99 protein-coding genes and 2 tRNA genes (1 of these 101 running past the window's edge) are annotated in these 115343 nt (G+C 65.6%); 42 read left to right on the top strand and 59 right to left on the bottom strand.

Translation table 11 applies throughout. The features are described from left to right. The 4 genes from moaA to FPZ54_RS00480 form a co-directional block, all read left to right on the top strand. A protein-coding gene (moaA, locus tag FPZ54_RS00495; protein ID WP_145844170.1) for a GTP 3',8-cyclase MoaA crosses the window boundary here: on the top strand, window positions 1–150 show its end. 879 nt of this gene lie to the left of the window's left edge; the window shows 150 of its 1029 coding nt (coding positions 880–1029); its start codon lies beyond the left edge, outside the window; it ends in the stop codon at window positions 148–150. Continuing rightward, entirely contained in the window at window positions 147–920 is a 774-nt protein-coding gene (locus tag FPZ54_RS00490) for an NAD kinase (RefSeq protein ID WP_145844168.1), read from the top strand. Before moaA ends, FPZ54_RS00490 begins: the two co-directional genes overlap by 4 nt. A gap of 173 nt (window positions 921–1093) precedes the next feature. Beyond that, window positions 1094–1168, top strand: a tRNA-Asn gene (locus FPZ54_RS00485). Between the two features lie 221 nt (window positions 1169–1389). Next, on the top strand, window positions 1390–2754 hold the full coding sequence (locus tag FPZ54_RS00480; protein ID WP_145844166.1) for a glycoside hydrolase family 28 protein: 1365 nt from the start codon (window positions 1390–1392) through the stop codon (window positions 2752–2754). A gap of 201 nt (window positions 2755–2955) precedes the next feature. On the opposite strand, the gene uxaC is transcribed toward FPZ54_RS00480, so the two are convergent. Genes uxaC through FPZ54_RS00450 form a run of 6 tightly spaced genes read right to left on the bottom strand, consistent with a single transcriptional unit; the run spans window position 2956 to window position 8624 of the window. After that, window positions 2956–4374 (bottom strand): glucuronate isomerase, encoded by a 1419-nt coding sequence (gene uxaC, locus FPZ54_RS00475; RefSeq protein WP_145849497.1) that lies wholly within the window; start codon window positions 4372–4374, stop codon window positions 2956–2958. Between the two features lie 2 nt (window positions 4375–4376). Further along, window positions 4377–5138: an SDR family NAD(P)-dependent oxidoreductase gene (locus tag FPZ54_RS00470; RefSeq protein WP_222428333.1), complete on the bottom strand. Its 762-nt coding sequence runs from the start codon at window positions 5136–5138 to the stop codon at window positions 4377–4379. Further along, complete coding sequence (locus tag FPZ54_RS00465) at window positions 5128–6348, bottom strand: UxaA family hydrolase (RefSeq protein WP_145844165.1); 1221 nt, start codon at window positions 6346–6348, stop codon at window positions 5128–5130. Before FPZ54_RS00465 ends, FPZ54_RS00470 begins: the two co-directional genes overlap by 11 nt. Next, the gene (locus FPZ54_RS00460; RefSeq protein ID WP_145844164.1) at window positions 6341–6655 is read right to left on the bottom strand and encodes a UxaA family hydrolase; all 315 of its coding nucleotides are present in this window, start codon (window positions 6653–6655) and stop codon (window positions 6341–6343) included. Before FPZ54_RS00460 ends, FPZ54_RS00465 begins: the two co-directional genes overlap by 8 nt. Window positions 6656–6663: 8 nt before the next feature. Then, window positions 6664–7317: an RraA family protein gene (locus tag FPZ54_RS00455; protein ID WP_222428332.1), complete on the bottom strand. Its 654-nt coding sequence runs from the start codon at window positions 7315–7317 to the stop codon at window positions 6664–6666. 2 nt (window positions 7318–7319) lie between these two features. Then, on the bottom strand, window positions 7320–8624 hold the full coding sequence (locus FPZ54_RS00450) for an MFS transporter (RefSeq protein ID WP_145844161.1): 1305 nt from the start codon (window positions 8622–8624) through the stop codon (window positions 7320–7322). A 164-nt stretch (window positions 8625–8788) separates the two neighbouring features. Between FPZ54_RS00450 and FPZ54_RS00445 the strand changes: the two genes are divergently transcribed. The 3 genes from FPZ54_RS00445 to FPZ54_RS00435 all read left to right on the top strand — a co-directional run bounded on the left by FPZ54_RS00445 (window position 8789) and on the right by FPZ54_RS00435 (window position 12429). Further along, entirely contained in the window at window positions 8789–9541 is a 753-nt protein-coding gene (locus tag FPZ54_RS00445; protein ID WP_186456856.1) for a FadR/GntR family transcriptional regulator, read from the top strand. A 57-nt stretch (window positions 9542–9598) separates the two neighbouring features. Beyond that, a complete protein-coding gene (locus tag FPZ54_RS00440) occupies window positions 9599–10723 on the top strand; it encodes an enolase C-terminal domain-like protein (protein WP_145844158.1) in 1125 nt (374 codons plus the stop codon). Between the two features lie 137 nt (window positions 10724–10860). Further along, window positions 10861–12429 carry an aldehyde dehydrogenase (NADP(+)) gene (locus FPZ54_RS00435; RefSeq protein WP_145844157.1) on the top strand — a complete coding sequence of 523 codons (1569 nt, stop codon included), beginning with the start codon at window positions 10861–10863 and terminating at the stop codon, window positions 12427–12429. Here the strand turns inward: FPZ54_RS00435 and FPZ54_RS00430 are convergent. After that, window positions 12426–13433 (bottom strand): aldo/keto reductase, encoded by a 1008-nt coding sequence (locus FPZ54_RS00430; protein WP_145844155.1) that lies wholly within the window; start codon window positions 13431–13433, stop codon window positions 12426–12428. The two genes, FPZ54_RS00435 and FPZ54_RS00430, sit on opposite strands and share 4 nt — an antisense overlap. Continuing rightward, window positions 13430–15025 carry a rhamnogalacturonidase gene (locus FPZ54_RS00425; RefSeq protein WP_145844153.1) on the bottom strand — a complete coding sequence of 532 codons (1596 nt, stop codon included), beginning with the start codon at window positions 15023–15025 and terminating at the stop codon, window positions 13430–13432. Before FPZ54_RS00425 ends, FPZ54_RS00430 begins: the two co-directional genes overlap by 4 nt. A 97-nt stretch (window positions 15026–15122) precedes the next feature. On the opposite strand from FPZ54_RS00425, the gene FPZ54_RS00420 reads away from it, so the two are divergent. Then, complete coding sequence (locus FPZ54_RS00420) at window positions 15123–15851, top strand: SDR family oxidoreductase (RefSeq protein ID WP_145844151.1); 729 nt, start codon at window positions 15123–15125, stop codon at window positions 15849–15851. 149 nt (window positions 15852–16000) lie between these two features. Further along, a complete protein-coding gene (locus tag FPZ54_RS00415; protein WP_145844150.1) occupies window positions 16001–17986 on the top strand; it encodes a right-handed parallel beta-helix repeat-containing protein in 1986 nt (661 codons plus the stop codon). Window positions 17987–18109: 123 nt separating this feature from the next. Here the strand turns inward: FPZ54_RS00415 and FPZ54_RS00410 are convergent, their stop codons facing one another. From FPZ54_RS00410 to FPZ54_RS00370, 9 genes are all read right to left on the bottom strand, one after another. Then, window positions 18110–20185, bottom strand: coding sequence for a glycoside hydrolase family 2 protein (locus FPZ54_RS00410; protein WP_145844149.1), 2076 nt, complete (start codon window positions 20183–20185; stop codon window positions 18110–18112). After that, a complete protein-coding gene (locus tag FPZ54_RS00405; protein ID WP_145844148.1) occupies window positions 20182–21819 on the bottom strand; it encodes a rhamnogalacturonidase in 1638 nt (545 codons plus the stop codon). Before FPZ54_RS00405 ends, FPZ54_RS00410 begins: the two co-directional genes overlap by 4 nt. 66 nt (window positions 21820–21885) lie before the next feature. Further along, complete coding sequence (locus FPZ54_RS00400) at window positions 21886–22689, bottom strand: kinase (RefSeq protein WP_145844146.1); 804 nt, start codon at window positions 22687–22689, stop codon at window positions 21886–21888. Further along, window positions 22673–23629: a 2-hydroxyacid dehydrogenase gene (locus tag FPZ54_RS00395; protein WP_145844145.1), complete on the bottom strand. Its 957-nt coding sequence runs from the start codon at window positions 23627–23629 to the stop codon at window positions 22673–22675. Before FPZ54_RS00395 ends, FPZ54_RS00400 begins: the two co-directional genes overlap by 17 nt. Before the next feature lie 9 nt (window positions 23630–23638). After that, on the bottom strand, window positions 23639–24409 hold the full coding sequence (locus FPZ54_RS00390) for an enoyl-CoA hydratase/isomerase family protein (protein WP_145844144.1): 771 nt from the start codon (window positions 24407–24409) through the stop codon (window positions 23639–23641). Further along, on the bottom strand, window positions 24406–25518 hold the full coding sequence (locus FPZ54_RS00385; protein ID WP_145844143.1) for a type 2 periplasmic-binding domain-containing protein: 1113 nt from the start codon (window positions 25516–25518) through the stop codon (window positions 24406–24408). The genes FPZ54_RS00390 and FPZ54_RS00385 overlap by 4 nt, the downstream gene beginning before the upstream one ends. Continuing rightward, window positions 25515–26708 (bottom strand): CaiB/BaiF CoA transferase family protein, encoded by a 1194-nt coding sequence (locus FPZ54_RS00380; RefSeq protein WP_239019659.1) that lies wholly within the window; start codon window positions 26706–26708, stop codon window positions 25515–25517. The genes FPZ54_RS00385 and FPZ54_RS00380 overlap by 4 nt, the downstream gene beginning before the upstream one ends. Window positions 26709–26718: 10 nt before the next feature. Then, window positions 26719–27459 carry an SDR family NAD(P)-dependent oxidoreductase gene (locus tag FPZ54_RS00375; RefSeq protein ID WP_145844142.1) on the bottom strand — a complete coding sequence of 247 codons (741 nt, stop codon included), beginning with the start codon at window positions 27457–27459 and terminating at the stop codon, window positions 26719–26721. Then, window positions 27456–28634 (bottom strand): aldose 1-epimerase family protein, encoded by a 1179-nt coding sequence (locus FPZ54_RS00370; protein WP_145844141.1) that lies wholly within the window; start codon window positions 28632–28634, stop codon window positions 27456–27458. Before FPZ54_RS00370 ends, FPZ54_RS00375 begins: the two co-directional genes overlap by 4 nt. Before the next feature lie 90 nt (window positions 28635–28724). Between FPZ54_RS00370 and FPZ54_RS00365 the strand changes: the two genes are divergently transcribed. Continuing rightward, entirely contained in the window at window positions 28725–29081 is a 357-nt protein-coding gene (locus FPZ54_RS00365; RefSeq protein ID WP_145844140.1) for an L-rhamnose mutarotase, read from the top strand. 28 nt (window positions 29082–29109) lie between these two features. Here FPZ54_RS00365 and FPZ54_RS00360 read toward each other — a convergent pair whose 3' ends face one another. Continuing rightward, window positions 29110–29844 (bottom strand): FadR/GntR family transcriptional regulator, encoded by a 735-nt coding sequence (locus FPZ54_RS00360; RefSeq protein WP_145844139.1) that lies wholly within the window; start codon window positions 29842–29844, stop codon window positions 29110–29112. A gap of 148 nt (window positions 29845–29992) precedes the next feature. Between FPZ54_RS00360 and FPZ54_RS00355 the strand changes: the two genes are divergently transcribed. The 3 genes from FPZ54_RS00355 to FPZ54_RS00345 all read left to right on the top strand — a co-directional run bounded on the left by FPZ54_RS00355 (window position 29993) and on the right by FPZ54_RS00345 (window position 35251). Continuing rightward, window positions 29993–31144 (top strand): mandelate racemase/muconate lactonizing enzyme family protein, encoded by a 1152-nt coding sequence (locus FPZ54_RS00355; protein WP_145844138.1) that lies wholly within the window; start codon window positions 29993–29995, stop codon window positions 31142–31144. Between the two features lie 37 nt (window positions 31145–31181). Further along, window positions 31182–32441 carry an MFS transporter gene (locus tag FPZ54_RS00350; RefSeq protein ID WP_145844137.1) on the top strand — a complete coding sequence of 420 codons (1260 nt, stop codon included), beginning with the start codon at window positions 31182–31184 and terminating at the stop codon, window positions 32439–32441. Between the two features lie 89 nt (window positions 32442–32530). Next, a complete protein-coding gene (locus FPZ54_RS00345) occupies window positions 32531–35251 on the top strand; it encodes a TonB-dependent receptor (protein WP_145844136.1) in 2721 nt (906 codons plus the stop codon). A gap of 115 nt (window positions 35252–35366) precedes the next feature. Here FPZ54_RS00345 and FPZ54_RS00340 read toward each other — a convergent pair whose 3' ends face one another. The 10 genes from FPZ54_RS00340 to FPZ54_RS00295 all read right to left on the bottom strand — a co-directional run bounded on the left by FPZ54_RS00340 (window position 35367) and on the right by FPZ54_RS00295 (window position 47416). Beyond that, complete coding sequence (locus FPZ54_RS00340) at window positions 35367–38516, bottom strand: alpha-L-rhamnosidase (RefSeq protein ID WP_186456855.1); 3150 nt, start codon at window positions 38514–38516, stop codon at window positions 35367–35369. Beyond that, window positions 38479–39390 (bottom strand): amidohydrolase family protein, encoded by a 912-nt coding sequence (locus tag FPZ54_RS00335; RefSeq protein ID WP_145844133.1) that lies wholly within the window; start codon window positions 39388–39390, stop codon window positions 38479–38481. The genes FPZ54_RS00340 and FPZ54_RS00335 overlap by 38 nt, the downstream gene beginning before the upstream one ends. 1 nt (window position 39391) lies before the next feature. Further along, window positions 39392–40144 carry an SDR family NAD(P)-dependent oxidoreductase gene (locus tag FPZ54_RS00330; protein WP_145844132.1) on the bottom strand — a complete coding sequence of 251 codons (753 nt, stop codon included), beginning with the start codon at window positions 40142–40144 and terminating at the stop codon, window positions 39392–39394. After that, window positions 40141–40998 (bottom strand): fumarylacetoacetate hydrolase family protein, encoded by an 858-nt coding sequence (locus FPZ54_RS00325; RefSeq protein WP_145844131.1) that lies wholly within the window; start codon window positions 40996–40998, stop codon window positions 40141–40143. The genes FPZ54_RS00330 and FPZ54_RS00325 overlap by 4 nt, the downstream gene beginning before the upstream one ends. Window positions 40999–41021: 23 nt before the next feature. Next, on the bottom strand, window positions 41022–42230 hold the full coding sequence (gene rhmD / locus FPZ54_RS00320; protein WP_145844130.1) for an L-rhamnonate dehydratase: 1209 nt from the start codon (window positions 42228–42230) through the stop codon (window positions 41022–41024). Continuing rightward, on the bottom strand, window positions 42227–43609 hold the full coding sequence (locus tag FPZ54_RS00315; RefSeq protein WP_222428330.1) for a glycoside hydrolase family 140 protein: 1383 nt from the start codon (window positions 43607–43609) through the stop codon (window positions 42227–42229). The genes rhmD and FPZ54_RS00315 overlap by 4 nt, the downstream gene beginning before the upstream one ends. A gap of 66 nt (window positions 43610–43675) precedes the next feature. Further along, window positions 43676–44440 carry an L-rhamnose 1-dehydrogenase Lra1 gene (locus FPZ54_RS00310; RefSeq protein ID WP_145844129.1) on the bottom strand — a complete coding sequence of 255 codons (765 nt, stop codon included), beginning with the start codon at window positions 44438–44440 and terminating at the stop codon, window positions 43676–43678. Then, on the bottom strand, window positions 44437–45576 hold the full coding sequence (gene lldD / locus FPZ54_RS00305; RefSeq protein ID WP_145844128.1) for an FMN-dependent L-lactate dehydrogenase LldD: 1140 nt from the start codon (window positions 45574–45576) through the stop codon (window positions 44437–44439). Before lldD ends, FPZ54_RS00310 begins: the two co-directional genes overlap by 4 nt. A gap of 2 nt (window positions 45577–45578) precedes the next feature. Then, window positions 45579–46559, bottom strand: a complete 981-nt coding sequence (locus FPZ54_RS00300; protein ID WP_145844127.1) for a sugar phosphate isomerase/epimerase family protein — start codon at window positions 46557–46559, stop codon at window positions 45579–45581. A gap of 32 nt (window positions 46560–46591) precedes the next feature. Further along, a complete protein-coding gene (locus tag FPZ54_RS00295; RefSeq protein ID WP_145844126.1) occupies window positions 46592–47416 on the bottom strand; it encodes a DeoR/GlpR family DNA-binding transcription regulator in 825 nt (274 codons plus the stop codon). A gap of 234 nt (window positions 47417–47650) precedes the next feature. Between FPZ54_RS00295 and FPZ54_RS00290 the strand changes: the two genes are divergently transcribed. Genes FPZ54_RS00290 through FPZ54_RS00265 form a run of 6 tightly spaced genes read left to right on the top strand, consistent with a single transcriptional unit; the run spans window position 47651 to window position 54885 of the window. Beyond that, window positions 47651–48457: a transketolase gene (locus FPZ54_RS00290; protein WP_239019658.1), complete on the top strand. Its 807-nt coding sequence runs from the start codon at window positions 47651–47653 to the stop codon at window positions 48455–48457. Further along, window positions 48457–49413, top strand: coding sequence for a transketolase family protein (locus FPZ54_RS00285; protein ID WP_145844125.1), 957 nt, complete (start codon window positions 48457–48459; stop codon window positions 49411–49413). Before FPZ54_RS00290 ends, FPZ54_RS00285 begins: the two co-directional genes overlap by 1 nt. Then, window positions 49410–50891, top strand: coding sequence for an FGGY family carbohydrate kinase (locus FPZ54_RS00280; protein WP_239019657.1), 1482 nt, complete (start codon window positions 49410–49412; stop codon window positions 50889–50891). Before FPZ54_RS00285 ends, FPZ54_RS00280 begins: the two co-directional genes overlap by 4 nt. 27 nt (window positions 50892–50918) lie before the next feature. Further along, window positions 50919–52166 (top strand): MFS transporter, encoded by a 1248-nt coding sequence (locus FPZ54_RS00275; RefSeq protein ID WP_145844123.1) that lies wholly within the window; start codon window positions 50919–50921, stop codon window positions 52164–52166. Further along, on the top strand, window positions 52166–53734 hold the full coding sequence (locus tag FPZ54_RS00270) for a DUF5060 domain-containing protein (RefSeq protein WP_145844122.1): 1569 nt from the start codon (window positions 52166–52168) through the stop codon (window positions 53732–53734). The genes FPZ54_RS00275 and FPZ54_RS00270 overlap by 1 nt, the downstream gene beginning before the upstream one ends. Window positions 53735–53757: 23 nt before the next feature. Further along, entirely contained in the window at window positions 53758–54885 is a 1128-nt protein-coding gene (locus FPZ54_RS00265) for a fumarylacetoacetate hydrolase family protein (RefSeq protein WP_145844121.1), read from the top strand. Window position 54886: 1 nt separating this feature from the next. On the opposite strand, the gene FPZ54_RS00260 is transcribed toward FPZ54_RS00265, so the two are convergent. Next, window positions 54887–57403 (bottom strand): glycoside hydrolase family 9 protein, encoded by a 2517-nt coding sequence (locus tag FPZ54_RS00260; RefSeq protein ID WP_239019656.1) that lies wholly within the window; start codon window positions 57401–57403, stop codon window positions 54887–54889. A gap of 81 nt (window positions 57404–57484) precedes the next feature. Then, window positions 57485–58444, bottom strand: a complete 960-nt coding sequence (locus tag FPZ54_RS00255; protein WP_145844120.1) for an alpha/beta hydrolase — start codon at window positions 58442–58444, stop codon at window positions 57485–57487. A 167-nt stretch (window positions 58445–58611) separates the two neighbouring features. On the opposite strand from FPZ54_RS00255, the gene FPZ54_RS00250 reads away from it, so the two are divergent. Genes FPZ54_RS00250 through FPZ54_RS00245 form a run of 3 tightly spaced genes read left to right on the top strand, consistent with a single transcriptional unit; the run spans window position 58612 to window position 60774 of the window. Further along, window positions 58612–59316: an acetylxylan esterase gene (locus FPZ54_RS00250; RefSeq protein ID WP_145844119.1), complete on the top strand. Its 705-nt coding sequence runs from the start codon at window positions 58612–58614 to the stop codon at window positions 59314–59316. 23 nt (window positions 59317–59339) lie between these two features. Continuing rightward, window positions 59340–59696, top strand: a complete 357-nt coding sequence (locus tag FPZ54_RS20085) for a glycoside hydrolase family protein (protein WP_239019655.1) — start codon at window positions 59340–59342, stop codon at window positions 59694–59696. Beyond that, window positions 59647–60774, top strand: a complete 1128-nt coding sequence (locus FPZ54_RS00245; protein WP_239019654.1) for a family 43 glycosylhydrolase — start codon at window positions 59647–59649, stop codon at window positions 60772–60774. The genes FPZ54_RS20085 and FPZ54_RS00245 overlap by 50 nt, the downstream gene beginning before the upstream one ends. Window positions 60775–60819: 45 nt before the next feature. On the opposite strand, the gene xylA is transcribed toward FPZ54_RS00245, so the two are convergent. The 4 genes from xylA to FPZ54_RS00225 all read right to left on the bottom strand — a co-directional run bounded on the left by xylA (window position 60820) and on the right by FPZ54_RS00225 (window position 66938). Then, window positions 60820–62142, bottom strand: a complete 1323-nt coding sequence (gene xylA / locus FPZ54_RS00240) for a xylose isomerase (RefSeq protein ID WP_145844118.1) — start codon at window positions 62140–62142, stop codon at window positions 60820–60822. Then, window positions 62143–63594: a xylulokinase gene (gene xylB, locus FPZ54_RS00235; RefSeq protein ID WP_145844117.1), complete on the bottom strand. Its 1452-nt coding sequence runs from the start codon at window positions 63592–63594 to the stop codon at window positions 62143–62145. Next, complete coding sequence (locus tag FPZ54_RS00230) at window positions 63594–64712, bottom strand: glycoside hydrolase family 43 protein (RefSeq protein WP_145844116.1); 1119 nt, start codon at window positions 64710–64712, stop codon at window positions 63594–63596. The genes xylB and FPZ54_RS00230 overlap by 1 nt, the downstream gene beginning before the upstream one ends. Before the next feature lie 111 nt (window positions 64713–64823). Continuing rightward, window positions 64824–66938, bottom strand: coding sequence for a right-handed parallel beta-helix repeat-containing protein (locus FPZ54_RS00225; RefSeq protein WP_145844115.1), 2115 nt, complete (start codon window positions 66936–66938; stop codon window positions 64824–64826). A gap of 137 nt (window positions 66939–67075) precedes the next feature. Here FPZ54_RS00225 and FPZ54_RS00220 point away from each other — a divergent pair, with 137 nt between their 5' ends. Together FPZ54_RS00220 and FPZ54_RS00215 are read left to right on the top strand one after the other, a co-directional pair. Further along, complete coding sequence (locus FPZ54_RS00220; RefSeq protein ID WP_145849490.1) at window positions 67076–68668, top strand: alpha-N-arabinofuranosidase; 1593 nt, start codon at window positions 67076–67078, stop codon at window positions 68666–68668. A 4-nt stretch (window positions 68669–68672) separates the two neighbouring features. Continuing rightward, entirely contained in the window at window positions 68673–71006 is a 2334-nt protein-coding gene (locus FPZ54_RS00215) for a glycoside hydrolase family 95 protein (protein ID WP_239019652.1), read from the top strand. Here FPZ54_RS00215 and FPZ54_RS00210 read toward each other — a convergent pair whose 3' ends face one another. The 5 genes from FPZ54_RS00210 to FPZ54_RS00190 form a co-directional block, all read right to left on the bottom strand. Continuing rightward, window positions 71007–71801, bottom strand: a complete 795-nt coding sequence (locus tag FPZ54_RS00210) for a FadR/GntR family transcriptional regulator (protein WP_145844113.1) — start codon at window positions 71799–71801, stop codon at window positions 71007–71009. Window positions 71802–71832: 31 nt separating this feature from the next. Beyond that, window positions 71833–73779, bottom strand: a complete 1947-nt coding sequence (locus FPZ54_RS00205; protein ID WP_145844112.1) for an NPCBM/NEW2 domain-containing protein — start codon at window positions 73777–73779, stop codon at window positions 71833–71835. Next, a complete protein-coding gene (locus tag FPZ54_RS00200; protein WP_145844111.1) occupies window positions 73776–76442 on the bottom strand; it encodes a glycoside hydrolase family 3 C-terminal domain-containing protein in 2667 nt (888 codons plus the stop codon). The genes FPZ54_RS00205 and FPZ54_RS00200 overlap by 4 nt, the downstream gene beginning before the upstream one ends. A 20-nt stretch (window positions 76443–76462) precedes the next feature. Continuing rightward, entirely contained in the window at window positions 76463–78001 is a 1539-nt protein-coding gene (locus FPZ54_RS00195; protein WP_145844110.1) for a tryptophan halogenase family protein, read from the bottom strand. 65 nt (window positions 78002–78066) lie between these two features. After that, entirely contained in the window at window positions 78067–81039 is a 2973-nt protein-coding gene (locus FPZ54_RS00190) for a TonB-dependent receptor (RefSeq protein ID WP_145844109.1), read from the bottom strand. A 258-nt stretch (window positions 81040–81297) separates the two neighbouring features. Here FPZ54_RS00190 and FPZ54_RS00185 point away from each other — a divergent pair, with 258 nt between their 5' ends. Continuing rightward, window positions 81298–81978 (top strand): SapC family protein, encoded by a 681-nt coding sequence (locus FPZ54_RS00185; RefSeq protein ID WP_145844108.1) that lies wholly within the window; start codon window positions 81298–81300, stop codon window positions 81976–81978. Further along, window positions 81975–82982, top strand: a complete 1008-nt coding sequence (locus FPZ54_RS00180) for a cupin-like domain-containing protein (protein ID WP_145844106.1) — start codon at window positions 81975–81977, stop codon at window positions 82980–82982. The genes FPZ54_RS00185 and FPZ54_RS00180 overlap by 4 nt, the downstream gene beginning before the upstream one ends. A 7-nt stretch (window positions 82983–82989) precedes the next feature. Here the strand turns inward: FPZ54_RS00180 and FPZ54_RS00175 are convergent, their stop codons facing one another. The 3 genes from FPZ54_RS00175 to FPZ54_RS00165 all read right to left on the bottom strand — a co-directional run bounded on the left by FPZ54_RS00175 (window position 82990) and on the right by FPZ54_RS00165 (window position 86305). Beyond that, on the bottom strand, window positions 82990–83931 hold the full coding sequence (locus tag FPZ54_RS00175) for a Gfo/Idh/MocA family protein (RefSeq protein WP_145844105.1): 942 nt from the start codon (window positions 83929–83931) through the stop codon (window positions 82990–82992). Next, the gene (gene araD1, locus FPZ54_RS00170) at window positions 83928–84920 is read right to left on the bottom strand and encodes an AraD1 family protein (RefSeq protein WP_186456854.1); all 993 of its coding nucleotides are present in this window, start codon (window positions 84918–84920) and stop codon (window positions 83928–83930) included. Before araD1 ends, FPZ54_RS00175 begins: the two co-directional genes overlap by 4 nt. A 65-nt stretch (window positions 84921–84985) precedes the next feature. Then, on the bottom strand, window positions 84986–86305 hold the full coding sequence (locus FPZ54_RS00165) for a sugar MFS transporter (RefSeq protein ID WP_145844103.1): 1320 nt from the start codon (window positions 86303–86305) through the stop codon (window positions 84986–84988). 115 nt (window positions 86306–86420) lie between these two features. Between FPZ54_RS00165 and FPZ54_RS00160 the strand changes: the two genes are divergently transcribed. The 3 genes from FPZ54_RS00160 to FPZ54_RS00150 all read left to right on the top strand — a co-directional run bounded on the left by FPZ54_RS00160 (window position 86421) and on the right by FPZ54_RS00150 (window position 90110). Then, complete coding sequence (locus FPZ54_RS00160; protein ID WP_186456853.1) at window positions 86421–87572, top strand: aldose epimerase family protein; 1152 nt, start codon at window positions 86421–86423, stop codon at window positions 87570–87572. Beyond that, the gene (locus FPZ54_RS00155) at window positions 87569–89359 is read left to right on the top strand and encodes an IlvD/Edd family dehydratase (protein ID WP_145844101.1); all 1791 of its coding nucleotides are present in this window, start codon (window positions 87569–87571) and stop codon (window positions 89357–89359) included. The genes FPZ54_RS00160 and FPZ54_RS00155 overlap by 4 nt, the downstream gene beginning before the upstream one ends. 169 nt (window positions 89360–89528) lie before the next feature. Continuing rightward, window positions 89529–90110, top strand: a complete 582-nt coding sequence (locus FPZ54_RS00150) for a CC0125/CC1285 family lipoprotein (protein ID WP_145844100.1) — start codon at window positions 89529–89531, stop codon at window positions 90108–90110. Between the two features lie 93 nt (window positions 90111–90203). Here the strand turns inward: FPZ54_RS00150 and secA are convergent, their stop codons facing one another. From secA to folE, 5 genes are all read right to left on the bottom strand, one after another. Next, a complete protein-coding gene (secA, locus tag FPZ54_RS00145) occupies window positions 90204–92945 on the bottom strand; it encodes a preprotein translocase subunit SecA (RefSeq protein WP_145844099.1) in 2742 nt (913 codons plus the stop codon). 106 nt (window positions 92946–93051) lie between these two features. After that, entirely contained in the window at window positions 93052–93321 is a 270-nt protein-coding gene (locus tag FPZ54_RS00140; RefSeq protein WP_145844097.1) for a hypothetical protein, read from the bottom strand. A gap of 103 nt (window positions 93322–93424) precedes the next feature. Continuing rightward, the gene (locus FPZ54_RS00135) at window positions 93425–93784 is read right to left on the bottom strand and encodes a dihydroneopterin aldolase (protein ID WP_145844096.1); all 360 of its coding nucleotides are present in this window, start codon (window positions 93782–93784) and stop codon (window positions 93425–93427) included. Then, a complete protein-coding gene (locus FPZ54_RS00130) occupies window positions 93777–94526 on the bottom strand; it encodes an SDR family oxidoreductase (protein WP_145844095.1) in 750 nt (249 codons plus the stop codon). Before FPZ54_RS00130 ends, FPZ54_RS00135 begins: the two co-directional genes overlap by 8 nt. Before the next feature lie 5 nt (window positions 94527–94531). Then, on the bottom strand, window positions 94532–95116 hold the full coding sequence (gene folE / locus FPZ54_RS00125; protein WP_239019835.1) for a GTP cyclohydrolase I FolE: 585 nt from the start codon (window positions 95114–95116) through the stop codon (window positions 94532–94534). A gap of 265 nt (window positions 95117–95381) precedes the next feature. Here folE and FPZ54_RS00120 point away from each other — a divergent pair, with 265 nt between their 5' ends. From FPZ54_RS00120 to FPZ54_RS00105, 4 genes are all read left to right on the top strand, one after another. Beyond that, window positions 95382–98054, top strand: a complete 2673-nt coding sequence (locus tag FPZ54_RS00120; protein WP_145844093.1) for a TonB-dependent receptor — start codon at window positions 95382–95384, stop codon at window positions 98052–98054. Further along, window positions 97996–98394, top strand: coding sequence for a hypervirulence associated TUDOR domain-containing protein (locus tag FPZ54_RS20380; RefSeq protein ID WP_338419535.1), 399 nt, complete (start codon window positions 97996–97998; stop codon window positions 98392–98394). The genes FPZ54_RS00120 and FPZ54_RS20380 overlap by 59 nt, the downstream gene beginning before the upstream one ends. A gap of 40 nt (window positions 98395–98434) precedes the next feature. After that, window positions 98435–98704, top strand: a complete 270-nt coding sequence (locus FPZ54_RS00110; RefSeq protein ID WP_145844090.1) for an SWIB/MDM2 domain-containing protein — start codon at window positions 98435–98437, stop codon at window positions 98702–98704. A gap of 114 nt (window positions 98705–98818) precedes the next feature. Continuing rightward, window positions 98819–99841: a sensor histidine kinase gene (locus tag FPZ54_RS00105; protein WP_145844088.1), complete on the top strand. Its 1023-nt coding sequence runs from the start codon at window positions 98819–98821 to the stop codon at window positions 99839–99841. A 5-nt stretch (window positions 99842–99846) separates the two neighbouring features. On the opposite strand, the gene FPZ54_RS00100 is transcribed toward FPZ54_RS00105, so the two are convergent. After that, entirely contained in the window at window positions 99847–100446 is a 600-nt protein-coding gene (locus tag FPZ54_RS00100) for a TetR/AcrR family transcriptional regulator (RefSeq protein WP_145844086.1), read from the bottom strand. Window positions 100447–100524: 78 nt separating this feature from the next. Here FPZ54_RS00100 and FPZ54_RS00095 point away from each other — a divergent pair, with 78 nt between their 5' ends. Beyond that, window positions 100525–101439: an SDR family oxidoreductase gene (locus FPZ54_RS00095; RefSeq protein ID WP_145844085.1), complete on the top strand. Its 915-nt coding sequence runs from the start codon at window positions 100525–100527 to the stop codon at window positions 101437–101439. Window positions 101440–101463: 24 nt separating this feature from the next. Beyond that, a complete protein-coding gene (locus FPZ54_RS00090; RefSeq protein WP_145844083.1) occupies window positions 101464–101847 on the top strand; it encodes a hypothetical protein in 384 nt (127 codons plus the stop codon). A gap of 133 nt (window positions 101848–101980) precedes the next feature. Here FPZ54_RS00090 and FPZ54_RS00085 read toward each other — a convergent pair. The 5 genes from FPZ54_RS00085 to FPZ54_RS00065 form a co-directional block, all read right to left on the bottom strand. After that, a tRNA-Arg gene (locus FPZ54_RS00085) sits at window positions 101981–102057 on the bottom strand. A gap of 47 nt (window positions 102058–102104) precedes the next feature. Continuing rightward, on the bottom strand, window positions 102105–102539 hold the full coding sequence (locus tag FPZ54_RS00080) for a DUF1178 family protein (protein WP_145844081.1): 435 nt from the start codon (window positions 102537–102539) through the stop codon (window positions 102105–102107). After that, window positions 102536–103357 (bottom strand): carbon-nitrogen hydrolase family protein, encoded by an 822-nt coding sequence (locus tag FPZ54_RS00075; protein ID WP_145844080.1) that lies wholly within the window; start codon window positions 103355–103357, stop codon window positions 102536–102538. The genes FPZ54_RS00080 and FPZ54_RS00075 overlap by 4 nt, the downstream gene beginning before the upstream one ends. Further along, the gene (gene grxC / locus FPZ54_RS00070) at window positions 103354–103611 is read right to left on the bottom strand and encodes a glutaredoxin 3 (RefSeq protein WP_145844078.1); all 258 of its coding nucleotides are present in this window, start codon (window positions 103609–103611) and stop codon (window positions 103354–103356) included. The genes FPZ54_RS00075 and grxC overlap by 4 nt, the downstream gene beginning before the upstream one ends. 31 nt (window positions 103612–103642) lie before the next feature. After that, a complete protein-coding gene (locus FPZ54_RS00065; RefSeq protein WP_422396552.1) occupies window positions 103643–104407 on the bottom strand; it encodes a ComF family protein in 765 nt (254 codons plus the stop codon). A 10-nt stretch (window positions 104408–104417) separates the two neighbouring features. Between FPZ54_RS00065 and FPZ54_RS00060 the strand changes: the two genes are divergently transcribed. The 3 genes from FPZ54_RS00060 to FPZ54_RS00050 all read left to right on the top strand — a co-directional run bounded on the left by FPZ54_RS00060 (window position 104418) and on the right by FPZ54_RS00050 (window position 106719). Beyond that, window positions 104418–105266 carry a methyltransferase domain-containing protein gene (locus tag FPZ54_RS00060; protein ID WP_239019649.1) on the top strand — a complete coding sequence of 283 codons (849 nt, stop codon included), beginning with the start codon at window positions 104418–104420 and terminating at the stop codon, window positions 105264–105266. A 188-nt stretch (window positions 105267–105454) separates the two neighbouring features. Then, window positions 105455–105625 (top strand): DUF465 domain-containing protein, encoded by a 171-nt coding sequence (locus tag FPZ54_RS00055; RefSeq protein ID WP_422396551.1) that lies wholly within the window; start codon window positions 105455–105457, stop codon window positions 105623–105625. Window positions 105626–105735: 110 nt separating this feature from the next. Further along, the gene (locus FPZ54_RS00050) at window positions 105736–106719 is read left to right on the top strand and encodes a TerC family protein (RefSeq protein ID WP_145844073.1); all 984 of its coding nucleotides are present in this window, start codon (window positions 105736–105738) and stop codon (window positions 106717–106719) included. Here the strand turns inward: FPZ54_RS00050 and FPZ54_RS00045 are convergent. Next, window positions 106716–107144 carry a (deoxy)nucleoside triphosphate pyrophosphohydrolase gene (locus FPZ54_RS00045; protein ID WP_186456852.1) on the bottom strand — a complete coding sequence of 143 codons (429 nt, stop codon included), beginning with the start codon at window positions 107142–107144 and terminating at the stop codon, window positions 106716–106718. The genes FPZ54_RS00050 and FPZ54_RS00045 overlap by 4 nt on opposite strands. A 54-nt stretch (window positions 107145–107198) precedes the next feature. Between FPZ54_RS00045 and FPZ54_RS00040 the strand changes: the two genes are divergently transcribed. Next, complete coding sequence (locus FPZ54_RS00040) at window positions 107199–107381, top strand: Flp family type IVb pilin (protein ID WP_145844072.1); 183 nt, start codon at window positions 107199–107201, stop codon at window positions 107379–107381. A 129-nt stretch (window positions 107382–107510) separates the two neighbouring features. Then, window positions 107511–107678 carry a Flp family type IVb pilin gene (locus FPZ54_RS00035; RefSeq protein WP_066665303.1) on the top strand — a complete coding sequence of 56 codons (168 nt, stop codon included), beginning with the start codon at window positions 107511–107513 and terminating at the stop codon, window positions 107676–107678. Window positions 107679–107983: 305 nt separating this feature from the next. Here the strand turns inward: FPZ54_RS00035 and FPZ54_RS00030 are convergent, their stop codons facing one another. From FPZ54_RS00030 to FPZ54_RS19690, 4 genes are read right to left on the bottom strand one after another with little or no spacing between them, the layout of a single operon-like run. Next, window positions 107984–108931, bottom strand: a complete 948-nt coding sequence (locus tag FPZ54_RS00030) for an acetyl-CoA carboxylase carboxyltransferase subunit alpha (RefSeq protein WP_145844071.1) — start codon at window positions 108929–108931, stop codon at window positions 107984–107986. 9 nt (window positions 108932–108940) lie between these two features. Further along, window positions 108941–109882, bottom strand: coding sequence for a tyrosine-type recombinase/integrase (locus tag FPZ54_RS00025; protein WP_277872303.1), 942 nt, complete (start codon window positions 109880–109882; stop codon window positions 108941–108943). Beyond that, window positions 109879–111687 carry a hypothetical protein gene (locus FPZ54_RS00020; RefSeq protein ID WP_145844070.1) on the bottom strand — a complete coding sequence of 603 codons (1809 nt, stop codon included), beginning with the start codon at window positions 111685–111687 and terminating at the stop codon, window positions 109879–109881. The genes FPZ54_RS00025 and FPZ54_RS00020 overlap by 4 nt, the downstream gene beginning before the upstream one ends. After that, complete coding sequence (locus FPZ54_RS19690; RefSeq protein WP_186456851.1) at window positions 111668–111805, bottom strand: hypothetical protein; 138 nt, start codon at window positions 111803–111805, stop codon at window positions 111668–111670. Before FPZ54_RS19690 ends, FPZ54_RS00020 begins: the two co-directional genes overlap by 20 nt. An 80-nt stretch (window positions 111806–111885) precedes the next feature. Here FPZ54_RS19690 and FPZ54_RS00015 point away from each other — a divergent pair, with 80 nt between their 5' ends. Both FPZ54_RS00015 and aroB read left to right on the top strand, forming a co-directional pair. Beyond that, a complete protein-coding gene (locus FPZ54_RS00015) occupies window positions 111886–112425 on the top strand; it encodes a shikimate kinase (protein WP_145844069.1) in 540 nt (179 codons plus the stop codon). Then, on the top strand, window positions 112422–113522 hold the full coding sequence (gene aroB / locus FPZ54_RS00010) for a 3-dehydroquinate synthase (RefSeq protein WP_145844067.1): 1101 nt from the start codon (window positions 112422–112424) through the stop codon (window positions 113520–113522). Before FPZ54_RS00015 ends, aroB begins: the two co-directional genes overlap by 4 nt. A gap of 220 nt (window positions 113523–113742) precedes the next feature. Here the strand turns inward: aroB and dnaA are convergent, their stop codons facing one another. Further along, complete coding sequence (gene dnaA, locus FPZ54_RS00005) at window positions 113743–115116, bottom strand: chromosomal replication initiator protein DnaA (RefSeq protein WP_145844065.1); 1374 nt, start codon at window positions 115114–115116, stop codon at window positions 113743–113745. Window positions 115117–115343 lie beyond the last annotated feature (227 nt).

The raw sequence follows: 115343 nt of genomic DNA, 5'->3' as shown, positions 1-115343 counted from the left end.
CTGCGCGCGGCGATCCGCGACGGAGGGCTGGCGGCGGTCGATGAAGCGATCGACGCGGCGCTGGGCGCCAAGCCGGCGCGGCATGAATTCGACGTGACGCGGGGCGCCGGTCCCGCCGTTGCGCGGCATATGAGCGTGACCGGCGGATGACCGAGACGCGCCGGGCGCTGGTCGCCTCCCCCACCACGCCCGCCGAGACGGCGGCGACCGAATTGCTGGCGGGCGGCGACTGGGTGGCGGTCGAAGAAGCCGAGATGCTGGTCGCGCTGGGGGGCGACGGATTCATGCTCCAGACGCTGCACGCGATGCTGGAGCGGCGGCGGATCGTGCCGGTGTTCGGGATGAACCTGGGCACGATCGGCTTCCTGATGAACGACTGGCGACCCGAAGGGCTGGAAGAGCGACTGGCGCGGGCGCGGCCGTTCAAGGTGACGCCGCTGACGATGACCGCGACGACGATGGACGGCGAGACGCATGTCATGCCCGCGATCAACGAGGTGTCGCTGCTGCGCGAAACGCGCCAGACCGCCAAGCTGGAGGTGCGGGTCAACGACCGCGTCGTGCTGCCCGAGCTGGTGTGCGACGGGATATTGATCGCGACTCCGGCCGGGTCGACGGCGTACAACCTGTCCGCGCACGGGCCGATCCTGCCGCTGGGGTCGCAATTGCTGGCACTGACCCCGATCAGCCCGTTCCGTCCGCGCCGCTGGCGCGGCGCGATCCTGCCGGAAAAGGCACGGATCTCGCTGCGCGTGCTCGACCCCGGCAAGCGGCCGGTGAGCGCAGTGGCGGACCAGCGCGAGGTACGCGACGTGGCGCAGGTGGACGTGCAGATCGACCATCATCGCGACCTGACGCTGTTGTTCGATCCGGAACATGCGCTGGACGAGCGGATCACGATGGAACAGTTCATCGCGTGATTTTCTGATCAGCTTCGCTGAGGCGGCACCGGCCCGCTCCCCCACCCGGCCACCCATAGAATTCACTGTCGTTGGGTGGCCGGGTGGGGGAGCGGGCCGGTGCCGTGGGAAAAACGCGCTTCCCCGCTTGCAATGCAGGAAACCCCTTCGTATAGGCGCGCCCTCGCTGGTGTTCCCTGATAGCTCAGCGGTAGAGCATCCGACTGTTAATCGGACGGTCGTAGGTTCGAATCCTACTCAGGGAGCCAGCGCCTCAATCGCACAGTTCGATCGCCCGGCAGGGGGTGGGCATCCACCCCCGCCGCGCTGCTGTGTTCGAGGCATATTGCCGGGTCGGGACCGCGCCGCAGCCAGATGATGCTGGCGCCGCTTGACATCAAACCTGTCTGACAGTTTAAGTTGTATGACAAGTTGAAGCGGTGCTTCCCGCCGGGAAGCGGACCGCGCGCTCGGAACCGGAGAGGATCACATGCAAACCCGCCGCGGACTATTGCTGCGCACGCCTGCGCTCAGCCTGCTGGCCCTGCCCACCCCGGTGTTTGGACGCGACCGGGTCGTCGATATCCGCAGCCACGGCGCGATCGGCGACGGACGGACGCTGAACACCCGCGCGATCCAGACGGCGATCGATGCCTGTGCGGCCGCGGGTGGCGGAATGATCGCGGTTCCGGCGGGGGTTTTCGTTACCGGATCGATCTGGCTGAAGCCGGGGGTCGGGCTTGAGCTGCGCAAGGGGGCGGTGCTGCGGGGATCGACCGATCTCGCCGACTATCCATTGGTCATGCGCCGCTTCGTCGAGGCATTCCCCGAACCGCTGCGCCTCGGCCTGATCAACGCACGCGACAATCACGGGCTGCGTATCATCGGCCCCGGCACGATCGATGGCGCGGGGGACACTTTCTGGCGGATGTTCTTCACCGTGCCGGACGAATATGTCGAGGGGAACAAGGTCCAGTACCACTTCCCCCAGCTCTGCTCGATCGAGGATTGCGACGACGTGCTGGTCAGCGGGGTGACGTTCAAGGACCCTGCCTTCTGGAACCTGCACCTGTACCGCTGCCGCCGCTCGGTGGTCGAGGATTGCCGCTTCGTGGTGCCGCACAAAATCCGCGCGCCCAGCAGCGACGGGGTGGATCTCGACAGCTGTCAGGACATCGTCGTGCGCCGCTGCTTCTTCTCGGTCGATGACGATTGCATCGCGCTCAAGGGGACGCAGGGTCCGGGCGCCGCCGCCTATGCCGAAGCGCCGCCGGTCGAGCGCATCCACATCCATGACTGCATGTTCGAACATGGCCTGGGCTGCGTCACCTATGGCAGCAACGCGACGATCGTGCGCGACGTGCGGGTCGAACGCATCACCAATGTCGGCGATATCCCGACGATCCGCTTCAAAGTGCGCCCCGACACGCCGGGACAGGTCTATGAAAAGCTGCGGGTGAAGGGCGTTCGGCTGGCCGAAGCGCCGACTCCCTATGGCCCGCTGTGGCATAATGGCGAGGTCTTCTACGACTATGGCAAACCCAACTTCAGCGAGGGCGATCCCGCCGTCGGCCTGATCGTCAACGCCCGCCTGACCCACGGCACCCGCGTCGAGCCAAAGATGCCCGGCGCGATCATCCGCGACGTGGTGATCGAGGATGTGAAGGGCACCACGCGCCGCTTCGGCAACATATCCGGCAATCCGACGACCGCGATCTCGGACTTCCTGCTCAAGGATATCGACGTCCGCCTCACCGATTCCGGCGAGCGGCAAAAGCTGATCGCACGCGACACGAAGAATATCCGCTTCGACAATGTCCGCGTCAACGGCGCACCGGGCGAGATCGTCACGTAAATCCCCGAGCCGGGCGTTGCTCATTCCTCCCCTGAGCTTGCTCAGGGGAGGTGGCAGCGCGTAGCGCTGACGGAGGGGCCGCCGCTGCAAGCGGCGGAATTTTGCCGAGCTGTTCACGGCCGTCTGCGCGGCCGCCCCTCCACCACCGCCTGCGGCGGCGGTCCCCCTCCCCTGAGACAAGCTCAGGGGAGGAATATCCAATCACAACTTATACGCCGACCGCACCAGATTATAGGCAAGGTCGGCGGCCACCGCCTGCGCTTCGTCCATCTCGATCCGGTGCTCGGCGACCAGCCGTGCGAGGAACGAGCAATCGACGCGGCGGCTCATGTCGTGCCGCGACGGGATCGACAGGAACGCGCGGGTGTCGTCGTTGAACCCGACCGTGTTGTAGAAGCCTCCGGTCTCGGTCACCTGCTCGCGGAAGCGCCGCATCCCCTCCGGGCTGTCATGGAACCACCACGCCGGGCCGATGCGCAGCGCCGGATAATGCCCCGCCAGCGGCGCGATCTCACGCGCGTAAGTGCTTTCATCCAGCGTGAAGAGGATGATCGTCAGGTCGCGCTCATTGCCGAACGCGTTGAGCAGCGGCTTGAGCGCATGGACATATTCGGTGCGCGACGGCCAGTCGTCGCCCTTCGCCTCGCCGAACCGCGCGGCGATCAGCGGGTTCTGGCTGCGCAGCGCGCCGGGATGGATCTGCATGACGAGCCCGTCATCCATGCTCATCCGCGCCATTTCGGTCAGCATCTGCCCGCGAAAACGCTCGGCATCCTTGGCATCGGCCTGCCCGTTGGCGACGCGACCATAGAGCGCAGCCGCCTCTTCCTGCGGTAGGTTTTCGGTGTGCGCGGTCGGATGACCATGATCGGTCGAGGTGCACCCGCCATGCTCGATGAAATAGCGCCGTCGCGCGCGCAGGGCGGCGAGATAGCCGTCCCAGCTGCCGACATCTTCCCCGGTGATCCGACCCAGTTCGGGCAGGTCGCTCTTGAAGCGCGGATGCTCGGGATCGACGACATTGTCCGGCCGGAACGCGGTCAGCACCCGCCCGCTCCAGCCGCTTTCCTTGATCGCACGATGGTGGCGCAGATCGTCGAGCGGGTCCTCGGTCGTCGCGAGCACCTCGATCCCGAAGCGGTCGAACAGCGCGCGCGGGCGATAGTCATCCTGCTTCAGCTTCGCGTCGATCTGGTCGTAGATGTCGTCCGCCGTCTCGGGCGACAGCCGCTGCGGAATGCCCATGATCTCGTGCAGCGCATGGCCCAGCCACATCCAACTCGGCGTCCCGCGCAGCAGGTGAAAATGCTGAGCGAGCAGGCGCCAGATCTTGCGCGGATCGCTCTCGACCCAGCCGCCATCGATCCGCGGCACGCCCAGATTCTCCAACGGCACGCCCTGGCTATAGAGCATGCGGAAGATATAATGATCGGGCACGATGAACAGCGACGCCGGGTCCGCGAACGGATCGTTGGTCGCGAACCACGACGGATCGGTATGGCCGTGCGGGCTGACGATCGGCAGGTCGCGGACGGTGCCATAGAGCTCCCGCGCGATGGCGCGGATGCCGGGGTCCGACGGGAACAGCCTGTCTTCATGCAGTCGGTAGGGGGTCGTCATCATCAGAAACCTTGTGAAGCGCCGCCATCGACCGGCAGCAGGACGCCGGTCACGAACTTCGCGGCGGGTGAACAGAGATAGACGGCGGCAAGGCCGATATCCTCGGCCTCCCCGAACCGGCCCATCGGCGTGCGTTGCAGGATGCGGTTGGAGCGCGCGGGATCGCCGTCGAGCGCGCGGCGCAGCATCGGCGATTCGATCCAGCCGGGCGCGATCGCATTGACCCGCACCCCCTGCCCCGCGACCTCGCACGACAGCGCCCGGACCATGCCGACATAGGCTGACTTGGCCGCCGAATAGGCGATCACCCCCGGCATCCCGATCAGCGACGTCATCGACGCGGTGAAGAGGATGCTGCCATGCCCCGCCGCGATCATGCCGGGCAGCACCGCCTGGGTCAGCGCGTGCGCGGCGAGCACATGCGTGTCGAGCATGGTCGAGAAGTCCTCGACCGGCGTATCGACCGCCAGCTTCTTGAAGTTGATCCCGGCATTGTTGAGCAGGATCGACACCTTGCCGGTCTTCGCGATCACCCGCTCGACCAAAGCCGGAAGCGCGGCAAAGTCGGTGACGTCCACCGCCTCCCAATGCGCGCCCTCGCCCAGCTCCTCGGCCGCCGCGCGGACCATCTCCTCACGCCGCCCGACCAGCACGACCTGCGCGCCCGCCGCATGCAGCGCACGCGCCATGCCCAGGCCCAGCCCCGTGCCGCCGCCGGTGATCAGCGCGACTTCGCCATCGAGGCGGAACGGATCATGCGGCACTGCGACACCCCCGATCCAGCTCCGGCGTGTCCTGGTGCTTGTACATCACGAAATACTCCCTGTGCCCCAGCGCTTCGGGCTTGCTTGGCGTGCCCGATGCGACGTCGCCGACCATCGCCGCCAGCGCGTCCGCCGCCGCATCGAGCGACAACTGCCCGGCGAGCACGCGGCCCGCGTCGAAATCCATATCCTCTTCCATCCGCGCATAGGTGCGGCTGTTGCCCGTCACCTTGATCAGCGGCGCGACCGGCGATCCGATCACGCTGCCCCGCCCGGTGATGAACAGCACGATCTGGCTGCCTCCCGAAATCAGGTCCATGATCCCTTCGGTATCGTTGGGATTGGTATAGCCGAACTGCATGAAGTGCGGGTCGGGCACCGAATCCATGATCCACATCCCCGGCCAGGGCGGCGCTTCACCGACCTTGATGACGCCCTGAATCGGTCGCGATCCGCTCTTGGCGAACGCGCCCATGCTCTTTTCCTCGATCGTCGTCAGCCCGCCCGCGAAATTGCCCGGGCTGACGGAGTATTGCCGGACGTCGCGGCAATAGGCTTCGGCCTTGGCATAGGCGGCCTCCAGTTCGCCGCGCGCACGATCGTCCACCGCACGGTCGAGGATGATGTCACGCAGCCCGATCATCTCGACAATCTCTTCGGCGATCGCGGAGCCTCCGGCATCGACCACCTTGTCGAACAGCCGCCCGACCACCGGATTGCCGACCAGCCCGCTGGTCCCGTCCGACCCGCCGCATTCGGCGCCCAGCGTCAGGTCGCCAAAGCCCATCTCGACCCGCGGCGTCTCGCGCCGGATGCGATCGCGCAGCGCGCGCACGCTGTCCTTGCCGCGCGCGACCGAACTGCGCGTACCGCCGACATCCTGAATGAAAAACGCGTCGGCCGGACGTCCGCTGCGCTCCACCGCCTCGGCGATCCGCGCCGGCTGGGTATATTCGCAGCCCAGCCCGACCGACAGCACCGCGCCGACATTGGGATGGCGCGCAAGGGCAAGCACCAGCCGGATCGCATATTGATTGTCGTAACAGCCGGGGAAGCCGATGACGTGGACATCCTCCTCACCCGCCGCGATGGCATGGGCGACATGTGCAGCGCATTGCACGGTGTAGATCACCAGCACGATGTTGCGCACGCCCTTGCGCCCATCGGCCCGCTGCCAGCCGCTCCAGCGCCGCGCCATAACGTCAGTCATAGACCATGTCCCTGGCCGCGCCGGTCACGGTGTCGAACCCGCCGGAGCGCCCGTCGAAGCGGCTGGCGCAATTATGCAGATGCACCCAGTCGCCGACCCGGATTGCGCTGCTGGCGATGCCGATCGGGATGCCGAACTTCACGACTGCGGCACCCTCCGCAATGTCGGCCAGCGCGACCTTGTGCCCCAGCGCGATCGGCCCGTGCAGCGCGATGTCCGGCCCGTCGACCAGGCTCACCCGCTCCGCCGCATCTTCCAGCAGCGTCGCGACATTGTCGTCGGTATGAATGCGGAATGCGCGGCTCATCGCATGCCTCACAAGATTCCGTATTTTGCGAATGCAGCGGTGCTCGACATCCCGCCCTCGATCTCGCGGCGGACCAGCTTCTCACCGCGCGCCTTTTCCAGCGCGCGCTCGATCGCCTCGGCCTCGCAATCGCGCGGGATCACCAGCACGCCGTCCAGATCGCCAAAGACCAGATCGCCCGGCTGCACCGTCACCGGCCCCACCTCGATCGGGCAGCGATAGTCGATCACCTTGGTCCGCACGCCCGAATCCTGCGCGAACCGCCCGCGGCTGAACACCGGCCAGTCCTGTTCCAGCACCTGCGGCGTGTCGCGGTGAAAGCCGTTGATCACCGCCCCCGCCGCCCCGCGCTGCCGCGCCGTCGCAGTCAGAATCTCGCCCCAATAGGCACAGCGCATCGCCCCGCCACTCGCCAGATAGATGTCCCCCGGCTCCAGCTGGTCGAGCGCCTGCGTCAGCTTGCCGAACGGCTCGGCCTGCGGGCCATAGACGTCGATCATGACGACCGGCATCGCCCGTCCGATCAGCTTCATCGCTGTCCGCATCGGCTGGATCGGTTGCGGCAGGAACTGGTGCACCCGCCCCATGCCGTCCAGAATGTCGCCCACCACCGGCGTGTACAGCTCGGTTCGGAACAGGTCGAAGATCGTCTTGTCGTCCATTGTCATGCCACCGTCGAAGTCCTGGCTGCGGGCTTCCGGACGATCAGCGCCATCACCAGCACCGCCAGCGGGTAGGCAATCGCCGCCCCGATGAAGAGCAGGGTGTAGTTGCCGCCCGTCGCGTCGAGGATGCGGCCCACCGCCATCGCCACGAACATGCCGACGATTCCGGCCGCGAAACCGCCCATGCCGATCACCGAGCTAACCCCGCGCGAGGGAACCGTATCCGATGCCAGCGTATAGAGATTGGCCGACATGCCCTGATGCCCCGCAGCTGCCAGCGCGATCATCAGCACCGCGGGCCACAAGTCCGAAACCCCGGCGATAAACGCGACCGGCAGCGGGCACAGCGCCATCAGGAACATCGTCAGCAACCGCGCCGGTACGGGCGACAAGCCCCCACCTATCATCCGCGACGAGATCCAGCCGCCCGCAATGCTGCCGACATCGGCGACCAGATAGATCACGACCAGCGGCGCGATCGCCCCCATCATGTCGATCCCGAACCGGTCATGCAGGAACCCCGGCACCCAGTTGAGGTAGAACCACCACACGGGGCTGGTCATCAACATGCCGACGACATAGGCCCAGGTGCCCCGGTAGCGCAGCAGCGACAGCCATGGGACATGCGGCTGTGGCGCGGGATCCTCCCCCGCCTTGATATATGCCAGCTCTTCGGCGGAGAGGCGGCTTTGCCGTTCAGGCTGGTCGTAAAAGCGCCACCAGAGCAGCAGCCAGATGATGCCGAGGCTGCCCGCGATGAGGAAGGCCGCGCGCCAGCCAAAGGCGGCAACCAGAAACGGCAGCGAGATCGGGGTCACGATCGCGCCGATATTGCTGCCTGCGTTGAAGATGCCGGTCGCGAAGGCGCGCTCCTGCGGCGGAAACCATTCGCGCACCGCCTTGATCGAGGCCGGGAAATTTCCGCCTTCGGTGATGCCCAGCACCCCGCGCGCGATCTTGAACCCCAACACGGTCGACATGAAGCCGTGCGCCGCCGCGGCGAGGCTCCATCCGAACACCGCCAGCGACAGACCTTTGCGCACGCCGATCCGGTCGATCAAGCGCCCGCCAAGCAGATAGCCAAAGGCGTACATCAACGAGAAGGCGGCGACGATGTCGCCGTAATCGGTCTCGCTCCAGCCCAGCTCCGCATCCAGCGTCGGCTTGAGCAGCCCGAATATCTGACGGTCGATGTAGCAAATGGTGGTCGAGGCGAAGAGCAGCGCGCAGATCACCCAGCGATATCGCCCGACTGGTTTTACCGCGCGGTAATCGGCGCCGGCGGCGCGGGTGTCCGTCGTCATGATCTTGGCATCCCTTCCATGCTGCTTGCAGCCCGGAGCCGTCTGAGCATTCCTAAACCTGTCATACAGGTTTGATTGATTTGCTGCGATATGACAAGCTGCTTTTTGCTGTAAAGTGCGGATCGCGGCGAAACGGTGCGCGAACCGCAAGCTGGGAGGATCGATTGCAAGCGGCGAATGAAGACGAGGTCGCCCCCTCGAAACCCAGCAGACTGGTCGAACAGGTCATCGCCTATCTTCGCGATCATGTGGCGAGCGAGCAGTTGCGCCCCGGCGCCCGGCTGCCCAGCGAAACGACGATCAGCGAGACGCTGGGCGTCAGTCGGCCGGTGGTGCGAGAGGCGATGCGGACGCTGGCAGCGACTGGCCTCGTCGAGATGGCGGTGGGCAAGCGCGCGACGATCGTGCCGGTCGATGGCACGATGATGTCGCGCGTCATCAGCAATGCGGTGCTGATCGGCCAGGCGAACGAACGCGATATATTGGAGCTGCGTCGCGGGGTGGAGATCGCAATGGTGGTTCTTGCAGCGCAGCATCGCAGCGCGGAACAGGCGGCGGAACTCGAATCGATCGTCGTCGATATGGCGAGGCATATCGACGATGCCGAACGCTATCTCGCGCTCGACCTCAGGCTGCACGTGACGCTGGCGGAGGCGACCGGCAACCCCCTCTATTCGCTGCTGATCGACGCGCTGCGCCAGTTGATCCTTGTCGCGATGAGCACCGGACGCGAGCGTTGGTCGGAGATCCGGGGCCTGGACCGGGTCCAGGAGCTGCACGAGCAGATCGTTCGGGCGGTCGTCGCTGGCGATCCCGCTGCCGCGGCGGCGGCAATGGCGCAGCATTTCGACGACGCGCTGACGGTGATCCTCGCCCCGCTCGCCGCGAAATCGGAAGCGACGTCGGGACCGCATTGAACGCCGCGCTATTTTCCGCCACATACCTGTCAGACAAGTTTGGGGGCGAAAGCGCATATGCGTATCGAGAAGTTTGAGACCTGGATCTGCAACCGGCCCAAGGGGCTGTTCGACGAGGATCGCGAGGGCGCGGCGCCGATGCCGTGGAGCTATGGCGTCGGGCGCATCGAAACGTCCGATGGGGTCGAGGGCATCGCGACCTTCTGGGCCGCGCGCTCCGGCGCAGTTACCGACGCCTATCTCACCGATGTGATCGCGCCGGTCATTCTGGGCCGCAGCATCCATGACCGCGAGGCGATCTGGCACGATTTCTGGAATATCGACCGGCACGGCGCCTTCTTCCCGGTCTTCCTCCCTGGCCCGATCGACGTGGCCTTGTGGGATGCCGCCGCGCGCACTGCCGGTCTGCCGCTGCACAAATATCTCGGCAGCTACCGCACCAGCCTGCCCGTCTATGCCAGCAGCCTGTGGTTGCCCGGCGTCGAGGATTATGTGCGCGAGGCGCTGGCGTACAAGGAACGCGGGTTCAAGGCATATAAGGTCCACCCCTGCGGTCCGAGCAGCGTCGACATGGAAATCCATGCCGCGGTGCGCGAGGCGGTCGGTCCCGACATGATCCTGATGACCGATCCGGTATCCGAATATACGCTGCATGAGGCGATCAAGGTCGCCCGCCATCTCGAACAGCTCGACTATTACTGGTTCGAGGAGCCGTTCCGCGATTACGAGCTCGACAAATATGCCAAACTCGCCGCCGCAGTGGACATCCCGATCGTCGGCACCGAGACGACGCGCGGCGGGCCATGGGGCGTGGCACAGGCGATCAAGGCCGACGCGGTCGACATGGTGCGCGCCGACGTCTCGTGGAAGGGCGGCATCACCGGCACGCTCAAGGTCTGCCACCTCGCCGAAGCGCATGGCATGAACTGCGAATTGCACACCACGACGATGGGGCCGATGGACATTGCCAATGTTCACGTCGCCTGTGCCGTGCGCAACTCGGAATATTTCGAGCTGTTCGTCCCGGAGGACACGTTCCAGATCCCGATGAAGCAGAGCCTGCGCGAGTTCATGGACGCGGATGGCCGCATCCACGTTCCCGAGGGTCCCGGACTGGGGATCGACATCGACTGGGACCTTGTCGACGCCAATTGCGTTTCCAAGCGGACATTCAAGGCGTGACCCTCCATTCTTTATCATAATACGTCATACATTTCTTGACGCAAGGGTGGCCACGACTAGACGGCGGGTATCGTTGGGATGCGCTACGCGCCGCCCGGCCCGGAACCGACAGGACACCGCAGGACAGGAGGATATCCATGCTGACCGGAGAGCTATTCATCGCGGGGGATCGCCGCGGATCGGCCACCCGTTTCCACGCACATGACCCGGCGCTGGGCGAGCGCATCGACGCACCCGGATTTGCCGAGGCCAGCGCGCAGGATGTTGCCGATGCCTGTGCGGCGGCGGACGCAGCTTCGCGCCCCTATGCCGCGCTCCCGCTCGATCGGCGCGCGGCGTTTCTGGAGGCGATCGCCGATGCGATCGAGGCGCTGGGCGATGCGCTGATCGATCGGGCCTGCCGTGAAACCGGCCTGCCCGCCGCCCGTATCACCGGCGAGCGCGGCCGTACCGCGAACCAGCTGCGGCTGTTCGCGCGCGAGGTGCGCGACGGCCAGTGGCAGAAGCTGCGCATCGACCATGCCGATCCCAGCCGCACGCCGCCGCGGCCCGACCTGCGACTGCGGATGATCCCGCTGGGGCCGGTCGCGGTGTTCGGCGCGTCCAATTTCCCGCTCGCCTTTTCGACCGCAGGCGGCGACACCGCATCGGCGCTGGCGGCGGGCTGCCCGGTGGTCGTAAAAGGCCATCGCGCGCATCCCGGCACGTCGGAACTGATCGCTGGCGCGATTACCCGCGCGGCGGAGGCGACGGGAATGCCGAAGGGCGTGTTCAGCCTGGTCAATGGCGCGCGCTCGACCGGCGAGGCGCTGGTCGCCGATCCCCGCATCCAGGCGGTGGGCTTTACCGGATCGCGCGGCGGGGGTGAGGCGCTGATGCGGATCGCCGCCGCTCGCCCGCGCCCGATCCCCGTCTATGCCGAAATGTCGGCGATCAACCCGGTGATCCTGATGCCGCACGCGCTCGCCGCGCGGGGCTCGGCGCTGGCGGAAGGGTTCGTCGCCAGCCTGTCAATGGGCGCGGGGCAGTTCTGCACCAATCCCGGCCTGGTGCTCGGGATCGACGGCCCGGACCTCGACGCATTCGTCGCGCGCGCAAGCGATGTTCTGGCCGCACAAGCGCCGCAAGTCATGCTGACCGACGGAATCTGTGCTGCCTATAGCGAGGGCAAGGCGAAGCTGTCCGCCAGCGCCCATGTGACACCGATCGCGCAGGGGATCGCGGCGGAAACGCCCTGTCAGGGCTGCGCCGCGCTGTTCAGCATAGCGGGCAAGGACTTGCTGGCCGACCCCGTCCACCTGCACGAGATGTTCGGCGCCGCATCGATCGTCGTGCGTTGCGCCGATCTGGCCGAACTCACCGGAATCCTCGCCGCACTGGAAGGTCAGTTGACTGCCACGCTCCACATCGACGCGGGCGACCATGACGCCGCACGCGAGCTGATGCCGGTACTGGAGCGACTGGCGGGCCGTATCCTCGCCAATGGCTGGCCAACCGGGGTCGAGGTGACCCATGCGATGGTCCATGGCGGCCCCTATCCCGCGACCTCCGACCCGCGCAGCACGTCCGTCGGTACGCTGGCAATCGACCGTTTCCTGCGCCCCGTGAGCTATCAGGATATCCCCGCCGACCTGCTCCCGGCATCGCTGCGCGAGGACGGGCAGGCCGGCACGCTGGCCCGGATCGACGGGGCCTGGAGAGTTTAAACGGGAACGGGTGCGTCGGGGCGGATCAGCCCCGCCGCCCGCAAATCTGCCCAGCATTGCGCGGGGATCGGGTGGTGGATGAGTCCGAGGGCGGCGTCCACCTGCCCGACAGATCCCATACCCGGCACGACCGAGGCCACCTGCGGATGCGCCAGCGGGAATTGCAGCGCCGCGGCTGGCAGCGGTACGCCATGTGCCGCGCAGATCGTCTCGATCCGGCCGACGCGGTCGATGATCGCGGCTGGGGCCGGTTCGTAGTTGAAATTGGGGATGGTGCCGGTCCGCACGCCCTTGGCGAGGATGCCCGAATTATATGGCCCGGCGATCACCAGCTGCACTCCGCGTTCCGCGCAGAGCGGCAGCAGGTGGTCCAGCGGGTCCTGCTCGAGCAACGTGTAGCGCCCGGCAAGCATCAGCAGGTCGATATCGCCGGCGCCCAGCATCTCGACGCACACAGCGGCCTCGTTGACCCCCAGGCCGATGGCGGACACCGCGCCCGAATCGCGCAACTCGCGCATCGCACGATAGCCGCCCTCGACAAATTCGGCGAAGCGGCGCGGGTGATCGGCGCCATGGGCGAAGCTGCCGATGTCGTGCGCGTAAAGGATGTCGATGCGGTCGCGGCGCAGCCGCTTCAGGCTGGACTCATGGCTACGCATCACTGCGTCATAGCTGTAATCGAACACGCTCTCATAAGGTTCGGGCGTGACGAACCCCTGACGGATCGCCGACAAATCGGCCTCGGGACGCGGATCGAGCCGTCGCCCGACCTTGGTCGAGACAATGGCGGCACCGTCCGGGTCCAATTCGGTCAGCGCGGCGCCCAGCCGTTTTTCGCTGAGGCCAAAGCCATAATGTGGGGCGGTGTCGAAATAGCGGATGCCCGCCTCCCAAGCCCGGCGCACCACCGCCTGCGCCTGATCCGCCGGAATCGCGCGATAGAGGTTGCCGATCGACGCCGCGCCGAATGCCAGCGGGCCGAGATCGCCGAGCGGCGCGCTCATGCCAGCACCTGTACGTCGCCCAGCACGATCCCGGTGCTCGCCTGCGCCGAGACCGCTTCGCCGCGCGGCTTGCTCGACGAGAGCCCGTCGACCTGCGCGCCCTGCACGTTGCGCAGCGCGATCGTGGGCCGCGCATCCGGCACGTCGGTCGTGAACCGGCACTCGCGCACGCTCAGGCGTTTCGCGTGACGCGCCCAGAGGCCATGCGCGGGGAGTGTCTTGAGATAGCTGACCTCAAGGCTGGTCTCGCGGCGATATTCGGGATCGCGCGCGGCGTCCGCAGCGGTGCCGCCACCCGCCGACTGCACGTCGATCCCGGTAAAACTCACATCCTCGACCGGTCCGTCGGCAAAGCCCTCCACCCCGCAGGGATAGCGGGGATCGACGCCCGATGCCTGGACATCCTCGAACCGCACGCGGCGGATCGTGCCGACCGGTGTTCCCTTCGGCGCCCGCATCCGCGCACCGTGATGGACGAACAGCGGGTGGTTGACCGGATCGCGCAGCACGATGCCCGATATCGACACGTCCTCCATCGTTCCGCCATCGACGATACCGATCAGGATGCCGCGGGTATTGGTGCAGAGACAGTCGGCGATGCGGACATTGCGGAACCCGCCATTGGTCTCGGTCCCCATCTTGATCCGCCCCAGCACGCCGATCCTGTCCGGCGCGGGATAATCGGACGGGCGATAGCTGCCGTCGAGCAGCGATCCCATCAGATAGCCACTGGTCTTGCACCCCTGGATCAAGATGTCCTCGCACATCACCTTGCGGCCCAGCGCATAGCTGCTCTTGAGCACGATCGCATCGTCCTTGGGCGCGTTGACCGTGCAGTTGACGACGCGCACGTCGCGACAGCAATCGATATCGATCCCGTCGCGATCGGTGTCGATCACGATCCCGTCCAGCGCCATGTTGGTGCAGCCATGCGCAATGATGCCGAAATGCCCGGCCTGAAGGATCGTGAAATCCTGAAGCCGCACGTTGCGGCAATTCATCAGGCCGATCGTCTTGTTCGCCCGACCGACCTGCGCCGCCTCGTTCGGATCGCGCAGCATGAACTCCTTCGGACTGATGCCCAGCGCCCTGGCCGATTGCCAGCTATCGCGCTGCCACCAGCGATCCCCGGGCCCTTCGCGATCAAGGCCCAGCCCGTGCAGCATCCCCGGCCCAACCACGCCGATGTTCGATGCGCCATCGGCATAGATCAGGCTGTTATGGACATGGGTGATCCCGAAATCCTGAAACTGCTGCTCCAGATAATTTTCGGGCGCATCATAGTGGCGCCCGTGAATGTCGGGATCGGCAGCCTCGATCACCGCGCCAGCCGATAGCCCAAGCGTGACATTGTCGAGCAGGCGGATCGAAAAGCTGAGATAGCGGCCCGGCGGAACCAGCACGACACCCCCGCCCTGCTTCGCTGCGGCCTGTACCGCACGGTTGATCGCGGGGCTGTCGATCGTCCGCCCGTCGCCGCGCGCGCCGTGGTCGCGGATATTCTCCACGCCATGCCCGGTCAACGCCGACTGGGCCAGCGCGGGGCTGCCCAGCAAGAGGATGAGGAGCCCGATGGTCGAACGGCGATCCATGGAAAAGTCGGCGCTTGCGTGTCGATCAAACATAATTCATCATATGTTTGATCGCGGCATCTGTCCATGCCGCTTGTCCCGATTAGGAGAAAGTTTGATGGGCCGTCTGGAAGGCAAGGTCGCGCTGGTCACCGCTGCGGGCCAGGGGATCGGCCGGGCCACTGCGCAAGCCTTTGTCCGCGAGGGCGCACGCGTCATCGCCACCGATGTCCGCGCCGAAGCGCTGGAGGGACTCGACGGCGCCGAAACGCGCGTGCTCGACGTCACCGATGCCGCCGCGGTCAAGGCGATCGCCGCCGCCTATCCCGAACTCAACGTCCTCTATAACTGCGCGGGCGTCGTCCACGCCGGCACCATCCTCGACTGTGACGAGGATCAATGGGACTTCGCCTATGCGCTCAACGTCACCGCGCAATATCGCATGATCCGCGCAGTGCTGCCCGGCATGATCGCGGGTGGCGGCGGATCGATCATCAACATGTCGTCGATCTGCTCCAGCATCAAGGCGGTGCCCAACCGCTTCGCCTATGGCGCGACCAAGGCGGCGGTGATCGGCCTCACCAAATCGGTCGCGATCGACTATGTCACCAAGGGCATCCGCTGCAACGCGATCTGCCCCGGCACGGTGGAGACGCCCTCGCTGATCCAACGGCTGCACGACACTGGCGATTTCGAAAAAGCCTATGCCGAATTCACCGCGCGTCAGGCGATGGGTCGGTTCGGGCGGGTCGATGAACTCGCCGCGCTCGCCGTCTATCTGGCATCGGACGAAAGCGCCTTCACCACCGGCACGACCAGCGTCATCGATGGCGGCTGGGTAAACTAGCCGATGATGACGGCACCGGCCCGCTCCCCCACCCGGCCACCCATAGAATACACTGTCGTTGGGTGGCCGGGTGGGGGAGCGGGCCGGTGCCGCCACTGTTTCAGCTCTGCTGAAACAACCCTAAAAGAACACTCCAGGAGAGGTTTCCCATGATCGCACGCTCGCTGACCCTCGCCGTCGCGCTGCTGTCCGCCTCGACCGCGATGGCGCAGGTCACCGTCCACGTCGCGCCAACCGGCGACGATCGCGCGCCGGGGACTCAGGACCGCCCGGTCCGCACGCTCGAACGCGCCCAGACGCTCGTCCGCGCCAGCAATGCGCGGCACGACGTCACCGTGCTGCTCGCCGACGGCACCTATCGCCTCACTGCGCCGCTGGTCTTCCGCCGCGCCGATGGCGGGTTGAACGGCAAGCGCGTGGAATGGCGCGCCGCCGATGGCGCAAAGCCAATCATCTCCTCGGGCATCGAAGTCACCGGCTTCACATCCTATGACGCCGACCGCCGCATCTATGTCGCCGCGACGCCAAAGGGGCTGGATACGCGCCAGATCTGGGTCAACGGCACTGTCGCCGAACGCCCATGGATCGAACTCAAATCCTCCGACGTGAAATTCGGCCCGACCGGTTTTGAGATCACCAACCCCAAATATGACTATATCGCCAGGCTCGCCCGGCCCGACCGGCTGGAGCTGGAGGCGACCGGCTTCTTCACCGACCGCTATTCCCCGGTTAAGTCCATCGACGGCATGCGCGTCACCATGCACCAGCCCGCCTGGGACAATAACACATGGGGCTATGACACGATCAGCAAGCCGATCTTCCCCGATGATTCGCGCCTGTTCCTGGTCAACGCGCTCGAATTCATCGGCAAGACCAACGACTGGCACGCGCGCTATCACCAATGGGTGATCGAGCCGGAAGCCGGGAAACTGTATCTGCGGACCGGGATCGACGAGGATATCAAGGACCTCAAGGTCGTCGTCCCCACGCTCGAGACGCTGGTCTCGATCAGTGGCACGCCCGAAGCGCCGATCGAGCGGATCAGCTTTCGGGGCATCACCTTCGCGCACAGCTCATGGCTCGGCCCGTCGCAGCCGACCGGCTATGCCAACCAGCAGAGCGGCGCGTTCCTAAAGGACGTCTCTCCCATCCGCCCCAAGGACGCGTGGGAGAAATGTGGCTGGGGCTGTGTCGAGTTCGAATCGATGCGTCTCAAATGGCACCAGATGCCCGCCGCGGTTCAGGTCTCCGCCGCACGCGACGTCGTGTTTGAAGGCAATCACTTCAACCAGCTCGGCCAGATCGCACTCGGCATCGGCAACGAACCGACCGCGCATCTGACCGGCGTCGGCCTCGCCACCAGCGGCATCCGCGTCTCGCGCAACCGATTCTCGGTGCTGGCGGGCGGCGCGATCATGGCGGGCGGCGTGCGCACCGACGCGCATCACCCGTCCAACCCGAACCTGATCAACCGCGACCTCGTCATCGCCGACAACACGCTCGTCACGGTCAGCCAGGATTACAAGGACAACGCCGCGATCCTGACCACGTACATCGACGGCGCACAGATCCTGCACAACGACATCAGCGACGCGCCCTATGACGCGATCGCGACCGGCTGGGGCTGGGGCTATAACGATGCCGGCGGCAATCCCAATTATGAGGAAAATGCCAAGGGCTATGTCCACAACCCCAAATTCACCACCCCCACCACGCTGCGCAACACACTGGTCGAGGGCAACCGCATCCATGGCGTGAAGCTATGGTATGAGGATGGCGGCGCGATCTACAATCTCTCGGCGAACCCGGATTCCATCATCCGTCGCAACCATATCTTCGACATTTCAAACCGGATCGGCATCTATCTGGACGAGGGCAGCAAGCACTTCACCGTGACCGAGAATGTCGTCGAGACCGGTGGCAAGTGGCTGAACATCAACACCGCCGGGAAGATGTACCGCCGCAAGATCTCCACCGACAACCGCGCGGTCGGCAACTGGCACAATTCGATGAGCACCGGAGGGCGCTGGCTGCCCGAGATCGGCAATGACCCGGGGGGGAACTTCCTGGTCCCCGACCGTAACTGGCCGACCGAGGCGCGCAAGGTGATCGAGGCGGCCGGCCCGCGCGACTGACCCCATAGTGGCTACGTCGAACGCCGTCCTCGCCCAGTGCGAGGGCGGCGTTCCTGTGTGCGCCATGCACAAGAAGACCCGCCGACGGTGAGGCCGTTGGCGGGTCAGAGGGGAGAGAGAGGGTCAGGGTCGCGTAGCGTAGCGCCAGGTCACGTGATCGGTGAGCAGCGTGCCCTCCGGCGTCCGCGCCCGCGCTTCGACGCGGTTCTCGCCCTTGGTCAGCTCGATCGTCCACTTGGCCATGCGATCCTCGACCGGCACCGTCTTCCACGCCCCGCCATTCAGGCGCAGCTCGATGCTGGGCAGGTTGGAGAAGGCCATCACCTTCACTTGGCTCGTCCGCTTGTCGGTATCACGGCGGCTGGTGATGTGGAGCATCGGCTTTTCGGCCCAATTGGCCTGATACCAGTAATAGGCGTCCTTCTTCGTCTGCCGGTCCTCGGTCACCAGCCCCTTGTCGTTGATCGCGGGGCGGTCACCCTCGTTGCGCTTGAACGACGGGAAATCGATGCCCAGCCAGATGAAGGTCGACCACAGGAACGGCCGCTTCTTCATCTCCAGCCAATGCTTGATGTGGAAATCGGTCTGATATTGTTCGGGGTGCCAGTATCCGTTCGATTCCGGCCGCGTCACCACCGGATCTTCCTGATGCAGGATCGACGCGCCCGCACCATATTCGCTGACCCCGATCGGACGGGTCGGCATCTTGGCATGGAGCTCATCGGCCCAGGGGCCGATGTCCTCCGACTTGGTCCAGTACCAGCCGAAATAGCGATTGTACGACACGGTATCGCTGTGCAGCGCGATCGGGTCGTTGTCGTCCAGACAGCAATGCGCATAGGTCGTTGGACGCAACGGATCGAGCGTCTTGGCCGTCGTGTTGAGGTCCGCCAGAATCCGGTTGGACGCCGCATCCGATACGCGGATTTCGTTGCCGATCCCCCAGAGCGCGACCGACGGGTTGTTGTAGGTCTGCGCGATCAGTTCGCGCATCTGCTGCACAAGATTGGTGCGGAACGCATCCGACTGATCATGATCGTCGATCAGCGGCACCTCTGTCAGCAACAGGATGCCCAGCTCGTCCGCCCGGTCATAAACCCGCTGCGGATGCTGCATATGCGCCAGGCGAATGCCGGTCACGCCCATCTCGTCGAAGATCTGCAAATCCTCGTCGATCTCCGCCTGCGTCACGATTGGCCCACGCCCGTACCGCGTCGGCATCTGCAAATTGACGCCATAGAGCGGGTAGCGCTTGCCGTTGAGCAGGAACGTCCCGTCGGGCTTGACCGCGACGGTGCGGATGCCGAGCGGCGCGGTCTGGCTGTCGATCGCCTTGCCACCCGCGACGACCTCGCTGGTCACGCGATAGAGATAGGGCGATTTGCGCCCTTCCCACAGCTTGGGCGACCTGAGCGTGAAGCGCTGGTCCGCTGTCCCCCGCGCGCCCGGAGCCAGCGTCAACGGACTGCGCTGCGTCGCGACCACCTTGCCCTGCGCATCGGCGATCCGCGTGACGATCTGAAAGGTCGCGGGCGCCGCGCGGTCGTTGACCACCGCTGCGGTCAGTCCAACCGTCGCGCTCCCCTTCCCCAGCGCCTCGGTCCGCACCTTGATGCCGGGGCCGGCATGGTCGAGCCGGTCGAAATGCAGCTCGGGCGTCGCGATCAGCTTCACCTCACGATAGAGGCCGCCAAAGATGTTGAAGTCGCCGTTCAGCGGCGAAATCTGGGGGTTCTTCGCATTGTCGACCCGCACCGCGAGCAGGTTCTCGCCTGCCTTCAGCTTGCCGGTTACGTCGAACCGGAACGCGGCATAGCCGCCTTCATGGCTCCCCACCTTCTCGCCGTTCAGCCACACATCGGCCGTCAGCGTCGCGCCGCCGAAATGCAGCAGATAGCGGGTCGCCGCGCGCGGCTTGTGGTCGATCTTCAGCCGGTACCAGGCGGGGCCGCGATAATAGACGCCCTCGGGCTCGCCGCGCGCCTTGGCGCCGCCGATCCCCGAATCCTCGGCGTTATAGGTGTGCGGCACCGCGACCCGCGACCAGCCGGCGTCGTCAAAGCCCGGGCGCTCGGCGCCGGCGACGTCCCGCTTGACGAAGCGCCAGCCTTCGCTGAGCGGCAATGCCTCCTGGGCACTCGCGACCGGCGCAGCAGCCAGCGCCAGGCCCAACAGACCGCGTCGAATAAAGGTGATCATGCGCCTGTCTCCCTGGCGAAGCTGGTAACCGATCCGACCGCGATGTTCCGGCTCGCCGCGTCGGCACGGATCGCCGCGTCGCGCGGTTTCGGGGCGGTCAACCCGCCGATCACGGCGCCGTTGACATTCTCCAGCGCGATGGTCGGGCGCGCATCCGGCGCGCTCACGTCGAAACTGGAATCGGTGATTGCGAGATTGCGGACGTGCCGGGCGTACAGCCCATGCGCGGGCAGCGTTCCCATGAAACTCGGCTCCAGGCTGGAATTGCGCCGCTCGGGCACCTGCCGCGCCGCGTCCTCGGCCGTGCCACCACCCGCCGCCTGCACATGCACGCCGCGAAAGCTCACATCCTCGATGATCCCGTCCGGAATGCCGACGACCCCGCACGGATATTCGCGCCGCGCGCCCGACACCTGGATGTCGGTGAAGCGCACCCGCCGCACCTTCGCCACCCCCGCCCCGCGCGGCGCACGGTTGCGCGCGGACAGGCGCAGGAAGATCGGGTGGTTGACCGGGTTGATCAGGTTGATGTCGCGAAACGTCACATCCTCCAGCACCCCGCCATCGATCGCACCCAGCTGAAGCCCGCGCGTATTCTCGCAGATACAGTCGGCGATCAGGACGTTGCGGAACCCGGCGATCGAATCGGTGCCGAGCTTGATCCGTCCGAGCACGCCGACCTTGTCGGGCGCGAGATAGGGCGAAGGTTGGTAGGTGCCGTCGAGCAGGGTGCCGAGCAGATAGCCGCTGGTCTTGCACCCGATGACCTGCACGTCCTCGCAGAAGCGCGCCTCCTGCAATCCGTAGCTGCTTTTGAGAACGATCGCGTCGTCCTTTGGCGCGTTGACAACGCAATTGGTGACGCGAACGTCGCGACAGCAGTCGATATCGATGCCGTCGCGATCGGTATCGACCGTAATCCCGTCGATCCGCACATTGGTGCACCCCATCGAATAACAGGCGAAATGCCCGCCCTGCAGGATCGAGAAATCCTTGAGCAGCACGTTGCGACAGCGGATCAGCCCGATCGCCTTGTTGCCGCGCCCCTCATATTTCATCTCCTCGGGGTTCGCCCGCCGCGCCGCATCGGCGCTCAGCCCACGCTCCTTGGGCGACTTCCAGCCCGGCACGCCGTGCCAGCCCTGCGGCGGTCCGGCGCGATCCAGGCCCAGACCGTGGATCAATCCCTGGCCAATGATCGCGATGTCGCTGACCCCGTCGCCATAGATCAGGCTGTTGTGGAAATGGGCGAGGCCATAGTCGACGAACTGCTCCTCCCACACGCCCTCTGGCAGGTCGTATTGCCCCTTGTGCGTGTCGGGATTGGCAGCCTCGATCACCGATCCCGGCATCAGCACGATGGTGATGTGGCTGCGCAGCCGGATCGAGAAGCACAGATAGCGCCCCGGCGGAACGACGATCGTGCCCCCGCCCTGCGCGCTGGCGGCATCGATCGCACGCTTGAAGGCGACCGAATCGATCGCCTTGCCGTCGCCCTTGGCACCATAGTCGCGGATATTATGGAAGCCGGTCAGAGTGCCCGTCGCACGAACCGGCACGCTCGCCGCTGCCATCGCCGCGCCAATTCCGGTCATCGCCGCCCGCCGTCCGATTTCGGCCCGGGTGCCAAGCATATGCCTCTCCTGTCTATTCGCCTTGTTGTATGATGAATGATGATACAGAACAGCGCAACCTGTAAGTCAGGTTATAATGGCTCGCTGTGCATCGAGGCGAAGCGTCAGGTCTGCTCGCGCGGGCATCTCGGTCAGGATCGACCGGGTGATCCGCTCATAATGCTCGACGAACCGGTCGAGCGCCGCGTCATCCATCGTTTCCGCCGGATCGCGACCCTCACGCCGCAACCGGGCGCGCAACGCCGCTTCCTGCTCGCCACGCCACCGCCGCACGACGGAGAAATCGGGTGCGGCCAGCAGGACCAGACGGTCGATCCGGTCGAACAGCGCCCGGTAGGGTCCGGCCAGCGCCGCATTGACGGCGCGGCGCCAGATACCGTCCGGGTCTTCATCCTGTTCGAGCCGATTGACCGGATCGGCCAGCGCGACATCGGCTTGGGGCCGCGCGCCGACGCACCAGCCTTCGAAGATCAGCAGGTCCAGCGCGTCCACGGCTTCCCAGGCTTCACGAGGCAATGGCGCGTCGGACGCCTTGTCGAAGCGCGGGAGCTGCACCGGCGTTCCCGCCCTGACCGCATCGAGGATAGCGCATCCCGACGCGGCGTCATGGGTCAGCGGCACGCCCCGCGTCGCAAACAGGGGATGAACGTCACGCGCCAATTCGGCCCGGGCTGCACGGCCGAGATAGAGATCGTCGAGCGAGAGCGTCGCCGCCCGAATACCGGCGGCCGCAAAGCGCGAGACAAGCGCATCGGCCAGCGTCGACTTGCCGCTGCCCTGCGCACCGCAGATGCCGAGCACCAGCGGCCCGCGCGCGGCATCCAGCCAGCGCTCGGTCGCGTTACCGACCGGATCAAGCGACGCGATCAAGCAGCGGCTCCCCGGCGAAGAAGCGGTCGAGATTGTCCGCGACCTTCATCCCCATCGCCTCGCGCGTTTCCAGCGTGGCCGACCCGAGATGCGGCAGGAGCACGGCGTTGGGCCGATCGACCAGCGCCGGATGCACGCGCGGCTCATCGGCGTAGACGTCAAGGCCTGCAGCCGCGATCGTAGCATTGGACAGCGACGCCGCCAGCGCCGCCTCGTCGACCAGCGTGCCGCGTCCGGTATTCACCAGTACCGCGCCCGGCTTCATCGCGGCCAGCGCGTCCGCATCGATCATATGGTGCGTCGCCGCGCCACCCGGCGCGTGGAGCGAGACGATATCGGCAGCACGCAGCAGGCCATCGAGCGTCGGATGATAGGCGCAGTCCGGTACATCGTCCGCCTGGCTGCGACTGTGAACCGCCACGTCCATTCCAAAGGCGCGGGCGCGCACGGCGACCGCCCTTGCGATCCGGCCATAGCCGACCAGTCCCAATATCTTGCCGCGCAACGACTGGCCCAGAAGATGCGTGGGCCGCCAGCCGGTCCATTCGCCCGCGCGCAGTTCGCGCTCGCCCTCCCCTGCCCGACGGGTGGCCATCAGGATGAGCGTCATGGCGATATCGGCGGTCGCGTCGGTCAGGACATCGGGCGTGTTGCTGACCGCGATGCCGGCCGCGCGCGCGGCATCGAGGTCGATATGCTCGAAGCCTGCGCCGTAATTGCCGATGATGCGCGCCCTGCGCCCGACGGTCAGGAGGATGTCGCGCGTGATCCTGTCTGTCACGGTTGGGCACAGCGCGTCATGCTCACGCATCGCCCGGGCCAGCGCCGCGGCATCCATCGGCACGTCGCGTTCGTTGCGGGTCACTTCATAGCGTGCGGCGAGCCGCGCCTCGACCGCTTCGGGCCAGCGACGGGTGAGCAAAATCCGGGGCTTTGTCATCCCTTCACTCTAACGCCGCCGGAACACAGGCGCGCGCTTTTCCGCAAAAGCCGCACGCCCCTCCTGTGCGTCCTCGGTCGCGAAGCAGATCGCCTGGAGGTCACGCTCATATTCGATCGCCTTCTCCCACGACATGGTGTGCGCGGCGCGCAAATTGAGCTTGGCGGTTTCCGCCGCGATCGGCGCGCGGGAGGCGATCGTCGCCGCGATTTCCTGCGCGCGGGGCAGCAGCGCGTCGGGCGAAAGGACTTCACTGACCAGTCCCCAGTCGAGCGCCTTCTGCGCATCGAACATGTCGCCGGTCAGCAGCATCATCGCCGCGTTGGACGTGCCCATCGCATAGGTCAGCCCTGCCGCCATCCCGCCGCCGCCGATCCAGCCCAGCTTGATCTCCGGCGCGGCAAAGCGCGCATTGCTGCTGGCGATGCGGATATCGGCGGCCATCGCGGTCTCCAGCCCGCCGCCGAGCGCATAGCCGTTGACTGCCGCAACCACCGGCTTGCGGCAGGCGCGCAGCGCATCGCAATAATCGTCGCGATTGCGGAAGTCCCAAGGGGTCGCATAGGTGTCGAGCGTGGTGATGTCGGAGCCTGCCGAGAACGCCTTCTCCCCCGCCCCCGTGATGACGACGCAGCGCACCGCATCGCTCGCATTGCACTCGGCCACCGCATCGATCAGCGCTGCCGCCATCTCCGGCGTCAGCGCATTCAGCTTGGCCGGTCGGTTGAGCGTGATGGTGGCGACGTGATCGCTCATATCGAACAACAGGTCTTGGGTCATGTCTCGGCTCCTGCCGGATGATGATTGCGATAGAGGGTTTCGAGATCGTCCAGCACCGGATCGGCAGCCGCACCCTCAAGCAATGCCGCACGCAACCGCGCCGACGCGTGGGTCTGGAACGCGATCGCCCCGTCATGGCGGGGGCGCAGCAACGCCTGCTCGACGCTCGCCAGCGTCGCCCCAAAGAAATTGCCGGTAGCCGCATTCACCGCCGCATCCTGCCAAGCCGCGCGCAGGGCCGGTTGACCGTCATGCTGCGGGATAAAGCCCCGCTGCACCTGCTGTGACATCAGCCAGCGCAGATGATCGAGGAGCGCTGGAGTCACTTCACACCGCTTCGACACGCCGATCCCGGTTCCGCCCAGCGTCGATCCGATGCGGCCATCCGGCCCGCACGGCGCATCGGCGAAACCAACGCCCAGCGTCGCGTAGTTCACATAGCCATAGATGAGCGGGCACAGGTCGATCCCATCGCCGCGCTCGATCGCGCCAAGCATCGCGATCGGGTTCAGCGCCTGCGCGTTCACGGTCGCATCCCCGGTCAGGGCCAGCATCAACGCATAGCCCTCACGCGCCACCGCGCGGTCGATGAACGCCTCGCCCGATCGCTCCGCACCGAGCGCGCCGCACACCGACTGGAGGCTGAGAATGGCATGGGGCCCGGCGAGGGAGAGCGCAACTGCGTGCTGTGCAGCAAATGCGGGCAGTTCATCCCACGCCACCGGGGGCGACTCCACCGTCGCCCGGCGATAGGCCGTCACCTGCGTCGCAGCATCGAGCGGCAGCGCCCAATGCTGCCCGGCATAACGATAGCTCGCCAGCGATGGTCCCGCGACCGCCGCTTGCCAGCCGGCAATCTCCTCCGCGCCAAACAGTGATTCGACCGGCACCAGACAGTCCGCGGCCACCGCTTCGCCGACATGGGGGTGATCGAGCACGACCAGATCGTAGCGCGCGCACAGGTCCGCGATCGGATGCGACTCAAACCCTTCGAGCGGGTGCTTATCCCAGTGCAGCGACAACCCGGACGCCTGCGCCGCCGCTGCCGCCAGCGCATTGCAGCCGCGCGGATGATCCCAGGTCAGGCCACGATAGACGGGAGCGTTCATGCGTGCTGCTTGACCACACCCGCCGCGATCAACGCGTCGATCCGCGCTGCATCGACGCCCGCCTCGCGCAACACCTCGCGGCTATGCTCGCCGACCAGCGGGGCGCCGCGCTCAATTTTCGACGGCGTCTTCGAAAAGCGGATCGGAAAGCCCGGAACCTTCACCCGGCCTTCGGTACGATGGTCATATTCGACGAAGGTGCCGTTATGCGCGATCTGTGGATCGGCGACGAGATCGGCATAGCCATAGACCGGCCCGGCCCAGATATCGCGCTCCCGCATCGCCGCCAGCCAGTCTGCGCTGGTCCGCGAGGGCAGATGGCCCTTGATCCGCGCGAAGATCGCGTCGCGCATCGTCCAGCCGTCGCGCCCGTCGTCGAGTTCGGCAAAGAACGGATCGTCGAACAGTTCGGCGAGCTTGGCATAGGGTGCCATCGCCAGCGTGATGTAACCGTCGGCGGTCGCGAAAACGCCATAGGGCGCGCGGATATAGCTGTGCGCGTGCGGCTCGGCCGATCGCGTCTGCGGCTTGTTGCCGACGGTGAATACCGACAATTCCTGCATCTGGATCGTCGTGATCGCGTCGAGCATGTTGACCTGCACCAGCTGCCCCTCGCCCGTCCGCTCGCGGTGGAACAGCGCGGCCAGCGCGCCCTCGAACGCCGAATAGGCGGTGATCGCATCGACCAGATACTGGCCGGCGGCCGACGGCGGGGCACCTTCGACGCCAGCGGACAGCATCGCGCCCGACATCCCCTGCAGCAGCAGGTCCTGCCCCGGGAAGAAACGATATGGTCCGTCCTCGCCATAGCCGGACATCGACACATAGATCAGGCGCGGGTTGATCGCCGACAGGGTCGCGTAATCGACGCCCAGCCGCTCGGCGACGCCCGGGCGGTAATTCTGTAGGAAGACGTCGGCGTCCTTGACCATCTCCAGCAGCAGCGCCTTGCCCTCCGGCGACTTGAGGTCGATCGCCAGGCTGCGCTTGTTGCGGTTGAGCGACAGGAAGGACACGCACACTTCGTTGCCGGTCGCGCCGCCCGCCGGGGCATGGCGCTGCCACTCGCCGGTCACCGGCTCGACCTTGATCACGTCAGCGCCCATGTCGCCCATGCGCTGCGCGGCAAAGGGACCGGCCATCGCGATCGAACAGTCGAGCACGCGAATGCCGCTCAGGATATTCTGCACGTCTTGTCCTTCAGTTCATGGTCCAGCCGCCATTGACGTGCAGCGTCTGGCCGGTGACGAAACCGGACTCGTCGCTCGCGAAAAAGGCGATGGCGTTGGCGATGTCATGCGCGGTGCCGCGCCGCTTGATCGACTGGGCATCGAGCACCATGCGATTATAGCCTTCGGGATCCGGGTGGATTTTCTCGGCATCGGTCGGAAAGGCGCCCGGCGCGATCGCGTTGACGGTGACGCCGTCGGGTCCGAACTCGCGCGCCCAGGCCCGGGTCAGCCCGATCAACGCCATTTTCGACGCGACATAGGGGGACAGATTCGCCCAACCGCCCGAAACGGTAATGCTCGACACGTTGATGATCCGGCCAAAGCGACGGGCGCGCATTCCCGGCAGCGCCGCCTGCACCGCGACGATCCCGGCATCGACATTGACCCGCTGGACCGCCTGATGGTCTTCGACCGAATAATTCTCGAACGGCTTTGACGGATAGATCGCAGCGTTGTTGATGACGATATCGAACCCGCCGGTCTCCCCGGCCAACCGGTCGAGCGTCGCGCGAAACCCGGCAAGATCGGAAAGGTCGGCGGTCGATACGATCAGGTCGCCCTTCCCCGCCGCCGCGTCCTGCAACGCCGCGACCTTGGTCAGGTCGTTGTCGACCGCAACCACCCGCGCCCCGCGCTCCAGCAGCAGCAGCGTCGTTTCAAGGCCCAGTCCGCCAGCCGCGCCGGTATAGAGGACGACGCGGCCCTTCACTTCGCACCCGCGATTTTCGGGTAGTTGCCCGATGGCGCAGGATATTCGTCGTCGGGCTGGCTTGCGACTCCCTCGATCCGACTCACCGCATCGGCCACGGCACCCGCGTCCGGCAAAATCCGGAACACGCTGTCGTAACGGCGCTCGTCTCCATGCTCGAGCCAGATCAGCTCGCCGCGATCGCGCGCGAACGCCTTGCCCAGGACATGGTTGGTGGACGGTTCGATCCCCACCGCATAATGACCGGCGTGAAAGTTCTGCCACTCGAACATCGCCGGGAACTGATCCTTGCGGGTCTCGACCTCGAAGCCAAAGCCGATCGCTTCGTTCACCACCGCGACGCTGACCTTCCCGTCCGAGTCCGGCGCCATGTCATGCTGCCAAACCTGTTCGTGGAAATTGACGATCGGTGCGGGAAAGGTGCGATAGCCCGTATTCTGGTCGCGATAGCTGTCGGTATGGGCGGCCCAGATCACATCGCGGATCGGCGCGACATAGCGCGACCCCTCCGCCACGACCGGATGGCTGACGTTGATATGGTAGCAATACATGTGCGGCGTGCGATAGAAGCCGTGATTGACCACCCGGTCGATCAGCCGGATTTCGTCGCCGCCGACATCCGCCTCGATCCGACGAATCAGATGGAGGTCCTCGCCAAACACCGTCGATTGCTGGACGACACCCTCGGCCCACAGCACGCAGTCGTCGCCGTTCCAGCTCTCGCCATAGCCGGTCAGCCGCGCGGGAATCGTCCCGATGCGCCCGTGCAGCGAAGACGAGACCTTTTCCCGCGGACCATAGAAATAATGCCCAGCCGGATCGTCGTGCATGAACAAAGTGTGGTCGAGACCGCAGGTGATCAGCAGGCCGGACATCGACCGAAACCAGCCAAGCCCGCCCTCGCCTTCATACTCATGCAGCCCGGCGTTGCGGAATCCGGAGGGCGAGTGCCAGCCGATGGCCCGGCCATTATGCTCGCAATCGGCAATATCCATCGCGCGATCGACCAGCACGGTGAAGCGCAGGCCTGATCCGGTACGAAATTCCAGGCAGCGGACGCCGCGCTCGACTCCGTCGCCCAGCGTCGACAGACGCACGCCGGCGAACTGGGAGAGCGATCCGGATCGCGCCGAAAGCTCGCGCCGCGACATGCGTTCGCCATATAGCTGGGGCACCCATCCGCTCCATCATCATGTTGTACGACGTATGATGTTTAGGGTAGTATGCGCCTTCGCGTCAATCGACGCTGAACGGAGTTTTTTCCAATGCCGCTTGTCCGTCGCTGTTTCGCCGTCGATCTGCACGACGATCCCGAACGCATCGCCGCCTATCGCAAATGGCACGAACCGGGCGGCCCGCCCGTGGCGGTGAACGAAGCGATCCGGGCGGACGGGGTGACGGTGCTGGAGATTTGGCTGACGGGCGACCGGATGTTCATGCTGATGGAGCAGGACACCGACATTGCCCCGGATCCGGCGACCAAGCGCGCGCGCGACGCCGCGAACCCCGATGTCGCCGCCTGGGACGAACTGATGGCCGGATACCAGAAATCCCTGCCCTTTGCGCCCGGCCAGACCTGGGTCGAAATGGAACGTATCTATTCGCTCGGCGAACAGCCCTGAGGCGGCTCCGGCGGCGCTGAAGCCACCTTCATGGTCGCGGATGCGCGCGGCGCTTTTCCCACGATCCGGCGATATGCTCGCGCATTGCACGCGCCGCGCCGTCGGGATCGCCTGCGGCGATGGCCTCATACACCTTGCGATGCGCATCCTGAGTCGCGCGGACATGGGCGACGCTCAGCTTGCCCGAATAGCCGTGGGTGCGCAGCGCTTCGGACTGGATTCCATCGATGATCGCCTTGCTAAGCCGGTCGCCCGACATGCGCATGATGATATCGTGGAACTTCAGATCCTCATGCACATAGGCCGAGGGCATCGGCACCAGTTCTTCCAGCTTCTCGATCTGGGCGGTCAGTTCGGTCAGCGATTCGGGGGTGGCATTCGACGCTGCCTTCGCCGCCATCGCCGATTCGAGCAGCGCACGCACCTCCGACAGATTATCGAGATAGCGCAGGCCATCCTCACCCTGGAACAGGGCGGACAGAATCATCGGATCGAGCATGTTCCACGCCCGGCTGTCCCGCACGATGGTGCCACGCCCTTGCTGCGACAGCACCAGCCCCTTTTCCGTCAGCGCTGTCGTCGCTTCGCGCACCACCGTCCGGCTCACATCATACATGTCGCACAGCATGTTTTCCGGCGGCAGCGCGGTGCCGATGGGGTAGGTCCCCATCACGATCGCATTGACCAGATCTTCGACAACGGCGGTCGACAGCCGCGGACGGCGGCGAACGCGCTGCGGCGCGACGGGCGGCACTGTATTCATTCGTCCTTCTCGCTCACCCACTCATTCTTGTCCAATCGATGGAACTGCAACCACCATAGCGTCAAGGGCTTGCAGATTTTTAAAGATAATACATACTATGTTTAAATGTCGGGCGCAGAAGCACCCGGTCAGGGGATGCCAATCGCATATGAAAATCACCGGATACCGCAGCCTGACGACCGCACATGACTGGGGCCGCCCCGTCGGCGACGTCAATGGCGTCGTCAGAACGGGCGTCACCGAAGTCCCGATCCTGCTGATCGAAACCGATGGCGGTCTGACCGGGATCGGACTGGGCCAGCATAGCGACATCGCGCGCGTCTTTCCCGCCGTGGAGGGGCAGGATCCCCGCGCTGTGACAGCGCTGTATGATTCGATGCTGGCGCATGTGTTCAAGAGCGGCCATGCGGGCGCCACCTATGGCGCGATCGCAGCCGTCGACATGGCGTTGTGGGACCTCAAGGCCAAGATGGCGGACGAGCCGCTGTGGCGCACGCTGGGCGCGCTCGACCGGTTCGTGCCGGGCTATGCCTCCGGCCTCTGCTACGGGCTGGGTGATTCGGAATTCGCCGCGCATTACCGAAGCTGGGCCGATCGCGGCTTTTCCTCCGCCAAGATCAAGGGCGGCAAGGATCTCGACCGCGACATCGCACGCCTGCTGGCGGCGCGCGACATCCTCTCCGTCAACAGCGCCCGCCCGGCAATGATGCTGGACGTGAACGAGGCGTGGAACGTCAAACAGGCGGTGCGCCACCTTGCCGAGATCGAGCGGCAGATCGACCTGACCTGGATCGAGGAGCCGGTACGCCGGTGGGACGCGGCGGGCCATGCGGCGATCACCCGCGCGTGCCGGGCGGCGGTGGCGACAGGCGAGAATCTGACCGGGCTGGACCAGTTCGCGCCCCTGTTCGATGCGGGCGCGGTCGATGTGGTTCAGGCGGGCAGCGTCTGGGGGATCACCCATTTCATGCGCGTCGCCATCGCGGCGCATTCCCGGAATTTGCCAGTGTCGCCGGTCGGCTATGACGCGAATCCGATCGCCCATGCGGCAGCCGCCCTGCCCAACATGATCGGCATCGAGGTCCAGGACCTCAACTGGCCAATCGGCCTGTCCGTCGATCAGCAGATCGACGATGGCGGCATCCGACTGGGCGATTCGCCGGGGCTGGGGATCGCCGTGGACGAAGCGCGGATCGCCAATGGCGGCGGAGCAGGCTGGAACAGCGAAGGCGGCCCGCACCGGCGGCCCCGCCAGGCGGGCTTGCGACTGGTGCCGGAACGCCCCTTCGCTGCGGAATGACGACAACCAACCTGCGCAACCAGAAGCAGCGGAGAGAATGATGGCCACCGGGGCAGCGACGCATTCCTATGTACTCGGCCCGCAACGGGCGAAGCTGCAACTGTCGCTGATGGTCAATTTCTTCCTGTTGATGGCGCTCTACAGCGGCGTGCTGGGGGTATTGTTGCCCAACCAGATCGCCGAGCTGGATGAAGGGTCAAAGGCGAACAACCTTGCCCTGCTGTTCGCGATCACCTCGGTTTTCTCAACCCTGACCACGCCGATCGCTGGCGCACTGTCTGATCGCACGCGCAGCCGCTGGGGCCGCCGCTCCCCCTGGATCGCGATCGCATCGCTGATCGGATCGGCGGCGCTGTTCGGCGTGTCCTGGATGACGAGTTTCTGGTCGCTGATGGTGCTGTGGGTGATGGCCACCGTCGCCTATAATTCGATGCAGCCCGCGATGACGACGTTGATCGCCGACCGGTTCGCACCGGAAACGCGCGGCGGGGTTTCGGGCGTCGTCGGTGCCGGCATGACCGCCGGACTGACCGCAGGGACGGTTGTGGCCGGTTATCTCGCCGGGGAGCGCGTACTCGCCTATGGCCTGTTCGCCGGGGCCATCGCCGCATCATGCCTGGCGTTCGTCGCGATCAACCGTGAACCGCCGAGCGATGCGATGCCGCGCCGACCGATGCGATGGGGGGAGTTTCTGAAGGGCTTCTGGATTTCTCCCCGCGAGCATCCGGATTTCGCATGGGCGTTCGCCAGCCGCTTCTTTATCTATATGGGCTATCAGGCGGTCGCCGCCTATCTGCTCTACATCCTTCGCGATTATATCGGCCTGGGCAACGCGGACTCAAATATCGCCATCGCGAACATGGCGATCGTCACGCTGATCTTCCTCGTCATCTCCTCGCTCGGATCGGGCTGGCTGTCGGATCGCTATCAGCGCCGCAAACCCTTTGTGATTCTCGGCAGCCTTATCATGGGCTGCGCAATGGTCGCGCCGCTGGCGGTTCCGACGATGCAGGGAATGTGGGCCTATGCCGCGATCATCGGGGTCGGATACGGCATGTTCATGTCGATCGACATGGCGCTGATGACACAGGTGCTGCCCAAAAGCGCGTTAGGCGACGAGGGCAAGGATCTGGGCATCCTGACCACTGCGGTGAACATCCCCCAGATCATCAGCCCGGTGATGGCGGCGATCCTGCTCAACGCATTCGGCAACGATTATCGCGCGATCTTCTGGGCGGCGGTGCTGTTCGTATTCGGGTCCGCGCTCTGCGTTTTTCCGATCAAGTCGGTGCGCTGACTTCACTTTCATAATACGTATGATGATCATTTGACATATGCCTTTCGCTGCGGCATTGGATGGTCAAAGAAAACGTCAGGAGGGGAATGATGACTAATCGCATCACCAATATTCGTCGGGTCTTGCTGCTGTCTGCCGCCGGGGGCGTCGTTGCGCTCGCCCAGCCCGCCTTCGCGCAGGACGCAGAAGCTCCTCCCGCCGAGGACGAGATCGTCGTCACCGGTATCCGCGCCGCCGAGCGCGCCGCCATCGATATCAAGCGCAACGCCGTCGGCGTCGTCGACTCGATCGTGGCCGAGGATCTGGGCAAGTTGCCCGACCAGAATGTCGCCGAGTCGCTGCAACGTATCACCGGCGTCACGATCGAGCGCAACCGCGGCGAAGGCCGTTACGTCACCGTTCGCGGCTTTGGTCCCAAATTCAATGCGGTCACCGTCAACGGCCGCACGCTGGCAACCGACAATAACGGCCGCGAATTCTCGTTCGACGTGATCCCGTCCGAAGTCATCTCCGGCGCGGACGTGTACAAATCGCCCCAGGCGAACATCAACGGCGCGTCGATCGGCGCGACCATCGATGTCCGCACGCTCCGCCCGCTCGACCAGAAGGAAGGCTTCAAGGTCGCGGCCGCCGCAACCGGCATGTGGTCGGAAAATGCCGATAGCTGGAATCCGGAATTCTCCGGCGTCGCCAGCTGGAAGAACCAGTCTGGCACGTTCGGGATCGCCTTGTCGGGCGTCTATTCCGAACAGGAGAACCGGATCGACGAGTTCACCATCGGCGCGGGCCATGTCCGCCGGTCGAGCACCGATTCCTACTATAATGCAGGGGGCGTTCCCGGCGCGCGCATCGGACCGAATGTTGCGCCCTTCACCGGCGTCTCGATGCCGTCGAACCTGTCGCCCTTCTTTTTCGAGCGGGACCTGACTCGCTGGGCGGTCAACGGCTCGGTCCAGATGCGGCCCAGCGACACGCTCACCGTCACGATCGACACGCTCTATTCGAAGGCGCGATTCATCGAACAGCAGACCGGTCTCGCCTACGACTTTTCCGGCGGAACGCTGGTCGAGCAGGTCGTCGAAAATGGCGAGGCGGTGTATCAGCGGTACGAGGGCGGCTTTGTCGACCAGATCATCCAGTATGACGACCGCAACGTCACGACCGACCAGTTCGGCATCAACATCGACTGGCAGCCGACCGACGATCTGCGCGTTCGGCTGGACGGATCGCTCTCCGACGCGCGCCGCCGCGGCAAGGAGAACAACCTGTTCACCACCATCCGCCGCAAGAATATCGACCATTGGTTCGACCGTCGCAGCGGCAGCCCGATCTACGACTATGGCTTTACCAGCCCCAACTACGCCAATGCCGCCACCAACCCGCAGGGGATCACCGCGCATTATTACATCTGGGGCGGCGGTTCGAACATCGACGACGAGATCGAGGAATATAAGGCGGATATCGACTGGAACCCGAATGGCGGCGCGCTGACCTTCTATGCCGGCATGTTCAAGCAGAGCCGGATCAAGACGATCACCGCGGACGAGATGCCGTTCGGCCAGCAATGCGCCTATTGCGGCTCCGACCGCGTCCTGCCCCAGTCACTCTTCTCGCCCACCAACCGCAATTTCTTCGGCGGCAATGGCGGCGGCGACATCCTGCGCGACTGGGTGATCTATGACCCGCGCGCGCTGGTTCTTCAGGTCGATCAGTTCGCGTCTGCGGACGGCATCACCTTCGAACCTGCCGTGCCCTCCCCGACCGGTTCGTCCGAAGTCAACGAAAAGGTGTGGGGCGGCTATCTGATGGCCGAGCTGAAGACCGACCTCGGCTCGATGCCCCTCGCGGTCAATATCGGCCTGCGTTACGAGGATACCGACTATACCTCTTCAGGGGCATCGCGGACCGTCATCAGCGCCCAGCCAAACGGGCAGGGCCAGAACATCATCGTCGTCTCGCCGGTCGTCCCGGTCAGCTTCCGCGGGAAATATCGCGACTGGCTGCCCTCGATCAACGCGCGCCTCAACGTTACCGACGACCTGTTGCTGCGCTTTGCCGCGTCGAAGGTGATGACGCGCCCGACCTTGTCGGACCTGTCGCCGCGCCAGACGATCCAGACCAACCCGGGCAATGAGACGATCCGTCGCGGCAACCCCGATCTCCAGCCGTTCCGGGCAAAGCAGGTCGAAGTGGGTGCGGAGTGGTATTTCGCCCCCGGCTCGCTGCTGTCGGCGGCGGCGTTCTACAAGGACATCGAATCCTTCGTGACGCTGACCACCACCCCTCAGCTGGTCGATCAGGTGACGTTCCAGGTCACCGTCCCCGACAATGGCGAGGGCGCGACCGTAAAGGGCTTCGAGATCGGCTATCGCCAGTCGTTCGAGAACTGGCTGCCCGGCGCGCTGGGCGGGTTCGGCATCCAGGCAAGCTACAACTATACCGACTCGAATGCGGAATATCGCAACGCTGTTGCCAATGTCAGCTTCGGCCTCGAAGGACTGTCGAAGAACTCGTACAGCATCGTCGGCTTCTACGAGAAATACGGGATCACGGCGCGCGCCGCCTATACCTATCGCGACAATTTCCTTCAGGTCGCGTCGGGGCGCAATGGCGAACCGGAATATTTCGACTCCTATGGCCAGCTGGACGTCAGCCTGTCCTATGACATCAGCCGCAATTTCACGGTGTTCGCCGATGCGATCAACCTGAACAATGCAAAGGAGTTCATCTATTCGGTGACCGAAGATCGCACCAAGGAATATCGCATGACCGGTCGCCGCGTTTCGGCGGGTGTCCGCGTTCGCTTCTGACGCCCTCCTCCTCGGAAGCGTCTGCCTGCCCCGGTACGGTTCGCCGCACCGGGGCATTGTTTTGCGTTTGCTTGAGTGAGCGTGCAGATTGCAGGGGGCAGCCTGGCGCGGCTTGTTATCGTTCGAAGCGATAGTCGCCGGATGACACAGCAAAGCGGGTCGTCTGCCCGTCGATCCGCAGATCGCTGACGGAGGGATGCTCCGCTAGGGGGACGCCCCCGTGATGCCAGTCGCCCACCGGAAGCTCTACATCAGCGATAGCGTTGGACGGGACCGTCAAGTCGAGCCGGGTCAGCCCCCGCGTATCGCCAGCGATCGCGGTTGCGATGGTACCGACGATCGACTCATAGCGTGTCTCGACCCGACCGATCTGCGGGAACCACAGCGGGCGCACGGCGATCCGACGGAAACCTGGAGCCGCCGGAGCGACCCCGCCCAGCCGTCGATAGAAAAAGCCCACTACCGCGCCGAACGCATAATGGTTGTAGCTGTTCATCGACAGGTCGCCGGTATCGCCGTTCCAGCGCTCCCACACCGTGGTCCCGCCCTGTCGCGGCATATAGCCCCAGCTGGGATACTCGGTCTGAAGCAGCAGGCCCGCAACTTCCTCCATCAGCCCGGCATCGGCCAGCACGTCGAGCAGATAGGGGGTGCCGAGAAAGCCGGTCGACAGCTTCATGCCGCGCGCCCGGATATCGGCGGCGAGCACCGCGGCGGCTCTGCCGCGCAGACGCGATGGCACCAGATCGAAGGCGAGCGACAGAATTTGGCTGGTCTGGCTCCCATTGCCACAAACCCCGTCCCGGCCGACGAACGCATCTGCGTAGGCGGCACCGATCGCCGCGCGGAGGCAGCGATAGCGTTCGGCCTCCGCCGTACGTCCGGTGGCCGCCGCCATCTGCGCCATCAAATCCGCGCACCACGCCCAATAGGCGGTCGCGCACAGGATGCGCGGGGTGGTCTCGTCATCCGGCTTGATCGCATCCACCGACAGCCAGTCGCCCAGATCGAGCCCGCGATCGTTGCGCCAGAGATGATCGGGGTTGGATCGCGCGACGAACGCCATCCAGGCCTCCATCGCCTCCCAATTTTCGTCGATCACGGCGGTGTCCCCATAGCGCTGCCACAGCTGCCAGGGCAGGATGATCCCCGCCTCGCTCCATCCCGCCGTCACCACGTCAGGATAGGACAGCGGCTGCGGCACGACGATCGGATAGGCACCATCGTCGCGCTGCGCCGCGCGCGCCTCCCGCAGGAAGCGGCGGATGAACGGATCGACGTCCATGTTGAAGGCCGCGGCGTCGAGGAAGACCTGAATGTCCCCCATCCACCCCATGCGCTCGTCACGCTGCGGGCAATCGGTCGGCACGCTGAAGAAGTTGCTGCGCTGGCTCCAGTACGCATTGTTCCAGATCGCTTGCAGCAACGGCGCATCGGGGAAGGCCATCGAACCGGTTTCGCCACAATCGCTATGCACGACGATGCCTTCGACATCGTCCGCCGTCGGCACGCCGGGATAGCCGGTCACCTCGACATAGCGAAAGCCGTGATAGGTGAAATGCGGCTCGAATGTCTCAACCGATCCGGTCCCCGCCAGCGTGAACCGATCAGTCGCGCGCGCCAGCCGCAGATTGGCTAGGTCCACGGTCCCGTCCGGGTTCAGCAGTTCGGCAAATTTGGCGGTGATCGTGGTCCCGGCAGGGCCGGTGGCGCGGATGCGCACCCAGCCGGAAAAATTCTGTCCGAAATCGAATATATACCGGCCCGGCAGCGGCTCGCTGATCGCCACCGCGCGACGCATGCCGGTGCGGCGCAGCGGCGGCGATGTCTGCGCGATCAGCGCGCAATTCGGAGCCTGCCCGACCCGCGCCTGGGCCCAATGGCGGTCGTCGAAACCGGGCGCGTCCCAACCGGGTTGGTTCAGCCGCGCGTCGAACGTCTCGCCATCATAGATTTCGGACGTCAGCACTGGCGACGGGGCGATCCGCCAGCCCGACCCCGTCGTCACCCAGTCGCGCGTCCCGTCGGCATAGTCGATCCGCAGCATCGCCCGGAACCGCCGCGGCGCGGGGCCAAAGCCATAGCGCTCGATCCGCCAGCCAAAGGGTGACGCATACCAGCCATCGCCGACCAGCGCCCCGAGCACGTTCGCACCGCGCACGATCCGGTCGGTAACGTCATAGGTCTGATACAGAACATGGCTCCTGGCCACGCTCATCTCGGGCGCGAGAATCGCGTCGGACACCTTCTCGCCGTTGAGGTGCGCGTCATACGCTCCCAGCGCCGTTGCATAGAGCCGCGCGGCGGCGACCGGCCGGTCCACTTCGAACGGCTTGCGCAACAGCATCGCCGGCTCGGGCGGACGCGGATCGCCCCGCGCCCAGCTCGTGCTCGGCACCACCGCGCTCCATTCCCCGGCATCGAACGCCGGATCGGTCCAGTCCGCCGGCGGATCGGGCATCACCCGGAACGCGCTGCCAACGATCCGCTCGATCCGGCCATCGGCGCGGTGCAGCCGGATCAGCGCGGCAAAGGCGCCGCCATCGACCGGAAAAAACCCTTGCGTATCCGCCTCAACCAGCGCGCAGATTCGGTTGCGGCCAGGCCGAACCTCACCTTCATACCGGCCGAGCGTCCCCCAGAAGGGGAGGTAGGTGTCCCAGTCGAAATGCCAGGCGAGCGGCGATTTGGCACCATTAACCCACACGCCGCGTAGATGATCTTTGCCCGCGATCAGTATGTCCGCCGCGACCAGATCATCCGGTGCGTCGAAATCGAGCCGAAAGCCATGCGGTCGCGCGTCGAGCGAGGTTTCACCCCACACCCAGTTTACGCCAGCGGCACGGTCGGCGGCGGCGAGCGCGTCCTCCGCCTCGATCCAGTCGCCGCGCCAGTCGTCGGGCGACATCGGCCCGCCTTCGAACCAGGCCGGGTCCGACTGCGCCGACCCCGCTTCGCCGGTGATCTCGACCATCCACCAGATCCGCTGCATCGCGCCGAGCGGCGGACCGCCATAGGCGATGTCGAAGCTCGCGCCGCCGCTGACGATCCCGCTGTCCCAGACCAGCTCTCCGGCTTCGAGCGCTGCCGCACTCGCCGCCGCACGGATGCGATAGCTGTGCTGCGCCCGTGCGCCCTCGATCCGCCACGACAGGCGCGGGTGCCGGACCTGTGTCCCCAACAGGTCAGTCGTATATTCCGCGCGCAGATCGACGATGCGCATCGGATCAGAGGTCGATGCCGAGGCGGTAGATGCGGTTCGCATTGCCCCCGAACAACGCGACCCGCTCGTCCGCGCTGAAGTCGGCGGTGATCGCGTCATAGGCGTCGAAATGCTTGTCGAAGCTGCCGAACAATTTGTCCGTCGGGAAATTGCTGGCGAACATCGCGCGGTTGCTCCCGAACAGCGCGATCGTTTCCAGCACATAGGGCCGTGCCTGATCCGCGTCCCACGGTCGCCAGGTAAAGCCCATGCCGGAAATCTTGACCGCGACGTTGGGCAATGCTGCGAGCGCCGCCATCCCACGCCGCCACACGCCCCACCCGTCCGCATCGCCGGGCAGCGCCATGCCGGTGTGATTCAGAATCACCTGCGTATCGGGATGTTTCGCGATCAGCGCGGCAAGATGCGCGAACTGGCCCGGATAGGCCTGAAGGTCGAAGCTCAGGCCGAACTTCTTCAGCAGGCCAAAGCCCCGCATCCACGCGCTGGTCGTGGTGACATCGGCGGGCGAATAGCTGCGCGCCGGGTCGGGATGCCAGTTGACGATGTGGCGGATGCCCCTGACATTTTTATGGGTGACATGCGCGGCCAGCAGCGTCTCGACCTCCGGGTCATCCAGCGCCGCAAATGCAACGATTCCATTCGGCATCCCTCGCGCGTCGGCTTGTCCCTGAAGCCATTGCGTTTCCCGGAGAGCGTCACCCGGATGCGCCCCCGCGTCGATATGGACGATCCCGCGCACGTCCCATTTGCGGGCATCGGCGAGATAGGCGTCGAGCGGATAGTCCACCGCGATCGGCTCGACGCTGCCATTGGGATTGTCGCTGTCGAACGGCCCGGTCAGCCATGGATAGCGAATATGCTGCAGGTCCCACAGATGCACGTGCGGATCGACCAGAGGCGGACGCACGGCCATGTCAGAATGTCGTCCGTCCGCCCGAGGTGTCGAAGGTCGATGCGGTGGTGAAGCTGCATTCCTCGCTCGCCATGAAGCAGATCATCGCCGCGCTCTCATCGACCTCGCCCAACCGCCCCATCGGGATCTTGGAGCGCATATAGTCAACCTGGCTCGGAGGCAGCTGGGCAAGGATCGGACTCTCGAATGTCGCGGGGGTGATCGCATTGGCGATGACGCCCTTCCCCGCCAGTTCCTTGCCCAGTGACTTGGTGAAGCCGATCACCGCCGCCTTTGATGCGGAATAGGCGCTGGCATTGGGATTGCCTTCCTTGCCCGCGACCGACGCGACATTGACGATCCGGCCATAGCCCTGTGCCAGCATCAGCGGCACGATCGCGCGGTTGCAATAGAACAGGCCGTGGACGTTGATCTCGAACACGCGCAGCCAGCTGTCGACCGGAAAGTCCTGCACCGGGACCGTCGCGCCGGTGATGCCCGCCGAACAGACCAACACGTCCACCTTGCCGCCCAATGCAGCGGCGCTGGCCGTTACCGCCGCTTCGACCGCCGCCAAATCCGACACATCGAGCGCCTGAACGTCGCTCGCGCCGATTGCATCCTTCGCTGCGCCCAGCGCGTCCGCATTCAGATCCCACAGCGCAACCCGGCCGCCCTCGGCAACGATGCGGGCCGCAACCGCCCTGCCCAGCCCCGACGCGCCGCCGGTGACGATCGCACTGCGTCCGGTATAGCGCCCAGCGAATAGGCTCACTTGGCCGGCGTCCATGCGACGAAGTCCTGACGCTGCTCGCCCAGCTTTTCGATGCCCAGTTCGACCACGTCTCCAGCCTTCAAATACCAGGGCTCCGGCTTCTGCCCCAGGCCGACACCCGGCGGCGTGCCGGTGGTGATGACATCACCCGGCAGCAGCGTCATGATCTGCGACAGGTAGGACACGATCTGCTTCACGTCGAAGATCATCGTCTTCGTAGCGCCGTCCTGAACCTTCTTGCCGTTGACCGACAGCCACATGCCAAGGTTCTGGACATCGCCGACCTCGTCCTTGGTCACCAGCCAGGGGCCGACCGGGCCGAAGGTGGGGAACCCCTTGCCCTTGTCCCAGGTCATGCCGCGCTCGGTCTGCCAGTGGCGTTCCGACACGTCGTTGACGACGCAATAGCCAGCGACATGGTCAAGCGCGTCGGCCTCCGCGACATTGTTCGCGGCGGTTCCGATCACTATTCCAAGTTCGACTTCCCAGTCGGTTTTCTTGCTGTCCTTGGGAATCGTGACCGGATCGTTCGGCCCCTGAATGCAGCTCACCCATTTGTTGAACACCACCGGCTCCTCGGGGATCGGCAGGTTCGATTCATGCGCGTGATCGACATAGTTGAGGCCGATCGCAACGAACTGGCGCGTGCCGCCGACACAGGGGCCATAACGCACCTCGCCCTCGACCAGCGGAAGGCTCGCAGGGTCGATCGCGGCAAGCCGGGCCAGCCCTTCCGCGCCGATCGCATCGCCACCGATATCGGCAACATGCGCCGAGAGGTCACGGATGCGGCCGTCTGCGTCGATCAGGCCGGGCTTCTCGGCGCCGGGGGCGCCATAGCGACAGAGCTTCATGGGTCTTCCTTCAGTCTTGAATATCAGTCGTTCGGATAGGGGCGGTGCAGCGCGATCTCGCGGTTGAGCTCGACCCCGAAACCGGGCTTGTCGAGCTCGCTCGCGCGGATCCTGCCATTCACGGGGACCGGTTCGCCCAACAGCTGCGGGGCGAACATCGGCACCACTTCGGTCGGGCCGGGATGCATCATCAGGAACTCGGCGAATGGCGAGTTGTGGCGGGTGATGACGAAGTGATAGCTATAAACCGACGACCCGTGCGGCACCATCATTACGCCGCGGCTGTCGGCATAATTGGCGATCTTGATGAGTTCGGTGACCCCGCCGCACCAGCCCACATCGGGCTGGATAATGTCGCAGCAGTCCATGTCCATCAACATACGGAACCCCCAGCGGGTCGCCTCATGCTCGCCGGTCGTCACGAGCAGCCCCCTGGGCGCGTTCTTCTTGAGCGCGGCATAGCCCCAATAATCGTCGGGGCTCAGCGCCTCCTCGATCCACTTCAGCCCGCATTCGTCCCATGCGCGCTGCGCCAGCCGCGTGGCATAGTCTAGATCGAGGCTCATCCAGCAATCGAGCATCAGCCAGAAATCGTCGCCGCATTTGCTGCGCATATCGGAGAGATTCTCGATGTTCTTCTCCAGCCCCTCCAACCCTTCGGCGGGGCCATGATGCAGCGGCAGCTTGCCGCCGATGAACCCCATTTCTTTGGCCAGATCGGGCCGCGCACCGGTGGCATAGAATTGCAGCTCGTCACGCACCGCGCCGCCCAGCATGTGATAGACCGGCTCGCCGCGCAGCTTGCCGAGCAGATCCCAGATCGCGAGATCGACGCCCGAAATGGCGTTCACCACCAGACCCTTGCGCCCATAATATTGGGTCGAGAAATACATCTGGTCCCAGATCTTCTCATAGTCCGCCGGACTGCGACCGATCAGGAAGCGGCTAAGATGCTTTTCGACGATGAATGCCGCCGGCTCGCCGCCAGTCGTCACGGCAAAGCCGACAGTGCCGTCCTCGGCCTCCAGTTCCACGACCAACGTGCCCAGCACATTGATGCCAAAGCTCTGCCGCGACTGGCGATATTCTGGGTAGCGTGCCATCGGCGTCGCGATGTGATCGTCGATCCAGTGGCCCGCGCCCTGATCGTGATAATCCGCCCCGCCGCCACGCACCGTAAAGGCGCGGACATACCTGATCCTGGACAGGCCGGTGAAGCTGGCAGTGGTCATTTCGCAATTCCGTCGAGAACGAGAACCCAGTCATTGCCCGGCTTACTGTCGCCCGGTGGGTCGAAGCGGCGCTCGCCGCGATTTGCGAAGGTGCCGGCGGGCGTGGTGCTGCCGTCGCGCGGGGAAAACCAGCTGGCTTTGACCGTTCGCCCCGCGATGGCGCCGAGCCGCATCGTGAACGGCGCGCCGGTATAACTATAGGCAAAGGCGTAATTGGGGCCGCGGCTCGCGGCGACGCGGTCATAACGCACGCCATTGTCGACGATCATCGCCTGATCCGGCACCCGCGTCAGCATCGGACGGGACTCGATCAGCGCGCGCAGATGGCGCATCTGGAGCGCACCGGGGGCGACCAGTGCCTGTTCCCAATGCAGGTTCGGTTCGAAATTCGCGTCCTTCGACCCTGCGGCGTAGAACTGCATGACGTGGTTCTCACCATAAGTGTGGCCGAACGCGCCGGCCATCACCGCCCACCAGCCATAACGCCGCGCATCGCTCGCGCCCCAGCGCGGCTGATTCTGCTCGTGCAGGCCGTGGGGGATATTCTCGTAGCTCGGCTCGCCATCGATCGTCGGCTTGGGCGGCGTCCGCGCCAGGTCCTGTTCGACATAGCGCCAGCTATCCTCGCCGATCGCGTTCGGCCCCTCCTGACGATAGGCGCGGTGGCCCGACTGGAACATGTTGAAGTCGAGCCACGGTGCCTGATGCCATTGCCAGGATGATGCGGTGCGCCCGATGGGGTGGAACGTCATCAACTGGCGGGGCGCGATGCCCTTGATCGTCGTGCCAAGCGCGTCCCACACCGCGCTATTCTGTTCCGACCGCGTGTCGCCGCCGTTCAGCCAGATGATGTTCGACCGCTTGCCATAGCGCTCGGCAAGAAAGCGGCCATAGGTCGGCGCGTTGGCGGCGGTCAGCTGCTTCTGCATTGCCAGATCGCCCCAGGCGGGGACCAGCGCCAGATACATGCCATGCGCCGCCGCGCGATCGGCGACCCAGTCGAGATGGTCCCAATAATCATATTCACCGGGTTTGGCAGGGTCCGCGCCCGGTGTCGTGTGCGGGCGCCCCGGATTTCCATCGACCAGTGCCGGGGCACCCGCGCGGCTGGTCATCTTCGCCGTGTGCAGGACCATGACCTGCACCACGTTGAAGCCCTGCGCGCGTCGCGCCGCCAAATAGCGTTCGGTCTCGTCGCGATCGAGGCGGCTGAGCAGCAGCCAGGCGGTATCGCCGAGCCAGAAGAACGGACGATCGCCCGCAACCAGATAGCGGTGGTTATCGGATACACGCAGCGGCGACAGTTCGCCCTGCGCCCCGACCGGCAATGCCATGAGCAGCGCGAAAGTCAGGATCAAGCTGCGCACTATGCCGGTCATCCCACTCCACCTTTCGCACCGGCTCTATCGGCTGCGCCCCCTTCAGGTCAACATACATATTATGAATTACTGGAGGTTCACGAACGCTCCGCCGTCGACGAGCAACGCCGCGCCCGTCACATATTGCGCCATGTCGGAGGCGAGGAAGACGATCGGTCCGGCCAGATCGTCAGCCTCGCCCAACCGCCCGAGCGGAATGCGCGCGGTCACGCGGTCGCGCTTGTCTTGATCGGCGAGATCGTCCCTGTTGATCTCGGTCAGGATGGTACCGGGCAGCACCGAATTGCAGCGGATGCCGTGCTTGCCGAGCGCGATCGCCGCGGACTGCATCAGCGAGTGCACCCCGGCCTTGGTCGGGGTGTAGTGCGTCTGATACTCGCCGCCGACCAGCGCCGAGATGGATGAGACCGCGACGATCGCCCCGCCCTCGCCCTGCTTCACCATCTGGTTCGCCGCCGCCTGCACCATGTAATAAGCGCCGTGCAGATTGACGCGGAAGGTGCGGTCCACAGTCTCGACCGGCATGTCGAGAAAGGCATGGAACGGGCAGATGCCGGCATTCGACACCATCACGTCCACCCGCCCGAACGCCGCGACTGCCTTGTCCACAAAATCGCCCGCCGTGGCCGGATCGGCGACATCGCCCTTCATCGCCAGTGCGCGCTGGCCCAGCGCCTCGATCTCCGCGACGCAGGACGCCGCCTTGTCGTCGCTCGACGCATAGTTGATGGCGACATCCGCCCCGTGTCGCGCCGCACCGATCGCCGCCGCGCGGCCGATCCCGGTCGACCCGCCGGTAATCAGTACGACCTTTCCCTCAAGCAGTTTCACCGAATGTCCTCCGCCAGAATGGATCGGTCGATCGCGTCGATCCGGTTGACCCCGGTCAGCGTCATCGCGACCGTCATTTCCTTCGCGATCAGCTCCAGCAGCTTGGCGACCCCCGCCTCTCCCTGCGCCGCCAGCGCATAGACCCAGGCGCGGCCCAGCAGCACGCCGCGCGCACCCAGCGCCAGCATCCGCACCACATCGAGCCCGCTGCGCACCCCGCCATCGGCGAGCACGGTCAGCCGGTCCCCCACTGCCGCCGCAATTGCCGGCAGCGCGCGCGCGCTCGACAACACGCCATCAAGCTGACGTCCGCCATGATTCGACACGACGATCCCGTCCGCGCCGATCGCTGCCGCCTCACGCGCGTCATCGGGGTCGAGAATCCCCTTGATGATCAGCGGCCCGTCCCAAACCTCCCGGATCCAGTCGAGATCCTTCCACTGGATCGACGGATCGAAATTGCGCCCCAGCCAGCCCATATAGTCGTTGAGCCCGCTGTCCTTGCCCAGCACGGGAAGCAGATTGCCCAGCATATGCGGCCGCCCTCGCAGACCCACGTCCCAAGACCAGCGCGGCCGCCCAATCGCCTGGAGCACCCGACGCAGCGGCGCATGGGGGCCGGACATGCCGGCATGGGCGTCGCGATACCGCGATCCCGGCACCGGCATATCGACGGTGAACACCAAGGCCCGCGCCCCCGCATCCTTCGCCCGCGCGATCAGATCGCGCATGAACGCGCGGTCGCGGATGACATAGAGCTGGAACCAGAACGGGTCGGCGACCCGCGCCACCTCCTCGATCGAACAGATCGACACCGTGGACAGGCAGGTCGGGATGCCCGCCGCCGCCGCCGCGCGCGCCGCCTGCACCTCGCCCCGTCGGGCATACATGCCGCTGATCCCGACGGGTCCCAGCGCAACCGGCAGCGCGATCTCCCGCCCGAACAATGTCGTCTTCAGGTCGATGCTGGCAACGTCCTTCAACACCCGCTGGCGCAGCGCCACCCCTGCCAGATCGCTGACGTTGCGGCGCAGCGTCTTCTCCGCATTCGCCCCGCCATCGGCATAGTCGAACAGGAAGCGCGGCACGCGCCGCCGTGCCGCCTCGCGGAAATCATTGGCGGAGGAGATGATCATCGTCAGTAGCTCGTGAACAGCGCCTGGCGCGCCAGGTTGAGCGCGGTCACCGCGTCCTGCCGGTCCTGCGCCGCCTGCATCGCCTCGAAATCCAGCGTGTCGAGCGCGCGCTCGACCGCCTTGAGGAACCCGATCGCCGAATTGGCCGCCGCGACGCTATCCTCGCGGAACGGGAACTGATCCAGCTGCCACACGCCCTCCCACTGGTTCTTGCGCAACGTGTAGAAGAATTCGAACAGCTCGATCGGGTGGACCGATCCGGCGATCAGGTCATCGTCCCAGCTGCGCAGATTGTCGTTCACGTCCATGCCGAACAACCGGCCATGGTCGATCGCAAGCTGCGCCGCATCCGCCGGGCTTTCGCCGCCATAGAGCGAGTGGCCGAAGTCGAGCAGGATGCCGACATTGGGCACGCCCATCTTCTCGATGCCGAGCAAGGTGCGCGCGACGCTGTCATAGCTCATGTGCACGCGCGGCTCGCGCGGCTTGTATTCGATCACGAAGTTGAGGTCGGGGTTCTGGCCGGCCAGCTCCGCCACGCCATCGATACTCATCTGCCACAATTTGCGGTGGTCGACCTGAAAGGGATAGTCCCAGCCATCCTGCCCCGGCCACAGCTTCACATAGTTCGCGCCGAAGCGCCGCACGACGTTCGCGGCGTCGTTGCACATTTCGTTGGCAAGGCGGCGGACGCCCGGATCGGGGTTGGTAAAGGCACCCTTGGCGAATTTCTGCGTGTAGATTTCCGGCGTGATGCCGATGACCGAGAGATTGTTGCGCTTCAGCGCCGCCTCGACCGCATCGAGCGACAGGTCGGGGTCGGCAAAGGGATAGTTGATGTCGACCACCGACAGGTCATCGACCTGCCCCGCAAGATCGATCATGTCGATCAGGGTACGCGGCGGGCCATAGCCGTCGGTCGCATAGCGATCGACATAGGTCGCGAAATGCCAGATTCCGGCGCCATATTTCTGCTTTCCCACGATGCTCGATCCTCAGTCTGCTGGAAGGGGTTTCAGGCGATCCTCACCTGGACGCCCGCGCGTTCGATCGCGGCGCGATCCGCCGCGCTGATGCCCGCGTCGGTAATCATGATGTCGACCAGGTCGATGTCGCCCAGCGCCGTGAAGGAGCGCTGGCCGATCTTGCTCGAATCGGCGACCAGCACGACGCGCTCCGCCGCCTCGATCATCGCACGCTTCACTGGAATGTCGGACAAGGCAGGATAGGTCAGCCCCGCGCGCAGATCGACCGCCGCGGTGGCGAGGAACAATGTCTGCGCGAACAGGCCACGGAAATAGTCGGCCGACCGTTCGCCTGAGAGCGACAGCGTCGGCGCCTTGAAATGCCCACCGGACATATGGACGTCGAAGCCGGGTTCCGCGCCGAGCATCAGCGCGATGTTGAGCGCATTGGTGATGACGGTCATGTCGCGGCGACCGAGCAATTGTGCGGCAACTTCGGTGGTGGTCGATCCGGAGTCGAGGATGATCGTCTCGCCATCGCCCACCAGTTCGGCCGCCAAGCGCCCGATCGCGCGCTTGGCGTCCATATTGTCGACATGCTGGAGCGCCATCGCGCGCACCTGTTGCGTCACCGATTTCAGGAAGGCACCGCCGTGCCTGCGCGTGACATAGCCCTCCGACTCGAGCTTTTCGAGGTCCTGGCGAACGGTGACCTCCGACACGTCGAACGCCTCGGCGAGGACGCGGACACGGGCGCTTCCCTCCTCCTGCAGCCAGGCGAGGATGCCCGCACGCCGCGCCTCCCCCAGCGCCCGGGCGCGCGAACCGCCGCCGGTCGTCGGGGGTGCCGAACCTGCCGGACTCGTCTTCGCCATTATCTCTCCGCCATACCGCCCGGGCCCTTCGGACACGCGCATATCTATTTTGGATTTTCGATAACTGTCAACTCGAGCATCAAAGATGGCATAATCGAAACTTATCGAAAGCAATATGCTTGTCACCGGGTCCAAACCGGCGTATTTGCCGCGCCGGAGAGGTAATACATGTCATCAATTCGTCCGTCCATGCCCCCGCGCAACGGCGTTTCGATTCAAGCGCGTGCACGGCACGTGCGCGAACGCGCAAACTGGATGCGGCGGCGCCTGTTGCAAATGATCGTCGATGCAGGTCAGGGGCATCCGGGTGGCGACCTGTCCGCGACGGACATCATTGCCGCGCTGTATTTCGATTCGCTTCGGATCGATCCCTCGGCCCCGAACGCGCCCGACCGCGATCGCTTCGTGATGTCGAAGGGGCATTGTACCGGCGCACTCTACTCCGCGCTGGCCGGAGCGGGCTTTTTCCCTGAGGCCGAACTCGACACCTATCTCAAGCCCCAGTCGCGCCTGAACGGTCATCCCAACCGCGTCTATCTGCCTGGCGTGGAGACCAATACCGGGCCGTTAGGACATGGATTGCCGGTCGCGGTCGGAATCGCCGTGGCGGGTCAGATAGATGCGGCGGATTACCATGTCTTCGCACTGACCGGCGACGGTGAGCTTCAGGAAGGGAGCATGTGGGAGGCGGCGATGTTCGCCGGTCATCGCGGCCTTGGCAACCTCACCGTCATCGTTGATCGCAACCGTCTGCAACAGGGCGCGCAGACCGAGGAGACCAACGGGCTGGAGCCGCTTGCCGACAAGTGGCGTGCCTTTGGCTGGGACGTGGTGGGGATCGATGGTCACGATCACGCCGCGATCCTTTGTGCTCTGGATGACACGCGCGCGCCCCGCAGCCGACCGCGCGTCATCATCGCGGACACGCACAAGGGCCAGGGGGTCAGCTTCATGCGCGATCAGGCCGGCTGGCATCATGGCGTCCCCAATGCCGAGCAATTCGCCCAGGCGATCGGCGAACTCGAAGCGGAGATGCAGTAATGGGAGCGCCAGCCCCTTCAATCGACCTGTTCGACTGCCGCGACGCCTATGTACGCGCGGTCGAGGAACTGGCGGCGCAGGACGACCGCATCGTCGCGGTGGTCAATGACTCGGTCGGCTCGTCCAAGCTGGGCAAGTTCCGCGACCGCTTCCCCGAACGGCTCATCAATGTCGGCATCGCCGAACAGAATATGGTCGGCGTCGGCGCGGGGCTGGCCAATGGCGGCAAGATCCCGTTCGTCAGTGGCGCATCGTGCTTCCTCACCGCCCGCGCGATGGAACAGATAAAGGCGGACTGCGCCTACAGCCAGCAGAATGTGAAGCTGTGCGGGATATCCTCCGGCGTCGCCTATGGCGAGTTGGGGGCGACGCATCACAGTATCGAGGACGTGGCATGGCTGCGCGCGGTCGATAAGCTGACGGTGATCGTTCCTGCCGACCCCTGGCAAACCGCCGAAGCGATCAGGGCGTCGGCGGCGCATGACGGCCCGGTCTATATCCGTATCAGCCGGATGCCAGTACCCGAACTCACCCGCACCGATCCCGTCTTCGCGATCGGCAGGGGCGAGGTGCTGCGCGACGGCGACGACATCGCGATCATCGCCAATGGCACGCTGGTGCACCGCGCGCTCGCCGCCGCCGAACAATTGGCAGCCGAGGGCGTCGCAGCGCGCGTAATCAACATGGCGACCGTCTCGCCGCTCGACACTGAGCTCGTCGCCCAAGCGGCTGCGACCGGGGCGATCGTCACCGCAGAAGAGGGGCTCCGCCAGGGCGGGCTTGGCGGCGCCATCGCCGAATTCTGCGCAGAGCATCAACCGGTGCCGATGCGCCGGATCGGCTTTCCGGGATTCATGCCGACCGGATCCGCATCCTGGCTAATGGAGCATTTCGGGCTCACCGCGACCGGAATCGCGGATGCGGCGCGTGAGCTGATCGCGGCCCGGGGCGGATGATGTCCAGACCCGTCATCCTTGCCATCGATCAGGGAACGACCAATACCAAGGCGCTGCTCGTCGCGGCGGACGGATCGGTCCTGCAATCGCGATCGCGAGCGATGCGGGTCCATTATCCGCAACCCGGCTGGGCCGAGCAATCGGCATCGGATATCTGGGAAGCGGTCGCTGCGCTGATCGCCGAACTCGTCGCCGCGGCGCCCGGCATCCCGATTGCCGGACTCGCGATTTCGAACCAGCGCGAAACCATCGTGCTTTGGGACGCGCGTACCGGCCGTCCGCTCGCTCCGGCGGCGATCTGGCAATGTGGACGGTCCGCCTCGCGTTGCGCCGCATTGCGCACGGCGGGACTGGAGCACGAGATCGTCGCACGCAGCGGGCTGAGCATCGACCCGCTCTTTCCAGCGGCAAAGATCGCGCTGCTGCTCGACGCCGTTCCCGGCGCACGCGAGCGCGCCGCGCGGGGCGAAATCCGCTGCGGCACGATCGACAGCTGGCTGCTGTGGAACCTGACCGGCGGCGGGGTCCATGCGACTGACCACAGTAATGCGTCGCGGACGCAGCTGTTCAATCTCGACACGCTCGACTGGGATGCCGAACTGGCGCGCATCTTCGACGTGCCGATGGCGATTCTGCCTAAGATTGTGCCGTCGGACGGCACATTCGGCACCATTGCGCCCGATGTCACCGCGCTGCCCGGCGGCGTTCCGGTCCAGGCGCTGCTGGGCGACAGCCATGCCGCACTCTATGCGCACGGCATTTCCGAGCCCGGCCGGGTCAAGGCGACGATCGGCACCGGCAGCTCGCTGATGGCCGCGACGCCCGGACGGGTGCGGTCTTCGCGCGGTCTGTCGAGCACCATCGCCTGGAGCCGCCGCGACGGGAGTGTCCAGCACGCGCTGGAAGGCAACATCTCCGTATCGGGCCACGCCGTTGCCTTCGCCACCAGCCTGCTCGGCCTTGCCGACGGAGCGGCGCTTACTGCGCTGGCGCAGCAGGTCCCGGACAGCGGCGGGGTCACCTTCATTCCCGCGCTGGCAGGCCTGGGCGCACCGCATTGGCAAGCCGGCGCGCGGGGCACGATCAGCGGGATGACGCTGGCGACGCGACCAGCGCATGTCGCCCGCGCGACGATCGAGGCGGTCGCATTGCAGATCGGCGACGTGCTCGATGCGATCGCCGCCGACCTGGATCATTCGATTGCCGCGCTGTCGATCGATGGCGGTGCGGCGCGCAACGATCTCCTCGCCCAGATGCTGGCCGATCTTACAGGTCGGACGATTCTGAGGCCGACGATCGCAGAGGCGAGCGCGATGGGCGTCGCGATGCTCGCCGCCGCCGCATCCGGAATAGAGATGCGCGCAGGCGATCCGGTCGCGACCCGGTTCGACCCGGCAATGCCGACGCATGATCGTAACCGGATCAAACGAAACTGGCGTCACGCCGTCGCAGGCGCGATCGCCCAGGCAACGGGCTGACACGGGCCGGGTTGAGCAGGAGGGGATATGACGCAGATCGCCAGCGAGCGGGAGGATTGGAAGAACACAATCCTCGCCGGACTTGCGAACTATATCGATGCGGGGTCGATCGTCGCAGGCGCCGCAGCGCTGGCGCTATGGGTCGAGGCGTACAGCCTCAGCAACGACCTGGTCGGCCTGATCGGCGCGTTCGGGCCGAACGCCATCGCGGCAGGCATCGGCGCGCTGATCGGGGGGCGGCTGTGCGACCTGTTCGGGCGCAAGAAGATCTACCAATATGACATGCTGTTCTACGCCTTCGGCATGTTGTGGCTGGTGTTCGCGGTCAACATCTGGATGATCGTGATCGGCTTCTTCCTCGTCGGCCTGGCGGTTGGCGCGGACATCCCCGCCTCCTGGTCGCTGATCGCGGAGATGGCTCCGGACAAGAAGCGCGGCAAGCATAGCGGTGTCGCACAGGTGCTCTGGTATCTGGGGCCGGTGGTGGTGCTACTGTTATTCCTGCTGCTCGAACCGCTCGGGATGCTGGGGGCGCGCATCGTCTTTGCGCATCTCGCCCTCCTCGCGCTCGCGCTCACCTTTCTGCGATCGCGGATGCGTGAGTCCCGGCGCTGGGAGGAGGCGCAAGCGAGCGAACTCAGCGCCAAACGCGGTCGATGGCAGGACCTGTTCACCCGCGAACATATCGGGTCGATGGCTTTCCTCGCCGGAATGTATCTCTTCTGGAATCTCTGGGCCGGAACCAACGGCTTCTTCTTCCCCTATATCCTGCGCACCGTTGGCAATCAGAGTCAGGCGATGTCGGTAGCGATCCAGGCGCTGAGCTTCCTGATCGGCATGGCATCGATCTATTTCGTCTTCATGCGCTATGCCGACCGGGTGAACCAGCGGCTGCTGTTTGCGCTGTCGGCGATCATCCAGGTCGTGGGCATGTCGCTGCTCGCGATCTTTCCGCTCACGCTCGAGGTCGCGCTGCTCCACGTCTTCCTGATGGCGTTCGGTCAGGGGTTCGGCGCGCAATGCTTCTTCCAGCTATGGAGCTCGGAAATGTTCCCGACCCTGTTGCGCAGCACCGCACAGGGGGTGATGTTCGCCGTGGTGCGGATCGTGCTGGGTCTGTTCAGCTTCTTCGTGCCGTTCCTCACCGCGACAGGATTCACCACGCTTGCCTGGATTCTCGTCGGTTTCCTCGCGGTCAGCGGCATCATCGGATTCGTCTGGGCACCGCGGAACGAGGGCAAGTCGCTGGAGCAGCTCGAAGCCGAGCGCGCCTGATGCGCGTGTCGCGCCGCACGATGATGGGGAGCGGCCTCGCCGCTGCGGCGACCCCCGCCGTCGCCCGAACGCGCGCGCCCGCGATTGAGCGCTGGGGCATCCACGAACTGACCTTGGATGGACCATCGGACGGCAACCCCTTTGACGATGTCGAAATCGCGGCAACGTTCCGGCACGACGGCCGGTCGATCCGCGTCCCCGGCTTCTACGACGGCGACGGCATCTATCGCATCCGGTTCAGCCCGCCGGAGACCGGGCCATGGGACTGGACGACCGAGAGCAACATCGCCCCGCTGAACGGCAAGGTGGGCAGATTCGACTGCATCGCTCCATCGCCCGGCAATCACAGCCCGGTTCGGGTCTCGCCGGACGGCTTTCACTTCGTTCATGCCGACGGCACGCCATTCCGGCAGATCGGCACCACCTGCTACAGCTGGGCGCTCCAGTCCGACGCCAAATGCGCCCAGACGCTGGAAACGCTGCGCTCGGCTCCGTTCAACAAGCTGCGGATGCTGGTCTTCCCCAATGTCCCGTCGGTCGCGACCAATCCCTTCGTCCGCACCGGGACCGGTTCGCGCGATTGGGACCCGACTCGCTTCGACCCAGCCTATTTCCGCCGCTACGAGGACCGCATTCTCCGCCTCCGCCAACTCGGCATCCAGGCTGATGTCATCCTGTTCCACCCCTATGACGAGGCGCGCGGCTATAGCGACATGCGGCGCACCGATGACGAGCGCTATGTCCGCTACGTCGCCGCCCGCTGGGGCGCCTATCGCAATCTGTGGTGGTCGATGGCGAACGAATGGGATCTGGTGAAATCGAAGAGCGTCGACGATTGGGACCATCTGTTTCGGGTGCTGGTCGCCGCCGATCCGCATGACCGGTTGCGCTCGATCCACCAGATTCGCCGCTATTACGACCATCGCAAGCCATGGATCACGCACGCCAGCGTCCAGAACGGCCCAGCCGTCATGGACGACATCCGCGCCGCGCAGCACCGCGAATTCGCGCTCAAACCGGTGGTGTTCGACGAAGTGGTCTATGAAGGCGATTCCGACCAGCGCTGGGCCAATCTGACCGGGCAACAGATGGTCGAGCGCTTCTGGTGGGGGCTGATGGGTGGCACCTATGTCGGCCATAGCGAAACCTTCGCGCCGGACCGCAACCCCGATTTCAGCTGGCTGGGCCAGGGCGGCACGTTGCGGGGTACGAGTCCCCCTCGCCTCGCCTTCCTGCGCAAGATCATGGAGGAGGGGCCGGTCCCCGGCATCGACCCGATCGAACATTGGTGGGACTATCATATCGGCGGCCAGCCGCACGAATATTACCTGAAATATTTCGGATCGGCGCAGCCTAAGTCGTGGCGGGTGACCCTGCCCGGGCGCGACAAGGACCCCAAACACAGCTTCCGAGCCGACATCATCGACACCTGGAATATGACGGTGACCCCAGTTCCGGGCGTGTTCACCATGCAGCAACGCAACCAATATGACGTCCACGACCCCGCCCGGCCCGAAATCGCACTGCCGGGGAAGCCGTGGATCGCCCTCCGCTTCATCAAAGTCTGACCGTATTCCGACAGGAGCAGCTTGTGCCGACCGCTTTTGACCTCTCCGCTCTGCCAACCGACCATGAGAGCGCGACCCTGGCGGGCCGCGTGCAGCTGGCCGAAGGGCCGGTACCGGTGCTGCTGCGCGGCGGCCGTGTCATCGACGTGTCGGCATCCGCAGCGACCAGCGCCGACCTGTTTGACCTGCCCGAGCCGGGGCGGGCCGACGGCAGGGATCTCTGCGCCGTCACCGAGCTGACCGTAGGCGGAGGGGCGTTCGGGCTGCTATCGCCGATCGACCTGCAATGCGTGAAGGCGTGTGGCGTGACGTTCGCAATCTCCGCCATCGAGCGGGTGATCGAGGAGCGCGCGCGTGGCGACGCGGGCAAGGCGGCGGCGATCCGCAGCGAGCTGGAGCAGCGGATCGGCAGCGGTATCCGCACCGTCGTTCCCGGCAGCGAAGAGGCGGCACGGCTCAAGGAAGCACTGATCGACGCAGGCATGTGGTCGCAATATCTGGAAGTCGCAATCGGACCCGATGCGGAGGTGTTCACGAAAGCGCCGGTGCTCTCGACGCTCGGCTGGGGCACGGACATCGGCGTGCGATCGGACTCGACCTGGAACAATCCCGAGCCCGAAGTGGTGATTATCGTCAATGCAGCAGGCACGGTCGTCGGCGCAACGCTCGGCAATGACGTCAATCTGCGCGATTTCGAGGGGCGCAGCGCGCTGTTGCTCGGCAAGGCCAAGGACAATAATGCGTCCTGCGCCATCGGGCCGTTCGTGCGTCTGTTCGATGCGCGCTTCTCCATCGACGATGTGCGCGATGCCGAGCTGGATCTGACGATCGATGGACCGGAAGGCTATCGGCTCGAAGGGCATAGTTCGATGAACCAGATCAGCCGCGACCCGCTCGACCTGGTCGCCCAGACGCTCAGCGAGCATCAATATCCCGACGGCTTCGCGCTGTTCCTGGGCACGCTTTTCGCACCGGTGCAGGACCGGGACGAGGCCGGGCGCGGCTTTACCCATAAGGTCGGCGACACGGTCCGCATCCATTCGTGCCGGCTTGGCACACTGACCAACCGGGTCACCACGTCGCGCGATGCGGCGCCCTGGACCTTCGGCATTCGCGCCCTGTACCGCGACCTGGCCGCGCGGAGCGGCTGAGCTAGCGGGCCGCGCGCTCCAGCTGTCGCGCGGCGTGCGCGAGCGCGATGTACATCGCGCCTTCCGGCACGACATATTCATTCTGGCCCCAGAAGAACGGCCAGTCGTCGCGGCTTTCGGGATAGTCGGGCTTCAGCACCAATATCCCGGGCACCACCCCGCCGGGGATGAAGGAGAAATCGGCGCGGTTGCTGCCATAGGCAACCTCTTTCGACACTGCGCCGACACCCGAAACCAGCGACCGGTCCGAAGCCGGGTGGTGGCCGTGGAGAAAATCGAGCGCGCGCATCACCGGACCGGCATCGACGATCTCCGGAAAGGCGCGGTGGAGGGCGTAGCCGGTGAGGCCGAAGCCGAGGACCGCGCCGCTGCCCGCCCAGCTGCCCTCGGTGATCGGCACGCCGAACGGGTTCGCCTTGCGCATCGCGTCAGCCTGCACCGTCCAGTCGCGCGCGGCCGCTTCCAGCATCGCGCGATAGGCGGACGGCATGTGCGGCAGGGCCTTCACCATGGTTTGCGCGGTAAAGCCGAACCGCTTCAGCATCGCCGGGGCCAGCGCCTCGACCCGCGCGGCATAGCGGCGGTCTCCGGTGGCGAGGAGCAGTTCGACTGCGGCGCCGAATTCCTCGACATCGAGCGGGCCGCCGGTGGTGTTGCCGTGGCGGAAGGTTGCGGGTGGGCGGGCCTGTTCCAACTCCCAGATGCGTTGCGCGCGATTGAGGCACCGCCGCGCGAACGCATCGTCCCGCCCGCGCCATGCCCGCGACGCCGCCGCGAGCGCGGCTGCCGAGCCATAGTCGAGCGCGGTGGCGCGGCTGGTAAAGGCCCAGCGGTCGTCCGGCGTCCCGCTGCGCCCGCCCCTGCTGTCATAGGCGCGCTCATAGGGTTTGAGACTGGGATCGTAGATCAGCCCGTCAGTCTTGCTCGCGGCATCGCCGAGATGGGTATATTGGCCGACATCCGGCTCGACGATGCCGTGGATGGCGTGGCCCACCGCATCATATTGCGCGAGCAGCTGCAGGCTGCCGTGGCGGATCTGTTGCAAGATATCGGGCGTGCCGTCGGGGACGTGCAGATCGACCTTGCGCGCGTCCCAATCGACCGCGACGGTATCGCGATCGATCGCGAACAGTTCCCACGCATCGACCAGCTGGCGGATGACCTGATATTGGGTCTGGGTGCGGATGTCGAAGTCGCCCGCGTCGAGCCAGCCGCCGACCGCAAGGCCGGGGATATGCTCGCCCGGCTTGAACTTCGTGTCAGTTGTAGGCCCCTGGCGATACAGATCGATATGCTCATGGTTGAGCGGCGCCTGTCGCGCGTCGTCGCGGTGCGAATCGCCGTGCCAGACGCGATAGGCCTCGTTCACCGCGACATGGTCCATCGCGACGGGCAGATAGACGTCGTTGGTCTGATGCCAGGCTCTGTCGAACAGTCCCGAGGCGATCGGGAAGGGCGCGGTGCGCGTGCCGCCATAGTCGAGCAGATAGGTGCCGGGGGTCTTCACGCCGCTGAAATCGACCTGAAGATAGCGATAGCGCAGATAGCGGCCCCATTCACGCGCCGCAGGAAGTTGCACCGGCACGAGCTTGCCCGATGCCTCGACGCGCAACAGGCTGGGTCGAAGCTGCCTTTTGTCGTCCCGGTCGAGTTCGATCGTGGCGATCTTGCGCGCGCCGGGCAGATAACCGAGCTGCGAATGGGCGATCACAGGGGGTCGCAGCCAGCCCGGCACGCTCTTCGCATCGAGCGTCCATTCGATCACCTTGCCGCTGCGGCCGCCGGGGATCAGCTGGCGCACGACGTACCAGCCATTGTCAGCCTGGTTGCGCCCGTCGAAGAGCGACAGGTTTCCCTCCCCCGCCGTGATGGTGACGTGCCGCGCCGGGTCTTCGGGCGAGAAGACCAGCTGGCGTCCGGTGGCGAAGGGCAGCGGCTCGGCGCCCGGCCCGTCGCTGCGGCCCGATGCGGGGTTGCGCTCCGCCGTCAGCTGCATCGCATCGGCGGGATGGCGCGGGAATAGCGCAGGACGGCCATCGGCGAGATAGGAGCGATGCCAATAGGCCGCGGGGACGAATTCGAGGTTCAGGCCCGCCTTTCCAACCATGTCGTCGGGGAGCGGCCGGTCGAGCCAGACAGACAGCGCGATCGATCCTCCGCGCCGCTCGGCGCGCACCGTATAGGTGAAGCCGGGATAGCGCATCGCCGCCTCGATCACGCCAGCCGCCTTGTCGACGCGGCGGCTGACGAATTGCCCCGCCGGGTCCCATTGGCCGGGGGTGGCGGCGAGCCGGACATCGCCATTGGTTGCGGTGCGGATGCCCTGATGGATCAGCTCGACGCCGCTGATCTTGGCGTCGGCGAACAGACCTTCATTGACGTTGGAGAAGATCAGCCAGTTGACCCCGGGGGCCTCAAAATAATCGGCGCGGTCGAGCCGCAACGGGGCTTCCTGCGCGCTAGCGGGCACGACAGCCGCACCGATCAGGGCAGCCAGCAGCATATGGCGGCGCGACATTCGGCCTCTCCTCCTTATTTTTGGTAGCGCTACCATATCAGCGCGCGGAGCGGACGCAATGCCCCCGCCCCGCGCCGTCGTTCAGCTTGCGCGCTTCATATAGCCGTGCATGGTGAGCCAGTTGGCAAAGGCGTCGAACCAGCCGGTGCTGGTCGTCTCCTTGGGATACATGCCGAAGCCATGGCCGCCCTGTTCGTAGAGATGGAATTCCACCGGGCGCTGCGCCGCCTTCCAGCTTTCGATCAGGCCAAAGCCGCTACTGGCGAAGAACGGATCGTCGGCCGCCAGCGCCACGAACAGTGGCGGCGCGTCGGCGGGAACCTTGATCGACGCGATCGGGCCATAGACATTGCCGATAAAGGCGGGCTTGGCATCCTGACCAGCCAGCGCGGTGGCCATGGTGAGCATGGCGCCGGCCGAAAAGCCGACCATGCCGACGCGGTCAGGGTCGATGCGCCATTCGCTTGCCCGGCGGCGGATCAGCGCGAAGGCGGCGCGCGAATCGGCGATCTGGGGCGCGAGTGCGGCCATCGCGGCGTCGGGATCCGGGCGCGGCGGACGCGCGGCGGTGCCGGAGAACATTTCCCGCATCGATTTCTCGAAGCCCGCCATGTCGGCTGGCGTCTGGTTCAGCCGATATTTGAGAACGAACGCCGCAACGCCGCGCGCGGCGAGCGCGCGTGCGACATCCCAGCCTTCATTCTCCATCGACAGCGTCCGGAAGCCCCCACCGGGTGCCACGACGACGGCGGCACCGGTCGCCTTTGCCGGATCGGGCAGGAACGGGGTGAGCGTGGCGACGGTTACGTTGCGGGCGAACCGGCTGCCATATTGGCTGTGCCAGGATTCGTTCGCTTTCGCGCCGGGAAGCGGGCCGGTGTCCAGGGTGATCGCATCGGGCTGCGCCGGAATCGCAATCGGGGTCATCCGATCGTCCTGCGCCAGTGCCGTCCCCGCCGGGGCGAGCGCGAGCGCAGCCGACACTGCCCCCCACCGCCCGATCTCACGCACACCGCGCCTGAACCAGTTGCCCTCAGCCATTGCCACTCTCCCTTTTATTTGTCGGTCAATTAAGCCGACTTGCAATGATTTTGACAAGGTAATTCTGATAGAAGTATCTTCATTTTGTAGGACAAGTTGACGGTCACGACGCGCTGGGTCAGATTTTGCCAGGACGCCACCCCCATGGGGCTGACAAGGGAGGATGTATGAAGCGGACAACGCGAAACCTTGCGCGGGCGGGGCTGTGCGCCGCAGCGATCCTCGGACTGACCCGGCCCGCCATGGCGCAACAAAGCCCTCGGGTGCCTCCGCTTGCCGCGTTCTTCCAGCCCGCTTCCGCCACCCCGACCACCCCGGATGAGGAGGGGTTCATCCGCCGCTGGCTGTTGCTGGAACCGATCGCCAAACCCAACCCCACCAACACCGTCTTCACCGGCAACTATGTGCGCGCGGCGCTCAATCCCGGCACGTTTCCCGGCCGGTTCGGCACCGTTCCGCGTGACGGCCAGACGGTCGAGGCGGGCGGGACGCTGCGCTGGCACGCGCTCGAGTCCAAATTGTGGGACGTCAAGCTGTTCAACTTCGCCCAGTCGCTGGGCAAGCCCAAATATGGCGTCGTCTTCTGGGCGGTGACCGTCATCGACAGCCCGCGCGAGATGCGCAATGTGCGGATGGCGGTCGGGTCCAATTCGGCATCGATCTGGTGGTTGAACGGTGCGGAGACCGCGACCCTGTTCGACGACCGGCGGATGGTGATGGACGATGTCCTGTCGGATCGGGTGACTCTGAAGAAAGGCCGCAACGTCATTTACGGCGCGGTCATCAACGGGCCGGGGCTCAGCGACTTCTGTCTGCGCTTCCTCGACGAACGCGGCCAGCCGATCCGCGATCTTGCGATCGATGTGAAATGATGTCCCGAACCGGAGTTCCGATCATGCGCACGTCCTGCATCGCGCTCGGCCTGAGCCTCGCCATCGCCTCCCCCGCCACCGCGCAGCTGGCCGGGGAGGTGTTCATCCACGACCCCTCCACCATCGTCGAATCCGATGGCAAATGGTACACGTTCGGCACGCGCGGCGGCGGGCTGATGTCGGAGGATGGCTGGACCTGGGCGGGCGGCCCGGTGCGCCCTGGCGGGGGTGTCGCCCCCGACGTCATCAAGATCGGCGATCGCTATTATGTCGCATGGGCGGTCGGCGGCGGCGGCATGTCCGGCGGGGCACAAGAGCGACGTCAAGATCATGTGGACCAAGTCGCTCGACCCCAAATCGCCGGATTTCGAATATCATGAAATCGGGACGGTGGCGTCGAGCGACGGGATCGAGAATCACGACGCGATCGACCCCGCCTTTCTCTATCACGACGGACGGTTGTGGCTGAGCTATGGCACCTATTTCGGGTCGATCCGGATGATCGAGCTCGATCCCGCAACGGGCCTGCGCGTCGCGGGCAACCAGCCGGTCGAGATCGCCATCGACATGGAAGCCACCGCACTGATGTATCGCGACGGCTGGTATTATCTGCTCGGGACGCACGGCACCTGCTGCGACGGGCCCAACTCGACCTACAATATCCGCGTCGGCCGGTCGCGCAGCCCGCTCGGCCCCTATGTCGACAATATGGGGATTCCCCTACTCAGGGGCGGCGGGAAGCTGGTGGTCAGCGCACGCGGGCGGATGATCGGCGCGGGGCATTTCGGCCTGATCGACCTGGGCGGGGGAATCGAGAAATTCTCGCTGCATTACGAGGCGGACATGGACCGCAGCGGGCGCAGCGTGCTGGCGATCGAGCCCTTGCTGTGGCGCGACGGCTGGCCGGTCGCGGGGAGCAATGTCCGCCCCGGCACCTATGAGATCAAGTCCGAACGCAGCGGCAATGCCTTGCAGCTCAAGGTCGATTTCGTGCGCATCCCGTTCGACGCGCGGCGGGCATGGATGGCCAAACCGGGCGATCCAGTGTCGCCTATCGCTGACCAGACGCTGGCCGATGTGCAGGCGGGCTGGCCCAAGGACGCGGTGCGGGTCGACCTGTCGGCTTACATGGTCCGGCCCAACCAGCATTGGACGATCACGTCCGTGCCGGAGGCGGGCGGTTGGTTCGGCGCACCATTCTACAAGATCACCATCGCCGGCACCGAGCGCGCACTGGCCGCGACGGACGCGAACGAGGTCGAGGCCGTGCCGGCCTTCACCGGCGCCGACGCGCAATTGTGGCGGATCGACCAGCTGACCGACGGCAGCTATCGTATCACGCCCAAGCGTGGCGCCAAGGCCGATATGGCGCTGATGGCGATCGGCACCAGCACGCCGACGCTCGCCCGGTTCGATCCGCGCAGCGATGCGGGGCGCTGGCGGTTCATGCAGCCTTGAAGGCCGCAGCGGCTGCGATCCGGTGGACCGCAGCCGCGCTTATCGTCACACGAAGCGGTTGATGAGGTTTTCCAGCCGCTCCTGCTTGCCCGAGCGATGCCTGGGCGACAGGTTGGCGCTGACGGCGTGGTCCGCGATGTCGGACAGGCTGGTGCCGTCGCGATGGATCATCTGGCCCAGTTCGCCGTCCCAGCCGGCATAACGCTCCGTCTTGAACGCATCGATGCGGCCGTCCTGAATGATCCGCTCGGCATTGAGCAGCGCCGCCGCGACGACGTCGACGCCGCCGATATGGCCGTGGAGCAGATCGTCGGCATCGACCGACTGGCGGCGCACCTTGGCGTCGAAGTTGAAGCCGCCGGTGGTGAAGCCGCCCGCGCGGACGATTTCGAGCATCGCCAGCGTCGTTTCCTCGACCGAGTTCGGAAACTGGTCGGTGTCCCAGCCATTCTGGTGATCGCCGCGATTGGCGTCGATTGATCCGAAGATGCCGAAGGCGGCGGCAGTCGCGATCTCATGCTCGAAGGTATGGCCCGACAGGGTGGCGTGGTTCGCCTCAATATTGACGCAGACCTCCTTCTCGAGCCCGTAATGCTTGAGGAAGCCGTACACCGTCGCGGTGTCGAAATCGTACTGATGCTTGGTCGGCTCGTGCGGCTTGGGTTCGATCAGGATCGTGCCGGTGAAGCCGATCTTGTGCTTGTGCTCGACCACGAGGCTGAGGAACCGTCCGAAATTGTCGAGCTCGCGCTTGAGATCGGTGTTGGTCAGCGTCTCATAGCCCTCGCGACCGCCCCACAGCACATAGTTGGCGCCGCCCAGCCGCTTGGTCGCGTCGAGCGCCGAGCGGACCTGCAACGCGGCCCAGGCATAGACTTCGGGGTCGGGGCTGGTCGCCGCGCCCGCGGCATAGCGCGGGTCGGAGAAGAGGTTGGCGGTGCCCCAGAGCAGCTTGCGACCGGTCTGCCCCTGCAGCGTTTCGAGATGGTCGACCGCGGTCGCGAAGTTGCGCTGATAGGTCGCGACGTCGCTCGCCGGCTCCATCACGTCGACATCGTGGAAGCAGTAGAAGGGCAGATCGAGCTTCTGGACGAAGCCGAGCGCGGTCTCGCGCTTCTGCGCCGCCGCCTGTGTCGCGTCGGGATTTGCCTGCCAGGGCCGCTGGAAGGTGCCCGCGCCGAACACGTCGGAACCGGGCCAGCAGAAGGTGTGCCACATGCACATGGCGAAGCGGAGATACTCCTCCATCGTCTTGCCGAACACGACGCGGTTCTTGTCGTAGAAGCGGTAGGCAAGCTCGTTGTCGCTGTCCGGCCCTTCATAGGCGATGGTCGGGAACTGCGCGAAATAATCGTTGGCGGCAGGCATTTAGAGACCTTTCTTGGGCGTGATGCGGGGATAGGCTTGGCGGAACAACGCCTTGCGCGGGGCGAGGCGGTCGATGAGGTCGGGTTCGGGCTCGATGCGTTGCGACACGGGCGGCGCAGCGCAGACGCTGGCAGGATCGCCACCGTCGACCGCAAGCTGGGCGAGCCGGGCGGCTCCGAGCGCGGGTCCGACCTCGCCGCCCTTGAGATAGACGAGCGGCACTTCGAACGCGGCGGCGATGATCCGGCCCCAATAGCCCGAGCGCGCGCCGCCGCCGATGACCGACAGCTGTGAAACCTGCGTGCCTGCGTCGCGCAGCGCGTCGAGGCCGTCGGCAAGCGCGAAGGCGACGCCCTCCAGCACTGCCTGTGCCAGCCGTCCGGAATCGGTATCGTTGTCGAGGCCGAGAAATGCGCCGCGCACCTGCGCATCATTGTGCGGCGTCCGCTCGCCCGAGAGATAGGGCAGGAACAGCTCGCCGCCGGTGCCGGGGCCCGACGCCTCGGCGCGGGCGAACAGATCGGCGGCGCCCGCCGCGCCGGTCAGGCGGGCGACCCAGTCGATGCAGGAGGCGGCCGAGAGATGGACGCTCATCTGGTGCCACATGCCGGGCAGGCAGTGGCAGAAGGCATGCACGGCGCGCGCGGGATTGGGGCGGAAGTCGCCGGTAGCGACGAAGATCACGCCCGATGTGCCGAGCGAGAGCAGCGCGTCGCCATCGCGTACCACGCCGACTCCGACCGCACCTGCGGCATTGTCGCCGCCGCCCGCGACCACCGGAACCTGCGGCATTCCCCACAGCTCGGCGACTTCAGGGCGCAGCGATCCGGTGATCTCGCTGCCCTCGTACAGTTTCGGCATCGCCGCCTGCGACAGACCGGTGGCGGCGAGAATCGCGTCGCTCCAATCGCGCCGGGCGACATCCACCCAGAGCGTCCCAGCCGCATCGGACACATCCGACGCCTTGTCGCCGGTCATCCGCAGCCGGACATAGTCCTTGGGCAACAGCACGGTGCGGCCCTGCGCGAACAGCTCCGGCTCATGCTTGCGCACCCACAGCAATTTGGGCGCGGTGAAGCCCGGCATCGCGATATTGCCGGTGACCGCGCGCAGGTCGGGGACCGCAGCTTCCAGCTGCTCGCACTCAAGGTCGCTGCGACCGTCGTTCCATAGGATTGCGGGGCGCAACGGCTGGTCATCCGCGCCCAACAGCGTCGCGCCGTGCATCTGCCCGGCGATGCCGATGCCGCGGATCGAGCGGCGCACCGCCGGGTCGATCGCCTGCACCGCAGCAGTGGTCGCGAGCCACCACGCCGCAGGATCCTGCTCCGACCAGCCGGGATGCGGCCGCTGGACGGTGAGCGCGGCGGTGCCCTGCCCCGCGACGGCGCCCGTCTCGTCGAGCGCCACCGCCTTCACGCCCGACGTGCCGATATCGATCCCCAGGAACATCAGCGGAAGGGATCGATGGTGGGGATGGTGCCGTCGTCGTTGAACTTCAGCTCGGTCACCTTGACGTTGCGCAGGTGGTTTTTCCCGCTGAGCTGGGTGTCGTGGTAGAACAGCCACCATTTTCCGTTCCATTCGACGATCGAATGGTGCGACGTCCAGCCCTGCACGGGCTTCAGGATATGCCCCTTGAAGGTGAACGGGCCATAGGGGTTGTCGCCGATCGCATAGTTCACGAAGTGCGTGTCGCCGGTGGAATAGGTGTAATAGTACTTCCCGCCGCGCTTGAAGACCCATGCGGCCTCGAAAAAGCGCCGGTCATGGTCGCCGCCCAGGATCGGATTGCCCTTCTCGTCCAGGATCACCGCGTCGCGCACGGGTTCCGCGAACGTCTTCATGTCCGTGTTCATCTTGACGACCTTGCCCGAGATGGCGGGCTTGTCGTCCTGCATCAGATCGGTGTCGGAGCCGTTGGGATCATAGACCCCGTCCTTCCAGCGCTGGAGCTGCCCGCCCCAGATGCCGCCGAAATACATGTAGCTGGTACCGTCCGCGTCGGTGAAGACGGCGGGGTCCATCGAGAAGCTGCCGGGGATATAGTTGGGTTCGGGCGTGAACGGCCCCATCGGGTTCTTCGAGGTCGCGACGCCGATGCGGAACGCGCCTATGCCGTTCTTGTCCTTGGTCCTGTCGCGCGCCGGGAAATAGAGATAATAGGTGCCGTTCTTGTACGCGGCGTCGGGTGCCCACATCTGCTGCGAGGCCCAGGGCACGTCCTTTACGTCAAGCGCGACCGGGCCGACCGTCACCGGGCCGCCGATCCTGTCCATCCGCAGCACGCGATAGTCCCGCATCGCATATTGGTTGCCGAGGTCGTCATCGGCGATTCCCGCATCGATATCGTGGCTGGCATAGACATAGATCTTGCCGTCGAAGACGTGCGCGGAAGGGTCGGCGGTGAAGATTTCGGTCACCAGCGGCTGGCTGATATATTCGCGGCCGTCGGGCGCGCGGGCGACGCTCGTATTCGCTTCAGGCTCGGCCTGATTGCCCGCGGTCCCGGCATTGCAGGCGGCGAGGCAGGCGCCCAGGATGACAAGCGGAAGGGTCGGGTATCGCATCGTCTCTCTCTCCTCAGTCGCTGATTTCGATCGGCGTTGCGTCGGTGATAGCGCTAACATCTGCTTTGGCCAATATGCTTTAGGTTTAGTCAGAGTTTAGAGCGGATTTTTCTAGCGTGCGGTTCCTGAAAGCGGCCGGATCCCGCTTTCTGCGATCACCCGCTGCGCCGCGTCGGGCCAGACATCGCCCTTCACCGCGACATTGCCTTCAGCGCGATTGTTCAGATAATCGGTCCAGCTTCCCTGGATGCGCCCCGAATTATACCAGTTGCCGGTCGCCCGATTGTCGAGCGCGGTGCGGCGCGGGGCGATCGTATCCTGTGAATTGAGGTTGAGCCAGACGCCGCCGACGCGGTCGATCACATTCTCCCGCACCGTCACATAGCGCGATCCCTCGTCGAGATAGATGGCGATCCCTCCCGCTCCGGCGACGTCATAGATATAGTTGCGGGCGATCAGCGCCCCGGGATCGGCCGAGAGGTGGTAGATCGCGCCGCCATCGGGGAACCATTGCTTCACCCGGCCGACGCGATTGCCGACAATGACCGTGTCGCGCAGGATCGTCGGCGTGTCATAGACGATATTGCCGGGCTGGTCGTAATAGGACCGGTGCCGCCGATAATATTCGGCGCTGCCGCCCGGATCGTTGATCCCCCATCCCCACCCGACATCGATGCCGTCATAGGGCGTGTCGGAAATGTCGTTGTGCATGATCACGGCGCCGCTGGCATATGTGACGAGCACAGCGGCCTGTTCCTTGTAATCATGCGATACGTGCGAAATGCGGTTGTCGCGGATCAGGATGTCGCGAACCGCGAGCTCGGGGCGCGAAGGATGGTGCGCGTCACGCGAAATTCCGCCCGCCATGATCGCGCCGCCCGCAAGGTCGCGAAATTCGTTGCGGGTCACCTCGATCGCGGTCGCCGCAAGCCCGATCCCGGTGGCGTTCGCATCGGGATTGTTGCCGATGCCGAGCGCGATCTGGCCCAGTTGTCCGAAACGGTTGTCGTCGAACACAATCCGGCTTGCCGCCGCCACCTGGATCGCCGCGGGTTGCTGGCGCCAATGGTTGCGCATCCTCTCGAACGCAGGGCACCCCCAGCTGCAGTCGCGGATCGGATCGGCGGGGTAACCGGCGAGCTCTCCGGCGAGATAGGCGCCGCTCTGCTGGCTGACATAGCCTTCAGGGCCGGAGGGTTGCAGCCAGCTGGTGTGGCGGAACGAAAGCCCGCGAAATTCGAGATCGCGCACCGGAAGGTCGAGCGTTCCGCCGATCGACATCAGGTGATCGAGCCGGGGGACGATCACCTCCGCCTGTGCCATATCCTCGCCTGCGCGCGGCCGGTAGTAGAGGAGGCCCGCCGCCGGATCGGCGACCCATTGGCCAGGCTCCCGCAGGAAGGCGAGGTTGTTGACCAGGAACAACCGCGCCACTTCGGCCGAGACGGGCCGCGCGAACGTATCATAGCCCACCAGATTGTTGCGCCAGCCGGGCTGCTGCATGACGATGCGATCGCGGTCGATCCGATCGACCATCGCGTGCCGATGGGTGAACCAGCTCATCCCCTCGACCTCGATCCGCCGCTGGTCGGACAAGTCCGCAAGCGACCGCCAGGCCGGATCGACGATCGCCAGTCCCCAGGGATGGAAGGTCACTGCCGTGCGCGGAATCTCGATCCGCGCCCGTGGAGCCAGCGCGCCGTTCACGGTGAGCTGGCGCGGGTCGATCCCCGTCGGGATGCGGGCGCGCCAGATGCCGCGTGCACGATCGGCAAGTTGCCAGCCGCTGACCCGGGTGCCGCCCGAAATCACCGGATAGGCGCCCGGCGCGCCCTCCCAGCGGACGACAAAGCCATTGCGGCCGCCATCCTCGGCGGTGAAGCGCAGCGGTTTGGCGAGGCGGTAGGTTCCCGGCGCAATCCGCACGGTAACGTCGTTCGTTTCGTTCAAGCGGCGCACCAGCGCCTGGGCGCGGGTGAAGCTGGCGATCGGGCGGGCCGCCGAGCCGTCTCCTTCGTCCGATCCGTCAGGCGCGAGATGCAGGACAACCGGCACCGGCACGGGGCGGATCGGGATGACGATCGAATGGCGGGCGTCCGGGTCGCGAGTCGGCGCTGGTACTTCGGGAAGCGTGGGGCCGGACGGCAAAGATTGCGCGCTTGCGCTCGGCCCTGGCATCCAGAGCGCCAGCATCGCCAGCAACAGGATCGATCGCGCGCACCGCATCTCGGCCTCCCATGATCCCGGCGCCAGGTGTGGCGTGCGGGCTTGACGAGCGGACAATGCGCGAACTACTCCAACAAATGCAATGCCGTTTCCGCGATGCGCGGGGACAGAGCCAACAGGGAGAGATGCGGGTGATGATGTCGAGCAAGACGCGGCTGCGCGCGGATGGCCGCTGGAGCCGGATATCGCTGTTCTCCGCCCTGCTGCTGGCCACGGCACCGCTGACCGCGGCTCCGGTCCAGGCGCAGCAGGCTACCGCGAAGATCGACGCGAGTCGGCCCGGTCCGCAGGTTCATCCCGATATTTTCGGCCAGTTCATGGAGCATCTGGGCACCGGCATCTATGGCGGGGTGTGGGTCGGCGAGCGCTCGTCCATCCCCAATGACGGCGGCTATCGCCGCGACGTGCTCGACGCGCTGAAGGCGATCAAGGTGCCGATGGTGCGCTGGCCCGGCGGCTGCTTCGCCGACGAATATCACTGGCGCGACGGAATCGGTCCGCGCAACCGCCGTCCGGTCAAGATCAACACCAACTGGGGCGGGGTGAACGAGGACAACAGCTTCGGCACGCATGAATTCATGGGCTTTGCGCAGCGACTGGGCGCACGCACCTATGTTTCGGCCAATATCGGCAGCGGCACGCCCGCCGAAACCTCGCAATGGGTGGAATATCTGACCGCTCCGGCCAACACCACGGTGCTGGCGAAGGAACGCGCCGCCAATGGCCGCAAGGAGCCGTGGAAGCTCGACTATCTCGGCATCGGCAACGAACTATGGGGTTGTGGCGGCAATATGCGCGCGGAATATGCCGCCGACGTCACCAACCGCTTCATCACCTTCGCCAAGTCCGGCAACGGCAAGATGCTCAAGATCGCCAGCGGCCCCTCGGATGCCAATTACGAATGGACCGAGACGATGATGCGCATGTCGGCCAAGCATATCGACGGGCTGGCACTGCATTTCTACACCCGCCCGCGCGACGAGAAATGGGAGGATAAGGGTCCTGCGCTGGGCTTTCCCGAGCGCGAATGGGCTTCGACGCTTCAGCACACGCTGCAGATGGACGAATATATCACCAAACATTCGGCGATCATGGACAAATATGATCCCGACAAGCGCGTGATGCTCGCGGTCGACGAATGGGGCACCTGGTACGATCCCGCGCCCGGTTCCAATCCCGGCTTCCTGCAGCAGCAGAACAGCCTGCGCGACGCGATGGTCGCCGCGCTCAACATCAACATCTTCACCAAACATGCCGAGCGCGTGAAGATGGCGGCGATCGCGCAAATGGTGAACGTGCTGCAGGCGATGCTGCTCACCGACGGGCCGCGCATGGTGAAGACCCCGACCTATTGGGTGTTCGACCTCTATGTGCCGTGGCAGGGTGCGACCAGCCTGCCGGTGACGCTCGACAGCCCCTGGTATCACAAGGACGATGTCGCGATTCCCGCGATCAGCGTATCCGCCGTGCGGGACACGGCGGGCGCGGTGCATGTCGCTTTGGTCAATGCCGATCCCAACCGCGCTCTCCCGGTCAGCGTCGATCTGGGCGGAGTGCAGGCGAGCGGGGCGAGCGGTCGTATCCTGACCGCAGGGGAGATGGACGCGCATAACAGCTTCGACGCGCCCGATGTCGTCGCGCCCGCCGCGTTCGACGGGGCGAGCGTCTCGGAGGGCAAGCTCAGCGTCACGCTTCCCGCCAAGTCGGTGGTGGTTCTGAAGCTGCGATGATCCGGTGACCGGCTCGCTGGAGGTTTCGCGGCGCGCGGTTCTGGGCGGCGCGTCCGCGCTCGCCGCGTTGCCTGCTTTGGGGAGCGAGGTCCCGCGCAACGCGTCGCGGCTTTGGTATCGCCAGCCCGCCGCCGAATGGACGCAAGCGCTGCCGATCGGCAACGGGCGGATCGGCGCGATGATTTTCGGCGGCGTCGCGCGCGAGCGGCTTCAGCTCAACGAGGATAGTTTATGGACGGGCGGGCCCTATGATCCGGTGAACCCCGCCGCGCGCGCGGCATTGCCCGAGGTCCGCCGCCTGATTGCCGCAGGGCTGTATGCGGAGGCGGAGGCGCTGGCGGACAGCCGCCTGATCGGCACGCCGCGCACCCAGATGGCCTATCAGGCGCTTGGCGATCTGCTGCTCGACCTGCCCGGAGCGGCGCAGGGCGCGGTGACCGACTATCGCCGCGAGCTCGATCTCGACTCCGCCATCGCATCGGTGGAATTCACGCTCGGCGGGGTGCGCCACCGCCGCGAAGCCTTTGCCTCGGCCCCCGACGATGTGATCGCCGTCCGGCTCACCGCCGATGCGCCGTTCGACGTGTCGATCGGGCTGGGCTCGCAGCAGCCCGACGCGCGCGTGACGATCGAGGGAAGAATGCTGACCCTTAACGGACGCAACGCCGCGCGCGCCGGGGTATCGGGCGCGCTGCGCTTTGCCGCGCGGCTGCAGGTGATCGCCGAGAGCGGGACCGTGAGAAAGAACCCAGGCTCGATCCGGATCGAGCAGACGCGGGCCGTGACGCTGTTTCTCGCCATGGCGACCAGCTTCCGCCGCTTCGACGACGTGTCGGGCGACCCCGATAGCGCAACGCTTGCCGCACTCCGCCGCGCCGGCGCGCGCGGGTTCGACCGGCTTCGCGCCGATGCCGTCGACGCGCATCGGCAGCTGTTCCGCCGCGTAACGCTCGACCTTGGCACCAGCCCGGCCGCAACGCTGCCCACCGACGAACGCGTGCGCCGCAACCGTCCGGCGGAGGACCCCGCGCTCGCGGCGCTGTATTTTGATTATGGCCGCTATCTGCTCATCGCCAGCTCACGGCCGGGCACCCAGCCCGCGAACCTTCAGGGCATCTGGAACGACAGCAACGACCCGCCCTGGCAGTCCAAATATACCGTCAACATCAACACCGAAATGAACTATTGGCCCGCCGAGGTCACCGCGCTGCCCGAATGTGTCGAGCCGCTGCTGCGGATGGTGCGCGAACTGGCGATTACCGGCGAACGCACAGCGCGCGCAATGTACGGCGCGCGCGGTTGGGTGTGTCACCACAACACCGACCTGTGGCGTGCGACCGCGCCGATCGACGGCGCGCAATGGGGGATGTGGCCGACCGGCGGGGCGTGGCTGTGCACGCATCTGTGGGAGCGCTACGATTATGGCCGCGACCGCGATTTTCTCCGCGCCATCTATCCGGTGATGCGCGGCGCGGCGCTGTTCTTCCTCGACACCCTCCAGATCGATCCCGCAACCGGGGCGCTGGTGACCAGCCCATCGATCTCGCCCGAGAACCGGCATCCGATGGGCGCGGCGGTCTGTGCCGGGCCGGCAATGGACAGCCAGATATTGCGCGATCTGTTCGATCAGGTGGCACGGGCGGCGGCGATCCTGGACGTGGATGCGGAGTTTGCGGCGCAGGTGAAGGCGGCACGCGCCCGTCTGCCCAAGGATCGGATCGGCGCGCAGGGTCAGTTGCAGGAATGGCGCGCGGACTGGGACGCGCGCGCGCCCGAGCCCGATCATCGCCATGTCTCGCACCTCTATGCGCTGTTCCCGAGTGACCAGATCAACCCGGAGCGGACGCCGGAGCTTGCCGCAGCCGCGCGCCGCTCGCTCGAACTGCGCGGCGATGAATCGACCGGCTGGGCGACCGCCTGGCGCATCGCATTATGGGCGCGGCTGCGCGACGGAGACCGCGCGCACGCCATCCTGGCCTTTCTGCTTGGCCCGGGGCGCACCTATCCCAATCTGTTCGACGCGCACCCGCCCTTTCAGATCGACGGCAATTTCGGCGGGACCCGCGCCATCGCCGAGATGCTGATGCAAAGCCGGGGTGAGGACATTTCGCTGCTCCCCGCCCTCCCCTCCGCCTGGCCGGATGGATCGGTCAGCGGGCTGCGCGCGCGCGGCCAGTGTCGGGTCGATCTTCGCTGGCGCGGCGGCGCGCTCGAAGAGGTGGTGCTGACCGGGGGCAGGGACGGCACGCGCCGGATCTCTTGCGGCAAGCGGATGGTGGAGGTGATGCTGGTCGCGGGAAAGCCGGTTCGGTTGCGCGGACCATCGCTGACCGGGTGATCAGGAGGCCGCCGCCTCGCCGACCATTTCCGCGTCGTCCATGACCCCGCGTGTATCCTCCAGCGCGAGTTGCACCAGCGCGCGCATCGCTTCGGTCGCGCCCTCCACATCCCCCGCGACGATCGCGTCGAGCACGCGGGCGTGATCGGGGATGGGATCGCGCGGCAGTTCGCGCGTGCGCTGCTTGAAATGCGTGGTCCAGGCCACCGCCGCGCCGATCGACGCGCTGATGACCACCAGCGCGTCGTTGTTGGTCGCGCGCAAAAGCGCATCGTGGAAATCGCGGTCGGCGGCACGGCCCTCTGCCGTCGCCAGCGAATGGCGCCGCATCCCGTTGAGCGCATCGCGCATCCGCTTGATATCCGCCTTGCTGCGCCGCTGTGCGGCAAAGGCGGCGGCGGCGGGTTCGATCACCAGGCGCAGTTCGAACAGGCTGCGGATGAGCCGTGCGTCGGGATCGCCCGCAAAGGCCCAGGCGAGCACTTCGGGGTCGAGCAGGTTCCACCGCTCGCGCGGGAGGACGCGGGTGCCCGTCTTGGGGCGGCTCTCGACCAGACCCTTGGCGGCGAGCACCTGCATCGCCTCCCGATAGGCGCCGCGCGACACGTTGAGCGCCTCGGCTGCGGCGATCTCGCCGGACAGGATGTCGCCCGGGCCATATTCCCCGGACAGGATTGCGGTGCCGATCTTGTTGGCCACGGCCCCACGCAGGCGCCGTCCCGGGCCGCGCACCCGCGCAGCGCGCTCACCCGTTTCAACGTCCCCGGCCGGAGCGGCGGCCTCGTCCTTTTTCATCCTTCCGATCAAGGCCAAGCGCGGCGGCGAGTCAACTACCAACCACCCCGGTGTTGCCCAGATTGAACAGCCGGAACGTTAGCGCAAAAGCGCAGCATCCCCCCCAGCTTGCGGGTTGAGGCTGCACCGTCGCCTTATTCCCCTGCCCACGCGCGATCAGTTCGACGATCTTCACCCCAGCGACATTCGCCGCCAGCGGCTCGGCAGGCTGGCCGAAGCGCTTCGGAGTCGAGCGCGCAAGCAACCGCCCGTCGCCCCAGATCTCGAACATTACCGCGCCCGCATCCGGCGAACCGGTATCGTTGACGCCGACCGTCGCGGTGAACCGGCGGAAGCCGTTGTTGCGCACCTCCAGCCGCGAATTGGCGAGCACGCCGATCCCCGTATCGAAGTGCGCGCCGCCGACGCGCAGCAGCTTGCCGAAGGGCGCGCGATCCGCCTCCGCGCCGCCCCATCCGGCATATTGGACATGCTCGCCGCCCCCGCGCGTACCGATCCATGGCGTGATCGACTGGAAGATCGTCGGGTCCGCCTGCGGCTCCACCACGCCGTCGACCGCCGGATTGACCGACCCCGGCATCTCCGAAAGATAGACGCCTCCGGGCAGTCGCCGCGTGCCGGTCGCACGAAATACCAATGTCTCGCGCGGGGCCAGGCTCAGCTTGACCTCCTTGCGGAAGGCGCGGCTCTGCCCATTCCACAGGTCGCGCAGCGCAATCTCCCCATCCGGCGACAGCTTGAGATGCTCCGCCGTCAAGATCGCATCGACCGGTGCCGAGCCGCGATTGAGCAACGCCACCGCCTTGGTCCCGTCGGCGAGCGTCTTGACGAAAATCTGCACCTCGTCCGACGCATAGGCGAGCACCGCCTGATTGCCCGCCCCATCCTGATTGAGCGCGACGATTTCGGCGTTGCCGAAGATCGCGCGCAGCCCCGGGGTCAGTTTGCGCAGGTCATAGCCGATGATGAGCGGCGAGTTGAGCATCGCCCAGAGCGAGAAATGCGAGCGCGCCGCCGTCAGATCGTCGCCACCGAACTCCCCCGTGCCGACGAACAGCATATCGGCATCGTTCCACGCGCCCGGCCCCGCATAGAGCGCGCGGCTGGTGACGGTGTCGAGATTGGTCAGCATCCGCGCCCAGCTCGGCTGGATATCGTCGCTGGTGCGCGACATGTTGCCGACATCCTTGCCCCAGGCGCGGACATTCGCCGATCCCCACAGGCACAAGGAATAGACATAGGGGCCGGTCGCATGGCGCCGGATCGCCACGCCGACTTCTTCGTACAGGCCCCGCATTGCCGGGATGTTGGTGGCGCCGAGCGACTGCATGTCCACCAGGGGCGTCAGCGCGCGATACAGTCCGGATTTGACGCGCGGCGCATCCGCCGGAAGCCCGCGCACGCCGCAGCCATCGACCTTGATGAAGTCGAAATTCCATTCGGCGAAGAACAGGCGGATATCCTGATCGACATGGCCGTACAGCCCGACCTCGCGCTCGGCGCTGGTCCCTTCGGGCTGGTTCTTGAAATCGGGCGTATAGATCTGGCCACAGCTGTTGCGGCCGATATCGCTGTAGATCCCGGCCTTCAGCCCCATCGCGTGCAACCGGTCGGTCAGCGGGCGAAAGCTCGTATCCGGGCCGGTGGCGGCCGACGGAAAATGGCTGGTGCGGATGATCAGCCGCCCGTCACGCTCGCGCCGCTTCAGCCACCAGCCATCATCGATATTGACGTAGCGATAGCCGAGCTTCGCCAGGCCGGTGTCGACCAGCGCCTGGGCGGAGGCGAGCACCTTTTCCTCATCGACATCGCTGTTGAACGCGTTCCACGAATTCCACCCCATCGGCGGGACCGGCGCCTGCCCGGCAGTGTTGGCGGTCCAGCGACCGGTCGGCGCGAGCGGATCGCTTTGGGCGAGGGCGGGGCCGGACAGCGCGAGCAGCGCGGCGCCGAGCAGGGCGAAATGGCGCCGGTTCATTTGGGCAAGTCCCGCGCCTTTTCGACCGCGAAGGCAGCGGCCTCGCCCGCGACGCCGGTTCCGGGCTGACCCGATCCAACCGTCACCCGATAGCTGCCGGGTGCGACCCGACGCATCCCTTCGGGTGTGACGCTGGACAGGTCGCGTGGGGACAGGTCGAAGCGCAGCGTCCTGCTCTCGCCGGGTTTGAGCGACACGCGCTGGAACCCGCGCAGTGCGTGGCGCGGCATGTTCGGGATGTCGGGGAAGTCGAGATAGAGTTGTGCCACCTCGTCCCCTGCCCGCGCGCCGCTGTTGGTCAGGTGTGTGGTGACGGTCAGGCCATTCTGTGCACCGCCCGATGCCGGCCGCACCTCGACTGGGCCGTAGCTGAAGCTGGTGTAGCTGAGGCCATGGCCGAACGGATAGACCGGCGTCCCGGTGAAGTAGCGATAGGTGCGCCCCCGCATCGAATAGTCGCTGAAAGGCGGAAGATCGTCGACGCTGCGGTAGAAGGTCAGCGGCAGCCGCCCCGACGGGTTGGTCCGACCAGTCAGGATGTTCGCTGCGGCAGTGCCGCCGGTCTCGCCCGGATACCATGCTTCGATGATCGCGGCGGCGTGATCCTTGCCCCATTGCAGGTTGATCGGGCTGCCGTTCATCGCGACGAGGATGATCGGCTTGCCGGTCGCGCGTGCCGCTTCGAGCATTGCGATCTGGTTGCGCGGCAGGTCGAGCGAGGTCTTGTCGCCCCCCGAAAACCCCTCGATCTTGAACGATGTTTCCTCGGCTTCCATGTCGGAGGTGAGGCCAACTACCGCGACCAGCGCGTCGGCATCGGCCGCCGCACGTTTGAGATCGGCGTCGGGGGTGCGCGAGATGCGCTTCCACACCAGATCCGATCCGCCCCCCTCGATCGTGAAGGGATAGCGTTTCCCGGCGACCAGATCGAAGGTCGTGAGCGCGGGCAGATCGTTATATTTGCTCTTGCGCCGATCGGCGATCACCTTGCCGTCAAAGGTCAGCACCCCGCCCGGCCCGGTCAGCCCGACGCGATAGGTGCCGGTGTCAGGCGGGACCAGAAATCCGGTGAATACGCGACGGTGAATGTCCGATACTTTGGCAAGTTCCAGCTGACGATCGCCCACATCCGCCTCAATCCGCGACACCACCGGCTGGTCGGCATATCGGACACGCGCGAGAAAGGCGTCACGCGCGCCGGGTGCGAATTTCACAGGCACCGGCGTGGTCGGGTTATAATAGCGGACAAGAACGCCGGGCTTGCCGTCGGGCGTGCGCAGCGCCGACGTCGGCACGCGATCGCCATCGGTGACGGACTCGCCGAACGGCACCAACGTCACATTGCGCGCGCCCAGCGCCGCGCGCAGGCCATCGACCACCGAAATCGGCGGCCCGGACAGCGCCGAGGAATAATTGCCGCGCAGCACGCGGGTTGCATCGCCATGCGGGCCGATCACCGCGATCCTGGTTCCGGGCTTGAGGGGGAGCACGCCCGAGTTTTTGAGCAGGACCATCGACCGTTCGGCCGCTTGCAGCGTCAGCGCGCGGTGTGCGTCCTGGCCGATGACGCTTGTCGAGACAGCGGCCGGCGCGTTTTTGAGGCCGGGCAGGTCGCCGGTGCGGTAGCGCGCGGCGAAGAGCAGGACGAGGCTTTCGTCGATCTGCGCCTCGGTCAGCAGGCCCCGAGCGAGCGCGTCGCGATACCGATCCTCCAGCCCGGCCATGTCGGACAGGGTGTTGGTGTTGCACTCGCTATCGACGCCCGACCGGATCGCGATCGCCACTCCCGATGCGGGGTCGGGGGCGTATTTATGGTTCTCGTCAATGTCGCGCACCGCGTCGCAATCGGAGACGACATAGCCTTTAAAGCCCCAGGCTTCGCGCAGATGGTCCTTGAGCAGCAGGTCGCTGGCGCAGGCGGGCTGGCCGTCGACGCGGTTGTACGCGCACATGATCGACCCCGCCTTGGCCTCGACGATCGCGGCGCGGAAGGCGGGGAGATAGGTGTCCTCAAGGTCATAGGGCGAGGCGTAGAAATTGTCCGAATGCCGCGTCGCTTCGGGGCCGCTATGGACTGCATAATGTTTGGGCGTCGCGATGACGTGCGGGCGATCGGGGTCCGGCCCCTGCATCCCCCGGATATAGGCTTTTCCGATCTCCGCCGTGAGGAACGGGTCCTCGCCATAGGTTTCCTGCCCCCGGCCCCAGCGCGGATCGCGGAAGATGTTGATGTTGGGCGACCAGGTATCGAGTCCCGTGCCGATCCGCCCCAGCCGCCCGGTCTGGCGCGCGAGCGTGTGGAAGGCACGCACCTCGGTGCTGATCGCGCCTGCGACCTGCTGCACCAGCGGCGCGTCGAAGGTCGCGGCAAGGCCCACCGGCTCGGGGAAATTGGTCGTCGGGATCGGCCCCAGCGCGCCGTGGAGCGACTCGGTCCACCAATTATAGGCGGGGATGTTCAGGCGCGGGATCGCTGGCGCGGTGTTGAGCAGCTGTGGCAGCTTTTCCTCGACGGTCATCTTCGCGACGAGTTCGCGGGCGAGCCGGATCGCCTCATCGGTGCGTTCGTCCTGCCGTTGCGGGGTCGGCGTTCCGGCAGCGACCGGTAGCGCCATCGCTCCACCCATCGCGGCGAGCAGTATATGCCGAATTCTCAACCCCATCTGCCTCTCCCTGTCCCGGTTCAAACCGGCTGCATTCCGTGCTGGACGATCTTTTCCAGCAGATCGCGATGGCGCGGCAGCCCTTCCATCATCCGCGCGGTCTGGACGCGGTTCTCGCGCCACGCGCGGCGCGCGAGTTCGACCTCCGCATCGCCCTCGCCCGGCGGCGCGTGCGTGCGATGTCCCATGCCGTAGAGGACATATTGGTAACTTGCCGCTGGAAAGACCTCCTCGGCGCGGTCGAACTCGTCGTGCAGCCACGGCGCCTGGTATTTCCACAGTTCCATCAGGTCGCGCAGCCGGTCGGGGATCGTCTCCGCTCGGCAATTGTCGCGCCAGAAGCCGGTATCGGTCCGCTTGGTGAGCGCATAGTGCAGCTTGAGAAAATCGATGATCCGGCCCCAGCGATACTGGGTCGTCGCATTGTAGCGCCGCGCCAACACATCCATCACCGCGCGGTTGGGCGGCAGTTGCTCGGCGATCATCTTCGCCGACAGTTCGATCAGCACGATCGCCGACGCCTCCAGCGGCTCGAGAAACCCAGCGGCGAGGCCGACCGCGACCACATTGCCCTTCCAGAAGGTGTCGCGATGCCCGGCGCGGATCGGGATTTTCCGGACGCTCAGCCCGTCGGCCGCCGGACCGATATAGGCGCGCAGCTCGCGCTCCGCCTGATCGTCGCTGATATGGCTGCTCGAATAGACATGCCCGACCCCTCGCCGGGTCGGCAGGCCGATGTCCCAGACCCAGCCGGCTGACTGCGCTGTCGAGATGGTGTGGCACGCGACCGTATCGGCGGGATCGTCATAGGGAACCTGCACGGCGAGCGCCGTGTCGCAGAACAGCACATCGGCGCACGAGCGGAACGGCACGCCCATCGCCCCCTCGATCAGCAGTGCGCGAAAGCCGGTGCAGTCGATGAACAGATCGCCCTCGACCACCGGCCCCTGCGCCGTCTCCAGCGCGGCGACATCGCCATTGTCGGCCATGCGCGCCTGCGTCACATCGGCGAGCACATGGTTGACCCCCAGCGTCTCGCAGCAATGCCGCTGAAGAAACGCGGAGAATTTCCCTGCGTCGAGATGATAGGCGTAGTTCGCCAGCGCCTCATATTCCGGCGTCGCGATCGTTTTGGGCGCAAGGCCCGCATCGCATAGCTGCCCCTGCGGCGTCACCGCGTCGCAAAAGCTGCCCTCACCCTCGGCCAGCCAATGGGGGGCGAGGTTCACCCGCGCAAAGCCCTGCGGCAGCATCAACGGGTGGTAATAGCCATCGTCGGCAGCCCCCGTCGTCCAGCGATTGAAGCGCGCGCCCTGTTTGAACGCACCGTCGCACTGGCGGAAGAATTCGGTCTCCGAAACGCCGATCTTGCGGAGCGTAGTGCGCAATGTCGGCCAGGTGCCTTCGCCCACCCCGATGATCGGGACGTTGGGGGATTCGACCAATGTCACGCTGAACCCGTGGTTCCGGCGCCCCTGATGCCGCGCCGCGATGACCCCTGCGGTCAGCCATCCGGCCGTGCCGCCCCCGACGATGACGATGTTCTGAACCTGCTTCATGCGCCCCTGGATACGAAAAAAATGGACGGGGCGCGATGCGATGCGCCCCGTCCATAGGGGGATGGTCAGTAACGGAAGCGGATGCCCAGCGTGTAGCGCCGCCCGTAATCGAACACGTCCAGCAGCTGGTTGGCGAAGCGCCCATGGGTGCTCTGCTGGTTGTTGGTGATGTTCAGCGCTTCGGCGAAGACGCTGAAATTCTTGTTGAAGTCGTAGCTGGTGCTCAGATCCACCTGGAAGCTCTCGTCGACGAAGGTCGGTTCCGCACCGAACGAACCGGTATTCTGGTTCTGGCCGAACTGGAGCAGATATTCGTCGCGCCAGTTGAGCGCCGCGCGGATCTGGAACCCGTCCTTGTCGTAGAAGCCGACGAAATTCGCCGAATTGGCAAGCCCCGTCACCGCAAAGCCCGTCTGCGAGATATCCTGATCGTCATAGGGGCGATTGGTATCGACGAAGGTGGCGTTGGCCTGGAAGCCGAAGCCCGAGTCCCCGAACACATGCTGCCATGCCACCTCGACCCCGCGGACCGTCGCATCCGGCCCGTTGATCTGCTGGGTGACCGAGAAGATCGCCGGCTGACCCGTGGTCGGATCGACCACGCCGTTGATCTGCTGGGTCGTCACGCCGCCGACGATGAAGTTGGTGACGTTCTTGAGGAAGGCGTTGACCGAGAAATAGGAGTTGCGCTGATAATACCATTCGGCGGCAAGATCGAAATTGTCCGCCAGATAGGGCCGCAAATTGGGATTGCCGCCATTCGCCGTCAGCGCGCCGACCCGCTGCCCCGACCCAACGTTGAGCACCGGATTGAGCAGGTTGAGCGCAGGCCGGGTCAGTGTCCGCGACGCACTCACACGCACCAGGAAGTCCGGCGCGAGCTCCAGCCGCGCGTCGGCGCTCGGCAGGAAATAGGAATAGTCGCTGCCGCTGACGATCGGCTGGGTCGCGCCATAGGAGACGGTGAGCAGCGTCGGATCGGCGGTGCTGGTCGCGATCGAGGTCGGCAGGCGGCCCTGACCGGTCGATCGCAGATTGGTCGTCTCGTTGCGGATGCCCGCGTTGAAGTGGAACGGCATCCCGGCGATTTCGGTCTTGAAATTGACGCGCATGAACAGCGACCAGGTCCGCTCGCGCACGTTCAGCACGCTGCCCGGATCGACCGCCTCGTCGAACGTGCCGGTGAAGCCGGTGACCGACCCGTAGTTATAGCCCGGAATGACCTGAGTCTGCGGATTGCCGAGGCCGGTCAGGTAATTCTGATACGCCACCGGGCTGAACAGGAAGACGGACGGCGGCAGGCTGCCATTATAGCCCGGGATGAAGTCGGACAGGCTGATGCTGCCCTGATAGAGCGACGCGGGTAGCGGCGCGATGCCGGTGGTGCGTCCGGATGGGGCGCCGTAGCCGGCATAGGCCTGCCAGAAATTGTTGGTGAAGGTGCTCTGGTTCAGGAAGTCGAACGTGTCCTGATAGAATTGCCCGCCGAACTTGACGGTCAAATCGTCCTGTTCCCAGCTTCCGACCGCGCGGAACTGCCACAGTTCGTCGGTGTTGCGCTGAGTCTGGTTGACGGTGACGTGCGATCCGATCAGCGCCTGGTTCGCCCAGTCGGCACCGCTGCCCGCCGGGCCGAAATTGGCGATCGAGGGGAAGGCTTTGCTGCTGTCCCCGCCGACGATGAACTGAAGGTTCGTACCCAGCGCGCCGCCATAGCCGATATCGGCATTCTGGCTGCCGATATTGCCGTCGGGGTTGCGCCAGCTCTTGGCATAGGCGCCATCGACCTCGAACTTCAGATTGTCCGAGGCATCGAACTTGATGTTGAGGCCGGTCTGGTTGGTCTTGAGGATTTCGGTGTTCAGCGCCGAGGTGAAATCGGTCGGGCTGCCCGCCTGGGTGAAGTTGATGGCGGTGCCGTTTTCGTCCAGCTCGACATTGCGCAGATCGGTCTGGTTGAACCAGACGCCGAACGCATAATTCTCGGACACCACTTCCTGGCGCGAGAAATTATTGTCGAGCGTGACCATCACGCTGTCCGATGGCTGCCATTGCAGCGCGAGCCGCGCGTCGATGCGCTCGTCATTCACCCGCTGCTGCTCGGCGCCATATTGCTGCGGGAACCAGCCGGGAATGGTACGCGCGTTCGATGCCGCGACGCCGGCACCGGGAGCGGTCGGGGCGCAGGTCGCCGCGGTGCTGCCCTGAAGCTGGCACGGCGCGAAATTGCCGCCTGGCCAACCGTTCACATAGACGCGGTTGGTATCGGTGTCGCGGCGGGTGTAGATGACACTGCCCAGGATACCGAAGCTGTCGCCCCAGGTATTGCTGATGAGCAGGCCGCCGGTCGGAACAATGTCTTCGGCGCGATCCTGGATCGATCCCGATGCGGTCGCCGCGACGCGGAAGCCAGGGCGATCGAACGGCTTGGGGAAGGCGATATCGACAGTCGCGCCGATCGAGCTCGACGACAATGTGACATCAGGCGTCTTGAGCACGCTGAGTTGGCCGATGAAATCGACGCCCACGGTGCTGAAATCGATCTGGCGGCCACCGGTCGCGGTGGAGATCCGGCGCCCGTCATACAGAGTGGTGTTGAAATCGCCGCCAAAGCCGCGGACGGTGATCCCGGTCGGCTCGCCACGCGCTCCGCTGCGCTGGATCGACACACCCGGCAGGCGCTGAAGCGACGCCGCGACGTTCGAATCGGGGAATTTGCCGATATCCTCGGCAGAGATGACATCGACCACGCCCGACGACGTCCGCTTGACGTCGAGGTTGCGCTGGAGCGAGCCACGCAGCCCGGTGATGATGATCTCCTCCGCCTGGGTATCGCGGGCCTGGCCGGCGGCGGTGTCCGCGTCCTGCGCCGCGACCGGCTGGCTGGCGGCGGGCTGTTCGGCAGGATCCGCCGTCACACTCTCGCGCGCTGCCGCAGGCGCAGCCCATGCGAGCGCAAGCGCGCTCGTCGCGCAGCATAGCGACAGACTGGTACCGCTAACAAAAACTTTCAAACCTTTGGATGGTGAAACCGGCATGTCCTTCTCCCTCTCCCCGCCACCTGCTTGCGTGCAGGCTGGTCGTTGTCGTTGACGGCACCAGACCGGTAATTGGCTCCATCAAGGCGATGGACAAGCCGGAGTCGCGTCGTCAGGGTAGCGCTACCATATATCAAATCCGAACCTTGGCAAATCATTTGTCGGAGTTTCAGATTTGCGGCATTGACGTTATGAAACCGGGATGGAGCAATCGCCGCTGGGAGCACCCATCGCGATGCCGAAGGAGGGGATATCCGCATGGGAACGCTGGAACTTCTGAACCCCGTTGCCCATGCCGGGCTGAGACTGGACGTAAGCCACCGATTCAACACGCATTTCGTTCAGATCGTCGCGTCCGAGTTCATCCCGACGATGCAGGATTATCCGATCCTGTTCACCAAACACCCACAGACGGGCAGTTTTTACGCGGGGGCGCTACTGGCGCTCGAACCGGGCGAAGAGTCGATCCGGAATGACGGAGTTGAACCCTATCGCCCTGCGGACCTCATCCGGCAGGGTTTCTTTCTTGTCGACGGGCAGCTGGCGATCGATCCGGACGCACCGGTCTTCACTCCGGCGGGCACGCCCCTGTTCGACGCGAATGGCGAGCCGGGCGATGCGCTCCGCCGCGTCCAGCGCGCCACCCACATTCTTCACCACGGCCTGCCCGAAACCGACGCGATCATCGCGCGCTTTCTGGCGCTGCGCCTGATCGAGCCCATCGATATCGCGCTGAATTTCGACGACGGCTCGCGGCTGCGGCTGGATGGGCTCTATTCGATCAGCCTGGATGTGCTCCATGCGCTGTCGGACGCAGATGCGCTCGACCTGTTTCACCGGGGCGATCTTCAGCTTGCCTATGCCCAGACCGCATCGGTCCAGCATATCCGGCGCATGGCGCAGCGCCGCAACGACCGCTTGTTCGTCGCCAGCGCATGACTGACGCGGTCGCCATCGCGGGGGCGGAAGCGCTGAGCGATCCCACCGCATTTCGCGAGCGGGTGATGGGCGCCGGGAAGCCCGTGATGCTGCCGGGCGCGGCGAGCGCATGGCCCTTGCTCGCCCAGCCGGGCGCACGCGACATCATTGCGGCGCTGCGCGAGTTCGACGCCGGGCGCGAGGCCGGACTCTTTGTCGGCGCGCCAGAAACCGGGGGCCGCTATTATTACGACGCCACGCTATCGGGGTTCAATTTCGCGCAGGAATCCATGGTCTGTGGCGCGGGGCTGCAACGCATCCTCGACAGCGCCAACGCGAGCGGTGGCGAGACACTCTATATGGGATCCCTGCCCTCCGAACGCTATTTTCCGGGGGTCGAGGCGCTCACCCCCCTGCCCTTCGTGCCCGCGACGATCCGCCCGCGCTTCTGGATCGGTCATGCCTCCAGCATCGCCTGCCATTATGACATGATGGACAATGTCGCCTGCGTCGCGGCCGGGCGACGGCGCTTCACGCTCTACCCGCCCCAGGCGATCGGCGATCTCTATGTCGGCCCGGTCGATCACACCATGGCGGGCCAGCCGGTCGCACTTGCAGTCGACAGCGCCCCCGGCGATCCGCGCTTTCCCCGCTTCGAGGCCATTCGGGATCAGGCACTCGTCGCGGAACTCGGCCCGGGCGACGCGATCTACATCCCCAAATTATGGTGGCACAAGGTCGAGGCGCTCGACGACGTCAACGTCCTCGTCAATTTCTGGTGGGACGGCTTCGCGAGCGGCCCCGATCAGCCCTATGCCGCAATGCTGCTCGCGATGATCGCGATCGCCGAGCGGCCCGAGGCCGAGCGCGCGGCGTGGCGCGCCTGGTTCGATCACTATGTTTTCCGCCCCGACGGCCACCCGCTCGAGTTCCTGCCCGACGAGCGACGCGGCATTTTGGGCAAGCTGGGCGAAGGCAACTACCAGCGCATCCGCACGATGGTGATGCGAATGCTGCGCGGTTGAGCACCCGCTACCAGTCGAACGGGTCGACGATCCGGATGCGCGCCTTGAGGTGGATATCCGCGACAAGCTGCAGGGGGGTCAGATCGACCTCCGACGCGCCGTCACGCACAAGCTCCGCGAAGCGGCGGTAGAGCGCGGGATATTCGGTCGCCAGTTCGTCGTCCTGCGCCGCGGCCGTGGCGCCGTCGAACGCCAGCGTTCCGCCGCCCTCCGCCAGCGTCATTGTGCCGCGATCGGTTCGCGCGGCGATGTCCCAGCGTTGATGCCCTGTCTGAAGGAAATCGAACCGGGCGTCGATCGCGCACCCGAATTCGTCGCGGAACAGGACGTTGGCGGCGATGGCGGCGGCGCGATTGGCGGGGATCTCGATCTCCGCCGACTCGACGAACAGCGGGTGCGGGAAGATGCGCGTCGCGATCGACAGCGCGTTGATCGCCGGATCGAACACCCCGAACCCGCCAGGTTCGAAGATCCAGTCCTGCCCCGGATGCCAGTGGCGGACATCCTCGGCCCAGGTGATCGTCGCGTCGCGCAGCGTCCGCTCGGCCAGCCAGGCCCGCGCCGGTTCAACCCCGGCTGCATGGCGCGAATGCCAGCTCGCGAAGAGACTCACGCCCTGCGCCGCTGCGCGCGTTCGCAGCGCCGTCGCTTCCGCCAGCGTCGCTGCGGGGGGCTTTTCGAGGAATACATGCCACCCCCGGTCGATGGCGGAGGCCGCAAGTGCGCGGCGCACCTGGGGCGGGGTGCAGAGCGCCACTGCATCGACCACAACGTCGCTCGCGGCAAGTGCCTCGATCGAATCGAAAAAGGGTAGCGCGTCCAGCGTCCCGCCATGGCGGCTGACGGTGGCGACCAGCTCGAAGGCGGGGTCGTTCGCGATGGCCGGAAGATGCTGGTCGTGTGCGATTTTGCCCATGCCGATCAGGGCGATGCGGATCGGCGGACTCATAGCGGGGTCACGACGACCGTCTCGGCCTCCGCAATCGCCAGCGGATTGCGCAGCGGCAGCGCGAAGGGCCGCGCGTCGATCTCGAACACGTCACCCGCCTGCGTCCTGATCCCATCGGCAAAGGACAGCGTCGCAGTGCCGAAGAAGTGGACATGGACATCCCCCGGGCGCCGAAAACACGGATATTTGAAGTGATGCGCCTCCAGATTGGCGATGTGATGCGACATGTTCGCCTCTCCCGTCAGGAACGGCTTCTCCCAGATCACCGCGCCATCGCGCACGATCCGGCTTGCTCCGCGAATATCGGCGGGCGGATCGCCCAGCAGCAGTTCCGCGCCCAGCGCCGCCGGACGCAACTTGGAATGGGCGAGCCACAGATAATTGTGGCGTTCGGTCACATGGTCGCTGAACTCGTTGGCCAGCGCGATGCCCAGCCGCCGCGGCCGCCCCTCGCCATCGATCAGATAGATGCCGGCCAGCTCCGGCTCCTCGCCCCCGTCCTGCGCGAAGCCGGGCGAAACCAGCGGCGCACCGGGGGCCACCAGATGCTGGCCGTCGCCCTTGTAGAACCATTCGGGCTGCTGCCCGACAGTGCCTGCGGGCGGCTTTCCACCCTCGACCCCCTCAAGGAACATCCGCATCGAGTCGGTCGGCCGGTCGGCGCTCGCGGCAGCCTTGTGCATCGCATCGCGCCCCTCCGCCGAACCGAGATGGGTGAGGCCGGTTCCGGAAAGCGTGACCCGCGCCGGATCGGGATGGTCGATCGCAGACAATAGCCGCCCCGCCGCCAGTTCCGCATCGATATCGACCGCCTCCCCGCTCCGCCGCGCGCGCGCGGCATCGGCCAGCGACGTCCCTTCGGCAAGCGCTGCTTGCGCCAGTTCCAGGACCGAGACAGGGCCGCTCAGGAAGAGCGCGTCGGCGTCCTCAGCCAGGATGAGCCGACGCCGTCCATCGTCGGCGCGATGCTGCAACAGGCGAAGCGTCATCAAACTCTCCTCATCGGGGCGGGAACACCGCCCCTTCTTTTGTCCGAGTAACTACCGGGCATCTTCTAGCTCGCGGGCGCCTGTTCAACGGTCACGTCGGGAAGCGCATTTGTCGGTTTGGCCCCCCAGAGCGCGTAAAACAGCACATAGAGTTCGCACACTGCGGTCAGCAGGAACGACATCTGCAGTCCATAGGCGTCTGCGATCATTCCCTGAACGAATACCAGTGCGCCACCCGCGATCGCCATGATGAGCAGCCCCGAACCCTCCTCCGTCAGCGGACCCAGCCCGCGGATGGCGAGGGTGAAGATCGTCGGGAACATGATCGAATGGAACAGCCCGACCAGGATCAGCGCCCACATGGCCACCGGACCGCTCGCGAATACGGTGACCAGCATCACCAGGAAGGCGGCGATCGAAAAGGCGGCGAGGACGGTTTCCGGCCGGATCTTCTGCATCAGCGCCGCGCCGATGAACCGACCGACCATCATCCCACCCCAGAGCAGAGTGAGGTAATGCCCCGCCTGCTCGTTGGTCATGTTGCCGATATCGGGGCGGCTGACGAAATTGACGAACAGATTGCCGACGCCGATCTCGGCGATCAGGTAGATGAAGATCGCGGGCACGCCCCAGACGAGATTCCGGTGCCGCCACAGCGAATGGTTGCGCCGCTCCTCACGCGCGACCCGGCTGGTCGCCTGCCCCATCGCGGGAAGCGGGAAGCGCGCAATCACGACCGCGAGCAGGACCAATACCACCGCGACCAGGCCATAGGGCAGGATCACCGCCTGCGCGTCAGCGAGCCGTTCGGCTTCGGTCAGCACCGTGCCGTGCGCCGCCGTCCCGCCCGTCGACCGACCAAGGATCAGATAGGCGCCGAACAGCGGGGCGAGCATCGTCCCGGCCGAGTTCATCGCCTGGACGAGGTTGAGGCGCGAGGACGCGGTTTCCGGCTTCCCGACCACCGCGACATAGGGATTGGCCGCGACCTGCAGAAGGGTGATGCCGCTCGCGATCACGAACAGCATGAACAGCGTCACCCCATAGGATGGCAGGCTCGCCGCGAGCATCATGCCCGCCGATCCGACCGCCATGATCAGCAAGCCGGTGACCAGCGACTTCTGGTAGCCGATCCGCTCGATCAGCTTCGCCGAGGGAATCGAGGCGAAGAAATAGGCGATGAACCACACGCTTTCGATCAGCGTCGCCTCGAAATAGCTGAGGTCGAACACGCTGCGCAGATGCGGCAGCAAGGTGCCGTTTATGACGGTGATGAAGCCCCACATGAAGAACAGCGACGCAAGCAGCGTCAGCGCCGCCGTGTAGCTGCGTGGCGCATCGGACACGGCACCGGCGGGACCGGTGGTGGACGGGGCAGCCGGCATGTCTCTCTCCCTTTGCGCCGGTAACCACCGGGTTGCGTTGATTTCAAATGTAGGACTATATGCCGGGCAAGCATTCCGTCAATGCGGGATGACAGGGGATTTCTGGGAGAGACAAATGATGCGAACGCGCCTCTTGCTGACAGCCTGCGCGATTGCACTCGTGCCCGCTGCCGCCGCTGCGGCGACTGCGGAGCGTAGTTCGTTCGGCAAGATGCCCGACGGGACGATGGTCGAGGCGGTGACGCTGTCGGGCAAGAATGGCGTGCGCGCGCGGATCATCACTTTCGGCGCCACGCTGCAGGCGCTGGAAGCGCCGGACCGCAACGGCAAGGTCGCCGATGTGACGCTCGGCTATGACGATCTGGCAAGCTATATCGCCAAGCCCAATTATTGGGGCCAGACGATCGGGCGCTATGCCAACCGTATCGCAGGCGGCAAGTTCACGCTCGACGGCAAGACCTATCAGCTGGCGCAGAACGACAAGGCCAATTCGCTGCATGGCGGACCGGGCGGGTTCGACAAGGCGGTGTGGCGCATTACCGAGGTCAAGGACGGTCCCGTCGCCAGCGTCACGATGAAGCTGACCAGCCCCGACGGCGATCAGGGCTATCCCGGCAAGCTCGACGTTACCGTCACCTATACGCTCGACGATTCAGGCGCACTCGGCATCGATTTCCACGCCACCAGCGACCGCCCGACGATCGTCAACCTGACCAATCACGCGCTGTTCGACATGGCGGGCGAAGGATCGCCCTATGGCGCGCTGGGTCAACGCCTCACCATCCCCGCCAGCCGCTATCTGCCGGTCGATGACGCGCTGATCCCCACCGGTGAACGGCGCTCGGTCGAGGGGACCGTGTTCGATTTCCGGCGCGGACGCACGCTGCATGACGGGCTGCGCGACGGCACCGATCCCCAGATCGTGATCGGCCGCGGCTGGGACCATAACTGGATCCTCGACAAGGGCGCCACGGCCGAGCCGCAACTGGCGGCGCGGTTGGAGGACCCGAAATCGGGCCGCGTACTGGAGGTGCTGACCACCGAACCCGGCGTGCAATTCTATTCGGGCAATTTCCTCGACGGGACGATGGTGGGCAAGAAGGGGCATGTCTATCGCATGGGCGACGGAATCGCGCTCGAGCCGCAGAAATTCCCGGACACGCCCAACCAGCCCGCCTTCGGCTCGGCGCGGGTCGAACCCGGCAAGCCCTATCGCCACCGCATGGTCTATCGCGTGTCGGTCGCGCGCGATGAGGTGGCCGGGTGAGCGAGACACCTCGGTTGCGCAGCCGCGCGTGGTTCGACAATCCCGACAATATCGACATGACCGCGCTCTATCTCGAGCGCTATCTGAATTTCGGACTTAGTCTCAAGGAATTGCGCTCCGGCAGGCCGATCATCGGAATCGCCCAGACGGGCAGCGACCTGTCCCCCTGCAACCGCCACCACCTCGTGCTCGCCGATCGCGTGCGCGAGGGCGTGCGCGAGATGGGCGGCATCGTGCTCGAGTTTCCGGTCCATCCGATCCAGGAAACCGGCAAGCGGCCGACCGCAGGACTCGACCGCAACCTCGCCTATCTCGGCCTGGTCGAGGTGCTGTACGGCTATCCGCTCGACGGCGTGGTGCTCACAATCGGGTGCGACAAGACCACCCCCGCCGCATTGATGGCCGCGGCGACGGTCAACATTCCGGCGATCGCGCTGTCGGTCGGCCCGATGCTGAACGGCTGGCACCGCGGCGAGCGCACCGGCTCCGGCACGATCGTTTGGAAGGCGCGCGAGCTGCTTGCAGCCGGGAAGATCGACGATGAGGAGTTCATCCGCCTCGTGGCCTCCTCCGCGCCCTCGACCGGCTATTGCAACACGATGGGCACGGCGACGACGATGAACTCGCTGACCGAGGCGCTCGGCATGTCGCTGCCCGGATCGGCCGCGATCCCGGCGCCGCATCGCGACCGGCAGGAAGCAGCCTATTTCACTGGCAGGCGGATCGTCGAGATGGTGGCGGAGGATCTGAAGCCCTCGGACATCATGACCAAGGCCGCGTTCCATAACGCCATTCGCGTCAATTCGGCCATCGGCGGATCGACCAATGCGCCGATCCATCTCTCGGCGATCGCGCGCCATGTCGGCGTCGATCTGCCGCTGACCGACTGGCAGGCGGTCGGCCACGATATTCCGCTACTGGTGAACCTCCAACCCGCGGGCGAATATCTCGGCGAGGACTATTTCCGCGCCGGCGGCGTTCCTGCGGTGGTCGCGCAGTTGATGGGCCAGGGATTGATCGAGGAAGACGCGATCACCGCCAACGGCCGCACGATAGGCGACAATTGCCGCGATGCCCGGATCGAGGATGAGGCGGTGATCCGCCCGTTCGACCGCCCGCTCAAACAGGCGGCGGGGTTCATCGTCCTGCGCGGCAATCTCTTCGACGCTGCGATCATGAAGACTTGCGTGATCTCCGACGCCTTCCGTACCCGTTATCTGAGCAACCCCGACGATCCGGAAGCCTTTGAAGGGCCCGCGCTCGTGTTCGACGGGCCGGAGGACTATCACGCGCGGATCGACGACCCCGCGCTCGACGTCACGTCGGAGACATTGCTGTTCATGCGCGGCGCGGGACCGATCGGCTATCCAGGCGCGGCCGAGGTCGTGAACATGCGCGCACCGACCTATCTGATCTCCCAAGGCATCACCGAACTGCCGTGCATCGGCGACGGGCGCCAGTCGGGGACGAGCGGAAGTCCGTCGATCCTCAACGCCAGCCCGGAAGCGGCGGCGATGGGCGGGCTTGCCCTGCTGCGCACCGGCGATCGCGTGCGGATCGACATCCGGCGCGGTACCGCAGATATTTTGATTTCCGACGCTGAGCTTGCCGCCCGCCGGGCCGCACTCGAAGCCGCAGGCGGCTACCCCTGCCCCCCTTCGCAAACCCCGTGGCAGGAAATCCAGCGCAACCTTGTCGGCCAGCTCGACACCGGCGCTATCCTCGAAGGAACGGAAAGCTACCAGCGGATCGCGCAAACAAGGGGAACGCCGCGCGACAGCCACTAACGCGCTTGCGGACCGCTCTCTGGCCTGGTGATATCCCGGATACAGACGGCGACACTATCGTGCGCAATCCTGTCCCTTCGTTCAGCATAGGGACATTTGCCCTATGTTCTTCGTTACAACCGCATCACCGGCACGATTCGCCGCAAAACAAGTGCTTAGGAGGAACATCATGCACAGCCTCTCCCGCCGCCCGCGGGTCGCGGGCATCGCGCTCGCCCTCGCATCGGCCTTCGTGCTCGCGTCCTGCGCGACGCCGACGCCCTATCAGCCCGCGACCGGTTCCGGATCGTACAGAACCGGATATTGGGACGAACAGATCGAGTCCGACCGCTTCCGCGTCACTTTTTCGGGCAACAGCCTGACCTCGCGTGAGACGGTCGAACGCTATCTTCTTTATCGCTCCGCTCAGCTGACCGTTGAGCGTGGCGCGGACTATTTCGTGCTCGCCGATCGCGATACCGAGAAGAAAAGCCGGACTTATATTGACGAGCCGTTCGGCCCCGGCCCCTATGGCTATTGGGGACCATCATGGCGCTATTACAGCCCACGTTGGGGCTGGCGCGCATGGAGCCCGTGGGGCGGCGATCCATTCTTCGACCGCCGGGTCGATGTCCGCACCGTCGATCGCTATGAGGCGAGTGCCGAGATCGTGATCGGACGCGGCGCCAAGCCCGACAATGTCCGCGCATTCAATGCGCGCGAAGTCCTCCAGAATCTGGGCCCGTCGGTCGCGCCGCCGCGCCCGCAATAAGGTTCCGATCCTGCCCCGCAACGGGTAGCGTACATGAAAAGGGCCGCCCGGTCGTTCCGGGCGGCTCTTTCTTTTTGTCCCACGTCGCGATCGTCAGACCGCCGCGCCGTGGCAATGCTTGTATTTGCGACCCGACCCGCACGGACACGGTGCGTTGCGGTTGACGCGGCCTTCCCATGATGCCGGATCGTCGCCCAGTCCCTCACCCGCCGGGCGCGGGATCTGCATCGGCGGCAACTGGTTCGAGATCAGTCCGGCCGCGCCCGCGTCCCAGTCCGCGCTGTTGTCGAGGCCGGTCAACGCATCGATATGCGTCGTCAGGAAATCCGGCAGTTCGGGAAGTTCGGGTGGCGGCGCCATCTGGAATTCGGCCCAGGCGATCGTGCGGGTGACATCCTCGCGGATCGCGATCAGCATCCGCTCGAACATCGCGAACGCTTCCTGCTTATATTCGTTGATCGGTGTCTTTTGCGCATAGGCGCGCAGGTGGACCACCTGGCGCAACGCATCGAGCATCGAGAGATGCTCCTTCCAGTGGTGGTCGAGATTCTGGAGCAGGATCGATTTTTCGATCTGCATCCAGGTTTCCGGATCGAGCTCGTCGGACTTGGCGGTCACACGGGCCGTCGCAAGGTCGAGAATGCGCTTCTCGACATCCTCGGGCTCGAGACCGTCCTGCGCCGCGATCCATTCCTCGACCGGCGCCTCGACGCCCAGCATTTCGTGCGCGCGCGCCTTGAGGCCCTCGATATCCCATTGTTCGGGATAGCTTTCGGGAGGGCAGGCCTGGCCGACAATATCGTTGACGGCCTCTGCGCGCATATCCTCGACCACGTCGCCGACGGTATCGGCGTCCATGATGTCGGAGCGCTGTTCGTAGATCACCTTGCGCTGGTCGTTCATCACGTCGTCATATTCGACGACCTGCTTGCGGATGTCGTAGTTGCGCGCCTCGACCTTTTTCTGCGCCGTCTCGATCGCCTTGGTCAGCCATTTGCTGCCGATCGCCTCGCCATCGGCGATGTTGTTGCGCATCATCTTCGCGAACAGCGTGTCCGGGCCGAAAATACGCAGCAGATCATCGTCGAGGCTGAGGTAGAAGCGCGACAGGCCGGGGTCGCCCTGACGCCCCGCGCGACCGCGCAGCTGGTTGTCGATGCGGCGGCTTTCATGGCGTTCGGTGCCCAGCACGAACAGGCCGCCGGCTTCGAGCACACGCTGTTTCTCGGCGGCGATCTCAGCCTTGATCTGCTCGATCGCGGCGTCGCGGTCGGGACCCTCGGGCATTTCGGCCAGTTCGGCCTCGACGCGAAATTCGAGGTTGCCGCCCAGCTGGATGTCGGTGCCGCGGCCTGCCATGTTGGTGGCGATGGTAACCGCGCCGAGGCGTCCGGCTTGCGCCACGATATGCGCTTCCTGCTCATGGAAGCGGGCGTTGAGCACCGAGTGATCGACGCCCTCCTTGGTGAGATAGTCGGACAGCAGTTCGGATTTCTCGATCGAGACGGTGCCGACAAGCACCGGCTGGCCCTTCGCTGCATGTTCCTTGATCGCGCGGGCGATGGCGATGAACTTGTCCTGGAGGGTCTTGTAGAACTCATCCTCCTGATCGACCCGCTTGACCGGCACGTTGGTCGGGATGGTGACGACGTTCATCTTGTAGATGTCGAAGAATTCGGGCGCCTCGGTCGCCGCGGTGCCGGTCATGCCCGACAGCTTGGGATACATGCGGAAATAATTCTGGAATGTGATGCTGGCAAGCGTCTGGTTCTCCGGCTCGATCGTCACGCCTTCCTTCGCCTCGACCGCCTGGTGCAGGCCGTCGGACCAGCGGCGGCCGTCCATCATGCGGCCGGTGAATTCGTCGATGATGACGACCTTGCCGTCCTTGACGATGTAATCCGTGTCGCGCTTGAACAGGATGTTCGCGCGCAGCGCCTGATTGAGGTGGTGGACCACCTGAGTATTCTCGAAATCATAGAGGTTGGCGCCCTGAAGCAGCCCTGCCGCTTCCAGCATCCGCTCGGCCGTCTCGATCCCATCCTCGGTCAGGACGACGTTTTTCTGCTTCTCGTCCTTCTCATACAGGCTTTCGTCGAACTGCTTCACCACCGCATCGACGCCGATATAGAGCTCAGACTTGTCGTCGGTAGGGCCTGAGATGATGAGCGGGGTGCGCGCCTCGTCGATCAGGACGGAGTCGACCTCATCGACGATCGCCATCGCGAACGGGCGCTGGACCATCGACGCGCGGTCATATTTCATATTGTCGCGCAGATAGTCGAAGCCGAATTCGTTGTTCGTGCCATAAGTGATGTCCGAGGCATAAGCCTCGCGGCGCTGATGATCGGCGAGGTTCGGGACAATCACGCCGACGGTCAGGCCGAGGAAGCGGTAGATCTGCCCCATCCACTCGGCATCGCGGCGGGCGAGATAGTCGTTGACGGTGATGACATGCACGCCCTTGCCCGGCAGCGCGTTGAGATAGGTGGCGAGCGTCGCGACAAGCGTCTTGCCCTCGCCCGTCCGCATCTCCGCGATCTCGCCGCGATGGAGGACGATGCCGCCGATCATCTGGACGTCGAAATGGCGCATACCGAGCACGCGGCGCGAGGCCTCACGCACGGTCGCAAAGGCTTCGGGAAGGATCGCGTCGAGCTTTTCGCCATTGGCGAGCCGTTCGCGATACTTGACCGTCTGCGCGGCAAGATCCGCGTCGGACAGCGCTTGCATCGTCGGCTCGAAGCCGTTGATTTTCTGGACAATGGCCCCAAGGCCTTTGACGTACCGGTCGTTGGACGAACCGAACAGGGATTTGGCCAAACCGCCGAACATGATGGATTCCAGTCATATGAAATTGCGGGGTGCGCGCCCGTGTCACGAGCGCAGAACGATATGCGTGCGAAATGGGTGCCGACCGCAGACGCGGCGGCGCGCGCGGCTATTCCAGCCGGCGCTCGCTGGTCAGGCGGGCAGGACGCCCGGCCGGTTCATCGAACAGCGCGAAACCGCTCGCGACCGGCGCAGCGCGCGTGACGGGGGGGCGGATCGCGATGGTCTTCGCAACGCTTGCCACCATTTCGACCGCAACATCGGCGGTGCGAGTGATCGACGGTTCACGGCCCTGCTGCATCGCGCGCAGGTCGCGGTCGCCGGCAAATGCACCGGTCAAGCTCGCGAGAAGCGCGGAGAGGAAGAGCAGCAATTGCACGCGAATTTCCGTACGGGTCCCCAGTGTGCCCGGCACTGAAACGACGGGCCGTGCGGACATAGGGGTTGGGAGCGCTTCGTCCAAGTGTTAAAGAGTCGAAGCTTCAGTCTTCTCGTCTCCGCACCACCTCGCACCCGACGCGCGCATCCGGATAGACGTCGAGCTTCATCGATCGGACGCGCACCTCCGCGATGCGCGGATCGGCGGCGAGGGCGAGCGCGGCGACCGCTTCGCACAGCGTCTCCTGCAATTCGATATGCCGCTCGCGGGCGAGCGCGTGGATGCCCGTGCGCAGATAGTCGTAATCGACCACCGCCTCGATCCTGTCCGACGGCACGCCCTCATAGACGCAGCGCATCGCGACGCTCAATTCCACCCGCTGTGGCGCGGCACGCTCATAGTCGTGAATGCCTAGGCCGATCTCGACCACCAGGCCGTCGAGGCGGATCGTATAATCAGCCATCGGGGCGGTCTCGGCCATCGAACATCACATCACCATCGCGCTTTACGAAGCGCTGTCCGCTATCGACGAATATATTCTGGCCCGTGATGCTGCGCGCGATGAGCAGATGGGCGACCGTCGCGGCGATCTCGTCGAGATCGATACGCCGTTGGAGGAGGTTGGCGGTCGCGACGCGGGCGAACTCCGCGTCGTCTTGGTCGAGGCTGGGCAGCGTAAGGCCGGGTGACACCGCATTCACCCGGATACGCGGCGCGAGCTTCATCGCGAGGAGCGTCGTCGCCTCCGCAAGCCCCGCCTTGCTCAGCGTGTAGGTGAGGAAATCGGGATTGGGATTGGCAAGCTTCTGGTCGAGCAGATTGACCACCGCGCCCTGTTTCAGATCCGCCTGCGCGGCGAGCGCCGAGGCGAGCAGCAACGGAGCACCGAGATTGACGTGCATATGCCGATCGAGTCCGGCATAATCGGCGAGCGGCAGCGTATCCCAGGCGAAGAGCGAGGCATTGTTGACCAGCCCCTCGACCGGGCCGCCCAGAGCCTGAGCGCCCGCTGCGATCAGGCCGTGCGTCGCAACCGGGTCGGCAAGGTCGGCGGTGACCAGCGCGACGCCGAGTTCTGCCGCCAGCGCCTCCGCCTCCTCCTGCGAATCATGATGGTGCACCGCCACCCGATGCCCGCCGGCGACAAGATGGCGGACGATCGCCGCCCCGATCCGCCGCGCGCCGCCGGTGACGAGAATGCGCATCGCGCTCAATAGCCCATCAGCGCCAGGACTTCCTTGCGGCTGCGTTCGTCCTCGCGGAAGGTCCCCATCATCCGACTGGTGACCATGCCGACGCCCGGCGTGCGGACCCCGCGCGCGGTCATGCAGGCATGGGTCGCGTCGATCACCACCGCGACGCCGCGCGGCTTCAGATGCTCCCAGATACAGTCGGCGACCTGCGCGGTCAGCCGTTCCTGAACCTGGAGCCGCCGCGCGAAGCCGTGCAGCACGCGTGCCAGCTTCGAGATGCCGACGACGTGGTTTTCGGGAAGATACGCGATCGATGCCTTGCCGATGATCGGCGCCATGTGATGTTCGCAATGCGACTGGAAGGGGATGTCCTTGAGCAGGACGATCTCGTCATAACCGCCCACTTCCTCGAATACCCGGGACAAATGATGGGCCGGATCCTCGTCATAGCCCTGGCAATATTCCCGCCAGGCGCGCGCGACGCGCTTGGGCGTGTCGATCAGCCCCTCGCGACTCGGGTCGTCGCCGGCCCAGCGAAGCAAGGTCCGCACGGCATCGGCGACCTCTTCGGGCACCGGAATCTTTGGCGGAGCGGCGACCATGTCGCCGTCATCGGGTTCGTCGTGATTTTGGCAACTCATCCTGGCCCGGCCCCTATCCTATCGTTTGACGCTACGGCAAGCGCGTCTGACTGTGTTGCCAATGCGCAACAAGCGGTCTCGGAACGAGAAATAGCAAGCATTTCCGCGGGATTCATAGCGTGATTTGACGTTGACGTAAGGATTCGGGCGAGCGTAGCTTGTGCCTAATAACAACAAGAATGGTTTCCGACGGCGCAGCCGCGGCATACCCAGAGAGGAGAGTTTGATGCGCAAGATCCAGCTATTTTCCGCGTCCGCCCTCGCCCTGATCGCGGCGACGCCCGCGTTCGCGCAGGACGCACCCGCCGCCGCCGCGGCGGAGGACGAAAGCTACCAGTCCGCCAATGAAGTCGTCATCACCGCGACCCGTCGTAACGAAACGGTGCAGGACGTGCCGATCGCGGTGACCGCGGTTCCCGCCGATCTGCTCGAGAATGCCGGGGTCAACGATCTTCGCGGCCTCGAACAGCTCGCCCCGTCGCTGCAAAGCTCGACCGGTCAGTCCTCGGCCACCGGCACCACCCTCTATATCCGCGGTATCACAACCGCAGGCGACAATCCGGGCTTCGAACCGGCGGTCGGCGTGTTCATCGACGGCGTGTTCCGCGCGCGTGCCGGCGTCGCGGTTTCGGAACTGCCCGAACTGGAGCGCGTCGAAGTCCTGCGCGGTCCGCAAGGGACGCTGTTCGGCCGCAACACATCGGCGGGCGCGCTGTCGATCTTCACCGCCCAGCCGTCCTTCGATCTGGGTGGCTATGCCGAAGCCAGCTATGGCAATTACAATGCGCTGGAGCTGAAGGGCGCGATCACCGGCCCGGTCAGTGAGCAGCTCGCGCTGCGCCTCGACGGCGGCTATCGCAAGCGCGACGGCTATATCGAGGACGTCAACAGCGACCGTGCGTTCAACGACGTCAACCGCTGGTATGCCCGCGCACAGGCGCTGTACGACACCGCGACCTTCTCGTTCCGCCTCATCGGCGATTATTACGAGACCGACGAACAATGTTGCGGCGCGCTCAGCGTCGTGCGCGGCTCGTTCGCGCCCCTGATCGAGGGGATTGCGGGGGCGCAGGGTCGCGACGGGCTGTACACCGGCGATCCGTCAGAACGCCGCATGGCCGCCTCCCCCAACCGCGATTTCTCGGAAAAGGTGCGCGACTGGGGCATTTCCGGCGAGATCAACGCCGAACTGGGCGACATCAAGTTCACCTCGATCACCGCCTATCGCAACTGGCGGGCGCTGCGGAATCAGGACATCGACTTTTCCGGCGTCGATCGCGCCTATCGCGAGGATTATCGCAATCGGCTGGTCGATTTCACGCAGGAAATCCGGTTCCAGGGCTCGGCGTTCGGCGGCGCGCTCGACTGGCTGGTCGGTGGCTTCTACCTCAATGAAACCAATGATCTGCGCGACACGGTGCGCGTCGGCAATGACGCCAACCTCTATGTCGATTCGATCTTCAACGCGCTGGCGGGGCCGTCCTTCGGCGGCTCAGTGCAATTCTATGGCTCGCTCGGCCCCACGGTTCCGACGCCGGGCGCGGTGTTCCTGAACCCGGCGGTGCCGAACTCCTATCCGGCGATCCAGGCTGTGTACGGCAACACGCTGGCGCCTCTGGTCGCCTGTTTCCGCACACAGGCGGTGGGTGCACCGGCCGGGATCTGTCCGATCCCCGGATTCCCGACCGCGCCGATCCCGGGCCTCGCCGCGCTCGCCGCAAGCCCGCTCCCCGGCGCCACCGCTGGACAGGGCAACAATAATGACGATTTCCGCGTCAAGACCAATGCCTTCGCGCTGTTCACGCACAACATCATCAACATCAGCGACAAATTGTCGCTGACGCTGGGTGCGCGCTGGAACTATGAGAAGAAGGATCTGAGCGCGACGATCAACAACAACACCGGCAGCTGCGCCTTCTTCGATCAGGTGCGCGCGGGCGATCCTGCCGCCAACGCCTATGCCAATGTCCTTCGGCAAATCGGCTTGTTCAACAACCTGTTCCTGCTGTCGTGCAACCCGGCGCTCAACAACGAGTTCAACGGTAGCTATTCGCACGATCAGGACGAGAGCAAGATCACCGGTACCGCCAAGCTGGCGTACAAGATCACGCCGGATGTCCTGCTCTATGGCGGCTATGACCGTGGCTACAAGTCGGGCGGCTACAACCTGGATCAGGCGACGTTCGACAGCGTGCTGCTGGGCGGCAACGGGGCGCAGGGCAGCGACCTCGCCTTCGGATCGGAATCGGTCGACGCGTTCGAAATCGGGCTGAAGACCCAGTGGGGCCGCGCCTTCACCTTCAACATTGCGGGCTTCTACCAGAAATTCAGCGATCTTCAGTCGCTGGTGTTCAGCGGCAACAATTTCGTCGTCCAGAATGTCGACAGCACGACCAGCAAGGGCGTGGAACTGGAGTCGATCATTCAGCCGGTTCGCGACTTCACGGTTCGCCTCGGCTACAGCTACATCGACGCGAAATATGATGCCGACAACAATTTCACGGGGACTCCGCTGCAAGGGCAGGAAGGGCGTCAGCTCAACAATCAGCCCGAGCATACGGTGACGGTAGCGACCACCTGGACGCCGGCGCTGACCAGAAACATCCGCGGCCTCGTCCACGTCGACATGCGCTACAATAGCGAGGTGAATATCCCGTCGAGCAACCCCGATCCGGTAACCGGTCGGACTGCGCTCTACAATCCGGGCTATCCGCTGATCTCGGCGCGGATCGGCATCCAGACCGAAGACCGCAAGAAGAGCCTCGAATTCTATGTCGAGAACCTGACCAACCAATATTATCATATCACCGGCTTTGCGGTGCCGGAGCAGACCGGCAACTATGCCGCCTATCCGGGCCTGCCGCGCTTCTACGGCGTGCGGGCGAAGGTCGCCTTCTGACCGTGTGAGCCGCACAGGGGGCCCGCCGGTCCCTTCCCTCGACGATGGGCGCGTTCGGGATACCGGGCGCGCCCTTTTCGATCGATCCCCTGAGTCCGGGCGGCGCGACGGATCGGCGATGCAAGAGAATCGGCATGGCGAAGCGGTTGAATCGGTCCCCCACGCGCGGCCAAAGGCGTCCGGAGGGACCACAACGGACAGAGTTCTCCACAAACAAACGTCGGTTACCCCTATGAAAGGGCATCAAATACGTGCATCCCGCGAAGAACCGCAGTACATCGTCACGAGCGACAACGGTGGCAAGGCATCGTACGAGCCGTCGGCGCTGACCAAGATCTGAGCCGACATCGGGTTGTCGGCTCAAAGAGGAGAAGAAAAGAATGGCGGAAAAGAAGGCATCCGGCGGCGCCCGTGGCGGCATCGCGAAGCCCGTCACCCCCTCGCCCGAGCTCGCGGCGGTCGTCGGCGCCGGTCCGCTGCCGCGCAGCGAGATCGTCAGCAAGATGTGGGACCACATCAAGAAGAACAACCTTCAGAACCCCGCCAACAAGCGCGAGATTCTGGCGGACGACAAGCTGAAGCCCATCTTCGGCGGCGACAAGGCGACGATGTTCGAACTGAACAAGCACATCGCCAAGCACGTCAAGTAATCCACCGGTCGGCTTTCGACCGGTTCGGACAGCGGGAGCCCCCGAAGCCACTGGTTTCGGGGGCTTTCGTTATCAGCAGCATCCCGCCGGGGAGAGTTCGGCGCAACGGAGACGATGGTGAAGCGTAACGAACGGCCATTTCTGGAACGCCTTCCGCTCGCCGTCGACAGGCCGTTGACGGGCTATGGCGTCGCGATCCTGCTCAGCGGAATCGCCTGGTGGGCGCGCTGGGCACTCGATCCGGCCTTTCCCCAGGGATTTCCCTATCTTACCTTTTTCCCGGCGGTCGTCGTGTCGGCCTTCCTGTTCGGCCGAAGGGCGGGACTCTTCGCCGCTATCCTGTGCGGCGTGCTCGCCTGGTATTTCTTTATCCCGCCGTTCCACAGCTTCGCGATCAACCGCGGCACCTCGATAACGCTCGCCTTCTACGTCGCGGTCGTTGCGGTCGATATCCTGCTGATCGACTGGATGCAGCGCGGCAACGAGCAATTGCGGCGCGAGCGCGCGCGCAGCGAGAAGCTGGTCGCGCACAGCCAGTTGCTGTTCAGCGAGTTGCAGCATCGGGTTTCGAACAATCTCCAGATGGTCGGCGCGGTCCTGTCGCTCCAGCGACGGGGCGTCACGGACCCGGCGGCGCGTCAGGCACTCTCGGATGCGGCGGGCAAGCTCCAGACGATCGGCCGCATCCAGCGCCAGCTCTACGACACCAGCGGCGCCCCCCTCGCGCCCGACCGGCTGTTGCCGGATCTGACCCGCGATCTGATCGAAACCGCGGGACGGCCGGGCATCGACTGGAAAGTCCATGTCGCGCCGGGACTTGAGCTGCCGTCCGGATCCGCGATTCCGCTGGCACTGATCCTCGCAGAAAGCATCGCCAATGCGATCGAGCACGGATTTGCCGAACGCGCAGAAGGATGCATCACGGTTACGATGCACGAGATGGACGCGGCGCTCACGCTGAGCGTCGCCGATGATGGCGCTGGCCCGCCCGACGGGTTCGACGCAGCGACCGCAACCAGCCTGGGCCTGCGCATCGCCCGCACGCTGGCCGAGCAGCTCGAAGGGAGCTTCACGCTGGAACGCGGCGTGCGGGGAGGCGCCGTGGCGACGCTGCGCATCCCGCTATCGGATGCCTAGTTCGCTCATAGACCGTGGTCGACAGCATCGAACGCCTCGCGCAGATAGTCGCCGACCGGCCGACTGCCTTCGTCGCGGTTGAACGCTTCAAGTCCAAGCCGGACGCACCCGATCGCCAGCATGGCGACGACCCGAAGCGACGCCTCCCGATCCGGATCGGGCCATTTCTCCCGCAACGCGGCAAAGACCGTCCGCTCATGCTCGACATAGCTGGCCTGTTTACGCGCCATCACGGCCTCGCTGGATCGCATCAGCCGGTCGATCGCGATCATCTCGTCGGCGGGATAGCCGGCGCTCAGCCGCAACACGATATCGCGAATCGCTTGGATCGGACGCTTGGCTTCGGGCTCATCGGATAGTCCAGCCGCGATCGCCTCCCCCATCCCCGACTGCATCGAAATCAGGATGTCGTCCTTCGACTTGTAATAATAGAAAAAGGTGCGACGCGAGATGCCCGCCTCTTCGGCAATCGCATCCAGCGTCGTCGCCTCATACCCGTCCGCGAGAAACAAGCGCAGCGCCACGTCCGCGATCCGCTGCGCGGTCTCGCGGCGCTTGCGCTCACGCAGTCCACCCGCCGCTGTTGCACGATCACCGCCTGCCACAAATTTCCCCTAGTGTAATATTGCACTTGATGCGATAAATAATTTACACCAAGTGCGATTCTTTGGAAAGGCAGCATCATGACGAAATGGACCGCGCACGACATCCCCTCGCAACAGGGTCGCACCGCGATCGTCACCGGGACGGGAGGACTGGGCTTCGTCGATGCCCTCGAACTCGCACGCGCGGGTGCTGACGTCATCCTGGCGGGCCGCTATTCGGCCAAAGGGGAGCAGGCCATCGCGCAGATTCGTCACGCGATTCCGGCGGCGCGTATCCGGTTTGAGCAGCTCGACCTTGCCGACCTGAATTCGGTCGCGGAGTTCGGAGCGCGGCTCTGCGATCGCGGCACAGCGCTCGATCTGCTGATCAACAACGCCGGCGTGATGGTGCCCCCCAGGCGCATCGAGACGATCGACGGGTTCGAACTTCAGTTCGCTACCAATTATCTCGGCCATTTCGCGTTGACGGCGCATCTGCTTCCGCTGCTACGCGAGGGGAAGACGCCACGCGTCGTCTCCCTCTCCAGCATCGCAGCGCGTCGCGGCCGGATCGACTTCACCAATCTGAACGCCGAGACGGACTATGATCCGATGCGGGCATATAGTCAGTCTAAGCTCGCCTGTCTGATGTTCGCGTTCGAGCTTCAGCGCCGCAGCGATGCTGATGACTGGGGGATCGCAAGTATCGCCGCGCATCCGGGGATCGCGCGCACCGATCTGCTCCACAACGGGCCGGGTTCGCGCAGCGTGATGGGCGTGACGCGATCGCTGCTTTGGTTCCTGTTCCAACCTGTAAGCCAGGGGGCGTTGCCGACGCTGTTTGCGGCGACCTCGCCCTCGGCGAAGCGTGGCCACTATTACGGTCCGGACCGGTTTTGGGAGACGCGCGGCCATCCGGCATCGGCCGATATCCCGGCGCAGGCGCTGGATCGCGCGACCGCAACCCGGCTGTGGGAGCAATCCGAAGCGCTGGCCGACGTCGCGCTGCGCTGAAACCGGACTGAGGGAGAAATCACAATGTACCGTTATCTGACCTACACCGCCTTCGGTTGGTTCGTGCTCAGCGGCACCGCGCATTTCAGCATCGATGTCCTCTCGCACGCATTTCAGGGACGCCATCCTCCGGGGCGTGAAACCACCCTCTATTACGGACTGCATTCGGCGTTCGCGCTGGGCCAGGTCGCGTTCGGCGCGCTGGCGCTGGTGGTGGTCGTCCGGGCACCACACGTCGTTGGTACCGGATTTCTGCTGGTGTCCGCTGGCGCAGGGATCGCATGGTTCGCGATCGCCTGGGTCTTTATCGACTATCGTCAGCCGACGATTATGGCGGGCATCTTCTGCGTCCTCGTCCTCGCCTGCTGGGTAGCGCGTCCGCGCTGGAGTTTGGTTCAGCGCAGCTGAACGATTGCGGCACCGGCCCGCTCCCCCACCCGGCCACCCATCAAAGATACCCTGAAGTGGGTGGCCGGGTGGGGGAGCGGGCCGGCACCGCAATTCAGCGAAGCTGAAACCGACTCTAAAGGACACGGGTAGATGGTGTCCCGGAGAGGACTCGAACCTCCGACCTGCGGTTTAGGAAACCGTTGCTCTATCCTGCTGAGCTACCGGGACGTGGCCGCGACGGTTAAGCGGCGGTGGCGGCGCGGTCAATCGTGCGATCAATTGCACCGGTCGGGCGGCACCACCGGCAGGGGAAGCGGCGCGACGGGCACCCCCTCGTCGATCAGCGCCTTGGCCTCGGCGATGCTCGCCTGGCCGTGGATCGGGGCGTGCGCCGCCTCTCCAAGATGCATCGCGCGTGCCTTTTCGGCAAAGGTCATGCCGACCCATTGCGAACCTTCGAGCATCTTCGCCTGAGCGGCGGCAAGCGCGGCCATGACCGCCTTGGGATCGGGTTCTGCCTTCGTCGACGCGGCTGCGCGGTTGCCCTTGGCGGCGACATTGGGGGCCATCACCGCCTTGCCGATCTCCGCATCGCCGCAGATCGGGCAGGCGAGCAAGTTGCGGGTGCGCTGGTCCTCATAGTCCGCGCTCGATCCGAACCAGGCCTCGAACACGTGATCGGCGCCGCATTTGAGGTCGAAGACGATCATGCGGCCTCCACCGGCGGAACCGCGCGGCGATGGGCGATCGCCGGAACGCGCGATCGGACATCCGCGACCCGCGCCGGATCGATGTCGACAAAACCGAGCCCCGCATCCTCGCCCATGTCGAGCAGGATTTCCCCCCATGGATCGATCGCGAGGCTGCGGCCATAAGTGGCGCGACCGTCCTCATGGGTGCCGGTCTGCGCGGCAGCGATGACATGCACCCCCGCCTCGATCGCCCGGGCGCGGAGCAACACATGCCAGTGCGCGGCACCGGTCGGACGCGTGAAAGCGGCAGGAACCGCGAGCAGCGTCGCACCGGCATCGGTCAGCGCGCGATAGAGATCGGGAAAGCGCAGATCGTAGCAGATCGACAGACCGAGCGTGCCGAGCGGGGTTTCGACCACCACCGCGCGGTCCCCCGGCGCATAGGCATCGGATTCGCGCCAGCGCTCACCGCTGGGCAGATCGACGTCGAACAGATGGATCTTGTCGTAGCGCGCGCGGATCGCGCCCGAACCATCGATCACGAAGCCGCGATTGACGAACCGCCCCTCTTCGCCCCGCAAGGCCAGCGAGCCGAGATGCACCCAGAGGCCGTATGCCGCCGCAGCCTCGCGGACCGCAGCGAGCACGGGGTCGTCGGCCTCTGCGACCACCGACGCCGAGGCGCGCTTGCGGTCGCGATCGAGCAGGCCGGACATTTCCGGGGTGAACAGCATCGCCGCGCCGCCCGCCGCCGCATCCGCCACCCCCTGGACAAGGGTCTCGGCATTGGCGCGCGGGTCGATCCCGCTCGTCATCTGAAGGACCGCGGCCTTCATCGGCCGAGCAGCGGATCCAGCCTGCCGTCGCGCTCCAGCGCCATCAGATCGTCCGACCCGCCGATATGCGCGCCGTCGATGAAAATCTGCGGCACAGTGGTCCTGCCGTTTGCGCGCTGGATCATCTCCTGCCGCTTCGGCCCGCCCATCGTCAGGTCGAATTCCTCGTAATCGGCGCCCTTGCTGTCGAGCAGCGCCTTGGCCCGCGCGCAATAGCCGCAAAATGCCTTGGTATAGATTTCGATTTTCGCCATATTCCCGAGGTGCGTATGCCGACCCCGCTTGTCAATCCGGGTCTTCCCCCGGGATCACCCGCGCCCAGCACAGGATCGTCACTTTGGCCGCGCCCGCGCGCTTCAATATGCGGACACAGGCATTGGCGGTCGCACCGCTGGTGAAGACATCGTCGATCAGCACGATGCGTCGGCCCTGCAGTTGCGCCGCAACACCGGGCGCCAGCGCGAACGCGCCTGCAACCGCCTTTGCCCGGCCCCGCCCGCCAAGGCCGCGCAGCACCGGGGTCGATTTAACCCGGCGCAGCAGATCGGGTGCCACCGGCACGCCGGAAATGCGCGCCAGTGCCCGCGCGATCAGTAGCGCCTGATTATAGCCCCTCCCCCAGATGCGCCAGCGATGCAGCGGCACCGGCACCAGCAGTTCGGCATCGTCGGGCATCAGCCGCACCATCAGCCGCGCCGCCGTCTGCGCATTGGCAGTACGCCCGCCATATTTCAGGCGCAACGCAAGCGCACTCGCGGTCGGGCCATAGGCCACGGCGGCACGCACCCCGTCATGCGCGGGCGGATGGGCGAGGCACGGCCCGCACAGCGCCCCCTCCCCCCGGTCATGATCGAACGGCAGGTTGCACGCCGCGCACCAGGGCGGCGCGATCATCGTCAGCCCGCTCCAGCAGGGTGCACAGAAGCGATGGTCGGCGTCCACCACCGCCCCGCACCCGGGGCAGCGGGGCGGAAGCGCCAGCCCGATCAGCCCCAGCAAAGGTTCGCGCAGTCCCACGCGATGCTTGTCGCGCGCGCGCCGACGCGGCACAAGCCGCCGCGTGTCCTCCCCAGCTTCCCCGCCCGATATCTTCGACCGCAACCGGCGGCGCCTGCACCGCGACCGCGCAGCGCCCGGCTTTGCGGGGTTCGACTTCATCCGCGCATGGATGCTGGAGGGGATTGGCGAGCGGCTCGACGCGGTGCGGCGCGAGTTTCACGATGCGCTGGATCTTGGCTGTTTCGACGGTGCATTCGTTCCGCCCCCCGGCGCGCGGGTCACGCGGGTCGATGCAGGCGCGCGCTTCGCTGCCCTGGCAGGCGGGGTTCAAGCCCAGGAGGATCGGCCCCATTCGCCCGAAGGCGCCTATGACCTGGTCGTCTCGGCAGGCGTACTCGACAGCGTCAACGACCTGCCCGGCGCGCTCGCGCTGATCCGGCGCTCACTGCGTCCCGACGGGTTGTTCATCGGTGCGTTTCTGGGCGGATCGACGCTGTCGACGCTGCGCAGCGTGATGCTGGAGGCCGAGGCCGATCGCCCGGCCGCCCGCATCCACCCTCAGGTCGATGTGCGCTCCGCCGGCGATCTGCTGGTGCGCGCGGGCTTCGCGCTGCCGGTCGCCGATGTCGAGACGCTGAACGTCCGCTATGCCAGCCTGTTCGACCTGATCCGCGATCTGCGGGGGATGGGGGCGACCAGCCTGTTACCTGACCCCGCACCGCTGCGCCGCGAGACGGTGGCGCGGGCAGCGGAGCGATTCGCCGCGCGCGCCGACGCGGAGGGACGCACCGCCGAGCGGTTCGACGCGATCTTCGTGACCGGTTGGGCGCCCGATCCGTCGCAGCCGAAACCCGCGCGGCGCGGATCGGCGACAACATCGTTGACGGATGCGCTTCGGCCGAAATCCTGACCTCTTGACGCAGACGCCGTCCGGCCCGATGTTAGCCGCGCGGACCGGGCCCCTCTGGCGATCGACATGATCGTGATGTCGGACCGCATCGGATGATCCGATGCAGGCTGGGCTTATCGTGACCGTTTCCACCTGCTGACGGCCATCCGATCGATTTCACATCGACAGGAGGCATTATGATGAGTGGCATGTTGTGCCGTCTGAGCGTCGTCCACCGGAAGCTGGACGAGGAGATTCGGCGCGAGGCACGGCGTCGCAATCCCGACGGGTTCCGCCTGCTGCGGCTGAAAAAGCTGAAGCTGGCGGTCAAGGACCGCCTCGCCGGGCATTGGAAGCGCGAACTCGCAACCGGCAACTGATCCAACCAATCGCGGCGGCCCGGGCCCCTCTGGTGCGCGATGCGAATCGCGCATGATGTCGGGCCGCCCTTCGACGCGCGTGCTGCGCGATCCGAAAGGGGCTGACTTCAATGGAATTTCTGACTTACCTCTGGCTGGGCAAGCCGGTGTGGATGTGGCTCGCCTTTATGGGCCTCGTCGCCGTCCTCCTCGCGCTCGACCTGGGCGTCCTGCATCGCAAGCAACGCGAAATCGGGGTGCGCGAGAGCCTGTTGCTTTCGGCTTTCTATATCGTTCTGGGGCTGGCGTTCAGCGGCTTTGTCTGGTGGCAGCTCGGGCAGACCGCAGCGGTCAATTACGTCACCGGATTCGTGGTCGAAAAGAGCCTGGCGATGGACAATGTCTTCGTCATCGCGATGATCTTCACCTATTTCGCCGTCCCGCGTCAGTATCAGCACCGGGTGCTGTTCTGGGGCATATTGGGCGTCATCGTGCTGCGCGCGATCATGATCGGCGTGGGCGCGACGATCGTGTCCGAATTCGGATGGGTTCTGTATATTTTCGCCGCCTTCCTGATTTTCACCGGTATCAAGATGTGGCGGATGGTCGATACGCCCTATGACGTTTCGGGCTCGCCACTGCTGCGCTGGTTGCGGCGGCACATGCGGGTGACCGAAGGGCTGCGCGGATCGGCGTTTTTCGTGCGGGAAGCAGATCCGCGAACCGGGGCTATGGTGCGCCATGCCACGCCGCTGTTTCTGGCGCTGGTGATGATCGAGTTTGCCGATCTGGTGTTCGCGGTCGATTCGGTGCCGGCGATCTTTGCCATCACCACCGATCCGTTCATCGTCTACACGTCGAACATTTTCGCGATCCTGGGGCTGCGCGCGCTCTATTTCGCGCTTTCGGCGCTGGTCGAGCGGTTTCACTATCTCAAATATGCGCTCGCCGTGCTGCTGGTGTTCATCGGATCGAAAATCTTCGTCGCCGATGCGCTGGGGCTGGCGAAGATCCCACCGCTTGCATCGCTCGGGATCACCGTGGCGATCCTCGCCACCGGCATCGCCTATTCGCTGTGGCGCACCCGCGACCAGCAGGTGGCGCACGCAAGCTAGATCAGCGCCTCCAGCAATCCGATCAGCGGCTTGTCCGCCGGCGGCATGTCGAGGCGGTGCAATTCGAGCGGGCGAACCCAGCGCAGCGCGGTAGCGTGCCGCGCCTGGGGGACCCCGCTCCATTTGCGGAGCGCATAGAGCAAGAGGAGCAGATGCCGCTCGCCCAGCGCCTCGCTGGCGAAGGTCGCGGGGGCGAGACACGCCTGCTCGACCGAGATGCCGAGTTCCTCCTCCAGTTCGCGGCACAAGGCGGTTTCGGGCAGTTCGCCCGGATCGACCTTGCCGCCGGGAAACTCCCATAGTCCCGCCATCGGCTTGCCGGGCGGGCGTTGCTGCACCAGCACGCGACCGTCGCCATCGACCAGCGCCGCCGCAACGACCAGCAACAATCCATTCTCCAACGATGCAGGGCGCGTTTTCAGCATTTCGTTAATCTTGTTTCCCTAGATTCCGTCAGCACTCATTGGAGAGGCCGCACCGTGCGACCATTAAAGTCATTATCGGCCCGCCTGTTACGCTGCTCGCGCGGCGCGACGGCGGTCGAATATGGCTTCATCCTCGCGCTCATCGTCCTCGTCATGATCGCTGCGCTTGGCGAACTCGCCAGCGGCACCACCGGCATGTGGAACAATGTCAGCAACAAGGTCCAGACCGCCCGTTGAATATTACGGGCCTCACCCGGTCGCGCCTAAGGTCTTTGTTAACTTCCGTCACTTAGTTTCGGCCTTGCTGGAACCGGGTTCTCCCGGGGGCAGCCGGGAAATGAAGCGTCAAATTGCATGGAGACCGGTATGAACACGATCCGCAAGATTTTCGGCAACAAAAAGGGTGCCACCGCCATCGAGTACGGCCTGATCGCCGCGCTCATCGCCGTCGCAGCCATCGCCGCGATGCAGGGCCTGGGCAACCAGCTCAAGACCACCTTCACCAACGTTTCGTCGAACATGAAGGCGTCGTAAGACCCTTTATTCCGACAAGTGAACAGGGGGCGGCGGACCATCGGTCCGCCGCCTTTTTTCTGTTCCTCCCCTGAGCTTGCTCGGGGGAGGGGGACCGCCGCCGAAGGCGGTGGTGGAGGGGCGGCCGCGCGGACGGCCGTGAACAGCTCGGCAAAATTCCGCCCTCTACGGCCAACGGCTTGCTTTGCACGCCGGCTCCGCTGCTGCGATATGCCCCCGGCATATCACTGTTCGCGGCTACGCCCCCTCCACCACTCGCTTCGCGAGCGGTCCCCCTCCCCTGCTGCGCAGGGGAGGAATGGATATCAAGCCCGGCCCATCGCGAGGAATTTGGCGCGGCGCGACTGCCGCAGCGCGGTTGCGCTCTGGCCCGACAGATCCTCGAGCGCCGACTCGATCGCATCGCCCAGTGCGTCGATCGCCGCCGCATGGTCGCGATGCGCACCGCCCAGCGGTTCGGGAACAATCGTGTCGATCACGCCGAGTTCCTTGAGATGCTGTGCGGTCACCTTCATCGCTTCGGCGGCGTCGGCGGCCTTGTCGGCGGTGCGCCACAGGATCGAGGCACACCCCTCGGGCGAGATCACCGAATAGACGGCGTGCTCCATCATCAGCACGCGGTTGCCCGCCGCCAGCGCGACCGCGCCGCCGGAGCCACCCTCGCCCAGAATCGACGCGACCATCGGCACGCCCAGATTGAGACACGCCTCGGTCGAGCGGGCGATCGCTTCGGCCTGGCCGCGCTCTTCGGCCTCCATGCCTGGAAACGCGCCGGAGGTATCGACCAGAGTCACCACGGGGATGCCGAATTTGTCGGCCAGTTCGACCAGCCGGATCGCCTTGCGATAGCCCTCGGGCTTGCCCATGCCGAAATTGTGGCGCAGGCGGCTGGCGGTGTCGTCGCCCTTTTCATGGCCGATAACCATCACCCGCCGACCGCGGAACCGGCCAAGGCCGCCCTGGATCGCCTGATCGTCGGCAAAGGCGCGGTCGCCGCCCAGCGGCATGAAATCGTCGATCAGCCGCGCGACATAATGCTTGAAATGCGGTCGCTCCGGATGACGCGCGACCAGCGTCTTCTGCCACGGGGTCAGTTTGGCGTAGGCATCCTTGAGGAAACGGTCGGACTTGGCCTGAAGGCGGCCGACCTCGGCCTCGATATCCACCTCGCCGCCTGCGGCGGTATCGCGCAGCTCATCGATTCGCGCCTGAAGCTCCGCGATCGGCTTTTCGAATTCAAGAAAACTGGCCATCGCGCGCACCTATGCCCCGCCGCGCTTCGCGTCAACGCGGCGAAGCGATGCCGCTGCGTCGGCGAGTGGATGGCGTTCGTTGACCAGCTGGACCAGCCGCGCGCTGTCGACATGGGTGTAGATTTCGGTCGTGGCGATATCGGCATGGCCCAGCATCGCTTGAAGCGCGCGCAGATCGGCGCCGCCTTCGAGCAGATGCGTCGCGAAGGCGTGGCGCAGCACGTGCGGGCTGATCCGGTCGGGCGGAATGCCGGCTTCGGCAGCGATCGCCCGGACCATCTGGTAGAGGCGGATACGGCTCAAATGCCCCTTGCCCGAGGGGAACAGCCAAGGCCGTGCCGGATCGACATGCGCGCGCCATGCGGCCACCGCCGCACGCGCGCGGTCGGACAACGGGACGAGCCGCTCCTTGCCGCCCTTGCCGCGCAGGATCAGATAGGGCTTGTCGGGCTGGACGGCGCCGCGCGGAAGGGAGACCAGCTCGGTCGCGCGCAGGCCCGAGCCGTAGAGCAGTTCGATCAGCGCGAGTAGTCTAAGGTCGCGCGGATCGGGCGGCACCCGGTCGATCCGCGCCTGGATCGCGGCGAAGATCGCCTCGACGTCGCGGCCCGAAAGCGTTTTCGGAAGTCCGCGCCCGCTACCGGGTCGCGGCAACGCCCCGCCGGGATCGTCGGCACGAAACCCTTCGTCGAGCAGAAAGGCGAAGAAGCGCCGCAGCGCCGCCGATTTGCGCGCGACCGTCGCGCGCGAGAGGTCGCGCCACCCCTCCCCCAGCCGCTCGATCGCCGCCCGGTCCGCACCCGCCAGCGCGCCGTCCAGCGTCTGGGAGGCAAGCCGCAGGTCCGCACCATAGGCGGCGAGCGTGTTGGGCGCGGCGCCAGCCTCGGCCGCGAGCATCTCCAGAAAGCGTTCGATCAGCGCCCCGTCGTCGCCGGGAGCGATCGCGGTCAAAGCCGTGTGATCGCCTCGACGGCGATCATCCGCGCATAGCCGTCGAGTCCCACCTGCGTCAGAGCGCGGGTGATATGGTACAGCGCCTCGGGCGAGACGCCTTCCCACACCCGGCTCTGCATCCCCGTCGCCGCCAGCAGCACGACCGTTCCGGGCTGGTTCGCATCGGCCGCGCGCGCGATGGCGCGAGTCCAGGCATTGGCCGCATCGAATTCAACGCCCGATGCGCGCATCAGCCGCTCGCCATCGCCCGCCGGGATGCGGCCCATCCCGGCCATTGCCGCGATCAGCATCGCGCCGTTGTTACTCTCCGCGCTGTTGCGATACGCCTCGACATCGCCGACCGCGACGGCACGCGCGGGTTCGGCGAGCAGCAACATGCCCCAGCCATCGCTGCCGCGCGGGGCGATTTCCTTCCAGCGCAGCGCCGCACGGTCGAGACCGGCGCTGAGCATCGAGGCGATCAGCCTGTCGGCATCGGCGCGATGTGCCTCGGACGGCGTGAGCCGGGCCGCCGCGCGCGCGGTGAGGATCAGGCGGCTATAGGTCGCGCGCGGCCCCTGTGCCTCGTCCCATAATTGCCGCATCCGCTCGACCCGCTCCTCGGCGGTGGCGGCAGTGAAAGCGGCGCGCAGATCGCGGGCGACCGCGACTTCCGCAGTGGAGGGATCCTCCAGTGCTTCGATCTCGCCATAAAGATCGGTGAGCGCCTGAGACGAGAACACGCCCTGGCTCGCCGCCGCCTCGGCCGCTGCGGAACGGTCGCGCAGGGCAAGTGCGGGGGCGGTCGCTCGCCAATAGCGAAGCTGCGGACCGGCGGTGTCGTTCAACCGCGTCGGAATATCCGTGCCAGACGCGACCGCGAGGCCCCAGCGCCACGCGCTGATGCGATCGACCGCGTCCCATTCGACAGTCACCGCGCGGCGCCCCGACACACCCATCCCGACCAGCTTTTCAGCGAGCAGCACGTCGATCGCGTTGCCCATCCGGCGGCGGCTGGCATCGATCAGCGGCCCGGCCTTGCTCGGATCGCCGTCCAGCCCCGCGCAGATTGCCTCGGCAAGCCGCCAATTGCGGTCGGGCGCGGTATCGAGCGCGGGGACGACCATTGGACACAGGCCACCCGGATCAGCGGTGGCGAGCATCGCCTGCATCGCGACCTGGAACATCTTGGGGGTGTAATTGGCGATATCGACCGACTGGACCATCGCCCGCGCCGCATCCGCCTCACCCATGCGGATCAGGAGCCAGGCGCGTTCGGCGGCAAAATCGGCACCGTGCAGCCCGCGCGGCGTATTCACGCGCGACAGCAGCGCCCGGCGCAGCGCGATCGACAGCCAGCGCGATGCGACCGGCGCGTCCATCCGCCGCATCAGCGTCTGAAGGAAGCCGCCGTCCGCATTGCCGAACGCGGTGACGGGCAATCCGTCGCTGGCGGGCGAGGACGGGCCCACCTGCGCCAGCGAGCGTTTGGCGAAATCGGGCAATTCGTAGCGGGAGATCACCGCATAATCGATCTCGCCGGGTTCGGTCTCTGTCCCCGTATCGGCCGCGGCGCTCTCATTCGCCACGCCTTCGCCAGCAGAAGGGGCCGGCGCGGCGGGCGGCGGCACAGCAGCCCCCGGCGCCGCAGTCGGCGCAGGGGCCGGAGCGGGCGCAGGCGCGGGTGCGGGTGCGGGAACCGGATCGTCGAATCCCGGTGGCAGCAGCGATTCGGGCCGATCCTGCGCCAGCGCGGGAATTCCCACGCCGGCCGCGACCGCCAGAACTGCCGCGAGCGCCGTCTTAGTTCGAGAGATTGTCAAGCGGAACGACCTTCTCGACGCGCACCGGCGGCTTTTCGGTATCGCGTCCTGCAAGGAAGAATAGCCCCCCGATCAACAGGATAGCGACAATCACGACGATGACGAGCGAACGGGACATCGACCCCCTCAAAACCATTTGCTGCACAGGCGACGGGCCTTTTGCCCGAGCGCGATGCTCGCTGTATAGCCCCCGCGACCATGCTGCAAACCCGTCCATCTCTCGCCCAGCCGATTACCCGCCCGATCGTGCTGATCGGGCTGATGGGCGTGGGCAAGACCACGGTGGGGCGTCGCCTAGCCCAGCGGCTCAAACTCCCCTTTGTCGATGCCGATGCGGAGATCGAGGCGGCGGCGGGGATGACCGTCGCCGAAATCTTCGACCGGTTCGGCGAACCGCATTTCCGCGATGGCGAGCGGCGGGTGATCGCGCGGCTGATCGACGGCGCGCCCAAGATTATCGCGACCGGAGGCGGCGCATTCCTGAACGACGCGACCCGCGCCCTGATCCTTGACCAGGCGACCGCGATCTGGCTGGACGCTCCCCCAGAAGTCCTGGCGGAGCGGGTCGCAAAGCGCGACCATCGCCCGTTATTGCGTGGAAAGGACCCGCTAAAGGTGCTCACCGAACTCGCCGCCGTGCGCAATCCCGTCTACGCGCTCGCGCCGATCCATATCGCCAGCAAGGCTGCGCCACACGAGACGACGGTGAATGCGATCCTGACGGCAATCGGCCGATGAAGATCGTCCCGGTCGCGCTGGGTGCGCGCAGCTATGAGGTGCGGATCAAGGCCGGGCTGCTGGACGATGCCGCCGCGCATCTCGGCCCCCTCGCCCGCAACCGTCCCTTTGTCATCGTCACCGACACCAATGTCGCGCGCCATGCCGAACGGCTCGCCGCGACGCTCGCGGCTGCCGGACTGGCCAGCGACACGATCGTCCTGCCCGCAGGCGAAGCGACCAAGAGCTGGGCACAGCTCGAATCGCTCACCGACGCGCTGCTGGAGCGCGGGATCGAGCGCGGCGACCATGTCATCGCGCTGGGCGGCGGGGTGATTGGCGATCTGGTCGGCTTCGCCACCGCGATCCTCAAGCGCGGCTGCAACTTCGTACAGATGCCGACGACGTTGCTGGCGCAGGTCGACAGCTCGGTCGGCGGCAAGACCGCGATCAACAGCCGCGCGGGCAAGAATCTGATCGGGGCGTTTCATCAGCCTTCGCTGGTGCTGATCGACCCGGATTTGCTCGACACGCTTCCGCTGCGCGAGCAGCGCGCCGGTTATGCGGAAGTCGTCAAATACGGCCTGATCGACGATCTCGGATTTTTCGAATGGTGTGAGGGCAATGGCCTCGCGCTGCTGTCCGGCGATTCGTCGGCGCGCGCCTATGCCATCGCCCATTCGGTCGGCGCCAAGGCGCGGATCGTCGCGGAGGATGAGCGCGAGACCACCGGCAAGCGTGCGTTGCTCAACCTTGGCCACACCTTCGGCCATGCGCTGGAGGCGGAAACCGGCTTTTCCGACCGGCTGCTGCATGGCGAAGGCGTTGCGGCGGGCATGGCGCTTGCCTTTGCCTATTCGGCGCGGCGCGGCCTGTGTCCGGGGCAGGATGCCGAGCGGGTCGCGGCACATCTGCGGGCGAGCGGGCTGCCGTTCGACCTGGCTAGCGCCGGGATCGCCGCGAGCGGGGCACGGCTGGTGGAGCATATGCTGCACGACAAGAAGATGGACGCAGGCACCCTCCCCTTCCTGCTCGCACGCGGAATCGGGCAGACCTATTTGGACAAGCAGGTCGATCTGGCCGACGTGGCGTCGTTCCTGGACGAACTGCCGCGCTAACGGATTTCCTAACTTCGGTTTGCCCTGAGCCTGTCGAAGGGCGATTTCCAACCGGCGTTTCGCTTGCGGCCCTTCGACAGGCTCAGGGCAAACGGATCGGGGGCGTTTCGAACGCGCGCGACGCTTTTGCTTTGGTCAGCCGCCACAAAATGGGGTGGAGGATATGTGATTCGGGGGGGAATCCCCCCACCCCGCATCCCCCCGCGGGGAGATGCGATCTTCAGGCTTCGAGCTGCCGCATCAGGCTGCGGACCGCGCCGTCGATCTCGCTGTCGGTGCCGCGCAGTTCCTCGATGCGACGGACGGCGTGGATGACGGTAGAATGGTCGCGATTGCCGAATTTGCGACCGATCTCGGGAAGCGAGCGCGTGGTCAGCCGCTTGGCGAGATACATCGCGATCTGGCGCGGACGGGCGATCGCGACGGCGCGACGCTGCGATACCAGATCGAGCTGTTTGACGTCGAAATGCGACGAAACGGCCTTCTGAATCTCGTCGATCGTCACCCGGCGCTGGCCACCGCGCAGAGCCTCGCCCAGCACGCTTTCGGCGAATTCGATCGTCACCGCTTCGGCGTTATTGAGCTGCGCATAGGCGACGAGGCGGTTGAGCGCCCCTTCCAGTTCGCGCACCGACGAACTGATCCGCGCCGCGAGCAGGTCGAGCACCGCCCCCGGCACCATGGCGCCTGGCATATCCTCAAGCTTGCGGTCGAGGATCGCGCGGCGCAGGCCGAGTTCGGCGGGCTTGATGTCGGCGGCAAGCCCCGATCCCAGCCGCGAGGCGAGCCGCGTCTCGATCCCTTCGAGCGCAAGCGGGCTGCGGTCGGCAGCGATGACCAGGCGCTTTCCTTCGCGCATGAACTCATCGACCGTGTGAAAGAATTCCTCCTGGGTCGACTCCTTGCCCGCGATGAACTGGAGATCGTCGATCATCAGCAGATCGACCCCGCGCAGCCGCGCCTTGAAGCTGAACGTATCCTTCTCGCGCACGGCGCGGACGAACTCGAACATGAACCGTTCGGCGGGCATGTAGATCGCGGTCGCATCCGGACAGGCTTCGAGAAAGGCATGGCCGATCGCGTGCATGAGGTGGGTCTTGCCCTGCCCGGTCATGCTGTGAAGGTAGAGCGGGCTGAAACGCGGCTTGCCCGGCTCGGCCAGCGCGCGCGCGGCGTTGAAGGCAACGCGGTTGCTGGTATCCACCACGAACCGGTCGAAGGTGAAGCGCGAATCGAACCGCGGACGCTCGGACGCTCCGACGCTCGCTCCGGCCTGGGCCGAGGGCGAGGCGGGCGTTGCCGCCGAAGCCGCAGGGGTATCGGCGGCAAGTTCGCGGGTTGCGCGGGCGTCGACCGTCTCGATCGAGACGGTCCGAACGCCGGGCAGCTGCGAGCGGAATTCCATCACCAGCCGGTCGGCATAGTGATTCTTGACCCAGTTGGTCATGAAGGCGGAGGGCAGGCCGAGGCGGACGGTATCGGCATCCTCGCCAGGGATAAGGACGATCGGCTTCAGCCACTGGTCGAACAGGCGCTGGCCCGCAGAGAGCCGCAAATTGCCGCGTACTCGTGTCCAGGCCGTCGCTTGATCCATCCGTCCTCGCCCCCTTCAAAGTCATCCGGCCCGCGCGCGGGCAACACTCTCCCAGCGCGGAAAGCGACCCCTTCCGCACGCGAGTTTCGCTCAGGCAAAAGGATCCCGTCGGCGGAATCGCATCCGCGTCGCAACGGTACCTTCGCTGATTCCGCCGGGCAGAAACGCCGTGGCGGAGGTCCGTTTTAGGGACGATTTTTCGAGTCGATCAAGAGCAAGCATGTAAA

The sequence above is a fragment of the Sphingomonas suaedae genome (assembly GCF_007833215.1).
Taxonomy (GTDB): domain Bacteria; phylum Pseudomonadota; class Alphaproteobacteria; order Sphingomonadales; family Sphingomonadaceae; genus Sphingomonas; species Sphingomonas suaedae.
Note: the sequence above shows the minus strand (reverse complement) of the source record. Positions and strands in the feature narration are given on the sequence as shown.

Coding starts and splice junctions, on each gene's coding strand:
- dnaA (WP_145844065.1), bottom strand. CDS start 115,116: ATGGATCAAGCGACGGCCTGGACACGAGTACGCGGCAATTTGCGGCTC.
- FPZ54_RS00315 (WP_222428330.1), bottom strand. CDS start 43,609: ATGACCGGCATAGTGCGCAGCTTGATCCTGACTTTCGCGCTGCTCATG.
- FPZ54_RS00225 (WP_145844115.1), bottom strand. CDS start 66,938: ATGCGGTGCGCGCGATCGATCCTGTTGCTGGCGATGCTGGCGCTCTGG.
- FPZ54_RS00390 (WP_145844144.1), bottom strand. CDS start 24,409: ATGACCCAAGACCTGTTGTTCGATATGAGCGATCACGTCGCCACCATC.
- FPZ54_RS00180 (WP_145844106.1), top strand. CDS start 81,975: ATGACTGACGCGGTCGCCATCGCGGGGGCGGAAGCGCTGAGCGATCCC.
- FPZ54_RS00165 (WP_145844103.1), bottom strand. CDS start 86,305: ATGCCGGCTGCCCCGTCCACCACCGGTCCCGCCGGTGCCGTGTCCGAT.
- FPZ54_RS00035 (WP_066665303.1), top strand. CDS start 107,511: ATGAACACGATCCGCAAGATTTTCGGCAACAAAAAGGGTGCCACCGCC.
- FPZ54_RS20380 (WP_338419535.1), top strand. CDS start 97,996: ATGCCGCCTATCCGGGCCTGCCGCGCTTCTACGGCGTGCGGGCGAAGG.
- FPZ54_RS00190 (WP_145844109.1), bottom strand. CDS start 81,039: ATGCCGGTTTCACCATCCAAAGGTTTGAAAGTTTTTGTTAGCGGTACC.
- FPZ54_RS00275 (WP_145844123.1), top strand. CDS start 50,919: ATGACGCAGATCGCCAGCGAGCGGGAGGATTGGAAGAACACAATCCTC.
- FPZ54_RS00425 (WP_145844153.1), bottom strand. CDS start 15,025: ATGGATCGCCGTTCGACCATCGGGCTCCTCATCCTCTTGCTGGGCAGC.
- FPZ54_RS00090 (WP_145844083.1), top strand. CDS start 101,464: ATGTACCGTTATCTGACCTACACCGCCTTCGGTTGGTTCGTGCTCAGC.
- araD1 (WP_186456854.1), bottom strand. CDS start 84,920: ATGACGCTTCGCCTGTTGCAGCATCGCGCCGACGATGGACGGCGTCGG.
- FPZ54_RS00105 (WP_145844088.1), top strand. CDS start 98,819: ATGGTGAAGCGTAACGAACGGCCATTTCTGGAACGCCTTCCGCTCGCC.
- FPZ54_RS00335 (WP_145844133.1), bottom strand. CDS start 39,390: ATGGCCGTGCGTCCGCCTCTGGTCGATCCGCACGTGCATCTGTGGGAC.
- FPZ54_RS00130 (WP_145844095.1), bottom strand. CDS start 94,526: ATGCGCATTCTCGTCACCGGCGGCGCGCGGCGGATCGGGGCGGCGATC.
- FPZ54_RS00285 (WP_145844125.1), top strand. CDS start 48,457: ATGGGAGCGCCAGCCCCTTCAATCGACCTGTTCGACTGCCGCGACGCC.
- FPZ54_RS00385 (WP_145844143.1), bottom strand. CDS start 25,518: ATGAACGCTCCCGTCTATCGTGGCCTGACCTGGGATCATCCGCGCGGC.
- FPZ54_RS00120 (WP_145844093.1), top strand. CDS start 95,382: ATGCGCAAGATCCAGCTATTTTCCGCGTCCGCCCTCGCCCTGATCGCG.
- FPZ54_RS00450 (WP_145844161.1), bottom strand. CDS start 8,624: ATGACGACGGACACCCGCGCCGCCGGCGCCGATTACCGCGCGGTAAAA.
- FPZ54_RS00440 (WP_145844158.1), top strand. CDS start 9,599: ATGCGTATCGAGAAGTTTGAGACCTGGATCTGCAACCGGCCCAAGGGG.
- FPZ54_RS00435 (WP_145844157.1), top strand. CDS start 10,861: ATGCTGACCGGAGAGCTATTCATCGCGGGGGATCGCCGCGGATCGGCC.
- FPZ54_RS00080 (WP_145844081.1), bottom strand. CDS start 102,539: ATGATCGTCTTCGACCTCAAATGCGGCGCCGATCACGTGTTCGAGGCC.
- FPZ54_RS00340 (WP_186456855.1), bottom strand. CDS start 38,516: ATGCGAACCGCATCTACCGCCTCGGCATCGACCTCTGATCCGATGCGC.
- secA (WP_145844099.1), bottom strand. CDS start 92,945: ATGTTCGGCGGTTTGGCCAAATCCCTGTTCGGTTCGTCCAACGACCGG.
- FPZ54_RS00185 (WP_145844108.1), top strand. CDS start 81,298: ATGGGAACGCTGGAACTTCTGAACCCCGTTGCCCATGCCGGGCTGAGA.
- FPZ54_RS00160 (WP_186456853.1), top strand. CDS start 86,421: ATGATGCGAACGCGCCTCTTGCTGACAGCCTGCGCGATTGCACTCGTG.
- FPZ54_RS00350 (WP_145844137.1), top strand. CDS start 31,182: ATGATGGCCACCGGGGCAGCGACGCATTCCTATGTACTCGGCCCGCAA.
- FPZ54_RS00255 (WP_145844120.1), bottom strand. CDS start 58,444: ATGGCTGAGGGCAACTGGTTCAGGCGCGGTGTGCGTGAGATCGGGCGG.
- FPZ54_RS00295 (WP_145844126.1), bottom strand. CDS start 47,416: ATGGCGAAGACGAGTCCGGCAGGTTCGGCACCCCCGACGACCGGCGGC.
- rhmD (WP_145844130.1), bottom strand. CDS start 42,230: ATGACCACTGCCAGCTTCACCGGCCTGTCCAGGATCAGGTATGTCCGC.
- FPZ54_RS00430 (WP_145844155.1), bottom strand. CDS start 13,433: ATGAGCGCGCCGCTCGGCGATCTCGGCCCGCTGGCATTCGGCGCGGCG.
- FPZ54_RS00325 (WP_145844131.1), bottom strand. CDS start 40,998: ATGAAGCTCTGTCGCTATGGCGCCCCCGGCGCCGAGAAGCCCGGCCTG.
- FPZ54_RS00455 (WP_222428332.1), bottom strand. CDS start 7,317: ATGGACGACAAGACGATCTTCGACCTGTTCCGAACCGAGCTGTACACG.
- grxC (WP_145844078.1), bottom strand. CDS start 103,611: ATGGCGAAAATCGAAATCTATACCAAGGCATTTTGCGGCTATTGCGCG.
- FPZ54_RS00280 (WP_239019657.1), top strand. CDS start 49,410: ATGATGTCCAGACCCGTCATCCTTGCCATCGATCAGGGAACGACCAAT.
- FPZ54_RS00175 (WP_145844105.1), bottom strand. CDS start 83,931: ATGAGTCCGCCGATCCGCATCGCCCTGATCGGCATGGGCAAAATCGCA.
- FPZ54_RS00135 (WP_145844096.1), bottom strand. CDS start 93,784: ATGGCTGATTATACGATCCGCCTCGACGGCCTGGTGGTCGAGATCGGC.
- FPZ54_RS00345 (WP_145844136.1), top strand. CDS start 32,531: ATGACTAATCGCATCACCAATATTCGTCGGGTCTTGCTGCTGTCTGCC.
- FPZ54_RS00205 (WP_145844112.1), bottom strand. CDS start 73,779: ATGAACCGGCGCCATTTCGCCCTGCTCGGCGCCGCGCTGCTCGCGCTG.
- folE (WP_239019835.1), bottom strand. CDS start 95,116: ATGGTCGCCGCTCCGCCAAAGATTCCGGTGCCCGAAGAGGTCGCCGAT.
- FPZ54_RS20085 (WP_239019655.1), top strand. CDS start 59,340: ATGCGCACGTCCTGCATCGCGCTCGGCCTGAGCCTCGCCATCGCCTCC.
- FPZ54_RS00050 (WP_145844073.1), top strand. CDS start 105,736: ATGGAATTTCTGACTTACCTCTGGCTGGGCAAGCCGGTGTGGATGTGG.
- FPZ54_RS00015 (WP_145844069.1), top strand. CDS start 111,886: ATGCTGCAAACCCGTCCATCTCTCGCCCAGCCGATTACCCGCCCGATC.
- FPZ54_RS00365 (WP_145844140.1), top strand. CDS start 28,725: ATGCCGCTTGTCCGTCGCTGTTTCGCCGTCGATCTGCACGACGATCCC.
- FPZ54_RS00465 (WP_145844165.1), bottom strand. CDS start 6,348: ATGACTGACGTTATGGCGCGGCGCTGGAGCGGCTGGCAGCGGGCCGAT.
- FPZ54_RS00210 (WP_145844113.1), bottom strand. CDS start 71,801: ATGAAAAAGGACGAGGCCGCCGCTCCGGCCGGGGACGTTGAAACGGGT.
- FPZ54_RS00030 (WP_145844071.1), bottom strand. CDS start 108,931: ATGGCCAGTTTTCTTGAATTCGAAAAGCCGATCGCGGAGCTTCAGGCG.
- FPZ54_RS00095 (WP_145844085.1), top strand. CDS start 100,525: ATGACGAAATGGACCGCGCACGACATCCCCTCGCAACAGGGTCGCACC.
- aroB (WP_145844067.1), top strand. CDS start 112,422: ATGAAGATCGTCCCGGTCGCGCTGGGTGCGCGCAGCTATGAGGTGCGG.
- FPZ54_RS00110 (WP_145844090.1), top strand. CDS start 98,435: ATGGCGGAAAAGAAGGCATCCGGCGGCGCCCGTGGCGGCATCGCGAAG.
- FPZ54_RS00360 (WP_145844139.1), bottom strand. CDS start 29,844: ATGAATACAGTGCCGCCCGTCGCGCCGCAGCGCGTTCGCCGCCGTCCG.
- FPZ54_RS00415 (WP_145844150.1), top strand. CDS start 16,001: ATGATCGCACGCTCGCTGACCCTCGCCGTCGCGCTGCTGTCCGCCTCG.
- FPZ54_RS00150 (WP_145844100.1), top strand. CDS start 89,529: ATGCACAGCCTCTCCCGCCGCCCGCGGGTCGCGGGCATCGCGCTCGCC.
- FPZ54_RS00410 (WP_145844149.1), bottom strand. CDS start 20,185: ATGATCACCTTTATTCGACGCGGTCTGTTGGGCCTGGCGCTGGCTGCT.
- xylA (WP_145844118.1), bottom strand. CDS start 62,142: ATGCCTGCCGCCAACGATTATTTCGCGCAGTTCCCGACCATCGCCTAT.
- FPZ54_RS00075 (WP_145844080.1), bottom strand. CDS start 103,357: ATGAAGGCCGCGGTCCTTCAGATGACGAGCGGGATCGACCCGCGCGCC.
- FPZ54_RS00405 (WP_145844148.1), bottom strand. CDS start 21,819: ATGCTTGGCACCCGGGCCGAAATCGGACGGCGGGCGGCGATGACCGGA.
- FPZ54_RS00220 (WP_145849490.1), top strand. CDS start 67,076: ATGTCGAGCAAGACGCGGCTGCGCGCGGATGGCCGCTGGAGCCGGATA.
- xylB (WP_145844117.1), bottom strand. CDS start 63,594: ATGTTCCTGGGGATCGATATCGGCACGTCGGGCGTGAAGGCGGTGGCG.
- FPZ54_RS00250 (WP_145844119.1), top strand. CDS start 58,612: ATGAAGCGGACAACGCGAAACCTTGCGCGGGCGGGGCTGTGCGCCGCA.
- FPZ54_RS00355 (WP_145844138.1), top strand. CDS start 29,993: ATGAAAATCACCGGATACCGCAGCCTGACGACCGCACATGACTGGGGC.
- FPZ54_RS00480 (WP_145844166.1), top strand. CDS start 1,390: ATGCAAACCCGCCGCGGACTATTGCTGCGCACGCCTGCGCTCAGCCTG.
- FPZ54_RS00200 (WP_145844111.1), bottom strand. CDS start 76,442: ATGGGGTTGAGAATTCGGCATATACTGCTCGCCGCGATGGGTGGAGCG.
- FPZ54_RS00490 (WP_145844168.1), top strand. CDS start 147: ATGACCGAGACGCGCCGGGCGCTGGTCGCCTCCCCCACCACGCCCGCC.
- FPZ54_RS19690 (WP_186456851.1), bottom strand. CDS start 111,805: ATGTCCCGTTCGCTCGTCATCGTCGTGATTGTCGCTATCCTGTTGATC.
- uxaC (WP_145849497.1), bottom strand. CDS start 4,374: ATGACGACCCCCTACCGACTGCATGAAGACAGGCTGTTCCCGTCGGAC.
- lldD (WP_145844128.1), bottom strand. CDS start 45,576: ATGATCATCTCCTCCGCCAATGATTTCCGCGAGGCGGCACGGCGGCGC.
- FPZ54_RS00270 (WP_145844122.1), top strand. CDS start 52,166: ATGCGCGTGTCGCGCCGCACGATGATGGGGAGCGGCCTCGCCGCTGCG.
- FPZ54_RS00460 (WP_145844164.1), bottom strand. CDS start 6,655: ATGAGCCGCGCATTCCGCATTCATACCGACGACAATGTCGCGACGCTG.
- FPZ54_RS00195 (WP_145844110.1), bottom strand. CDS start 78,001: ATGAAGCAGGTTCAGAACATCGTCATCGTCGGGGGCGGCACGGCCGGA.
- FPZ54_RS00230 (WP_145844116.1), bottom strand. CDS start 64,712: ATGCGATACCCGACCCTTCCGCTTGTCATCCTGGGCGCCTGCCTCGCC.
- FPZ54_RS00245 (WP_239019654.1), top strand. CDS start 59,647: ATGTGGACCAAGTCGCTCGACCCCAAATCGCCGGATTTCGAATATCAT.
- FPZ54_RS00395 (WP_145844145.1), bottom strand. CDS start 23,629: ATGACAAAGCCCCGGATTTTGCTCACCCGTCGCTGGCCCGAAGCGGTC.
- FPZ54_RS00260 (WP_239019656.1), bottom strand. CDS start 57,403: ATGTCGCGCCGCCATATGCTGCTGGCTGCCCTGATCGGTGCGGCTGTC.
- FPZ54_RS00055 (WP_422396551.1), top strand. CDS start 105,455: ATGTTGTGCCGTCTGAGCGTCGTCCACCGGAAGCTGGACGAGGAGATT.
- FPZ54_RS00420 (WP_145844151.1), top strand. CDS start 15,123: ATGGGCCGTCTGGAAGGCAAGGTCGCGCTGGTCACCGCTGCGGGCCAG.
- FPZ54_RS00045 (WP_186456852.1), bottom strand. CDS start 107,144: ATGCTGAAAACGCGCCCTGCATCGTTGGAGAATGGATTGTTGCTGGTC.